Here is a 114,033-nt window from a genome sequence, read left to right as displayed (position 1 = left end):
GGTCTGAAGAGTGACTCGGTGTTGGCGGCAGTCAGGGTTATCACCCGCCAGCATCAGTTCGGTAAACGGACAATTCCATTAGTACCCGATTACGCTGGTGGGGCGGTATCGCTGCAGGTAGTGCGTGTTGTGCTCAGTTATACCGAATACGTAAACCGTACCGTGTGGTGCAAATAGTAATTATGCAAGTTTTGTTAACGGGGGCCAGTGGCTTTGTCGGTCGTGCCGTCCAGGCGCGTTTGCTCGCAGAGAGCGCACATACCTTGCGCAGTGCTATGCGCCAATTGCCGGTAGATGTGCCCGCTGATCTGCATGTATGTATCGCTCCAACTTTGGGGGCGAGCGCAGATTGGCGTTCGGCTCTGAGTGGCATAGAGGTTGTTGTCCACTGTGCCGCGCGTGTGCATGTGATGAGTGAGGAGGCCCCCGATCCGCTGGCCGAGTTCCGTCGTGCCAATGTAGAGGGAACCTTATGCCTAGCTCGACAGGCTGTAGAGGCTGGTGTTCGCCGCTTCGTGTTTGTCAGCTCCATCAAGGTTAATGGTGAGAGTACATCGCCTGGCAGGCCGTACTGTGCAGAGTCGACACCTGAGCCAATGGATCCGTATGGAATATCCAAGCTTGAGGCGGAGGAGGGATTGCGGGCGTTGGCAAAGGAAACCGGGCTTGAAGTGGTGATTGTCCGCCCACCACTGGTTTATGGGCCAGGTGTTAAGGCTAACTTTTTGAGCATGATGCGTTGGTTGAGCAAGGGTGTTCCCTTGCCTCTGGGGGCCACCTGTAACAGTCGCAGCCTGGTCGCATTGGACAATCTGGTGGATCTGATCGCAACTTGCATTGAGCACCCGTCGGCGGCGAATCAGACTTTCCTGGTAAGTGATGGTGAGGATCTGTCTACCACGGAGTTGCTTCGTCGCATGGCGTTTGCGCTTGGCAAGTCGGCGTGGTTGCTACCTGTTCCTGTGCGACTGCTTGAAGCAGGCGCCGGCCTACTGGGAAAAAGAGCGCTAGCACAGCGTTTGTGCGGCTCTTTGGAGGTCGATATCAGTAAAACGCAAGAGTTGCTCAATTGGTCGCCGCCGATTGGCGTTGATGAGGCATTGCGGCGGACCGCTGAAAGTTTCTGGAAGCATCAATCGTGATGAGCATTTACTGGCTGTTGCCTTTTTTTGCTGGGATTTCGTTTCTTTTGACGGCTGCAGCGCGGCGTTATGCTCTGCATAACAGCTTGATGGACATGCCGAATGCTCGCAGTTCGCACACGACCCCAACTCCTCGTGGTGGCGGTATAGCAATTGTCCTCAGTTTTCTGGCTGCTCTACCTCTGATGGTTCTTTTTGATGTCTTGTCTTGGACTGCGATGTGGGGGCTGCTGGGCGCTGGTGCGTGGGTCGCTGTGGTGGGCTTTCTTGATGATCATGGTCATATCCCTGCGCGCTGGCGCTTGTTGGCGCATTTCATCGGAGCTGTCTGGGCGCTAGCCTGGATGGGAGGCTTGCCGAGTGTTGTGATTTTTGGCTGCGATTTGGCGCTGGGCTGGCTGGGCTATGTGTTGGCAGCCTTCTATCTGGTTTGGCTGCTTAACCTGTATAACTTCATGGATGGTATCGATGGTATTGCCAGTGTCGAGGCGATCAGCGTTTGCCTGGGTGGCGCGCTGCTCTATGTGTTGCTTGGGGAGTCGACCGCTGTTGTGGCACCACTGCTGCTCGCTGTGGCTGTGGCTGGGTTTCTATTTTGGAACTTTCCACCGGCACGCATCTTTATGGGTGATGCGGGGAGTGGGTTTCTCGGCATAACTCTGGGGGTGCTTTCACTGCAAGCCTCTTGGGTAGCGCCTCAATTGTTGTGGAGTTGGTTGATTTTGCTCGGGGTCTTCATCGTTGATGCCACTTGGACCTTGTTCCGACGTGTGCTGCGAGGCGATAAGGTCTACGAGGCGCACCGTAGTCATGCCTACCAGCATGCATCAAGACAGTTTGGGCAGCATTTGCCGGTGACATTAGGCGTTGCGGCCTTGAACCTGCTCTGGCTATTGCCGATCGCGGTGTGGGTCGGTGTGGGGGAGGGGGACGGAGCTGTGGGTATGCTACTGGCTTACGTGCCGTTGATCGGGTTGGCAATAAAGTACCGAGCTGGCAGTCTGTCGACGCCATAAGGTCACCAAACAGTTTGTCTGGGTAGCATCGCCCTAAAGTACAATCGTTGTTTAGTAGGGATGATTGCTGGGTGGCAGGTATGTCGAAACTATTGGGGCGGGTTCGTAATCGCTTGGTGGCTTTGCCAAGGCGCTATAAACGTATCCTGCAGCTGGTCAGTGATACCTTATTAATCTGGCTTGCTTTGTGGTCGGCATTCGTCATCCGCTTGGGCGATGCACAGCAAGTTCATCCTTTCTCCCAGCATGCTTGGTTGTTTTCGCTGGCGCCTGTAATTGCATTGCCGGTTTACATCCGCTTTGGCATGTACCGTGCCGTTCTACGCTATCTTGGTAATGATGCGTTGCTGGCTATTTTCAAGGCAGTCAGCCTCAGCTCTTTGCTGATGGCGCTGGCGGTTTATTGGGTCAAGGACCCCATAGCTGTCGTTCCTCGATCAATGGTCTTCAACTACTGGTGGCTGAGTCTTTGCCTCATCGGTGGTTTACGTCTTTTCATGCGTCAGTTCTTTCTCGGTAACTGGCTGAATCTGGATTTCAAAATGTTGCCCGGCAAGCAGGATGGCTTACCGGCGGTTGCCATCTATGGTGCGGGTTCGGCAGGAAACCAGTTGGTTGCTGCTTTGCGTATGGGGCGCTCAATGCGTCCGGTTGCTTTCATTGACGACGATGACGGCGTGGCTAATCGTGTTATCGCCGGGCTCCGGGTCTACAAGCCCAAGCATATCCAGCAAATGATCGACGAAACTTCTGTGCAGGAGGTGTTGCTGGCGATTCCCTCTGCGTCTCGTTCGCGACGCAAGGAGATTCTTGCTGCTTTGGAGTCCTATCCGCTGCATGTGCGCAGTGTGCCGGGATTCATGGATCTGGCCAGTGGGAAAGTCAGGGTAGACGACTTGCAGGAGGTGGACATTTCCGACCTGTTGGGACGGGATGCGGTGCCTCCCCAGCCAGAGCTGTTTGAGCGCTGTATCAAGGGGAAGACGGTGATGGTTACCGGGGCCGGTGGTTCCATCGGCTCGGAGTTATGCCGGCAGATCCTTTCTTCGGGGGCCAGACTGCTGATTCTGTTTGAGCATGCAGAGTTCAATCTTTACGGGATTCACCGCGAGCTTGAGCTGCGGATTGCTCGCGAGGCTTTACCGATTCAGTTGTTGCCAATACTTGGTTCCATTCGTAATCCCCAGCGTTTGCTGGATGTGATGCAGCAATGGCGTGTCGATACGGTTTACCACGCGGCGGCATACAAGCATGTACCTATGGTTGAGCATAACGTCGCTGAGGGTGTACAGAACAACCTGTTGGGGACCGTAAATACGGCGCAGGCGGCGATCAAGTCAGGGGTGTCCAACTTTGTACTGATTTCAACCGATAAGGCCGTGCGGCCGACCAATGTCATGGGAAGCAGCAAGCGCCTCGCCGAGATGGTCTTGCAGGCGCTGAGTGTTGAGCCAGCGCCTGTGTTGTTTGGCGATGCCGAGGCTGTTCATCGGGTCAATAAGACCCGCTTCACCATGGTGCGTTTTGGCAATGTGCTGGGTTCATCAGGCTCTGTAATCCCGCTTTTTCGCGAGCAGATCAAGCGCGGAGGTCCTGTCACCGTTACTCATCCCAATATCACTCGTTATTTCATGACGATTCCAGAGGCTGCACAGTTGGTGATTCAAGCCGGCTCTTTGGGGCAGGGGGGGGATGTATTTGTTTTGGAGATGGGGGCGCCAGTGAGAATTGTCGAGTTGGCGGAGAAGATGATTCACTTGTCTGGCTTCACTGTGCGCGATGCTGAAAAGCCGCATGGGGATATTGCTATCGAGTTCACGGGGTTGCGCCCTGGGGAAAAACTCTATGAGGAGTTGCTGATCGGGGAGAGTGTGTTGCCGACTGAGCACCCGATGATCCTGCGAGCGCAGGAAGAGTTCATTACCTGGGAATCCCTGAAGCAGCTTCTGGCGGAACTTCTGCAAGCCATTGATGCAGATGACTATGTGCGTGTGCGCCAGTTGCTCAGGCAAACCGTCAACGGCTATGTGCCGGAGGGCGAAATCGTCGATTGGATTCACTGCCAGCAGAAGTTGCACTGAGTGGTTTGACAAGCTCTTGAATGAAGCTAATTTTGGATTGCGGCTCGGGAAGTACGCCGCAATCCAAAATGAAAAGGAGCTTCTATCATGCGTAAAACTGCTATTAATTCCCTCGTATTTGCCGTTATTGCCTGTTCTTCCTTTTTTGCCGCTGCCAATGAGTCTGCTGTTCCGGCGCAGCCTGCTGTGGTGCAGAGTCAGTCTGCTTCTGAGTCCGCGCAGGCATCACTTATCAACATCAACACGGCTGACGCCGCGACTCTTGATCGCGAGCTCAATGGTATCGGGGCAGTCAAAGCCAAGGCTATTGTTGAGTATCGCGATGCCAATGGCCCATTTGCGTCGGTTGATGAGTTGCTGGAAGTGAAGGGTATCGGTGCGGCAACGCTGGACAAGAACCGCGACAAGCTCAGTGTGAACTGAATAGCCATTAAGTGACCCTGCAGGCCGATCATTGATCGGCCTGTTTTGCTTGTGGAGGGTGGTTGATGAATGTTCTGCCGGATTACTCGGAAGGCTACAAGGTCTACCCAGAAGTTCAGGAACTCTTGCTGATGCTGGCGCAATGTTGGGATGCGCTGAAGCCCTATCTTTTGCCGCCGATCTCAGACGCTGATTACGACCGGCAGGCCCTGCTTCTGGTCGAGCTGTATATCCTGATTGGCAAACAGCAGGCACACCCAATGGCGTCGCTGGTGGCGCATCTGGAGAGGCAGCAGCGTGAGTATGATCAGCAGGTACGTTTGCTGCCCTAATGCATCGGTAGGGCAGCGTAATTTTGATGTGGCGTGCGGACTTGTCTCATTCGCTGGCGGAAAAGTGTCCTGCAACAAAAAAGCCCCAGGTTTTCACCTAGGGCTTTTGAATTTGGCTCCGCGACCTGGACTCGAACCAGGGACCCAATGATTAACAGTCATTTGCTCTACCGACTGAGCTATCGCGGAACAACGGTGCGTATCCTACTGATTAGGAAGGGGAAGTCAACACTCTGCAGCTGACTTCCCGTTACTTTTTCAGAGCACCTTGGCGATTGCCTGGGTAACGTTTGCCAAGTTGTGGCTGTTCAGGGCCGCGACACAAATACGACCGGTGCCGACGGCATAAATGGCGTATTCATCCTTCAGGCGTTCGACTTGAGCGGCATTGAGGCCCGAGTAAGAGAACATGCCGCGTTGGCGGGTCACGAAGCTGAAGTCATGCTGTGGCGCGACGGCGCTCAGTTGCTCGACAAAGGCCTGACGCATGCCACGGATACGCTGGCGCATCTCGCCCAGTTCCTGCTCCCACATGGCGCGCAGCTCAGGGCTGTTAAGCACGTTGCCCACCACCGTGGCGCCATGGGTCGGTGGGTTGGAGTAGTTGGTGCGGATCACGCGCTTGACCTGGGACAGCACGCGGCCCGCTTCTTCCTTGGAGTTGGTGACGATCGACAGGGCGCCGACGCGCTCGCCATACAGAGAGAAGGATTTGGAGAAGGAGCTGGAAACGAAGAAATTCAGCCCGGATTCGGCGAACAGGCGCACGGCGCTGGCGTCTTCCTCTATGCCATCGCCAAAGCCCTGGTAGGCAATATCGAGGAAGGGCACATGCTCGCGCTCGCGCAGTACCTCCAGCACGGCCTTCCAGTCATCCAGGCTCAGGTCGACGCCCGTCGGGTTGTGGCAGCAGGCATGCAGAACGATGATCGAGCGAGCTGGCAGGTTCTTGAGATCTTCAAGCAGGCCGGCGCGGTTCACGCCGTGGCTGGCGGCATCGTAGTAGCGATAGTTCTGCACCGGGAAACCGGCGGACTCGAACAGGGCACGGTGGTTTTCCCAGCTCGGGTCGCTGATGGCCACGGTGGCATTGGGCAGCAGGCGCTTGAGAAAGTCCGCGCCGCTCTTCAAGGCGCCGGTTCCGCCGATGGACTGAGTGGTAACCACGCGGCCTTCGGCCAGCAGCGGCGAGTCGGCACCAAACAGCAGCTTCTGCACGGCGCTGTCGTAGCTGGCGATACCTTCGATCGGCAGATAGCCGCGCGGAGCATGGGCGGCGATGCGGGCCTTTTCGGCCTCGGCAACGGCGCGCAGCAGGGGAATGCGGCCTTCGTCGGTGAAGTAGACGCCTACGCCCAGGTTGATCTTGTTGGCGCGAGTATCGGCGTTGAAGGCTTCATTCAGACCCAGGATGGGATCGCGCGGGGCCATTTCGACGGCGGAAAACAGACTCATGATGCGGCAGCTCGAACTGAGAAAAGGTGGGGCAACACCCTCTGACGTAACCAGGTTGGGGGTTGCGCAAACGGGCCGTATTATAGCGACCATGCCTGCTGCGGGCGACAACGACCGCAGGCTTTTACACAGGCTTTGACGCACAACTTTAGTGCGCGTCACATGCCATTGCCGAGGTGCTGCATGTCTGCGTTTGAACTGGTCACCCGTTACACCCCAGCTGGCGATCAGCCAGAGGCTATTCGTCAGCTGGTCGAGGGGCTGCAGGCTGGCCTGTCGCACCAGACGCTGCTGGGGGTTACCGGTTCAGGCAAGACCTTCAGCATTGCCAATGTGATTGCCCAGGTGCAGCGCCCGACCCTGGTTCTGGCGCCGAACAAGACCCTGGCCGCGCAGCTGTATGGCGAGTTCAAGAGTTTTTTCCCGAACAATGCGGTGGAGTATTTCGTTTCCTATTACGACTACTACCAGCCGGAAGCCTATGTGCCGTCATCGGACACCTTCATCGAGAAGGATGCCTCGATCAATGACCACATCGAGCAGATGCGTCTCTCGGCAACCAAGGCGTTGCTGGAGCGTCCTGACGCGATCATCGTCTGCACCGTTTCGTCGATCTATGGTCTGGGTGATCCGGCGTCTTACCTGAAAATGGTGCTGCATGTGGATCGCGGCGACAGGCTCGACCAGCGCGAGCTGCTGCGTCGCCTGACCGGCCTGCAGTACACGCGCAACGACATGGATTTTGCCCGCGCTACCTTCCGTGTGCGTGGCGATGTGATCGACGTCTTCCCCGCCGAATCCGACCTTGAGGCCATCCGCATCGAGCTGTTCGATGACGAGGTGGAGAGCCTCTCGGCCTTTGATCCCCTGACCGGCGAGGTGATTCGCAAGCTGCCGCGCTTCACCTTCTACCCCAAAAGCCACTATGTGACCCCGCGTGAGGTGCTGCTGGAGGCGGTGGAGAAGATCAAGGTCGAACTCAAGGAGCGTCTGGAGTACCTGCGTGGCGAGAACAAGCTGGTCGCCGCCGAGCGTCTGGAGCAGCGCACGCGCTTCGATCTGGAGATGATTCTCGAACTGGGCTACTGCAACGGCATCGAGAACTACTCTCGCTATCTGTCCGGGCGGGGCGTTGGCGAGGCGCCGCCGACCTTGTATGACTACCTGCCGGCGAACTCTTTGCTGGTGATTGATGAGTCCCATGTCTCGGTGCCGCAGGTCGGGGCCATGTTCAAGGGCGATCGTTCGCGCAAGGAGACCCTGGTCGAGTACGGCTTCCGTCTGCCTTCGGCGCTGGACAACCGGCCGCTGCGTTTCGAGGAGTGGGAGGCTATCAGCCCGCAAACCATTTTTGTTTCCGCAACGCCGGGCCCTTACGAGGCCGATCATGCCGGTCGCGTGGTCGAGCAGGTGGTGCGCCCGACGGGGCTGGTCGATCCGGAGATCGAGGTGCGGCCGGCGACGACTCAGGTCGATGATCTGCTCTCGGAAATCCGCAAGCGCGTGGCGGTCGAGGAGCGGGTGCTGGTCACCACCCTGACCAAGCGCATGGCCGAGGATCTTACCGATTATCTGGCCGACCACGATGTGAAGGTGCGCTATCTGCATTCGGACATCGATACGGTGGAGCGGGTGGAAATCATCCGCGACCTGCGCACTGGCACTTTCGATGTGTTGGTAGGTATCAATCTGCTGCGCGAAGGACTGGATATGCCCGAGGTGTCGCTGGTGGCGATCCTTGATGCCGACAAGGAAGGTTTCCTGCGCAGCGAGCGCTCGCTGATTCAGACCATCGGCCGTGCGGCGCGCAACCTCAATGGCCGGGCGATTCTCTATGCGGACCGCATGACCGGCTCGATGGAGCGTGCGATTGGCGAGACCGAGCGGCGCCGGGCCAAGCAGGTGGCCTTCAACGAAGCCCATGGCATCGTGCCCAAGGGCGTCAAGAAGGATATCCGCGACATACTCGAAGGGGCTGTAGTGCCCGGAGCGCGGGGCGGCAAGCGCAAGGGACTGGCCAAGGTGGCCGAGGAGAGTGGGCGTTACGAGAACGAACTGCGCTCACCCAGCGAGATCACCAAGCGTATTCGCGTGCTGGAGGAAAAGATGTACAGCCTGGCGCGCGACCTCGAGTTCGAGGCCGCCGCCCAGCTGCGTGACGAGATCCAGAAGCTGCGCGATCGCCTGCTGCAGGTCTGATCAGACCGGGCTGGAGCGCCCGGTCATTTCCCGTGCCATTTCGGTGGCATAGCTGTCGGTCATGCCGGCTATGAAGTCGATCACCCGTAGAAAGCTGTTGTACAGCGGCTGCTGCGGGTCCGGAGCGTTGTTGCCGAGCAGGTCGAGGATGCGTCGGTTCTTGAAGGAGGGCGGGTTACCGCCGTGCTGTTCCAGCGCCGCACCGCAGAAGGCGTTGAGGAGGATTTCCAGGGTGGTGTAGGCGCCGATCTCGTGCAGCGTCTTGCGCTTGTCCTGGAAGATCTTTTCACGGGCGATGGCCTTGGCCTGCAGCACGCAGCGTTTGGCCGGGCCATGCATGTGCTCGACCAGATCTCCCTGCAGCGAGCCGGCCAGCAGGCCGTGCTGTTGTTCGACGAAAGCATGTGCGGCCGCATTGGTCAGGTGTTCGATGGCCTTGCCGCGCAGGATCGCCAGCTTGCGCCGGCGCGAGTCGCGTGGCCCCAGCAGACGGTAGGTTTCCGGCAGGTCGTCACCGACCAGATCGAGCAGCAGGGCTTCGACCTCGGCGTAGTCGAGCAGGTCCATTTCCAGGCCGTCTTCCAGATCGATCAGGCCATAGCAGATGTCGTCGGCGGCCTCCATCAGGTACACCAGCGGGTGCCTCGCCCAGCGCTGGTGCTCCAGCTGTGGCAGTCCCAGCTTATTGGCGATCTGCTCCAGCAGCGGCAGTTCGCTCTGATAGCAGCCGAACTTGTGTTTCTTGTAGCCCAGCGCGTCGGCGTGGCGGGCTGTCCAGGGGTACTTCAGGTAAGCGCCGAGGGTGGCGTAGGTCAGGCGGGTGCCACCGTCGAACTGGTGGTATTCCAGCTGGGTGAGCACGCGAAAGCCCTGGGCGTTGCCCTCGAAATTGAGGAAGTCGCCGCGCTGCGCTTCGCTCATGCCGTCCAGCCAGCCGCGCCCGGCAGCCTGCTGGAACCAGTAGCGGATGGCGTCCTCGCCCGAATGGCCGAACGGCGGATTGCCGATGTCGTGGGCCAGGCAGGCCGACTGCACGATCACGCCGAGATCGCTCGGCTCGCACCAGTCCGGTAGATCCTCGCGCAGCATTTCGCCTACGCGCATGCCCAGCGAGCGGCCGACGCAGCCGACTTCCAGTGAGTGAGTGAGGCGGGTGTGGATGTGGTCATTGCTGGAGACTGGATGCACCTGGGTCTTGCGGCCCAGGCGGCGGAAGGCCCCGGAAAAGATGATGCGGTCGTGATCCTTGTGGAAGGGGCTGCGGCCCAGTTCTTCCGAGCTGTGCAGCACTTTACCCAAGCGTTCGCGGGTGAGCAGGTTATGCCAATCCAAAGCCATTCCTCCGGGTGATCGCCGAATGAGCCTAGCTTCGGGCTTGTTGCCGCTGCGTGCAAGGCCGCCAATTCCAGAATCGTGATCCCTTGTGGTGCATTGCACCCTTATGGGCATGGACCTTGCTGGGAGATGGTGCGCAGGTTGGGTGACGCATACCCCTCCTGGCGCGCGTGTAATGCGCGCTCAGTGCAATAACCCCCTTAAAACCAAGGCTTTGAATCGATTCAGTGGTGTGCGCAGGCAGCCCGGCCAACGGAGCAGGCGTCGGTGAGGTCAAGAGGCGGGTAAAGCGAATGCATTTAAATGGTGCGTTTGGCGAATTGCGTGAACTTATATGGTGCCAACCCTTAGCGACGGAGCCTTGTTCGTCAATGGAAAACCTCAACAGTGCCGTGGAAACCCTGATTCACGGCTCCAACACCCTGTTCATTCTGCTGGGCGCCGTGATGGTGCTGGCCATGCATGCTGGCTTTGCCTTTCTGGAAGTCGGCACGGTGCGGCAGAAGAACCAGGTCAACGCCCTGTCGAAGATCCTCGCCGATTTCGCCATGTCGACCCTGGCCTATTTCTTCATCGGCTACTGGATTGCCTATGGCGTGACCTTTCTAGAGCCGGCCAGCGCGCTGACGGCCGATAGTGGCTACGCGCTGGTCAAGTTCTTCTTCCTGCTGACCTTCGCGGCAGCGATCCCGGCGATCATCTCCGGCGGTATCGCCGAGCGGGCCAAGTTCGGTCCGCAGCTGTGCGCCACGCTGCTGATCGTGGCCTTCGTCTATCCATTCTTCGAAGGCCTGATCTGGAATGGCAACTTCGGCGTGCAGGACTGGCTGAAAGCCAGCTTTGGCGCTCCGTTCCACGACTTTGCCGGCTCGGTGGTGGTGCATGCGGTCGGCGGCTGGCTGGCCTTTGCGGCGGTACTGCTGCTGGGACGCCGTGATGGTCGCTACCGCGATGGCCGTCTGGTGGCGTTCGCACCCTCGAATATTCCGTTCCTGGCCCTGGGTTCCTGGATTCTCATCGTCGGCTGGTTCGGCTTCAACGTCATGAGCGCGCAGACCGTGGCGGGCATCAGCGGTCTGGTGGCGGTCAACTCGCTGATGGCGATGGTTGGCGGCACGGTGACTGCGCTGCTGGTGGGGCGCAATGACCCGGGCTTCCTGCACAACGGCCCGCTGGCTGGTCTGGTGGCGGTGTGTGCCGGTTCCGATCTCATGCACCCGGTCGGGGCGCTGATCACCGGTGCCATTGCCGGTGCACTGTTTGTCTGGGCGTTCACCGCGACTCAGAAGAGTTGGAAGATCGACGATGTGCTCGGCGTATGGCCGCTGCATGGCCTGTGCGGTGTGTGGGGCGGCATTGCCTGCGGCATCTTCGGTCAGGAGGCGCTGGCGGGCCTGGGGGGCGTCAGCCTGCTCAGCCAGCTGGCCGGCACCGCGATGGGGGTGGTGATCGCTCTGGTCGGCGGCTTTGCCGTGTATGGCCTGCTGCGGGCGACTCTGGGCATTCGTCTGAGCCAGGAGGAGGAGTACTACGGTGCCGACCTCTCGGTGCACAAGATCGGTGCCGTCAGCGCACACGAGTGACATCGGCAACTCACAAAAAAAGCCCGCCAATGGCGGGCTTTTTGTTTGGCGGCGTGGATCAGATGACCCGGGAAAAACGCTGCCGGCTCTGCTCGCTGAGGTAACGGTCGAACAGCATGCAGACCGAGCGGGCCAGCAGACGCCCGGCCGGCTTGATGTCGATGCTGCTGTCGCTGAGGCTAATCAGGCCGTCGCGGGCCATCTGCTGCAGGTCCGGCCAGACGTCCGCGAAGTAGTCGCGGAAAACGATGCCGAACTCCTGCTCGATAGGGGCGAACTGCAGCTCGAACTCGCAGATCAGGCGCTGGATAACTTCACGCCGCACGCGGTCATCGGCATTGCAATGCAGGCCACGACGTACCGGTAGTTCGGGGGCGTCCAGAGTATCCTGATAGACCGTCAGGTCGCTGCTGTTCTGGCTGTAGAGGTCACCGATCTGGCTGATTGCCGAGACGCCGAGGCCGATCAGGTCGCAGTGACCGTGGGTGGTATAGCCTTGGAAGTTGCGTTGCAGGCGACCGTCTTCCTGGGCGATGGCCAGCTCGTCGTCGGGCAGGGCGAAGTGGTCCATGCCGATGTAGCGGTAACCGGCGGCGGTCAGCTGCTCGATGCTGTTATGCAGCATGGCCAGTTTCTGTGCCGGGCTCGGCAGGTCTTCGGCGTTGATCCGCCGTTGCGGCATGAAACGTTCCGGCAGGTGCGCATAGTTGAACACCGACAGGCGATCGGGTTGCAGGCGGATGATTTCCTCCACCGTACGGGCAAAGCTTTCCGGGGTCTGTTTGGGCAGGCCGTAGATCAGGTCAAGGTTGATCGAGCGGAACTGCAGGGTGTGAGCAGCGTCGATAATGGCGCGGGTTTCTTCCAGCGTTTGCAGGCGGTTGACCGCACGCTGCACTTCCGGGTCAAGGTCCTGCACGCCGAGGCTGATGCGATTGAAGCCCAGCTCGCGCAGCAGGCCCATGGTTGACCAGTCGGCTTCACGGGGATCGATCTCGATGCCGTAGTCGCCACTGTCGTCATCCAGCAGGTGAAAGTGCTGACGGATCACACCCATCAACTGGCGCAGTTCGTCGTGGCTGAGGAAGGTCGGGGTGCCGCCGCCAAAGTGCAGCTGCTCGACCACCTGGCGGTCATCCAGATGACGGCTGATCAGGGCGATTTCCCGCTCCAGGCGCTCAACGTAGGGTAGGGCGCGGCCGCGATCCTTGGTGATCACCTTGTTGCAGGCGCAGTAGTAGCAGATGTTGGCGCAGAACGGCACGTGCACATAAAGCGACAGCGGGCGCAGGGCTTTGCGGCTGTCCTTGAGTGCATGCAGCATGTCGAAGCTGCCAATGCCGTCGTGGAACTGTACGGCAGTGGGGTAGGAGGTATAGCGCGGACCCGCCTGATCGTAGCGACGAATCAGGTCGGCGTCCCAGCGGATCGCGTCGAGCATGGCAGCGTTCCCGGAATCTGGTGAATATGGGGCGAGTCTAGGGAATCGGCGCCGCAGGGGCCTTGACCTGTATCAAGCGCTCTGGCGCTGCGCTGGCGACTGCTGTGTGCAGTTGTGAGGCATTGCGCCTCAGTGACCCATCAGCCAGTGCTGGTGCGGACCGGGCAGGGTCCATAGACCAAAGGCGATGACCAGCAAGCCACCGGCCAGGCGTACGCCACGGCGGCGCAGGAAGTGTCCCAGTCGTTCGGCAGCCAGGCCGCTGAGCAGCAGGGCTGGCCAGGTACCGAGGCCGAAGGCCAGCATCAGCAGGCCGGCTTGCCAGGGTGAGCCCTGGCTGGCGGCCCACAGCAGGGTGCTGTAGACCAGGCCGCAGGGCAGCCAGCCCCACAAGGCGCCCAGCAGCAGGGCGCGGGGCAGGCTGGTGACCGGCAAGAGCTTCTGTGCCACGGGCTGAATCCGGCGCCACAGGCCACGGCCCAGAGCCTCGATGCGGGTCAGCCCGCTCCACCAGCCAGCGAGGTACAAGCCCATGGCGATCAGCAGCAGGGCGGCGGCGATGCGCAGTCCGCTGGCCAGCGGGCTGTTGCTCAGGGCCCAGCCGGCGCTGCCGAGCAGCAGGCCGGCGCAGGCATAGCTGAGGATGCGGCCGAGGTTGTAAGCCAGCAGCAGCTGCAGGCGTCGGCTGCGCTGTTCGAGCGGAATGGCCAGAGTGAGGGCGCCCATCAGGCCGCCGCACATGCCGAAGCAATGCCCGCCGCCAAGCAAGCCGAGCATCAGGGCCGAGGCGAGCAGTGGCAGCAACTCAAGCATGCGGCGGGTTCTTGTCCTGTTTGTCGGCCGCCTGCTCGACACCGGCCTTGTGCCGCGGGTCTTCGTCGTCGAACAGAATGCTGTGGGCCGGACCGTCGAGGTCATCGTACTGGCCGCTGTCGACGGCCCAGAAGAACAGCCAGATGGCCAGGGCGACCACGATTATGGCGATGGGGATCATCACATACAGGGCGGGCATAGCATCTCCGGGAAGCTCATCAGCGGCTCAGGCGCAGGGCGTTGACCACCACCACCAGCGAGCTCAGCGACATGCCCAGTGCGGCCCAGCTGGGGGTAACCCAGCCCAGAGCGGCGAAGGGCAGGATCAGGCCATTGTACAGGCAGGCCCAGCCGAGGTTCTCGATAATGATGCGGCGGGTACGGCGGGCCATGGCGAAGGCCTGCACCAGGCTATCAAGGCGATTGGACAGCAGCACGGCATCGGCACTGGTCTTGGCCAGGTCGGTGGCCGAGCCCATGGCAATGCTGATGTCCGCCGCGGCCAGCACCGGTACGTCATTGACCCCGTCGCCCAGCATCAGTACGCGGCGCCCTTCGGCGTGCTGCTGGCGCAGTACGGCCAGCTTGTCGTCGGGTGTCAGGCCGCCACGGGCATCGTCGATGCCCAGTTGCGTGGCCAGGCTGTGCACCATGGGTGAGCTGTCGCCGGACAGCAGCAGTACGCGCCAGTCGCGCTGGCGGGCCAGGTCCAGCAGTTTCGGCGCGTCGCTGCGCAGACGGTCGTCGAGCACCAGCCACGCCAGCGGACCCTGCTGGTCGCCCAGTAGCAGCCACTGGCCCTGATCGCCGGGAATGCCGGGGGCGCTCTGGCCGCTCAGTTCCGCTACGAAAGCCGCTTGGCCAATGCGCAGGTGACGGCCATCGACCACTCCCTGCAGGCCCAGCCCCGGGTGGCTGATCAGTTCGGCGGCGGGCTGAACGCGGCCAAATGCGCGGGCAATCGGGTGCTCGGAGCCACTCTCGAGGGCGGCAGCCAGGGCCAGGCAGGTGTCACTGTCGAGATCGCGCAGGGGCAGTATGCGGCTGAGGGTCAGGCTGCCTTCGGTGAGTGTGCCGGTCTTGTCGAGAATCAGTGTGTCGATCTGGTTGAGACCCTCCAGCACATGGCCGCGGGTCAGCAGCAGCCCGAGCTTGTGCAGGCTGCCGGTAGCGGTGGTCAGCGCAGTGGGCGTGGCCAGCGACAGGGCGCAGGGGCAGGTGGCAACCAGTAGGGCGAGGACGATCCAGAATGCCCGCTGCGGCTCTATCTGCCACCAGACCAGTCCGACCACCGCCGCGACCCCGAGCACGATGAGCAGGAACCACTGCGCAACGCGGTCGGCCAGTTCGGCCAGGCGCGGCTTGTCGGCCTGGGCCCGTTCCAGCAGGCGGACGATGGCCGACAGGCGGGTGGCGGCGCCCAGTGCCTGGACTTCGATGGTCAGCGGTCCTTCGACATTGAGTGTGCCGGCCGTGACGCTGTCGCCCACTGCGCGCGGCAGTGGCAGATACTCGCCGGTGAGCAGCGACTCGTCGATGCTCGACTGACCGGCGAGGATGCGTCCGTCCGCCGGCAGGCTGTGTCCCGGCGGAACCAGCACCTGATCGCCGACGCTCAGCTCGCTGACCAGCACGCGCTGGTTGTTGCCGGCGGCATCCAGGCGCAGGCAGGAGGCCGGCAGCAGGTTGACCAGTTGCGAGGTGGCCGCTGCCGTGCGTTCGCGTGCGCGGCGCTCCAGGTAGCGGCCGGCCAGGAGGAACAGGGCGAACATGCCGACGGCGTCGTAGTACAGCTCGCCAACGCCGGTCACGGTGGACCAGATGCCGGCCAGGTAGGCGCCGCCAATGGCCAGGGACACCGAGATGTCCATGGTCAGGTGGCGGGTGCGCAAGTCGCGCAGGGCGCCCTTGAAGAAATCGGTGCAGCAGTAGAAGACGATCGGCGTGGTGAGGAACAGGCTGGTCCAGCGCAGGATGCGGTCCATGTCGGCCGACAGGTCGAGGTTGAACTCCGGCCAGGTGGCCATGGCGGCCATCATTACCTGCATCCACAAAAGCCCTGCCAGGCCCAGCTGACGCAAGGCGCGGCGGTTTTCCCGCTGCAGCAGCTCCGCAGCCTGATCGGCCTGATAGGGGTGGGCGACGTAGCCGATCTTGCGCAGTTCGCCGAGCAGCTGGCTGAGCGGCAACTGGCTGTCAGCCCAGCGCACCTGCAGGCGCTGGTTGGACAGGTTGAGCTGGGCTTCGGCTATTGCCGGCAGGGTGCGCAGGTGGCGTTCGATCAGCCAGCCGCAGGCGGCGCAGCTGATGCCCTCGATCAGCAGGCAGGCTTCGGCCAGTTCACCCTGATGCTGCACGTAGTTGGCCTGCACGTCCGCACGGTCATACAGCTGCAGTTCATCGCTCAGTTGGCGGGGCAGGGCTTCGGGGTTGCTGGCATTTTCGGTGCGGTGACGGTAGTAGCCGTCTAGCCCGCCGGCAACGATGGCCTCAGCAACCGCCTGGCAGCCCGGACAGCAGAAGGCCCGCGGCTCATCGAGCACACGGGCCTGAAACCGGCTGCCGGCCGGAACCGGCAGACCGCAATGAAAGCACGCGGTGGGGCTGTTCATCGCTCAATCAATCAGTAGCCAAGCTGCACGGGCTGGCTGCCCGTCAGCGTCTCCTCTTCATACAGGCGCCATTGCTCGCCGCCTTCGCTGCCGAGCACTTCGATGAAACGGCGGCCCTGGGGGAAGTCCTGCAGCAGGCCGCGGTACAGATCGCCCTCGGCCGGTTGCAGGATGACCCGGCGATCGCGCTCAGGCTGGGTTGGCGAGATCAGGTTGAGCTCCAGCTGTTGCGGCTTGCTGATGCCCTGCAGCGTCAGCTCGGCGATGCCGCTGTCTTCATGCAGGGTCAGACTGCCGCGCATGCCCAGACGCTTGGCCAGGTCTTCGCGCTTCAGTGACTGGTTGATGCCCTTGCCGACGTCGTAATAGTTGTCGACCACTAGGCTGTCACCCTCGTTGACGGCGATGTACACCAGGCTAAGCCCGAGCACGACCGAGCTGGCCAGGATGGCAATGATGAACCAGGCCCAGAACTGCTTGTACCACTGGCTTGTAACGGGGGTTTCAGACTGCATGGTCAACCTTATCAACGTACGCTCGGGCCGATGAAGCGGCTGTCCGAGTCACTCTGGATGGACGGGTCGTCGACCGCTTTGACGGTGAAGACAATTTCATTGGTGCTCGACGGCAGCTTGTCCGGATCGATCGAGAGCTCCACCGGCAGCGAGAAGACTTCGCCTTCGGCAGCGGTGATTTCGCGCTTGCCTTCATAGTGCAGGCCTTCCAGGCCGCTCACTTCAATGACGAAAGTCTGCGCGCGCTGGGCCTTGTTCATGATCTTGACGTTGTACACGTTCTCGATGCGGCCTTCTTCGTTCTCGCGATAGAGCACGCGGTCCTTGAGGACGTCGAGCTCGACCAGGGAACGATTGAACACGGCATAACCGAACAGGCTCATCATGGCCAGCAGGGCAATGGCGTAGCCTATCAGGCGCGGGCGCAGCAGGTGGGTCTTCTGTCCCGAGAGATTGTGTTCAGTTGTGTAGCTGATCAGCCCGCGCGGATAGCCCATCTTGTCCATGATGCTGTCGCAGGCGTCGATACAGGCGGCGCAGGTGATGCACTCGAATTGCAGGCCATCGCGGATGTCGATGCCGGTGGGGCAGACGTGTACGCACATCTTGCAGTCGATGCAGTCGCCAAGGCCTTGTGCCTTGTAATCGGCGTCCTTCTTGCGCGCGCCACGGCTTTCGCCACGGCGGGTGTCATAGGAAACGATCAGGGTGTCCTTGTCGAACATCACGCTCTGGAAGCGGCCATACGGACACATGTAGATGCACACGTTTTCACGCAGCCAGCCGGCGTTGCCGTAGGTGGCGAGGGTAAAGAAACCGACCCAGAAGTACGCGTAGCTGTCCGCCTCGCCGCTGAGCAGGGAGGGGATCAGGTCGCGCACGGGGGTGAAGTAGCCGACGAAGGTCAGGCCGGTGACCAGGCCGATGAGAATCCACAGGCTGTGCTTTGCGCTCTTGCGCAGCAGCTTCTGCAGGCTCATGGGTTGCTTGTCGAGCTTCATGCGCTGGTTGCGGTCACCCTCGGTGACTTTTTCGCACCACATGAAGATCCAGGTCCAGACGCTCTGCGGGCAGGTATAGCCGCACCACACGCGTCCAGCGAATACGGTAATGAAGAACAGGCCGAAGGCACAGATGATCAGCAGCCAGGACAGCAACATGAAGTCCTGCGGCCAGATGGTCATGCCGAAGATGTAGAACTTGCGCTCGGGCAGGTCCCAGAGAACGGCCTGGCGATCGCCCCAGTTGATCCAGGCGGTACCGAAGTAGAGCAGGAAGAGAAAGGCTCCGCCGACCATGCGCAGGTTGCGGAAGATGCCGGTGAAGGCTTTGGTGTAGATCTTTTCCCGGCTGGCGTAGAGATCAACGGTGTTCTTGCCGTTGTTTGCCTTGGGAGTGACGTCTTTGACTGGGATCTGTTCGGTCATCACGGCGTACCACTGCTTTATTTAAGTATCCAGTCAGGTTTCGCCTGACTGGAATAAGCTTATAACTAAATCACATGGTACGCCTGATGGCGGTCTGCCTGTGTGCGACAGGGCGTCGCGGCAGAGGTGGGGAGTGCTTACTCCCCGGACTTCTTCTGCGACAGGCTGTACACGTAGGCAGCCAGCAGGTGCACCTTGTCATTGCCAAGGAACTCGGCCTGAGCCGGCATACGACCATTACGGCCATAGCGCAGCGTCTGCTGAACCTGGGCAAAGCTGGAGCCATAGAGCCAGGTCTTGTCGGTCAGGTTCGGCGCGCCCATGGCGTGCTGACCCTTACCTTCAGGACCGTGACAGGCTACACAATTGGTGGCAAACAGCTGTTGACCTGCGGCAACGTCGACCCCTTCCGGGTTCTTCAGACCTGACAGGCTGCGCACGTAGGCGGCGACGTTCTTGATGCCATCTTCACCGATTACTGCTGCCCAGGCCGGCATGGCTGCCTGACGGCCGCCCATGATGGTGGTCTTGATGGTTTCAGGTTCACCACCATACAGCCAGTCATTGTCGGTCAGGTTGGGGAAGCCGTGGTTGCCCTTGGCGTCGGAGCCGTGGCAGACCGAGCAGTTGGAAGCGAACAGACGGCTACCCATTTTCAGGGCCTGCTCGTCCTTGGCGACTTCTTCGATAGGCATGGCGGCGTATTTGGCGAAGATCGGACCGTATTGCTCGTCCGCCTTGGCCATTTCCTTTTCCCACTGGTGCACGCCGGTCCAGCCCTTTTCACCACTCTTGAAGCTGGTGGCGTCCTGGTAGCCCGGTAGCAGGCCTTTCCAGTTGCCCATGCCCGGGTACAGCAGCAGGTAGCCAACGCCAAACACCAAGGTGCTGACGAAGAGCATGAACCACCACTTGGGCAGCGGATTGTCGAACTCCTGAATGCCGTCAAAGGCGTGGTCCAGGGTTTCTTCGGTAGTGTCCTTGCGCTGGCCCTTGCGGGTGGCAAAGATCAACCAGGTCAGCCCCACGAGGGTGCCGCCGGTCAGGATGGTGATGTACCAACTCCAGAAAGTGGTCATTCGCTCTTACTCCTAGAAGCTTTTTCGTCACGCGCAGCGGCATCGGGCTCATCGGCGAAGGGCAGGTTGGCGGCTTCGTCAAATTCGCTCTTGCGACGGCTGCTGAAGGCCCAGAGGATCAGGCCGACAAAGGCGATTAGTACGACTGCGGTGCCCAGACCGCGAAGAGTCCCGATATCCATCATGCGTTACCGTGTGTTCTTGAGGCTGGTGCCCAGCACTTGCAGGTAGGCCACCAGGGCATCCATTTCGGTCTTGCCCTTGACGGCATCCTTGGCGCCAGCGATGTCTTCGTTGGTGTAAGGCACGCCCAAGGTGCGCATGGCTTCCAGCTTCTTGGCGGTGTTCTTGCCATCGAGCTTGTTTTCTACCAGCCATGGGTAAGCCGGCATCTTCGATTCCGGAACCACGTTGCGCGGGTTGTACAGGTGGGCGCGGTGCCAGTCGTCGGAGTAGCGGCCGCCTACGCGGGCCAGATCCGGACCGGTACGCTTGGAGCCCCACAGGAAGGGATGGTCGTAAACGCTCTCACCGGCAACCGAGTAGTGGCCGTAACGCTCGGTTTCGGCGCGGAATGGACGCACCATCTGCGAGTGGCAGCTGACGCAGCCTTCGCGGATGTACAGGTCGCGGCCTTCCAGCTGCAGGGCGGTGTAGGGCTTGAGGCCGGCTACCGGTTCGGTGGTTTCTTTCTGGAAGAACAGCGGCACGATCTGTACCAGACCGCCGATGGACACGGCCAGGACCATGCACAGGGCCATCAGGCCGATATTCTTCTCAAGGAATTCGTGTTTGCTGCTCATCAGTGGGCTGCCTCTACAGTGAACTTGGCTGCAGCTTCGTATTCAGCCGGGTTGGCGGCACGCACGGTACGCCAGGTGTTGTAGGCCATCAGCAGCATGCCGGTGACAAAGAAGGCGCCGCCGATCATGCGCACCAGGTAGCCGATGTGGCTGGCTTCCAGGGCTTCAACGAAGGAGTAGGTGAGGGTGCCGTCTTCGTTGACTGCACGCCACATCAGGCCCTGGGTGATGCCGTTGACCCACATGGAGGCGATGTACAGCACGGTACCGACGGTGGCCAGCCAGAAGTGGGCATTGATCAGGGCGATGCTGTGCATCTGCTGACGGCCAAACACTTTCGGGATCAGGTGGTAGATCGAGCCGATGGAGATCATCGCTACCCAGCCAAGGGCGCCGGCGTGTACGTGGCCGATGGTCCAGTCGGTGTAGTGGGACAGGGCGTTGACGGTCTTGATGGCCATCATCGGGCCTTCGAAAGTGGACATGCCGTAGAAGGCCAGGGACACCACCAGGAAGCGCAGGATCGGGTCGGTGCGCAGCTTATGCCAGGCGCCCGACAGGGTCATCATGCCGTTGATCATGCCGCCCCAGCTTGGCGCCAGCAGGATCAGGGACATCACCATGCCCAGGGACTGAGCCCAGTCCGGCAGAGCCGTGTAGTGCAGGTGGTGCGGACCGGCCCAGATGTACAGGGTGATCAGCGCCCAGAAGTGCACGATGGACAGGCGATAGGAGTAAATCGGGCGGGCGGCCTGCTTCGGTACGAAGTAGTACATCATGCCGAGGAAGCCGGCAGTCAGGAAGAAGCCCACGGCGTTGTGGCCGTACCACCACTGGATCATCGCGTCGGTCGCGCCCGAATAGATCGAGTAGGACTTCAGCGCACCAACCGGCAGTTCCAGGTTGTTGACGATGTGCAGCAGGGCCACGGTGAGGATGAAGCCACCGAAGAACCAGTTGCCGACATAGATGTGCTTGGTGGTGCGCTTGACGATGGTGCCGAAGAAGACCAGGGCATAGCTTACCCAGACCACGGCGATCAGGATGTCGATCGGCCATTCCAGCTCGGCGTATTCCTTTGAGGTGGTGTAGCCCAGCGGCAGCGTGACCACGGCCAGCACGATGATGGCCTGCCAGCCCCAGAAGGTGAAGGCGGCCAGCGAGTCAGAAATCAGTCGTGCCTGGGAGGTGCGCTGGACCACGTAGTAGGACGTGGCAAACAGTGCGCAGCCGCCGAAGGCGAAGATCACCGCGTTGGTATGCAGGGGGCGCAGACGGCCGAAGCTGGTCCACGGGAGGCCAAGGTTGAGTTCCGGCCACACCAATTGTGCGGCAATCAGAACACCGAGAGCCATGCCAATGACCCCCCAGATCACCGTCATGACGGCGAACTGGCGGACCACCTTATAGTTATAAGCAGTCTGACTGATTGCTGTGCTCATGCTAGGGGTTCCACGGTTAGAAGGAAGGCGCGCGACGCAAGGTCGCACCCGCTCAAAAAAGCGGCGGCAAGTATGGAGAAAGGCCATTTTCAATGCAACGACACACACTGAAACATTACGCCCGGCAGGGACTTGCAGCGGCTATGGATGCCTTCTCCTGTTCACTGCAAGCGGTGCAGGAGGATGCATCGAACCTGTGCGCAAAAAATGGCTCGCCTTGGAGTTGTGCGGGTGGCGATGCAAAACAGCTTAGCCGGCCGGCAGCAAAGACCAAGTCGTTCTGTCGGGTAAAGAGGTGCGACATCGGGTCGCATAAGGCGGGGAGGGCTGCGTGCCCGGTTTATCGTTCCGTTCGGGGCTGGACCCGAAGGAGTAGCGGCGCATCCTTGCGCCGCTGATCGTGCGCTTACTTGCTGGCGACTTCCGCCGGCTGCTGCGACAGGCTGTAGACGTAGGCAGCGAGCAGGTGAACCTTGTCGTTGCCCAGGTACTGTTCCTGTGCCGGCATCTGGCCGTTTCGGCCATAGCGCAGGGTCTGCTGAATCTGCACCAGGCTCGAACCGTAGATCCAGGCCGAAGGCTTGGTCAGGTCCGGAGCGCCCATCATCGGCATGCCTTTACCTTCGGCACCGTGACAGGCTGTGCAGTTAGTGGCGAACTGCTGCTTGCCGGCGGCCAGGTCGGCCTGGGTGCCTTCCGGCAGTTTCAGGCCGGCGAGGTCCTGACGCACATAGGCAGCCACGTTCTTCACGCCTTCCTCACCGAGGATCGCACCCCAGGCCGGCATGGCAGCCATGCGGCCGTGCAGGATGGTGGTCTTGATGCTGGCAGTGTCACCGCCCCAGCGCCAGCTGTTGTCAGCCAGGTTGGGGAAGCCCGGTGCGCCCTTGGCGTCCGAACCGTGGCAGATCGAGCAGTAGGTGGCGAACAGACGGTTGCCCATCTTCAGTGCCTGCGGATCCTTGGCGACATCTTCCAGTGGCATGGCGGCATATTTGGCGAAGATAGGGCCGTATTGCTCGTCAGCCCGGCTGACTTCGCGCTCCCACTGCTTGACCTGGGTCCAGCCGCCTTCATAACCCGGCAGCAGGCCTTTCCAGTTACCCAGCGCCGGGTAGAGGGCGAAATAGATCACGCCAAACACGATGGTGCCGACGAACAGCAGGAACCACCACTGCGGCAGCGGATTGTCATATTCCTCAATGCCGTCGAAGGCATGGCCCATGGTCTTGTCGGTGACGCCCTTTGTCTCACCCTTGCGGGTGCTGAAGATCAGCCACGTCAGCGCCACCAGGGTGCCGATGGTGAGGAGGGTGATGTACCCACTCCAGAACGAGGTCATGGTTGTTTACTCCTGATTTTTCGAGTTGCGGTCGTCGGCGAAGGGCAGCAGGGCGGCTTCATCGAAGCCGCTCTTGCGCTTGCCACTGAAGGCCCAGAGCACCAGACCGACAAAGGCGATCAGTACCAGTGCTGTGCCGAGACCCCGCAGAGTTCCGATATCCATGGTTGCTTACCGCTTGTTCTTCAGGCTGGTGCCGAGAACTTGCAGGTAGGCCACCAAGGCGTCCATTTCGGTTTTGCCCTTGACCGCGTCGCTGGCACCGGCGATGTCCGCGTCGCTATACGGCACGCCGAGGGTGCGCATGGCTTGCAGTTTCTTGGCGGTGTTCTTGCCGTCGAGCTGGTTTTCCACCAGCCACGGGTAAGCCGGCATCTTCGATTCCGGCACTACGTTGCGTGGGTTGTACAGGTGCGCACGGTGCCAGTCATCGGAGTAGCGGCTGCCGACACGGGCCAGATCCGGACCGGTCCGCTTGGAACCCCACAGGAACGGGTGGTCCCACACGCTCTCACCGGCAACCGAGTAGTGGCCGTAGCGCTCGGTCTCGGCGCGGAACGGACGGATCATCTGCGAATGGCAGCTGACGCAGCCTTCCTTGATGTAGATGTCGCGACCTTCCAGTTGCAGCGCGGTGTAAGGCTTGAGGCCTTCGACCGGCTGGGTGGTTTCCTTCTGGAAGAACAGCGGCACGATCTGCACCAGGCCGCCGATGGACACGGCCAGGACCATGCACAGGGCCATCAGACCGACGTTTTTCTCGAGAATTTCGTGTTTGCTGTTGTTACTCATCTCGCTGCTCCTCAGGCTGGCTGGCCGGCGGCTTGTACTTGTGCCGCAGTCGCGGAACTGACAGTGCGCCAGGTGTTGTAGGCCATCACCAGCATGCCGGTGAGGAAGATCGCACCACCGATCATGCGGACCATGAAGCCGATGTGGCCGGCCTCGAGGGCCTCAACGAAGGAGTAGGTGAGGGTGCCGTCTTCGTTGACTGCACGCCACATCAGGCCCTGGGTGATGCCGTTGACCCACATGGAGGCGATGTACAGCACGGTACCGATGGTGGCGAGCCAGAAGTGGGTGTTGATCAGGCCGGTGCTGTGCATCTCTTCACGACCGAAGACTTTCGGGATCAGGTGATACAGCGAGCCGATCGACACCATGGCTACCCAGCCGAGGGCGCCGGCGTGTACGTGGCCGATGGTCCAGTCGGTGTAGTGGGACAGGGCGTTGACGGTCTTGATGGCCATCATCGGGCCTTCGAAGGTGGACATGCCGTAGAAGGCCAGGGACACCACGAGGAAGCGCAGGATGGGGTCGCTACGCAGTTTGTGCCAGGCACCCGACAGGGTCATCATGCCGTTGATCATGCCGCCCCAGCTTGGCGCCAGCAGGATCAGGGACATCACCATGCCCAGGGACTGAGCCCAGTCCGGCAGCGCGGTGTAGTGCAGGTGGTGCGGACCGGCCCAGATGTACACGGCGATCAGTGCCCAGAAGTGCACGATGGACAGACGGTAGGAGTAGACCGGACGGCCTGCCTGCTTCGGCACGAAGTAGTACATCATGCCGAGGAAGCCGGCAGTCAGGAAGAAGCCTACGGCGTTGTGGCCGTACCACCACTGGATCATCGCGTCAGTCGCACCGGCGTAGGCCGAGTAGGACTTCAGGGCGGTAACCGGCAGTTCGGCGTTGTTGACCAGGTGCAGGATTGCCACGGTCAGGATGAAGCCGCCGAAGAACCAGTTGCCCACGTAGATGTGGCTGGTCTGGCGCTTGGCCACGGTGCCGAAGAACACAATGGCATAGGCTACCCAGACGACGGTGATCAGAATGTCGATCGGCCATTCCAGCTCGGCATACTCCTTGGAAGTCGTAATGCCCAGCGGCAGGGTGATGGCCGCCAGCAGGATCACCAGTTGCCAACCCCAGAAGGTGAAGGCCGCCAGTGGGCCACCAAACAGGCGCGCCTGACAGGTGCGCTGCACGGTGTAGTAGGAAGTGGCAAACAGTGCGCAACCGCCGAAGGCGAAGATCACCGCGTTGGTGTGCAGCGGACGCAAGCGCCCGAAGCTGGTCCAGGGCAGACCAAGGTTGAGTTCCGGCCAGACAAGCTGGGCCGCGATGAGGACGCCAACGGCCATCCCGACGATGCCCCAAATGACCGTCATAATGGCGAATTGGCGGACCACCTTGTAGTTGTAGGCAGTCTGCTGTGTGGTTGCTGTGCTCATGTTATGGGCTTCCATACACGGTTATGGATACTGGCTGCGCTTTTGCGCAGAACAAGCATCCGCAAAGCACAGCTTGCGGTTATTGACTGAGATCAATTGTCACAGAGTCGGTGGGGTTTTATGGAACTTGTCTGGAACCGGGCGGTCGGCAGGCCTTTTGCCACCCTGATCCTGGCCCATGGGGCGGGTGCCGGGATGGACTCGGCGGTGCTTGAGCAACTGGCGCAATGGCTTGCCGCCCGTGGCCTGGCGGTGGTGCGCTTCGAGTTCCCCTACATGGCCGCCAGGCGGCTGGATGGCAAGCGTCGGCCACCCGATCCACAGGCCCGTTTACTGGCCTGTTGGCGCGAGGTTTATGCGCTTGTGCGACAGCAGGTCGCAGGACCTGTGGTGCTGGCTGGCAAGTCCATGGGCGGGCGTATGGCCAGCCTGCTGGTCGATGAACTGGGGGCTGATGCTCTGGTGTGCTTCGGTTATCCGTTTCACCCGGCCGGCAAACCGGACACGCTGCGCGTCGAGCACCTGCACGGGCTGCGCGCGCCCACCCTGATCATCCAGGGGGAGCGTGATGCCTTGGGCAACCGCGGAGAAGTGGAGGGTTACACTCTGCCGGCGCGCATTGCTCTGCACTGGCTGACGGCGGCCGACCATGACCTGAAACCCTTCAAGAGCAGCGGCTTCAGCCATGAACAGCACCTGAAGGCCGCCGCCTCGGCGGTGGCGGACTGGGTCGAACGCCTCAGCGATTGAAGCGCTCGACCAGTGAGAACTGGCCCTTGGCGGTTTCGCTCAGGCCCAGGCTGAGTTCCGCGGTGCGATGCGCCGAGCCGGTGGTCTCCTCGGCCAGCTGGGCGATGGTCACTACCTTGTGGTTGATGTTCTCGGCCACCGCGCTCTGCTCTTCGGCAGCCGCGGCAATCTGGTCGGCCATGTCGGCTATATGCGCCACCGCGTCACTGATGCCGACCAGTGCGTCGTCGGCCTGCTGCACCTTGTGCACGCCTTCGTCGGCCTGACGGCGCCCGTTCTCCATGGTGGCCACGGCCTCTTCGGCCGTGCGCTGCAGCTTGGCGATCAGTTGGTGAATCTGCCCTGTCGACTCGGCCGTGCGACTGGCCAGGGAGCGCACTTCATCGGCGACCACCGCAAAGCCCCGACCCATTTCACCGGCCCGCGCCGCCTCGATGGCCGCATTGAGGGCGAGCAGGTTGGTCTGGTCGGCAATGCCCTTGATCACGTCGACCACGCCGCCGATCTCGCTGCTGTCCTGGGCCAGGCGGGTCACCGTCTCGCCGGTCTCGCTGACGGCATTGGACAGGCGCTGAATGGCGTCGCGCGCCTCGTCGGTAATGGCGCGGCCCTGGCGGGTCAGTAGGTTGGCCTGCTGGGTGGCATCAGCGGTGCGCTGCACATTGCTCGCCACCTCCTGGGTGGTGGAGGCCATCTGCTGGACGGCCGCAGCGACCTGTTCGGTTTCCAGGCGCTGCAGTTCAAGCCCGCCGGCACTGCTGCGGGCCAGACGGTCGGCATCGCTGGCCTGGCTGGTGAGCTGTTCAGCGGTGTCCTGCAGGCGTGTCAGGCAGGTTTTCAGGCGGGCTTCCTGGCTGAGCATGGCCATTTCCAGGCGCGCTTCGTCGCCCTGGCTGTCGGTGTACATCTGGGCAATCAGCGGATCGGAGGTGGCCTGCTCGGCAATTTTCAGCAGGCGCTGGGTGCTGCGGCCCTGCCAGGCCAGGCCCAGCAGGCCGAGGGGAATCGACAGCAGGGCAGCCAGAATGAAGCCCCAGTGGCCATCCAGCCAGGCGCCGATGGCCCAGCCGACCTGGCTCAGGAGAATGAACGGCAGCCAGTTGCGCAGCAGCGGTAGCCAGCGGTTGCTCGCGGGAATGGCGCTCTTGCCGCTGTTGATGCGCTGGTACAGGGCTTCGGCTCGGCGTACCTGTTCGGCGCTGGGCTTGACCCGCACCGATTCGTAACCGACCACCTGATTGCCTGCAAAGATCGGCGTGACGTAGGCGTTGACCCAGTAGTGGTCGCCGCTCTTGCAGCGGTTCTTGACGATGCCCATCCACGGCTTGCCCTGCTTGAGGGTGGTCCACAGGTGGCCGAATACCGCCGGCGGTACATCCGGGTGGCGAACCAGGTTGTGCGGGGCGCGCATCAGCTCTTCGCGGCTGTAACCGCTGATCTCGATGAAGGCCTCGTTACAGTAGGTGATTACACCCTTGAGGTCGGTGGTGGAGATCAGGCGCTGTTGCGCCGGAAAACTGCGCTCGCGCTGGGTAACGGGCTGGTTATTACGCATGGCATGGCTTCTCTGATGTTAACTCCTGCTCTTTGGCAGGCTTTCTTATTTATCGCCTGGCGGCGTCACAAGTTTAATCAGCCGCTGTTGTGAGCCTGCTCAGCCAGACAGCTGGTCGAGTCCTACAGGTATAGACCCCAGGCGGGTGTTCGGCTGGCGCTCAGGTATCATGCGCGTCATTGCATCTGGGGCTGCTGGCAGCCGGAGTGGAAAATGAACAGTCTGTTGCTGCATTGTCGTCCGGGTTTCGAGGGCGAGGTCTGCGCCGAGATCAGTGATCTGGCGGCGCGTCTGGAAGTGGCGGGCTATGCCCGCAGCAAGCCTAACCTGGCCTACGCCGAGTTCGTCTGCACCGAGCCGGGTGGCGCCGAGCGGCTGATGCGCAAGCTGCGCTTCAGTCGCCTGATCTTCATCCGCCAGTGGGCGCGCGGCAGCTTCCTGGCGTTGCCGGAAACCGACCGCATCAGCGTGTTGCTGGAGGCCCTGGCCGATTACCCGCAGGCCGGTAGCCTGTGGTTGGAAGTATTCGATACCAACGAAGGCAAGGAGCTTTCGGGCTTCTGCAAGAAATTCGAAGCGCCCCTGCGCAAGGCCCTGAGCAAGGCCGGCAAGCTGGTCGAGGATCGTCTCAAGCCGCGCCTGCTGCTGACCTTCAAGAGCGGTCGCGAGGTCTTTCTCGGTCTGGCCGAGGCCGATAACTCGGCATTCTGGCCGATGGGCATTCCGCGTCTGAAGTTCCCCCGCGAGGCCCCCAGTCGCTCGACGCTCAAACTGGAAGAGGCCTGGCACCACTTCATCCCGCGGGACGAGTGGGATACCCGCCTGGCGCCAGCGATGACCGCTGTGGACCTGGGCGCCGCACCGGGCGGCTGGACCTGGCAGCTGGTCAACCGGCACATCCGGGTCACCGCCGTGGACAACGGGCCGATGGCCGAAAGCCTGATGGATTCGGGGCTGGTGGAGCACCAGCGGGCCGATGGTTTCACCTTCAAGCCACGCAAGCCGGTGAACTGGATGGTCTGCGATATCGTCGAGAAGCCGGCACGCACGGCGGCGATGATCGAGACCTGGCTGGGCGAGGGCTGGTGCCAGGAGGCGGTGGTCAACCTCAAACTACCGATGAAGCAGCGTTTCGCCGAGGTGCAGCGCCTGCTGGAACGTATCGAGGACGGACTGAAGGCCCGCGGCCTGAAGGTCAGCATCGGCTGCAAGCAGCTGTACCACGACCGCGAGGAGGTGACCTGCCACCTGCGCCGTCTATAACGACGCAGGCACACCGACTCAGCGCTTTGCCAGCGGGGCGCTGAGCGGCAGCAGGGCGGGCAGCTCGACTTCGCCCTGCAGGGCTACCGCGCGCGGGCTCCATGAGCTGTTGAACAGGTACTGACCGCTGAAACCGCTGAACTGCAGGCCGAGCACGTCACCGGGTTGCAGTGCCGCGCTGACACTGGTCAGCTGCAGCTCGCGGCGTTGCCCCAGCGGTGTGACCTGCTCATCGAGTGTCTCGATGCGGCCATCGGCCCGCTTCACCGCCATGGCGGCAAACACCTGGGGCCGCTCATCGCTGCCCTGCAGGCTCAGGCGGGTGCTGCCCAGCAGAGCGCTGTGTTGCTCGATGGTGCGCAGCGGCACGAACTGGCTGGGGCTGAGCAGGCCGCTGGTCAGCGGCCGTACTTCGGTCAGCGGCAGTGCCACGCGTTCCCCGGCGGAAGGCAGCGCGTTCAGCGCCAGGCCTTGGCCCAGATTCAAGCTCACGCACAACTCTGGCACGCTGGCCGCCACGCCCGGGCGTCCGCGCAGTTTCTCCTCGTACCAGGCGACGATGGCCTGGTAGTAGTTGATCGCCCGTTCGCCGCAGTGCAGCACCGGTTCGTTGTTGAAGGGCGGCAGGCCACTCCAGGCTTGTGCCGGCGGCGGCAGGATATGACCGGCCTGCATGCCGAGCAGGCGTACGTCGCGCTGTCCCTGCTGCAGGCAGTCACGAATCTTGAGGCTCTGGTCGAGGGGGAACAGGGTATCGCGCATGCCCTGAATCAGCAGGGCGTCGGCCTGCGGGCGCTGCCCACGGTCACAGTAGCTGGTCAGGCTGTGGGCCTTGAGCTCGGCCTGTACCTCGGGGCGCATGGTGCCGTCGGCTGTGCGCAGGTAGGGTGCCTGGACAAACTTGCCGAGGTCGTAGCCGGTGGAGAGGCCAAGGCCAAGCAGTACGCCGCCCCAGCCGATCTTCAGGTCACCTTGCGGGGCCAGGGCATCGGCCAGGTCGTACCAGGTGGCAATGGGTACCAGCGCGTCGATGCGCGGGTCCTCGGCAGAGGCAAGCAACTGCACGGCGCCGCCATAGCTTTCGCCGAGCATGCCGACACGCGGGTCGTTGGGGCCATCCATCTGTAGGTGTGGCAGGTGGCTGGCCGACCAGTCGATGACCGCCAGGGCGTCCTGTACCTCATAGCGCGGGTCCATCATTTCGATGTTGCCCTCGCTGCCACCCCAGCCGCGCTGGTCGTAGCTGACCACCCAGTAGCCGGCTCGCCAGGCGGTCAGTGCCGCGCGGCCTGACATCATCTGGGTGCCATAGAAGCCATTCGGTCCGGTTACCCGCCAGCCGCCCCAGCCATGGGTGTGCACAACCAGCGGCGCCTCCTCGCCGGCCTTGAGGGCGGGCTGGAACACGGTGGCGGAGAGGCGCGTGCCGTCGCGGCCGGTGATTACCGTTTCGAAATGGGTGGCCGGCAGGTCGCGCTGGGCGCTCTGGCTGTAGTCGGGCAGTTGCTCGCGGGCGGCGCAGCCGCCCAGCAGCAGGCTGGCGGCGCAAAGGGTGATCAGGCGCATGGTGTTTTCTTGTTCGGGTCGCGGTGGGCGCAGCTTGCCCGAGCTGCGGGGCACAAGCCGCCCATCCAAGGTTGTGCGGCGAGAGGTGACCCTGTGGACCCGATCGGCGAGAATGCGCACCTGTCTTCGGAGGTTGCTGATGTCCCTGCAAGCTGACTCGATTCTCGATGCCACCGGTCTCAATTGCCCCGAGCCGGTGATGATGCTGCACAACAAGGTGCGTGACCTGGCTCCCGGCGGCCTGCTCAAGGTCATAGCCACCGATCCCTCGACTCGCCGCGATATTCCCAAGTTTTGCATGTTCCTCGGCCACGAGCTGGTCGAGCAGAGCGAAGCCAAGGGCACCTACCTGTACTGGATTCGCAAGAAGGCCGAGTGATGACGGCTGCGGTTAGCCGCCGTGAGCAGAGCGTTGCTGCTCGGCGGCTTCCGGGTGCGCGGCGCAGATGTACTCCACTGAGGTCTTCTTCGAGAAGGCGTAAGCCAGGCTGACGCCGAAGAATCCGCTGTAGCAGCGTGAAAGATGCGCGGCGTCGGTAAAACCGGCGGTTCTGATCGCCAGGGCCGTGGGCGTGCCGGCGAGCGACAGCTGGATGAAGTCGATCAGTCGGTACCACAGGCGATGCCGGCGCAGGGGGGCGCCGATGTGCAGGCCGAACAGCTTGATCAGGCCCGACTCGGAAAGCCCTACCTCTGCGGCCAGCGCGCTGACCGGAATATTGACCGTGGCGGTGTGCCTGAGGCGGGCGATGACCTGTGTCAGGCGCGGATCGAGGGTGACCGCGGTCCTGTCGACGTGCCGGTGGAGTATGGCGTCGGTGCGCGCCTGCGCCTCCTCGAAGTCGGGCCGGTCGTTACGCAGTTCGATCAGGCTTTCGATCAGCTCCTGCTCATGTGCATGCCGGTAGTAGATGCCGTGCCGGGCCGAACTCATCTGCCGTTTCAGCAGCAGGTAGTCGGGCTGCCCCGCATCCAGGTAGCAGGCCGCTATTACCGCGTCGCGATTGTCGATGGCGATTCTGCTGCCGGCGCGAATGAGGATGCTGCGGGCGCTGCTCCAGGGGTCGCCGTCGGACGTCCGGAAACGCACCGTGCCCTGCAGGCAGACCAGCAGCGAAGAGGCCGCCGCGTGCAGTTCGCGGATGCGCAGCTGGGTCTGACCCAGGTACAGGTAGCGCCTGCTGGAGACATAGATCAGGGCCGGTGGCTTGACTGTGCTCAGGGTATTCATACGTCTTGTTGTTATTGGGTATGAAGGCCGTCATTGGCATCAGGCTGCGCGCGGTGATCGGGTGACGCAGCGCCTGGAGACTCGATGTTCGCTGATTTTTCACGGCTGCCAAGGCTGATTTTGCAGAATCGAACCTAAGTATGAACGTTGCCAGGTGAGCGCTGGCTGGTGCTGTGCAAGGGCCTCAGGAGCGGGCGGTTGTAGCGGATGATTCCGCTCTACTGGGTGTGTGCGCCACGCGGGTCTGCGGGCTGTTACCGGGGGCTACAGATCCGCCTGGAAGCATTGGCAGGGGCAGGTCGGGTGGTTTCGATTCTTGTACGAACTGAGCCTTGGCGATTCTGGTGGCCCTCCAGTGCGATTGATAGCTTGGCCTGCACAGTTCGCGGCGACTCGGCCGTGATCGGTAGTGAAGTTCTTCTCGCGACAACAATAACAATGAGGTCTGTCCAATGAATGCCAAGCTATCCCTCGGCAAAACCCTGCTGCTCGCCGCCTCTCTGCTGGTAAGTGCCACTGCCTTCTCCGCGACCGGGCCATCCAGCCCCTGCAGCAATTGCACGCGTGGGCCCGATCCGACCGTCGCTTCGCTGAAAAGCGCCACGGGTCCCTATACCACCGCCAAATTTTCGGTCTCCGGTTACCTCAAAGGGTTTGGTGACAGCACGGTGTACTACCCGACCAATGCCAGCGGGAAAATGGGCGCGATTGCGGTCATTCCCGGCTATGTCTCCTATGAGGACAGCATCAAGTGGTGGGGGCCACGCCTGGCGTCCCATGGTTTCGTGGTGATGACCATGAACACCAGCACCATCTACGATCAGCCGGACAGCCGCGCCACCCAGCTGAGCAAGGCTCTGGACTACATGATCGCGCAGAGCGGCTCCAGCTCCAGCCCGATCTACAACAAGGTCGACAGCACCCGCCTGGGCGTCATCGGCTGGTCCATGGGCGGCGGTGGCACGCTGAAGCTGTCTACCCAGCGTTCGATCAATGCGATCATTCCGCAGGCGCCGTACTACGCCGGCAGCAACAGCTTCAACACGATCAAGACGCCGGCACTGATCCTGGCCTGCGGCGCCGATGCCGTTGCGCCGGTGGGCGTGCATGCCTCGCCGTTCTACAACCGGATTCCCGGCACCACGCCCAAGGCCTACCTGGAGATCTACGGCGGCTCGCATTTCTGCGCCAACTCGGGCTATCCGAATGAGGACCTGCTGGGCATGTACGGGATTGCCTGGATGAAGCGCTTCATCGACTTCGACAGCCGCTACAGCAAGTTCCTCTGCGGTCCGAATCACACCGCGGATCTGAACATCTCCGAGTACCGTCAGAACTGCAACTACTGAGTCCTGTGCCAGTCGCATCGGCAGTTATCAAGGACGGCTGCTGACAAACGGCTGAAAAAAGGGGGTGGACCTGGTCGGGTTCGCCCCCTTTTTTTGTAACTGCTTGATCGTCACCACGATGGAGAGCCCAGGTGGCGGTGCCGGTCGATTACGACGGCCTGTGCAGACGGATATGCCGCCTGGCACTGCGCGCCAGACGCACACCGAGCAACAGGGCGGCGCAGGTCAGCCCGACCACCAGGCCCTGCCACAGCCCCTGCGGGCCGCTGGGCTCGCCCAGCCAGTCGGAGAGGCCCAGGCTGTAACCCACCGGCAAGCCAATGCCCCAGTACGCCAGCAGAGTGATCAGCATGGTCACGCGGGTGTCCTGATAGCCGCGCAGGGCGCCGGCGGCAGTGACCTGGATGGCATCGGAAAACTGGAAGAACGCCGAGTAGATCAGTAGCGAGCCAGCCACCCCGATCACGGCCAGGTCCGGGGTGTAGATTTCGGCGATATCCGTGCGCAACCAGAGCATGCCGCTGGCCGACAGGCAGGCATACGCCAGGGCGGTGGCCATGGCGACGCCGGCGGCAAAACGCGCCTCGCGCGGTTCGCGGCGCCCCAGCGCCTGACCCACCCGCACCGTGGCGGCCATGCCCAGCGAGTAGGGAATCATGAACACCATGGAGCTGAAGTTGAGCGCAATCTGATGGCCCGCCACCACAGTGGCGCCTAGCCCGCCAATCAGCAGGGCAATCACCGAGAAGATGCTGGCTTCGGCAAAGATCGACACGCCGATCGGCAGGCCGACGCTAAGCAGGCGGCGGATCACCCGGCCCTGTGGCCAGTCGAAACGGCGCAGCAATCCGCTGGACTGGTAATAGGGCGCCCATGCCACCCAGATCAGCATGCCCAGCAGCATGGCGACCATCACCAGGGCCGTGGCCCAGCCGCAACCCACGCCGCCCATGGCCGGCAGGCCGAGCTTGCCGTAGATGAAGATGTAGTTCAGCGGGATGTTCAGCAGCAGACCGAGCAGGCCCAACACCATGGTGGGCCGGGTATGGCCCAGGCCATCGCTGAAGCAGCGCAGCACGTGGTACAGCGCCACCGCCGGGAAACCGCAGGCCACCGCGCGCAGGTAGCCCATGGCAGGCTCGATCAGCTCGGCATCGACCTGCATCCAGTGCAGCACCGGTTCGGCATTCCACAGCGTCACGGCAGCCAGCAGGCCTACAGCCAGCGCCAGCCACAACGCCTGGCGCACCAGCGGACCGATCTCATCGTGTTTGCCGGCGCCAAAGCGTTGCGCCACCTTGGGTGTGGTGGCCAGCAGTACGCCGGTCATCAGCAGGAACACCGGTACCCACAGTGAGTTGCCCAGCGCGACCGCGGCCAGATCGCGGGGGCTGACCCGGCCGGCCATTACGGTATCGACAAAGCCCATGGCTGTGTGGGCCAGCTGGGCAATGATGATCGGGATGGCGAGGGCGAGCAGGGCACGCAGTTCGGTGCGAATGCGCTGCAGGCGGGGGGCAAGGGAGGACACGCGGCTTCAACCTGACAAGGAAAAGCGGCCTAGTCTACGCCCTGACGCACCGGTCAGAAAAGCCGCGGCGGGTCGCGATGACGTAGAATGCGCGGCATTGATGGGAGAGGGCGCCATGCTGCTAGTTGCCGACGAAAACATTCCGCTGCTCGACGAGTTCTTTGCCAACTTTGGTGAAATCCGCCGCTACCCGGGGCGCAGCATCAGTGCCGAGCAGGTGCGTGATGCCGATGCGCTGCTGGTGCGCTCGGTGACCCGGGTGGACGAGGCCCTGCTGGCCGGCAGCCGGGTGCGCTTTGTCGGCACATGTACCATCGGTACCGACCATCTGGATCTGGCCTATTTCGCCGGAGCGGGTATCCACTGGGCCAGTGCCCCGGGCTGCAACGCGCGCGGCGTGGTGGATTACGTGCTGGGCAGCCTGCTGGCGCTGGCCGAGCAGACCGGCCAGCGCCTGGATCAGCTGGTTTACGGGGTGGTGGGCGCCGGTCAGGTGGGTAGTCGCCTAGTACGCGTGCTGCAGGGGTTGGGCTGGCAGGTGCGGGTGTGCGATCCGCCTCGCCAGGCGGCCGAAGGCGGCGACTTCGTCGAACTGGCGCAGATCCTTGGCGAGTGCGATGTGATCAGCCTGCACACGCCTTTGACCCGCGAGGGCGACCATGCGACTCATCACCTGATCGGCGCCGCGCAGTTGCAGGCGCTCAAGCCGGGCACCTGGCTGATCAATGCCAGTCGCGGGGCGGTGGTGGATAACGCCGCCCTGCGGGCGCATCTGGAGGCGGATGCCGAGCTGGAGGTGGTGCTGGATGTGTGGGAGGGCGAGCCGCAGGTGGATGTCGAGCTGGCGGCTTTGTGCCAGTTGGCTACCCCGCATATCGCCGGCTACAGCCTGGACGGCAAGCTGCGCGGCACGGCGATGATCCACGAGGCGTTCTGCGCGTTTCTCGGGCAGGTACCGCAGCGCCATCTCAGCGACTTGCTGCCGACGCCCTGGCTGAGCGAGTTGCAGGTGGCGCCCGAGGCATCGCCCGATTGGCTGCTGGCCCAGGTGTGCCGCGCGGTCTATGACCCGCGCCTGGATGACGCCAACTTCCTGCGTTCGTTACAGGGCGATGCCGCCACGCGGCGTGCCGCGTTCGATCAGCTGCGCAAGCATTATCCCTATCGTCGGGAGATCGATGGGCTCAAGGTCAGGATGCTGGGGGAAAATCCCGCCCAGAGCGCACTGCTGCACGCCCTGGGGGTGCAGCTGGTGTGATCAGCCGCGCTTGGCGCTGGCCAGGCTGCAGTTATCCAGCTCGCGGCAGGCCAGCTGGACCATGGCCTCGGTGATCGGTACTTCGCGCCCTTGGGCATCGATGATGCTGCCGCCCAGCGCCTGATTGGCAGCCGGGGCAGTGAAACGAGGGGCCTGCTGGACGTTGTTCTGTACTTGCATGGTGACTTCCTCATCAGGGTGTGCTGGCAGTCTAGGCCGTGGGCATGACTGCTCTGTGACAGTGTCGGCAACCGGCCGGAAGGTTCAGGCTAGCCGGCTTTTTCTATGGCGCACGGCTATTCATCGGCGCCGAATGGTTAGGTGTGAGGTGTACGCATGACGGCATTCAGGCTGGGCCTGATCATCAATCCGCTGGCCGGGCTGGGCGGCCCGGCGGCCCTCAAGGGCAGCGATGGCGTGGCCACCGAAGCCCTGGCGCGTGGTAGCGAGCCGCGCGCCAGCGAGCGCACCCGGCTGGCGCTGCAGTGCCTGTTGCCACTGCGTGAGCGCCTGCAGTTCCTCACCTTTCCCGGCGCCATGGGCGCCGACCTGCTGCGCGAACTTGGTTTCGCTTATCAGGTACTGGGAAGCCTCAATGACGCGGCGACCAGCGCCGAAGACACAAAGCAGGCCGTGCAGCGCCTGCAGGAAGCCGGCTGTGCGCTGATCCTGTTTGCCGGCGGTGACGGCACGGCGCGGGATGTGTGTAGCGTGGTCCGTGAGGGGCAGCCGGTGCTAGGCATTCCGGCGGGCGTGAAGATTCACTCCGGGGTCTATGCCATCAGCCCGCGCGCCGCCGGCGAGCTGGCCGCGCGCCTGGTGGAGGGTGGTCTGGTACGTCTGGCCAGCGGAGAGGTGCGGGATCTGGACGAGGCGGCGCTGCGTGAGGGGCGGGTGGCCGCGCGCTGGTACGGCGAGCTGACGGTGCCGGAAGAGGGCCACTTCATGCAGCAGACCAAGCAGGCCGGCATGGAGTCCGAGGAGCTGGTGCTGCTGGAACTGGCCGACTGGCTGCAGGACAGCATGGAGGACGGTGTGCGCTACGTGTTCGGCCCCGGCTCGACCCTGCATGGCCTGGCGCAGAATCTGGGGCTGGAAACCACCCTGCTGGGCGTGGATGTGATCGAGAACGGTCAGGTGCTGGCCCGTGACGTCACCGAGGCGCAGCTGTTCGAGCTGGTTGAGGGGCATCCGAGCCGGCTGCTGGTCACCGCCATCGGCGGTCAGGGTCATATCCTCGGGCGCGGCAATCAGCAGATCAGCCCGCGGGTAGTGCGCGCCATTGGCCTGGATCACCTGCGGGTGGTGGCCACCAAGCGCAAGTTGGGCACCCTGCAGGGGCGGCCCTTGCTGGTCGACAGCGGCGACCCTGTGCTGGACGACAGCTTCCCGGCAGCGGTGCGGGTGTGGGCGGGGTACAAGGAAGAGCTGCTCTATCCGCTCGGGTGGGCGGCAGGTAGCATGCAGCCCTGATCGTTCTCTGTGTGCAAGGAGTGCCCATGCAGCTGAATCCCGCTGAGCGTCCTATCTGCGTTGGCGAGCAGCACCGCGTGGTGCTGTTCGATGGTGTGTGCAAGCTGTGCAATGGCTGGGCGCGGTTCCTCATCGAGCATGATCGCGCCGCCCTGTTCCAGCTGGCCTCGATGCAGTCCGCCGAGGGGCAGGCCTTGCTGCGTTGGGCCGGTTTGCCCAGGGATCATTTTGACACCATGGCCTATCTGGAAAACGGCCGGCTGTGGGTCCGCTCCAGTGCCGTGCTGCGTGTCGTTGGTCAGCTGCCGGCACCGTGGTCGTGGCTGGGAGGCCTGCGCCTGATTCCGGGACCATTGCGTGACGCCCTGTATGACCCGATTGCGCGCAACCGCTATCGCCTGTTTGGCCGGCATGAGCAGTGCCTGCTGCCGAACGCCGACCACCAGCGCCGCTTTCTGCATGACTGACGCCGAGCGACTGCGCATTGCCTGGCTGGTGCGTGGCAGCCTGGCCCTGCTGTTCGCCTATCACGGCCTGGTGCCCAAACTGCTCTGGCTGAGTACTGATGAGGTACGCATGATCAGCGCCCATGGGTGGGCGAACGCCGCACCTATTGCCTATGCGGCAGGTCTAGCCGAGCTGCTGTGGGCCGCGCTGCTGCTGATCTTCCGGCAGGCGCGCTGGCCGTTGCTGGTCAGTGCCGTCCTGTTGTTGGGTTTGCTGCTGGATGTGCTGTGGTTCGCCCCGGACCTGCTGCGGCAGGCCTTCAATCCCTTTTCCACCAATATGCTCGGCCTGGCCCTGTGCCTGATCGGCTGGTGGGTGTCGGCGCCGCGCCTGGCGGCTGACTGAACTGGAGTCCGCATGTCTGTACTGAGTTCGCGTCATCGCACTGCCCTGAGCCTCGCGGCCAGTTTCATCGCGCCTTACCGCCTGCGTGTAGCGGGGGCGCTGCTGGCGCTAATGTTTACCGCGGCTATCACTTTGTCGATGGGTCAGGGCATTCGCCTGCTGGTCGACCAGGGCCTGGCGACTCAGTCGGTGACGGCGCTCAAGCAGTCGTTGCTGCTGTTTCTCCTGCTGGTGCTGGCGCTGGGAGTCGGCACCTTTGCGCGTTTTTATCAGGTCTCCTGGCTGGCTGAGCGGGTGGTGGCGGATATTCGTCAGCGTGTGTTCAATCACTTGCTGACCCTGCATCCCGGCTTCTTCGAGGCCAACCGGGCTTCGGAGATCCAGTCGCGACTGACCGCCGACACCACCCTGCTGCAGACGGTGATCGGCTCCTCGCTGTCGCTGGCGCTGCGCAACGCCATCATGCTGCTGGGCGGCATCGTCCTACTGTTTGTCACCAACGCCAAACTCACGGCCATCGTGGTGCTGGCATTGCCGCTGGTGCTGGTTCCAATACTCCTGTTCGGTCGGCGGGTGCGCGCGCTGGCGCGGCAGAGCCAGGATCGCGTAGCCGATGTCGGCAGCTACGTGGCCGAGACCCTGGGTCAGATCAAGACGGTGCAGGCCTACAGCCACGAGGCCGAGGATCGCCAGCGCTTCGCCGCCACGGTGGAGGCGAGCTTCGCCACCGCGCGCCGGCGCATCACCCAGCGTGCCTGGCTGATCAGTGTGGTGATCATCCTGGTGCTCGGTGCCGTGGGGCTGATGCTCTGGGTCGGAGGCCTGGACGTGATCGAGGGCCGTATCAGCGGCGGCGATCTGGCCGCGTTCGTGTTTTACAGCCTGATTGTCGGCGGCGCCCTGGGCACCCTGAGCGAAGTGATTGGCGATCTGCAGAGTGCCGCCGGTGCGGCCGAGCGTATCGCCGAGCTGCTGGCCAGCCGCAGCCTGATTGTCGCCCCGGCGCAGCCGCGCAGCTTGCCTGCTACCGCGCAGGGTGCCTTGCAGTTGGAGCGGGTGCGCTTTACGTACGCCGGGCGTGAGCGTCCTGCGCTGGATGGCGTCGACCTCGAGGTGCGACCCGGTGAGACCCTGGCGCTGGTCGGCCCCTCAGGCGCCGGCAAATCGACCCTGTTCGACCTGCTGCTGCGTTTTCACGATGTCGACGAGGGCCGGATCAGTCTCGACGGCGTACCCATTGCCGAGCTTGAACCGGCCGCACTGCGCCGCTGCTTTGCACTGGTGTCGCAGCAACCGGCGCTGTTCCACGGCACGGTGGCGGAGAACCTGCGCTACGGTCGCCTGGATGCCAGCGATGCCGAGGTTGAGGCGGCCGCCCGTGCGGCCCATGCCCATGAGTTCATCGTTGCGTTGCCGCAGGGTTACGACACGCCATTGGGCGAGGCGGGGCTGGGGCTTTCCGGCGGTCAGCGCCAGCGTCTGGCGATTGCCCGCGCCTTGCTCGCCGATGCACCGATCCTGCTGCTGGACGAGGCTACCAGCGCCCTGGATGCTGAGAGCGAGCACCTGATCCAGCAGGCCCTGCCGCAACTGATGGCCGGGCGCACCACGCTGGTCATCGCCCACCGCCTGGCCACGGTCAAGGATGCCGACCGCATCGCCGTGCTGGAACATGGGCGCATCCGCGCCATTGGCCGGCATGCGCAGCTGATCGAGAGCGATCCGCTGTATGCGCGGCTGGCCGAACTGCAATTCGAAGTCGACAGGGAGTAGTCCATGCGTGTGCTGGTACTGGGGGGATATGGCAACTTCGGCCAGGTGATCGTGCGGGCGATTGCCGCCATTGCCGGTGTCGAAGTATTGGTGGCCGGGCGCGATCAGGGCAAGGCCAGAGCGCTGGCGGAAGCCGTCGGAGGGCAGGGCGTGGCCCTGGATATCACTCAGCCAAGCCTGGCGCAGCGCTTGCGGGAACTCGGCGCCAATCTGGTGATTTCCACGGTTGGTCCGTTCCAGGGGCAGGATTACCGGGTGGCCGAGGCCTGCATGAACGCCGGCGCGCATTACATCGATCTGGCTGATGCGCGCGATTTTGTCTGCGGTATCCGTGGCCTGGATCAGGCGGCGCGTGAGGCCGGCGTTCTGCTCTGCAGCGGCGCGAGCTCGGTTCCAGCGTTGAGTGCAGCGGTCGTCGACAGCCTGCTGCCACGCTTTGCCCGGCTCGACGGCATCGAGCATGGCATCAGCTCATCGGAGAAGACCCCGGGTCTGTCGACGTTGCAGGCGGTTCTCAGTTATTGCGGCAAAGCGTTCCGGCAGTGGCGGGCGGGGCGCTGGCAAACCGTCTATGGCTGGCAGGAACCGCGCCGGCACGCTTTTCGCTCGCCCATGGGGGCGCGCTGGATGGTCAATTGCGACGTGCCCGATCTGGAGCTGTTTCCGCAGCGCTATCCCAGCGTGCAGACGGTGCGCTTCAGTGCCGGTGTGGGGCTGCGTCTGACCCAGTTCGGTACCTGGATACTGTCCTGGCTGGTGCGCAGTCGCCTGTTGCCAAGCGCCTTGCCGCTGGCCCCGCTGCTGCGGGGTATCGCCCAGCGCTTGGAACCCCTGGGTGATGGTTATTCAGGCATGTTTGTCGAGCTGACTGGCGCGGGGACGGATGGACAGCCACTTACGTTGTGCTGGGAGCTATTGGCATTGGGGAACGATGGCCCGAACATCCCGTGCATGGCCGCCGTGGCGCTGGTGCGCAAGATGGCGATTGGGCAGCTTGAACTCAGCGGTGCTCAGCCATGCCTGGGGCTGCTCAGCGTCGAGGAATACCTGGCGGAACTGGCAGGATTCGCCATCAGTGTTGAGCTGCGTCAGGCATAAAAAACCGGCCATCGAGGCCGGTTTTTGCTTCAGCTGAAGTCAGAGAATGAAGTCGCTGCTTTGCAGTGAGGCCACCCCTACCAGGCGTATTTCGAATTCGGCCGCGCTGTCGGCGTTGACGCTGCCATACAGAACACCATCGCTGAAGCGTAGTTGAGCGCTCGCATTGGTTGCAGAAAACGCCGCCGATCCGATAAAGGTGAAGGCTTCATTGGTGCCTGTTGAGGCCAGCACAGCGTCCAGTGCGGAGAGATCGATCTTGTCGCCCTGTGCGCTGCTGAAGTCCTGAATGACATCACGGTTGCTACCCACACTCAGGTCCGACAGCTTGAGGAAGCTGAAGCGGTCCGCCTCGGTTTCGCCGAACAGTTGATCAACGCCACTGCCACCTATGAGGGTGTCGTTTCCGCTGCCGCCTTTGAGAATGTCGTTACCGGCGCCACCATCGATCTTGTCGTGGCCAGCCGAGCCATTGAGCAGATTATTAGCGGTATTGCCGGTGAGCGTGTTGTTCAGCGCGTTGCCGGTGCCATTGATGGCGGCACTGCCGGTGAGCAGGAGGTTTTCCAGGTTATTGCCCAGAGTCCAGCTAATCGACGACTGTACGCTATCGATCTCCGCGGCCAGCGTGCTGGTTTCCTGAATCACATCGCCGGCGTTGTCGACGACATAGGTGTCGTTACCGAGTCCGCCATTCAACGTGTCGGCGCCGGCGGCGCCGTTGAGGACGTTGTTGGCGGCATTGCCGGTGAGCTTGTTGTTCAGGCCATTGCCGGTACCGTTGATGGCGGCGCTACCGGTGAGCAGTAGGTTTTCCAGGTTGCTGCCCAGGGTCCAGCTCAGCGCAGCTTGCACGCTGTCGATTTCCGCGGCCAGCGTGCTGGTTTCCTGAATCACATCGCCGGCGTTGTCGACGACATAGGTGTCGTTACCGAGTCCGCCATTCAACGTGTCGGCGCCGGCGGCGCCGTTCAGGACGTTGTTGGCGGCATTGCCGGACAGTTTGTTGTTCAGCACGTTGCCGGTGCCGTTGATGGCGGCGCTGCCGGTCAGCAGCAGGTTTTCCAGGTTATTGCCCAGAGTCCAGCTAATCGACGACTGTACGCTATCGATCTCCGTGGCCAGCGTGCTGGTTTCCTGAATCACATCGCCGGCGTTGTCGACGACATAGGTGTCGTTGCCGAGTCCGCCGTTCAGCGTATCGGCGCCGGCAGCGCCGTTCAGGACGTTATTGGCGGCATTGCCGGACAGTTTGTTGTTCTGCGCGTTGCCGGTGCCGTTGATGGCGGCGCTGCCGGTCAGCAGCAGGTTTTCCAGGTTGCTGCCCAGTGTCCAGCCGACGGCGGACCAGACCGAGTCCGTTTCACCTGTGAGAGTGCTGGTTTCCTGAATGACATCCGCGCCGTTATCAACCAGATAGAGATCATTACCGAGCCCGCCGATCAGGGTGTCGGCCCCGCCCGCACCGTTCAGAACGTTGGCGGCAGCATTGCCGGTTATGCGGTTGCTATTGGCGTTGCCGGTGCCGTTGATGGCTTCTGAACCGGTGAGCAGCAGGTCTTCCACTACGCCGTTCAGCGTCCAGCTAAGGCTGGCCTGGACGGTGTCCCTGTAGCCGTAGTCGTAGTCGTATTGCTCAATGATCTGATCGTTGACATTGTCGACCACATAGGTGTTAGCGCCGTAGCCATAACCGACCAGGGTGTCGGCACCTTGGCCACCATCCAGGGTGCTGTAGCCGTTATATTCGCTGGTCAGTCGGTTATTACCGGCGTTACCGGTGATAGAGGTCGTGCCTCGCCCGCCCCAGGCGTTGATGTTGGCCTCACCGCTCAATTGAATGGCCTGAATACCACTGATGCTGGCGGTGGAATAAGTGATAGAGCTGATTACGGTATTAGTTTCGTTATAGCGATAGTCACCGAACAGCTCATCGCTCTCATCAATGACATCCCCGACGTTATCGATGATGTAGGTATCGCTGCCGGAGCCACCTTTCAGCGTATCGGCGCCGCTGCCACCATCTAGGTAGTCGTTGCCCTGCTTGCCAAGCAACAGGTCGTTGCCTGCCAGTCCCATCAGGTGGTCGTTCACAAAGCTGCCGGTCAGGGTATCGGCTGATTCGGTTCCGCTCAGGCTGTAGCCGAGAGTGCTGCCATCCAGCGGGAAGTCGGGGATAAAGTTTTCACGGGTCAGCGGGGTCGCCGAGGGGTCAAGGTTCTGTAGCGTCAGAAGGGTTTTCCAGCTGCTGTCGTCTTTGAGTTGCAGCAGTGCATCGCCACCTTCCTGAACCAGGCGCAGCAGCGGATTATCTGGATTAAAAGGGTTGCCGGCGAGGTATGAGCGATCGCGTAGAAGATTAGATATATCGATCTTGTCGCCGCCGGGGCCTGATACAAAGTCCGCCACCAACGCGGATGGGGTGCCCCAAGTGGAGCTTGGGAGTACATAGGTGTCCGCTCCGGCCCCGCCGGTCATGGTGACTTGTGATTCGACGTCCCACTGAAATACATCATCACCGGCCCCGCCACTCAACACATCGCTACCGCGGTCGCTTATCAGCGTGTCGTTACCATTTCCGCCAGTCAGAGTGTCGTTGCCATCCTGAATATAGGTATGGCTGCTGCCTTCATACAAGAAACGATCAGCATATAGCTTGTCTCCAGCATTGCTGGCAATCAGTAGATCATTGCCGCCGCCGCCATACAGCAGGTTGCCATGGCTGTCATCCTGGGTGGCCGCATCACCGCCTTTGAGCGTGTCGTTGCCGTAACCTGCATTCAGCAGATCACGACCGCCATTGCCGACGAGCAGGTCATCACCGCGTGATCCGTTGAGAATATCGGCGTATTGACCACCGTTGAGCGCCAAGCCCTGATTGCTGCCATCCGGGGATAGCGGGGGAATGAAGTTGTCGATGGTCAGCGGGGTGCTGTTGAGGTCCAGGCTGCTCAGTACCACTGCGGTCGTCCAACTGGCGGTGTTGACGTTGAACCATTGCAATAGGGCATCATCCCCCTGTTGCTGTAAACGCAGGGACTGATTGCTTTCGGCAAACGGGTTGCGCTGCTCCGCTACCGACAGGTAGCCCAAAAGCTGGCTCAGGTCGAGCCGGTCCCCTTCGGGGCCAACGGCAAAATCGCTGATGGTGACGACAGGCGGGGGAAGCTCGCTGTAGTTGAAGTCCCAGATATCTGAGGCAATCACAAAGGTATCGCGACCGCTCCCTCCGGCCGCCATGGAGTTGCCACGGCTGAATTCTAAGCGGTCATCTCCCGCGCCACCTTCCAGAGTGTCATTGCCATTGTTCGCTGACAGCAGATCATTACCGTTTCCGCCAATCAGGGAGTCATTGCCTTCACCGCCATACAAGGAATCATTACCGTCGGCGCCCACCAGCGTATCGTCGCCCTCTTCACCGAACAGAGAGTTACCCACCGTTTCAGAAGTATCATCCTGATACTGTGCCAATAGCAGATCGTTTCCACTGCTGCCATACAGCGAATCACTGCCTAGTCCGCCAATCAGGGTGTCGTTTGCTGCAGTGCCATGGAGGTAATTATTTACGAAGGGGTTTTCATCCTCGATCACCGCCAGGTTGTGCAGGTAATGCGGTGCGCTGAGGCTGGCGCTTTGCAGCTCGCCGCTGCGCCACTCCAGGGTCCAGTCGCCACCCGTGCCGGTCAGGTCGGTGGAGGCGGCTACATCGGCCTGGGTCAATTGCGCCAGGGTTTCCAGCAGCAGTTCGCCCTGCTGGTTGCCGGCCAGGTTGCAGCCGTAGAGCAGCAGGTCGCCGTCGCTATTCAGGTGGCTGCCGATCTGTTGCAGCAGCAGGGATTGGGCTTGCAGCGACTGCTGGTCGAGCAGGCTGCCGCCCAGTTGCACGCTGCCAGGAGCTGCGTGCGAAAGGATCTGGATGCTCTGAAGTTGCTGAAACGGGGCGAGCAGGCGGGCCATCTGCTGCAGACCGTCCTCGACTTCGTCGAGGATGAACCACTGGCTGCCTTCCGGCAGATTGGCGATCAGGGTTTGCGGATCGACGACACGTGCGTCAATAAAGAATACATGCGCAAGGCTCATGGCTCTGTCTCGAAAAAAGTTGCGTCCGATGCATCAGGTTTCGGGCACTGGCCATCATGGTCAGTCGGTGAAACGCTTGATGAGTGATTCAGTACGTCGGTACTGGTTGATCGTGATTATGCGTAATGGCAAAAGGTTCACTCAATACCGGAAATAAAAAACCGGCCATTTAGGCCGGTTTTTTATTTAAGGAGTCGCTATCAGCGGTATTCGCACAGATAGGCGGTGTCTTCGGCGACTTTCAGCTGGAACTTGCTGTTGGCCGGCACGGTGAACTTGCTGCCGGCGGCGAAGGTTTCCCAGCTGTCGCTGCCCGGCAGCTTGACGGTCAGGGCGCCGGCAACCACGTGCATGACTTCCAGTTGGCTGGTGCCGAACTCGTACTCGCCCGGGGCCATCACGCCGATGGTGGCCGGGCCTTCGCTCATGCCGAAGGCGATGGATTTGACGGTGCCGTCGAAGTACTCGTTGACCTTGAACATGGGGATTCCTCGGAAGGGGGTTAAAAAAGGGCGGCCAGTATGCCCAAGCCGGCTGCCCCAGTCACTAGGCCAGTGGGCGCTCCGTCAGGCGGGTCAGGGGCAGCAGGCGCGCGGTGTTGCGGGCGTCTTCCAGGGCGCGGTGCTGGGTGCCCTGAAAGTGCAGGCCGGCCAGTTGCAAGGCGGTATTCAGACCGACTTGGCGCTTCAACTGGCGGCTTTCGGCAAAGCACTGCTTGAGATTGTAATGAGGGATCTGCAGGAAGGCGCTGTCGAGCTGGTGCTGTCGGCACTCCTGAGCAATCTGCCGGCGGTCATAGTCACCCCAGCTGAGCCAGCCGGCCAGACGTGGAAGGTGCGGAGCGAGCCACTGCTCGAAGCTGGCCCAGACCACGGCAAAGCGTTCGGCACCGTCGATCTGGGCCTGCTGGATATGGGTGAGTTGACGGCAGAAACTGGTGAGCAGAGGGCGTCGCTGGGGGCAGACGAAACGCTGGAAGTGATCCAGCTCGCGGCCATTGCTGTCGACCAGGCTGGCGCCGATTTCGATGATTTCCATTTCCTCCAGTGGCCAGCCGCCTTCTTCGGTGGTGGCTTCCAGATCGATCACAAGCCAGTGCGACATAGCGTCCTCCATGACAGTCGCTGCAGTATGGAGGGGCTTTTCATGGCGAGCAAACCGTGTCGCCGGGGCAGGCCTTGTACCGGTAACGCGGCTTGCGCGAAAACGCCAACAGCACCTAGGCTCGCAGCATTGCGAACGGAGGAGTGACCGATGGCTAAGGTGGCATTTATCGGGCTGGGCGTCATGGGTTACCCGATGGCGGGGCACCTGGCCTGTCAGGGGCATGAGGTGACGGTGTACAACCGCACCACGGCACGAGCACTGCAGTGGCAGGAGCAGTACGGTGGCGAGATCGCTGCCACGCCGCGTGAGGCGGCGTTGGGCGTCGAGCTGGTGATGGTGTGTGTCGGCAATGACGATGATCTGCGCCAGGTGGTGCTGGGCGCTGAGGGGGCTTTGGCCGGCATGGCGGCCGGCAGCATTCTGGTGGATCACACCACCGCATCGGCCGATGTCGCCCGCGAGCTGGCGGTGCAGGCCGCCGAGCGCGAGGTGGGTTTTCTCGATGCGCCGGTTTCCGGCGGTCAGGCCGGCGCAGAGAATGGCCTGCTGACCATCATGGTGGGCGGTGAAGCGGTGTTCTTTCAGCGAGCTGAGCCGGTCATCGACAGCTATGCGCGGATGAGTCGTCTGATGGGCCCGGTGGGCAGCGGTCAACTGACCAAGATGGTCAATCAGATCTGCATCGGCGGGTTGCTTCAGGGGCTTTCCGAGGCGCTGCATTTTGCCCAGTGCGCCGGCCTGGATGCCGAGGCGGCGATGGAGGTTATCAGCAAGGGCGCGGCGCAGTCCTGGCAGCTGGAGCATCGGCACCAGACCATGTTGGCGGGCAAATTCGACTTCGGCTTTGCCGTCGACTGGATGCGCAAGGACTTTGCCATCGTCCTCGACGAGGCGCGCGGCAATGGCGCGCAGTTGCCGGTGACGGCGCTGGTCGATCAGTTTTACGCCGATGTGCAGGCCATGGGTGGCGGGCGCTGGGATACCTCCAGCCTGATTGCCCGGCTCAAGCGCAAGGCCTGATTCAGCTGCGGAAGATGAAGTACACCGCGCCGAGCAGGCATAAACCGGCCCATAGGTAGTCCAGTTTCAGCGGCTGCTGCATGTACAGCACGCTGAAGGGCACGAAGATCGCCAGGGTGATGACTTCCTGCATGATCTTCAGCTGGCCAACCGACAGTTCGGTGTAGCCGATGCGGTTGGCCGGCACCATGATCAGGTATTCGAACAGGGCGATGCCCCAGCAGATCAGAGCGGCGATATACCAGGGCTTGCTGCCGAGGGTCTTGAGGTGGCCGTACCAGGCGAAAGTCATGAACAGATTGGACAGACAGAGCAGGGCGGCGGTTTGCATCCAGACCGGCATGGCGGGTTCTCGCAGGGAAAAACGGCAAGCCTAATCAGCTGGCGGTCATGCGCCAAGGGCAATCTGAGTAGCAGGGCTGCCGCCCGTGCGGTGTTGGCGTTACTATCGCCGCCCTTCGATGATGTGGGAGGTTTTCATGGAGTGTCGTGCTGGCTGTGGGGCTTGCTGCATTGCTCCCTCCATCAGTTCACCCATTCCCGGAATGCCCAATGGCAAGGCGGCGGGTGAGCGATGCGTGCAGCTGGATGAGAGGGACTTTTGTCGCCTGTTCGGCTTGCCGGAGCGACCTGCGGTGTGTCTCGGATTCAAGCCTGACGAGATGGTCTGTGGTGGCTCACGTGAGGAGGCGCTTCGCCTCCTTGGCTGGCTGGAACAGGCAACGGCGATTTAGTACGGTCGGATGGAACGATTCGACCGAATAATGGTTTTTGTGAGGAGTGGGTTGATGGGAATGTTGCGTGGTGTCTCCGCCGCTTGTGCGGTGCTGGTTCTGGCTGCCGCTGGTGCACAGGCTGAAGAGTGGAAGCTGGCCAAGGATGAGGATGGCATTCAGGTCTACCTCAACAGCGTGCCGGGATCTAAGTACAAGGCCTATCGCGGCGTTACGCTGATCAAGGCTGACATGGCCAGCCTGCGCAAACTGCAGGAAGACGTGGCAGGCTCCTGTGCCTGGATTCACGAGTGCCGTGAGCAGAAGTCGCTGAAGGCCGAAGGCGACAAGCACTGGACCTACACGCGCTTCAATACGCCCTGGCCGGTGACGCCGCGTGATTCAGTCATGGAGGTCACGACAGAGGAAGGCACTGACGGCAGCATCACTCGTCACCTCAAGGGCGTGCCGACCTACGTGCCGGAAGAGAAGGGCTTTGTGCGGGTGAGCAAGGTCGAGGGCATCTGGAAGTTCACGCCAAAGGCCGATGGCCAGGTTGAGGCGCTCTATCAGGTACATACCGAGCCGGGCGGCAGCATTCCCTCCTGGCTGGCCAACAGCTTCGTGGTCGATGCGCCGTACCTGACCTTGGAGAAGTTGCGCGCGCTTGCCGAAAAGCGCTGAACGACAGGCAATAAAAAACGGGAGCCGAGGCTCCCGTTTTTCATGTCGAAGGAAAGGGCGCTTAGTTGCGCTCTTCCACCTTGACGTAGTTGCGCTGCTCGTAGCCGGTGTACAGCTGGCGCGGGCGGCCAATCTTGTACGGGCTGGAGAGCATTTCCTTCCAGTGCGAGATCCAGCCGACGGTGCGAGCCAGGGCGAAGATCACGGTGAACATGCTGGTCGGAATGCCGATCGCCTTGAGGATGATGCCCGAGTAGAAGTCGACGTTCGGGTACAGGTTGCGTTCCTTGAAGTACGGATCGGTGAGGGCGATCTCTTCCAGGCGCATGGCCAGCTGCAGCTGCGGGTCGTTCTTGATGCCCAGTTCGGCCAGCACTTCGTCGCAGGTCTTCTTCATCACAGTGGCGCGCGGGTCACGGTTCTTGTAAACGCGGTGACCGAAGCCCATCAGCTTGAACGGATCGTTCTTGTCCTTGGCCTTGGCGATGAACTTGTCGATGTTCTCGACACTGCCGATCTCGTCCAGCATGGTCAGAACAGCCTCGTTGGCGCCGCCGTGAGCCGGGCCCCAGAGCGCGGCAATGCCGGAAGCGATACAGGCGAACGGGTTGGCACCGGAGGAGCCAGCCAGGCGTACGGTGGAGGTCGACGCGTTCTGCTCATGGTCGGCGTGCAGGACGAAGATGCGGTCCATGGCCTTGGACAGTACCGGGCTGATCGGTTTGATCTCGCACGGGGTGTTGAACATCATGTGCAGGAAGTTTTCCGCGTAGTTCAGGTCGTTGCGCGGATACATCATCGGCTGGCCAGTGGAGTACTTATAAGCCATGGCGGCGATGGTCGGGATCTTGGCAATCAGGCGCATCGCGGAGATTTCGCGGTGCTGCGGATTATTGATGTCCAGGGAGTCGTGGTAGAAGGCGGAGAGGGCGCCGACTACGCCACACATGATCGCCATCGGGTGGGCGTCACGGCGGAAGCCGTTGAAGAAGCTCTTGAGCTGCTCGTGAACCATGGTGTGGTTCTTGATGGTGCTGACGAACTTCTCTTTCTGCGCGGCGTTCGGCAGTTCGCCGTTGAGCAGCAGGTAGCAGGTCTCCAGGTAGTCGGAGCTTTCAGCTAGTTGCTCGATCGGGTAGCCGCGGTGCAGCAGGATGCCCTTGTCACCGTCGATGTAGGTGATCTTCGACTCGCAGGAGGCGGTGGACATGAAGCCCGGGTCAAAAGTGAAGTGACCGGTAGCGGTCAGGCCACGCACATCGATCACGTCCGGCCCCACGGTGCCACTCAGAACGGGCAGTTCGACGGGGGCAGCGCCCTCGATGATCAACTGCGCTTTTTTGTCAGCCATGTGGCCTCCTAATTAATGCTTGAAATCATCTGACTGCCCCCCACGCAGGGCTGGCGACACTATAGAGCCATAAAAATTAATGTCAATTTGCGAAAACCCAGGCGGCAGAAGGGTTTGCGTGCAAAAAATTGAACAGAAAAGGCGGCTAATACGCCATTTTTTTAGCCCGCGCAATCCGCTTTTAGGGAGGGGTTGTCGCGTTGTTATTAGCTGGCTAACTGTCTATACTCGACCACCGACCGTAGGCGGGATTCTGCCCCTGTCTATGGTTGGCAGCACTCCCTTGGTGAAGGGGTACCTGACCAGTGCACTTCCCGACAACTTGCCCTGCGGTATTGGGGCCTCAGTGTGAAAAAAGCCGTGAATAGCCAACGACCTGTAAACCTAGATCTTAGGACTATCAAACTCCCGATCACTGCTTATACCTCCATTCTGCACCGCGTATCCGGTGTCATCCTGTTCGTCGGCCTGGCCGTGCTGCTTTATGCACTGGACAAGTCGCTGGCGTCCGAGGAAGGCTTCGCGCAGGTGAAAGAATGCCTGACCAGTCCGCTGGCTAAGTTCGTGACCTGGGGCCTTCTGTCCGCCCTGCTGTATCACCTGGTGGCCGGTGTGCGCCACTTGATCATGGACATGGGCATCGGTGAGTCGCTGGAAGGCGGCAAGCTGGGCTCCAAGCTCGTCATCGCCATCTCGGCGGTGCTGATCGTGCTGGTGGGGGTGTGGGTATGGTAACCAACGTCACGAACTTCTCGCGTTCGGGTCTCTACGATTGGATGGCTCAACGCGTTTCTGCGGTCGTTCTCGCGGCTTATTTCCTCTTCCTGCTTGGCTATCTGGTAGCCAATCCGGGCGTGACCTATGCCGACTGGCATGGTCTGTTCTCCCAGAACTGGATGCGCATCTTCAGTCTGCTGGCCATGCTCTCCATCGCGGTGCACGCATGGGTCGGCATGTGGACCATCACCACTGACTACCTGACCCACATGGCGCTGGGCAAGTGGGCCACTGGCGTGCGTTTCCTCGTTCAGGCGTTCTGCGGCATGGCAATGTTCGTGCTGTTCGTCTGGGGCGTACAGATTCTCTGGGGTATCTGATTCATGGCTAGCATTCCTACTCTCAATTTCGACGCCATCATCATCGGTGGCGGTGGCGCCGGCATGCGCGCAGCCCTGCAGCTGTCCCAGTCCGGTCACAAGACTGCCGTGGTAACTAAGGTCTTCCCGACCCGTTCCCATACCGTGTCTGCCCAGGGTGGCATCACCTGTGCCATCGCTTCGGCCGACCCGAATGACGATTGGCGCTGGCACATGTACGACACCGTCAAGGGCTCCGACTACATCGGTGACCAGGACGCGATCGAATACATGTGTTCCGTTGGCCCGGAAGCCGTGTTCGAACTCGAGCACATGGGTCTGCCGTTCTCCCGTACCGAGCAGGGTCGTATCTATCAGCGTCCGTTCGGTGGCCAGTCCAAGGACTTCGGCAAGGGCGGTCAGGCTGCGCGTACCTGCGCCGCGGCTGACCGTACCGGTCATGCGCTGCTGCACACCCTGTATCAGGCCAACTTGAAGAACGGCACCGTTTTCCTCAACGAGTGGTACGCGGTTGATCTGGTGAAGAACCAGGACGGCGCCGTTGTGGGCGTGATCGCCATCTGCATCGAAAATGGTGAAACCGTCTACATCCGCTCCAAGGCCACCGTACTGGCTACTGGCGGTGCCGGTCGCATCTACGCCTCCACCACCAATGCCCTGATCAACACCGGCGACGGCGTGGGCATGGCCCTGCGTGCCGGCGTGCCGGTGCAGGACATCGAAATGTGGCAGTTCCACCCAACCGGTATTGCCGGTGCCGGCGTGCTGGTAACCGAAGGTTGCCGCGGCGAGGGTGGCTACCTGATCAACAAGCATGGCGAGCGCTTCATGGAGCGTTATGCTCCGAACGCCAAAGACCTGGCCGGCCGCGACGTGGTCGCCCGTTCCATGGTCAAGGAAGTCATCGCCGGCAACGGTTGTGGCCCGGATGGCGATCATGTTCTGCTGAAGCTCGACCACTTGGGTGAAGATGTGCTGCACAGCCGCCTGCCGGGCATCTGTGAGCTGTCCAAGACCTTTGCCCACGTCGATCCGGTTGTAGCGCCGGTTCCGGTGATTCCGACCTGCCATTACATGATGGGCGGCGTTGCCACCAACATCCATGGCCAGGCCATCACCCAGGATGCCAACGGCAACGACAAGATCATCGACGGTCTGTTCGCCGTGGGCGAAGTCGCCTGTGTATCGGTACACGGTGCCAACCGTCTGGGCGGCAACTCGCTGCTCGATCTGGTGGTGTTCGGTCGTGCTGCCGGTCTGCACCTGGAAAAAGCCCTCAAGGAAGGTATCGAGCACCGCGGTGCCAGCGAAACCGACCTGGAGCTGTCGCTCAAGCGTCTGTCCGGCGTCAACGAGCGCAAGAGCGGCGAAGACGTGGCACCGCTGCGTAAAGAGCTGCAACAGTGCATGCAGAACTACTTCGGTGTATTCCGTACCGGTGAATACATGCAGAAGGGCATCAAACAGCTGGCCGACCTGCGTGAGCGCATCGCGACCGTCAAGATCGCGGACAAGAGCCAGGCGTTCAACACTGCGCGTATCGAAGCGCTGGAACTGCAAAACCTTCTCGAAGTGGCTGAAGCGACTGCGATCGCTGCCGAGACTCGTACCGAGTCCCGTGGCGCGCATGCCCGTGAAGACTTCGAAGAGCGTGATGACGAAAACTGGCTGTGCCACACCCTGTACTTCCCGGGTGAGAAGCGCGTTGCCAAGCGTTCCGTCAACTTCGCGCCGAAGACAGTGCCGGCGTTTGAACCCAAGATTCGTACTTATTAAGGGTGACCGATATGTCGTTAGGTAAGACATTGCAAGTCAGCGTTTATCGCTACAACCCGGAGCAGGATGCTGCTCCCTTCATGCAGGACTTCACCGTCGAGATCGATGGCAAGGACCTCATGGTGCTGGACGTACTGGCGCTGATCAAAGAGCAGGACGAAGGTTTCTCCTACCGTCGCTCCTGCCGTGAAGGCGTATGCGGCTCCGATGGCATGAACATCAGCGGCAAGAACGGCCTGGCCTGCATCACCCCGATTTCGGCGGTGGTCAAGGGCAACAAGCTGGTGGTTCGTCCGTTGCCGGGGCTGCCGGTCATTCGTGACCTGGTCGTCGATATGAGCATCTTCTACAAGCAATACGAGAAGGTGCAGCCGTATCTGCAGAACGACACGCCGGCTCCGGCCATCGAGCGTCTGCAGTCCCCGGAACAGCGCGAGAAACTGGACGGTCTGTACGAGTGCATCCTGTGCGCCTGCTGCTCGACCAGCTGCCCGTCGTTCTGGTGGAACCCGGACAAGTTCCTCGGTCCCGCTGCACTGCTGCAGGCCTACCGTTTCCTGGCCGATAGCCGTGACACCAAGACTGCCGAGCGCCTGGCCTCGCTGGACGATCCGTTCAGTGTGTTCCGCTGCCGCGGCATCATGAACTGCGTGAACGTCTGCCCGAAGGGTCTCAACCCGACCAAGGCGATCGGTCACGTGCGCAGCATGCTGCTGCAAAGCGGTACCTGATTCATCGCATGACCCGAAATACCTGCGGCATCGGTCAAACCCGATGCCGCAGTCTTAACCCCCCGGACCTCAGCTCACAAAGCCAAGGTTCTTACTGAAAGAAGACGACCAGCAGGGGCGACCGGGCTGGTACCCGGACTATCTGCGGGACCCGTAGTGGCTTACCAAGTCGCTGCACTGGACTTTATAAGCCGCGTGGTTTCACGCCGGTAGCGTCCCCTTATCGAGGGTGACCTAGCATGCAAGAAAGCGTAATGCAGCGCATGTGGAACAGCGCCCACCTATCCGGTGGAAATGCTGCCTATGTGGAAGAGCTTTATGAGCTCTACCTGCACGATCCTAATGCTGTGCCAGAAGAGTGGCGCACGTATTTCCAGAAACTGCCGGCCGACGGCAACCCCGCCACCGACGTTTCGCATTCTACGGTCCGTGACCATTTCATCCTGCTGGCTAAAAATCAGCGTCGCCTGCAACCGGTTTCCGCCGGCTCGGTCAGCTCCGAGCATGAGAAGAAGCAGGTCGAAGTCCTGCGTCTCATCCAGGCCTACCGCATGCGTGGTCATCAGGCCTCGCGCCTCGATCCGCTGGGGCTTTGGAAGCGTACGTCGCCGGCCGATCTGTCGATCAACCATTACGGCCTGACCGACGCCGATCTCGATACCACCTTCCGCACCGGCGAACTGTTCATCGGCAAGGATGAGGCGACCCTGCGTGAGATCCATGATGCCCTGCGCAGCACCTATTGCGGCACCATCGGCTCCGAGTTCACTCATATCGTCGACTCCGAACAGCGCAAGTGGTTTGCCCAGCGTCTGGAGAGCGTGCGAGGTCGCCCGGCGTTTTCGCCGGAGGTCAAAGGTCACCTGCTGGAGCGCCTGACGGCTGCCGAGGGCCTGGAAAAGTACCTGGGCACCAAGTACCCGGGCACCAAGCGTTTCGGCCTGGAAGGTGGCGAAAGCCTGATTCTGCTGCTCGATGAAATCATCCAGCGCTGCGGTTCCTACGGCACCAAGGAAATCGTCATCGGCATGGCCCACCGTGGCCGCCTCAACGTACTGGTCAACACCCTGGGCAAGAACCCGCGTGACCTGTTCGACGAGTTCGAAGGCAAGCAGGCTCAGGGCCTTTCCTCCGGTGACGTGAAATACCACCAGGGCTTTTCCTCCAACGTCATGACCGCTGGTGGCGAAGTGCACCTGGCGCTGGCATTCAACCCTTCGCACCTGGAGATCGTGTCCCCGGTGGTCGAGGGTTCCGTGCGTGCCCGTCAGGATCGCCGCAAGGATGCCGACGGTGATCTGGTCGTGCCGATCTCCATCCACGGTGACGCGGCCTTTGCCGGTCAGGGTGTGGTCATGGAAACCTTCCAGATGTCCCAGACCCGTGGCTACAAAACGGGCGGCACCATCCACCTGGTGATCAACAACCAGGTCGGTTTCACCACCAGTCGTGCCGAAGATGCTCGTTCCACTGAGTACTGCACCGACGTCGCCAAGATGATCCAGGCGCCGATCCTGCACGTGAACGGCGACGATCCGGAAGCGGTGCTGTTTGTCACCCAGTTGGCCGTCGATTACCGCATGCAGTTCAAGCGTGACGTGGTCATCGACCTGGTCTGTTATCGCCGCCGTGGCCACAACGAGGCCGATGAGCCGAGCGGCACCCAGCCGCTGATGTATCAGCTGATCGGTAAGCAGCGCACCACCCGCGAGCTATATGCCGATGCCCTGATCCAGAGCGCGGTGATGGATGCCGGGCGCGTGCAGGCCAAGGTCGACGAGTACCGCATGGCGCTGGATAACGGCCAGCATGTGGTCAAGAGCCTGGTCAAACAGCCGAACGAGGAGCTCTTCGTCGACTGGCGCCCTTATCTGGGCCACACCTGGACCGCCCGCCACGACACGCGCTTCAACCTCAAGACCCTGCAGGAATTGTCCAATCGCCTGCTGGAAATCCCGGAAGGTTTCGTCGTTCAGCGTCAGGTCGCCAAGATCCTCGAGGATCGCCAGAAGATGGGCGCCGGTGCGCTGCCGATCAACTGGGGCTTCGCCGAGACCATGGCGTACGCCACGCTGCTGTCCGAAGGGCATCCGGTGCGCATCACCGGTCAGGACGTCGGTCGCGGCACCTTCTCCCACCGCCATGCGGTGCTGCACAACCAGAAGGATGCCGAGCGTTACATCGCTCTGCAGAACCTCTACGACGGTCAGCCAAAATTTGACCTGTACGACTCCTACCTGTCCGAGGAGGCTGTACTGGCATTCGAATACGGCTACGCCACCACCACGCCCAACGCGCTGGTGATCTGGGAAGCGCAGTTCGGCGATTTTGCCAACGGTGCCCAGGTGGTATTCGACCAGTTCATTTCCAGCGGCGAGCACAAGTGGGGTCGCCTGTGCGGCCTGACCATGCTGCTGCCGCATGGCTATGAAGGTCAGGGCCCGGAGCACAGCTCGGCGCGTCTGGAGCGTTACCTGCAATTGTGTGCCGAACACAACATGCAGGTCTGCGTGCCGACCACGCCGGCGCAGGTCTATCACATGCTGCGTCGTCAGGTTATCCGCCCGCTGCGTAAGCCGTTGGTCGCATTGACCCCGAAGTCGCTGCTGCGGCATAAGTTGGCCATCTCGACGCTGGAAGATCTGGCCGAAGGCTCGTTCCAGACCGTACTGGGCGAGGTCGATGCGCTGGAAGCGAAGAAAGTAACGCGTCTGGTTCTGTGCAGCGGCAAGGTCTACTACGACCTCCTGGAAAAACGTCGTGCAGAACAACGTGATGATATTGCGATTGTGCGCATCGAACAGTTGTATCCGTTCCCTGAGGAAGACCTGACCGAGGCTCTGGCCCCGTACAAGAACCTCAAGCACATCGTCTGGTGCCAGGAAGAGCCGATGAACCAGGGTGCCTGGTATTGCAGTCAGCATCACATGCGCCGGGTTGCCAGCGCGCACAAGAAGGAGCTGTTCCTGCAGTACGCCGGTCGCGACGCTTCGGCGGCTCCGGCTTGTGGGTATGCCTCGATGCACGCCGAGCAGCAGGAAAAGCTGCTCAACGACGCCTTTACTGTGTAACGCCTTCGCGCGCTAGAAACCGAATAAACAGGACAACGAAAAAATGGCTATCGAAATCAAAGCCCCTACCTTCCCGGAATCGGTTGCCGACGGCACCGTGGCCACCTGGCACAAGCAGCCGGGCGAGGCGGTCAAGCGTGATGAGCTGATCGTCGATATCGAAACCGACAAGGTCGTCATGGAAGTACTGGCCGAAGCCGACGGCGTGCTGGTGGAAATCGTCAAGAACGCGGGTGATACCGTGCTTTCCGGCGAACTGCTGGGCAAGCTCGACACCTCCGCCACGGCTTCCGCTCCGGTTGCCGCCGCTCCGGCTCCGGCCGTAGCCGCGCAGGCCGCTGCTCCGGCAGCTGCCGCCCAAGACGCCATCCTCTCACCGGCCGCGCGCAAGATCGCCGAAGAAAGCGGCCTGAACCCGAACAGCATTGCCGGTACCGGCAAAGGCGGTCGAGTGACCAAGGAAGACGCCGTGGCTGCAGCAGCTGCCAAGGCCGCCGCGCCGGCACCAGCGGCCAAGCCGGCGGCTCCTGCCGTCGAAGCTCCGATGTTTGCTGCAGGTGACCGCGCCGAGAAGCGCGTACCGATGACCCGCCTGCGCGCCAAGATCGCCGAGCGCCTGGTCGAAGCCCAGTCGTCCATGGCCATGCTGACTACCTTCAACGAAGTCGACATGACCGAAGTCATGGCCCTGCGTTCGAAGTACAAGGACCTGTTCGAGAAGACCCACAATGGCGTACGCCTGGGCTTCATGTCGTTCTTCGTCAAGGCGGCGGTCGAGGCGCTCAAGCGCTTCCCGGCGGTCAATGCCTCGATTGATGGCAATGACATTGTCTACCACGGCTACCAGGACATCGGCGTGGCCGTGTCCAGTGATCGTGGCCTGGTGGTGCCGGTACTGCGTAATGCCGAGCTGATGAGCCTGGCCGAAGTCGAGAACGGCATCGCCACCTTTGGCAAGAAGGCCAAAGAAGGCAAGCTGTCGATCGACGAGATGACCGGTGGCACCTTCACCATCACCAATGGCGGTACTTTCGGTTCGATGATGTCGACCCCGATCGTCAACCCGCCGCAGGCCGCCATCCTGGGCATGCACAACATCATTCAACGTCCGATGGCCGTCAACGGCCAGGTCGTGATCCGTCCGATGATGTACCTGGCGCTGTCATACGATCACCGTCTGATCGATGGCAAGGAAGCCGTGAGCTTCCTGGTGACCATCAAGAACCTGCTGGAAGACCCGGCACGCCTGCTGCTGGATATCTGATCCGACTGCCAGCCGCTTGAGACGGCCCCCACAAGGGGCCGTTCGCAAACATCCGAGAAGGAAAAGTTATGAGCCAGAAATTCGACGTAGTGGTGATTGGTGCAGGCCCCGGTGGTTATGTGGCTGCAATCAAGGCCGCCCAGCTGGGTCTGAAGACCGCCTGTATCGAGAAGTATCAGGACAAGGACGGCAAGCTGGCCCTGGGCGGTACCTGCCTGAACGTCGGCTGCATCCCCTCCAAGGCGCTGCTGGACAGCTCCTGGAAGTACCACGAGGCCGAAGAAGGCTTCAAGGTTCATGGCATCGAGGTCAAGGGCCTGGCCATGGACGTACCGGCGATGATCGCGCGCAAGGCCGGTATCGTGAAGAACCTCACCGGCGGCATCGCCGCGCTGTTCAAGGCCAACGGCGTGACCCAGCTGGAAGGCCACGGCAAGCTCTTGGCCAACAAGCAGGTTGAAGTGACCGGTATCGACGGCACCGTGCAGGTGGTGGAAGCTGCCCATGTGATCATCGCTTCCGGCTCCAAGCCAATCGACATCCCGCCGGCACCGGTCGATCAGGATGTGATCGTCGACTCCACTGGCGCCCTGGAATTCCAGAGCGTACCGAAGAAGCTGGGTGTGATCGGCGCCGGCGTCATCGGCCTGGAACTCGGTTCGGTGTGGGCCCGTCTGGGCGCCGAAGTGACCGTGATCGAGGCGCAGGACAAGTTCCTGCCGACTGCCGACGAGCAGATCGCCAAGGAAGCCCTGAAGACCTTGACCAAGCAGGGTCTGAATATCCGCCTGGGCGCTCGCGTGACCGGTTCGGAGGTGAAGAAGAAGCAGGTTACGGTGAACTTCACCGACGCCACCGGCGAGCAGAAACTGACCTTCGACAAGCTCATCGTGGCCGTCGGCCGTCGTCCAGTAACCCAGGATCTGCTGGCTGCCGACAGCGGTGTGAACCTCGACGAGCGTGGCTTCATCTTTGTCGATGACAACTGCGCCACCAGCGTGCCAGGCGTGTATGCCATCGGTGACGTGGTGCGTGGTCCGATGCTGGCGCACAAGGCCTCGGAAGAGGGTGTGATGGTGGCCGAGCGTATCGCCGGTCACAAGGTTCAGATGAACTACGACCTGATCCCGGGCGTGATCTACACCCACCCGGAAATCGCCTGGGTCGGCAAGAACGAGCAGCAGCTCAAGGCCGAGGGCGTTGAGATCAACGTCGGTACCTTCCCGTTCGCCGCCAGTGGTCGTGCCATGGCAGCCAACGACACCGGTGGTCTGGTCAAGGTGATTGCCGATGCCAAGACCGACCGCGTACTGGGTGTGCACGTGATCGGCCCAAGCGCGGCAGAACTGGTTCAGCAGGGCGCAATCGCCATGGAGTTTGGCAGCAGTGCCGAAGACCTAGGACTGATGGTGTTCTCCCATCCGACCCTGTCCGAAGCGTTGCACGAAGCAGCACTGGCAGTGAATGGCCATGCCATTCACATCGCCAACCGCAAGAAGCGTTGAGGCGTTGGCGGCGCCAGTGCGCCGCCACGTCGATCGGTTGATTCAAGCCCGCGGCTTGCCGCGGGCGCAGAACCAGGGTGGATTGCCCGCAGCAAGCCTAGCTCGCTGTCGGAAAGTTCATCCGACCACCCATGTGGTCACAGGTGATGCGGCGCCACGAGCGCAGCATCGTATGCGCAATACCAAAACACAGACGGTAGAAAAGCATGAATCTCCACGAGTATCAGGGTAAGCAGCTGTTCGCTGAATACGGGTTGCCGGTATCCAAAGGCTTCGCCGTAGACACCCCGGAAGAGGCCGCAGCGGCCTGCGACAAGATTGGTGGCAGCGAGTGGGTAGTCAAAGCCCAGGTGCACGCCGGTGGTCGCGGCAAAGCGGGCGGGGTCAAGCTGGTTCGCAACAAGGAAGATGCCAAGGCCTTTGCCGCTCAGTGGCTGGGCAAGCGTCTGGTCACTTATCAGACTGACGCCAATGGTCAGCCGGTCAGCAAGATTCTGGTGGAATCCTGCACTGATATTGCCAAGGAACTGTACCTTGGCGCCGTGGTGGATCGCTCCAGCCGCCGCATCGTGTTCATGGCCTCCACTGAAGGTGGCGTGGATATCGAGAAAGTCGCTCACGACACTCCCGAAAAGATTCTGAAAGCCACTATCGATCCGCTGGTAGGCGCACAGCCTTACCAGGGCCGCGAGCTGGCCTTCCAGCTGGGCCTGCAAGGCGACCAGATCAAGCAGTTCACGGCCATCTTCGTTGGCCTGGCCAAGCTGTTCCAGGACTACGACCTGGCACTGCTGGAAGTGAACCCGCTGGTGATCAAGAAAGACGGCAACCTGCACTGCCTGGATGCCAAGATCAACATCGACAGCAACGCCATGTATCGCCAGCCGAAGCTGCGCGCCATGCATGACGCGTCGCAGGACGATCCGCGCGAAGCCCACGCGGCCAAGTTCGAACTGAACTACGTGGCCCTGGAAGGCAACATCGGCTGCATGGTCAACGGTGCTGGCCTGGCCATGGGTACCATGGACATCGTCAACCTGCACGGCGGCAAGCCAGCCAACTTCCTCGACGTAGGCGGTGGCGCGACCAAAGAGCGCGTGACCGAAGCGTTCAAGATCATTCTGTCCGACAGCAATGTCGCGGCCGTACTGGTCAACATCTTCGGCGGCATCGTGCGTTGCGACATGATCGCCGAAGGCATCATCGGCGCCGTGAAAGAAGTCGGCGTGAAGATTCCGGTCGTGGTTCGTCTGGAAGGCAACAACGCTGAACTGGGCGCCAAGGTCCTGGCCGAAAGCGGCCTGAACATCATCGCGGCAACCAGCCTGACCGATGCGGCTGTGCAAGTTGTCAAAGCTGCGGAGGGCAAGTAATGAGCGTCCTGATCAATAAAGACACCAAGGTCATCTGCCAGGGCTTCACAGGCTCGCAAGGTACTTTCCATTCCGAACAGGCCATCGCCTACGGCACCCAGATGGTCGGCGGCGTGACTCCAGGCAAGGGTGGCACCACCCACCTGGGCCTGCCGGTGTTCAACACCGTCAAGGAAGCTGTCGAAGCCACCGGCGCCGATGCGTCCGTGATCTACGTTCCGGCTCCGTTCTGCAAGGACTCGATCCTGGAAGCGGCCAACGGCGGCATCAAGCTGATCGTGTGCATCACCGAAGGCATCCCGACCCTCGACATGCTGGACGCCAAGGTCAAGTGCGACGAGCTGGGCGTACGCCTGATCGGCCCGAACTGCCCGGGCGTCATCACTCCCGGTGAGTGCAAGATCGGCATCATGCCGGGTCACATCCACCTGCCGGGCAAGGTAGGCATCGTGTCGCGTTCCGGCACCCTGACCTATGAAGCCGTGAAGCAGACCACCGACGCCGGCTTTGGCCAGTCCACCTGCGTGGGCATCGGCGGCGACCCGATCCCGGGCTCCAACTTCATCGACATCCTGAAGCTGTTCCAGGAAGACCCGAAGACCGAAGCGATCGTCATGATCGGTGAGATCGGCGGTAGCGCTGAAGAAGAAGCCGCAGCCTACATCAAGGCCAACGTGACCAAACCGGTGGTGTCCTACATCGCCGGTGTCACCGCACCGCCCGGCAAGCGCATGGGTCACGCCGGCGCCATCATCTCCGGTGGCAAGGGCACTGCGGACGAGAAGTTCGCCGCCCTGCAGGACGCTGGTGTCAAAACCGTGCGTTCCCTGGCCGACATCGGCAAGGCGCTGGCAGAAGTGACAGGTTGGTCATTGAAATAAGCTTGCTGCCTTGAAAAAGCCCGCCTTCTGGCGGGCTTTTTTGTGCCTGTGATTTCTTGCCTAGACTACAGAAACCGTTTTGATCGCCGATCCCATACAGGTGTCGTCGTGGGAGGTATGTATGCGCGGTTTCAAAGACTGGTCGGTGGCCTACAAGTTGGCCGTTGCCCCTATTCTGATGGGGCTGCTGCTGGTACTGCTAGGTGCGCTGTCCACCTTTTCGCTGGAACAGGTTGCCAGCCGCGTAGCGTTAGTCAGCGAGAAACTGGGCCCTGGCGTTCAGCAGGCCGCTCGCGTCGCCGAGGAAATGGGGCATCTGAAAAACACTGTTCAGCAGTATCTACGAACCGGTGAGCCTGCTTTGGAAACTCGTTTTTCTCAGTTGGATAAGGCCCTGCAGCAGGCTTTGGATGCCTCTCGCAGCAGCTTGCAGCTAGTGGGCGAAGCGTCGCGTTTGGCAGAGGTCGAGCAGAGCTATAGCCAGTATCGGCAGCTTTTCAGTGAAACACTGGTTCAGTTGAGTCGTCAGCAGCGTGTTTTGCAGCAGGAGGGCCTGGATCAGCATGGGCCTCAGGTTGAGAAAGAGCTGTCTGCCACGCTGGTGGCTGCCCAGCAGAGTTTTAACCTGGATGCGGTGTTTTACAGCAGTGCCTCCATGAGCCACCTCCTGCTGGGAAGCCAGTCGTTGTACCAGTTCTTGCAGGAGCAACGGGCCGAGCAAGCAAAGAAGGCTTTAACCGAGCTGGCTGATGCCCAGAGCAAAATGTCTGTGCTGCGTGATCGAACCAGTTCGGATCGAACCAAACAGTCCATGGAACGAGCGTTGCTGGAGTTAGGTCAGTACCGGCAGGCTGCGGAACAATTGATTCAGTTGATTGAGCGGCGCAAGCAGGCGGTTGCTCAAATGGAAACGTTGGATGCGCGCATTGGCGAGCAGGCCAGTGCTTTACAGCGCGTGTTGCTGGAGGCAATGGGTACTGCCGGTCAGGAAGCTGGCAGCATGGCCGATCAGACCAACCGGTGGTTATGGCTAGCGGTTGTCTTGGCCTTGTGCCTGGGCGGAGGGCTGTCATGGATGGTCGGACGCGCACTGAGCCGTGCGTTGTGGCGATTGACGCGAGCCTTGCAGGATGTCGCTGAAGGTGAAGGTGATTTGACTCGGCGTTTGCCGGTTACCTCGGCCGAAGATCTTGGTCAGTTGGCGAAGTCCTTCAACACGTTTGCAGAGAGAATTCGTTGCACGGTTGCTGAGGTATCCACCTCAGTTTCTACCCTCGATCAAGCGGTGGTGGCGATGCGCGATTCCGTGAGCTGCGTGCACTCGGATGTGTCGGAGCAGCTTGCGGAAAACCGTGCTGCAGCAAGCCAAATAAGCCAGTTGGCAGAGCAGAGTGCGGCGCTCAAACAGTGTGCAGGGGAGGGCGCTGAGCATTCCCAGTCAGCCCGTCAGGCAGCCCTGCAGGGGCAGTCCCGTGTTGATGACAACCAAGTTGCCATGCAGGCTCTTGATCAGCAGTTCTCCAGCCTCGCTCACGTCATTGAGACCCTGCAAAGTGACAGTGGGCAGATCGGATCGGTTGTGGGGGTCATTCGCGCAATTGCCGAACAGACCAATCTGCTCGCGCTTAACGCCGCCATCGAGGCAGCCAGGGCTGGAGAGCAGGGGCGGGGATTTGCGGTGGTGGCGGATGAGGTTCGCTCATTGGCTGGGCGGACGCAGCAATCCACAGTTGAGATTGAAGAGATTGTGCAGACCTTGCAGCGCAATGCTCAGGCCTCGCTGCAGCTTATGCACGATAGTCGGGAAGCGCTGGAGCACGCTGCCCGTTGTGCTGCGGAGACCCGCAGCACCTTGCAAGCGGTGAACGGCGTCATTGATCAGATTGATCAGAGCGTGTTGCGAATCAGACAATACGCCGATAGCCAGGCTTCGATGGCGGCTGATGCCGGGAGCGGCATTGATCGAGCCAGCAGGCTTGGCGAGCGCAACCATGCCTCGGTTCAGGAGGTCATGGTAGCGAGTCAAAGCCTCGATAAGCTGGAAACCCGATTGGGCCAGTTGATCAAGCAGTTTCAGATCTGACTGCTCAGGGCAGAGGTACCAGCATTGCCTCTCGCCCGCCTCGGGGGGCAATGCGCAGGCGCAGAGGCGCTGCAGACTGTGAGGTAGGCTTGTACCAGCGCGCCTCATAGTCGCGCCCACCGATCCAGCGCACGGCCAGGTCGAAGCCCTGATCATCCTCGATGCGACCATCGCGCAGCAGCGGCTGCCAGCGTCCGTCATGCAGCACCTCAACCGCCAGCAGTGGCTGGTCGAAGGCCATGGCCTCCGGTGCCTGATCCCGCCAGCGTACGGCCAGATAAGCCTCGCCACCTTCACTGTCAGAGCCTGTACTCAGCAGTTCGCGAGGATGCTGGTGGCCATCGACGTCGGGCCAGAAACGCCGGCTGGCCAGGCTGAACTCTCGGCTATCCGGCAGATCGGCGAAACTCTCGCGCGCCAGCATCTCGTCGAGCAGTTCTGCGCTATGGGCGGCGAGGAAGGGCGCGGTCTGCGGTCCGTAGAGGGTGTGCCCGCCCTCGTAGTGCTGCAGGCCATATTCGGCGGGGGTGGTGACGTAGCCGGTGTAGCCATTGGCCACGCTGCTGACCACGACCAGACCGTTGTGTACGCCGGCGTCCTTCAGCGTGGCACGCATGCGCGTTTCGATCTGACGGCCACTCATGGTGGTGACCTCGAAAGGCAGCATGGCCCAGTAGCTGTCACCAATCTGCAGGGTCTGCAGGAGCAGGCGATGGGGGAACTGTTCCGTGGGCAGGATCAGCGGCTGCAGCCAGGCACCGCCCAGCCAGTGTTTGGCACCCTGGCAGGTGTCCGTGAAGAAGGTGCGCGGTTGCCCTGGATGGATGAAGGGCAGGTACCAGATCAGCGGCGAGCGGTGCTCATGGGCGCCGGCGGCCAGCGCGGCGCCAACGGCGGGCTGGCAAAGATGCGCGGTGCCGATGCTCGGCTGGGCCAGCACGTCCACTTCGCGCAGGGCGCTGCGCAGCGGCAGGTCGTCGCGCAGCCGATCATCCAGATCGTGGAACAGTTCGAAGGCCTGCTCGCCAATGGCGCGGCCCACACGGCGGGCTTCGGCATAGCCGATTTGCCTGGGGCGCTCGTTGGGTGCCACGTCGCCATGGGTGGCTTCGAAGGCGCCGAGCACTGGCTTATCGGTCAGACCATAGCGCTGCTGCACGCGCCATGCGGCTTCATTGGCGATATAGGCCCAGACATCCGCATGGTAGAAGCCGGTGTCCGAGCCGATGCCGGTGCCGTGGATGGAGAAGCTGGCAAAGGCGCCGGCGGGGCGGTAGGCGCCGCTCGGCTCCTGCAGGTCGATGCGCACCAGGGTCAGGTCTGGGTTGATGGCCTGAAAGATGGTGGTGGTCTTGTCGGTGACCTCGGGGTTGGCCAGATAGGGTTCCAGCGAGCGGTTGCGCGTCAGCCCCCAGACCTCGCGCTGGCCGACGGCAATGCGTGCCGGGCGCAGTACCTCGCGCGCCTTGAGTACGGCACTTTCCAGTCGGCCAGCGAGGAACTCGAACCAGCGCGGATCGAAGCCGCCGGCGTTGCTCGCGTGCAGGTTGTAGAAGTCGCTGCCGAAGTACTGCCCGGGCGCGGCGTGGGTGTGGTTGGCGGCCAGCACCAGGTTCTGCGGGGCGATCTCGCTGATCCGCGCCAGACGCGAGGCGAGCGCCGCGTGGAGGATTTCCGATCCGGCCAGCAGGTCGCTCTGGATCAGCACCAGTGGCTGACTGCCCTTGGGACGCAGATAGAACACCCGAGCCTTGAGGCGGGTGCGAAAACCGTCGCCAGTCTCGGCCCAGGTGGAGAATCCGGCCTTGGGCAGACCCGGTGGCGGTGTGATGTCCACTTCCTGCACGGCGCCCAGCAGCGCAGCTTGCTGCGCGGGCAGCGGCTTGGCGGCAAGGGTGGCAAAGCGGTAATCCAGACTGACACCGCTACAGGCACTCAGCAGCAGGCAGAGCAGGGGGATGCAGAGAGAGGCGAGGCGAGGCATGGCCGATCCTTTTTTTGCCACACCCTACTGTAAAAGTGGAACGTTGGTACAAGTCATTCCGGGCCAGTTTGGCCTGAGATTGCGTCGCGGCTGCGGCTATAATCGGCGCTCTGTCCGGAGATGCCTGATGTCCCTGCTCGAACCCTATCTGATTCATCTGGCCGCACTGGCCTGGTTCACGCTGTGCTGGATTGGCTACAGCCACTATGCGGCCTGGAAAGCCCGCTCCACGCCGTGTCTCGCGTCGGTGCTGCACCTGTACCGGCAGGATTGGATGCGCCGCCTGCTGCTGCGCGACAACCGCATTGCCGATGCCAGCGTGATCGGCAATCTGGAACGCAATGCGTCGTTCTTTGCCTCCAGCACCCTGATCATCCTGGCCGGTATTCTCACCGTGCTCGGCTCCACCGAACGAGCGGTGTCGGTGCTGGCCGAACTGCCGTTCGTGCAGGCGCCCAGTCGCGAGCTGTCCGAGGTCAAGTTGCTGATCCTCGGCGTGGTCTTCGTCTATGCCTTCTTTACCTTCAGCTGGTGCATGCGCCAGTACAACTTTGCCGCGGTGCTGGTCGGTGCGGCGCCTATGGTTGCCGAGCGCACGGCCAGCGAGCAGGAGCGCAAGGTGTTCACCGATCGCACCGCGCGGGTGATTTCCCTGGCCGCCCACCAGTTCAACCAGGGCTTGCGTGCCTATTACTTCGGCCTGTCGATGCTGGCCTGGTTCATCCATCCCGGGCTGTTCGTGCTGGCGACCACCGGGGTCGTGCTGGTGCTGTACCGCCGTGAGTTCCACTCCGATGTGCTGGAGGTCATGCTGTACACCAACGCCGGTCAGGAACCCCCGCAAAAAGGCCTTTTTTGAGCGGCGCAAGTCGTTATCATGCCCGCCCTTTTCGCACTCGCAGAGGTCATAGTCGATGAGCGATAACAGCATGCTGGATCGTGCCCAGCGTTTTCTCGGCGCCTTGCGCCATTGTCAGGTGCTCGGCATGCAGGTGCACAATGTGGACAGCAGCGGCCTGACGCTGCGGCTGCCCTACAGCACGCAGATCATCGGCAATCCGGAAACCGGGGTGATCCACGGCGGCGCCATCACCACGCTGATGGACACCACCTGCGGCATCTCCACCGTCTGCGTGCTGCCGGAGTTCGAGATCTGCCCGACCCTTGATCTGCGCATCGACTACATGCGTCCGGCCGAGCCGCACAAGGACGTATTCGGTTTCGCCGAGTGCTACCGCGTCACCGAGAACGTCATCTTCACCCGCGGCTATGCCTACCAGGATGATCCGCGTGAGCCGATTGCCCATGTGGTCGGCGCCTTCATGCGCATGGGCAAGGGCGCTCAGGGCGACAGCGGACTGAAGCAGAACATCGACGGAGCCGGCGCATGAGCGAGCTGAACATCAATGCCCTGGTGCGCCAGGCGCACGAGACCAACAATTACGATGCGCTGATCGAGTTGATTCCCTACGCCAGGCTGATCGGCATCGAGTGCCTGCGCCTGGGCGACGACATGGTGTTCCGCCTGCCGGCGAGCAAGAACAACATCGGTAACCCGATTCTGCCGGCCATCCATGGCGGAGTGATCGCAGGCTTCATGGAGCACTCGGCGCTGCTGCACCTGCTGATGTTCATGGAGATTCCACATATGCCGAAAATCATCGACTTCTCGATAGATTATCTGCGCGCCGGGCATTACCGTGACACCTTCGTGCAATGCCAGGTGTGGCGCCAGGGCCGGCGGGTGGCCAACGTTGCCATCACGGCCTGGCAGACCAACCAGACCGAGCCGATTGCCACCGCGCGGGCCCACTTCAAGGTGGACTGAGTGGCCGGCCCGGCGGCAGATTTCGCTCTCAAGGACCTGTGAATGGATGCGTTGCTGATTCTTGGCGGTGTGCTGATGATCCTCAGCGGCCTGGTGCTGCTGGTGACCCTGGCCTTCGGTACCAGCCTGCTGTGGGGCCTGGGCAGCCTGATCCCTCCGATCACTCTGGTCTATGTGATTCGCTACTGGAAGCGCGCACGCAAGGCGCTGGCGCTGGCCGGCATGGGTTGCATCCCCCTGGTGGTCGGCCTGGTGCAGCTGGCCCAGCACGATGCCGAGCGGCTGCAGGCCATTGTCAGCCTCGACTGGCTGAAATCCGCACCGGCGGTTGTGCCTGAACTGAATATCCGTCTGTATGGCGAGCTGCGTGGCCAGCCCTTTGCCCCGACCGAGGGCGAGCTGATCGACGGTGTGCTGAGCCTGCGCGAGCGCGGCGACTTCTTCGCCAAGCGCGAGGTCAATATCCGTCTGACACAGCCCGTCAGTGGCGAACTGCGGGTCGATGTGCTGCCGCAGGACGCCGGCACGCAGCCGGAAGTGGAAGTGGTCTGGCTGGATGCCGAGCGCGATCTGCCGGAGGCACGCCGACTCAATCGCGGCTATACGCTGCACCTGGACCTCAAGCCGCAGGCCCCCAACAAGCTGGTGGGTGATTTCCACCTGGTCATGCCCAGCGCCTTGCGCACCGCGCTCAGCGGCGAGGTCGAAGTCTTTACTGACCGCTTGCGCTACCACGAGGGACAGGTCGATCGCCGGCACGATTCGCGCGATACCCTGGCCTGGGTGATTCGCGACTACCTGCAGCGCCGCGAGCAACGCGCCGATGTCAGCGTCTCCAGCCTGCCGCCGTTCACCCTACCGGCGCCCACCCTCAGCCTGGAGGTAACGGCCAGAGTAGGCGAACAGGCACTGACTCTGCCGGTGCAACTGCGCAAGCACGAGAGCCGCGGCTGGCAGGTAATCGGCGATAACTATCCGCCGCTGGCTGAGGGAGCATCCGCCAAGCCTGAGCCCAGCGTACCGCTGGATCCAGCGTCCAGCCTCAATCCTAACGACCGCCGCCTGACCTTCAGCCTGCAGCGTCTGCTGCGCGAGCCGCAGCGCTACGAGCAGTTGTCCATGCGCGTGCAGACCAACGCTGGCAGCGTCGCTGAAGGCCGCTTTACCGGCCTCAGCCCGACCGGGCGGCTGACCCTGCAACGCCAGGTCAGTGGCGCCGGCGGCGCCAGCTACCGGGTCAAACCTGAGGATGTGCAGCTGATCGAGCTGCTCGAACCCTGAGTTCGGCTTGCGGGCGGCCCTTGAAATTGCCCGCGCCGACCCCATCTGCATGACATCCGCCGCCATCTCGCGGCCTGTCCTGCATGTGGAGTTAGATGACCATGAGTGTGGAAACTCAAAAAGAAACCCTGGGCTTCCAGACCGAGGTGAAGCAGCTGCTGCACCTGATGATCCATTCCTTGTACTCGAACAAGGAGATCTTCCTGCGCGAGCTGATTTCCAACGCCTCGGATGCCGCCGATAAGCTGCGTTTCGAGGCGCTGGCCAGGCCGGAGCTGCTCGAAGGCGGTGATCCGCTGAAGATCCGTCTGTCGTTCGACAAGGACGCCAAGACCCTGACCCTGGAAGACAACGGCATCGGCATGAACCGGGCCGAAGTGATTGCTCACCTGGGCACCATCGCCAAGTCCGGTACCGCCGACTTCCTCAAGAACCTTTCCGGCGATCAGAAGAAGGACTCCAACCTTATCGGCCAGTTCGGCGTCGGCTTCTACTCCGCCTTCATCGTCGCCGACCAGGTCGAGGTCTTTACCCGCCGCGCCGGCGATGCCGCCAGCGCCGGTGTGCACTGGTCGAGCAAGGGCGAGGGTGACTTCGAGGTCGCCAGCATCGACAAGCCCGAGCGCGGCACCCGTATCGTGCTGCATCTCAAGGCCGGCGAGGAAGAGTTCGCCGATGGCTGGCGCTTACGCAACATCGTCAAGAAGTACTCCGACCACATAGGCCTGCCGATCGAGCTGCCCAAGGAGCAGCACGGTGAAGAGGCCTCCGCCGAGGCCGAGTGGGAAACCGTTAACCGTGCCAGTGCGCTGTGGACCCGCGCGCGCAGCGAGGTCAAGGACGAGGAGTACCAGGAGTTCTACAAGCACGTCGGCCACGATTTCGAAAACCCGCTGTCCTGGAGCCACAACAAGGTCGAGGGCAAGCTGGAGTACACCTCCCTGCTGTACGTTCCCGGCCGCGCGCCTTTCGATCTGTATCAGCGCGAAGCGCCCAAGGGCCTGAAGCTGTATGTGCAGCGCGTGTTCATCATGGATCAGGCTGACCAGTTCCTGCCGCTGTACCTGCGTTTCATCAAGGGCGTGGTGGATTCCAATGACCTGTCGCTGAACGTCTCCCGCGAAATCCTGCAGTCCGGGCCGGTGATCGACTCGATGAAGTCGGCGCTGACCAAGCGCGTGCTGGACATGCTGGAGAAGCTGGCCAAGGACAAGCCCGAGGACTACAAGAAGTTCTGGAAGGCCTTCGGCCAGGTGCTCAAGGAAGGTCCGGCCGAAGACTTCGCCAACAAGGAGAAGATCGCAGGTCTCTTGCGCTTTGCCTCCACGGCGGGCGAAGGCGAGGAGCAGTCTGTGTCGCTGGCCGACTACCTGGGCCGCGTCAAGGACGGTCAGGACAAGATCTACTACCTGACCGGCGAGAGCTTCGCGCAGATCAAGAACAGCCCGCATCTGGAAGTGTTCCGCAAGAAAGGCATCGAGGTGCTGCTGCTCACCGACCGCATCGACGAGTGGCTGATGAGCTACCTCACCGAGTTCGATGGCAAGCAGCTGGTCGATGTGGCCCGTGGTGATCTGGACCTGGGCAAGCTGGACTCCGACGAGGACAAGAAGGCCCAGGAAGAAATCGCCAAGACCAAGGAGGGTCTGATCGAGCGCCTCAAGGGCGCGCTGGGCGAACAGGTAGCCGAGGTTCGTGTGTCTCATCGCCTGACCGATTCGCCGGCCATCCTGGCCATCGGCGAGCAGGACCTGGGCCTGCAGATGCGCCAGATCCTCGAGGCCAGCGGGCAGAAGGTGCCGGACGCCAAGCCGATCTTCGAGATCAATCCGGGCCATCCGCTGATCGAGAAACTCGACGGTGAGCCGGATGAAGACCGCTTTGTCGACCTGTCGCATATCCTCTTTGATCAGGCCGCCCTGGCCGCCGGTGACAGCCTGAAGGATCCGGCCAGCTACGTGCGCCGCCTGAACAAGCTGCTGGTCGAACTCTCGGCCTGACAGTGATGCAAGCTGGATACGAAAGCCCGCCGAGTGCGGGCTTTCGTGCCTCTGCGGCGTGGCGCTCAAGGCGGCTTGATTGACGGCGGCGTCAAGGCCGTATTAAGTCACTGGATATCGTTGCGTGTGCAGGTATCCATGAACTTACTCGATCAATGGTTTGTCGATTCCGCGAGCGAAGGCATGCAGGTCTTCGGTCAGCACGAACCGGCGCTGGTGCTGCTGTCGGTGCTGATCGCCGTAGTGACCTCGGCCATGGCCCTGCAGCTGGCCGGCGTGGCTCGGGTGAGTCAGAGCCGCTTTCATCGCCAACTGGCGATAGCCACCGGTGCGGTGGCCCTTGGCGGTGGTGTCTGGTCCATGCACTTCATCGGCATGCTGGCTTTCCAGCTATGCGCTGCGGTGCGCTATGACCCGCTGATTACCCTGGCCTCGGTACTGCCCAGCCTGTTTGCGTCCTGGGTGGCGCTGAGCCTGCTGTCCCTGCGTCGGCTCAGTGCGTTCCAGCTGGTTGGCGGCGGTGTACTCGTTGGCGCCGGCATCGGCGCCATGCACTACAGCGGTATGGCGGCGATGCAGATGGCGCCCTTGCTGCGTTACGACCCCTGGATGTTTGCCCTGTCTATTCTGGTCGCGGTGGTGCTGGCGGTCCTGGCGTTGTGGGTGCGTTTTGGGCTGCGTGAACACTTCAGCAAAGGTCAGGCGCTGTCCCTGGCCGCCCTGGTCATGGGCCTGGCGATCAGCGGCATGCATTACACCGGCATGGCCGCCGCGCGTTTTGTCGGCATGGAGGAGTTCAGCCAGCCGCGTAGCGTCGAGGGCAGCTTCTACCTCGCCCTGGCGGTGGCGATGGCCACCCTGGCGCTGAGCATGCTGGTGGCGGCGGTCAATGGCCTGTTGCGCTACCGCGACCTGTACCGGCAGATGCAGGGCAGTCAGAGCCGCATGGCGGCGGTCCTTGATACGGCGGTCGACGGCATCATCACCATCGACGAGCGCGGCCAGATACTCGCGGTCAATCCCTCGGTCGAGCGCCTGTTCGGCTGGCGCAGCGAGGAGTTGATCGGGCAGAACATCCGCATGCTGATGCCGGAACCCCACCGCAGCCAGCATGATGGCTACCTGAGCCATTTCAAGGAGAGTGGCGAGGCGCGGATCATTGGTGTCGGGCGTGAGGTCGAGGGTTTGCACAAGGATGGCCGGCACCTGCCGTTGCGCCTGGCTATCGGCCGTGCAGAACTACCCGGGCATGTCCTGTATGTCGGTTTCGTCAGTGACATCAGCCAGCGCAAGGCCCTGGAGAAAGCCATGCGCGAGAGCGAGCAGCAGTACCGCTCGCTGATCGGCAACATTCCTGGTGTGGCCTTTCGCTGCCTGCTGGATGACGACTGGAGCATGCTGTTCATCAGCGACGCCGTCGCGGTGCTGACTGGCTGGCCAGCGAAGGACTTCACGGAAAGACGCAAGTCCATTGCCGAGCTGTTCCATCCGGATGATCGTCCGCGCATTGCCGAAGAGGTCCTGCAGGCGGTGAATGCCGGCCGCAGCTATGCGATTGAGTACCGTCTCTATGACCGCCTTGGGCGCGAACACTGGATCTGGGAAAGCGGTAGTGCGGTGTGTGACGAGGCGGGCGAGCCGCGCTGGATCGACGGCGTACTGCTCGACCAGACCGAGAGCAAGCGGCGCAACGCCGAGTACGAAGGCAAGGTCAACGCCATCAGCAAGGCCATGGCGCTGATCGAGTTCGACCTGGCCGGTCACATCCTTACGATCAACGACAATGCCCTGCAGCTGTTCGGCTATGAGTCGGCCAGTGAACTGTTGGGCCAGCATCACCGCCTGCTCTGTGATCCGCAGTACGCCGCCAGCGAGGAGTACGCGCAGTTCTGGGCCGAGTTGCGAGCCGGGCGTTTCAGTCGTGGCGAATACCGGCGTTTCAGTAAGGCGGGGCAGGAGGTGTGGATTCAGGCCACCTACAACCCGATTCTCGATATCGACGGCCAGCCGTTCAAGGTGGTCAAGCTGGCCACCGACCTGACGCCAAGGCGGCTGATGGAGCAGGAGCTGCGTACCGCCCGTGACCGCGCCGAGCAGGCGGCCGCGGCCCGCAGCAGCTTCCTGGCCAATATGAGTCATGAGATCCGCACGCCGATGAACGCGGTAATCGGCTTCACCGAGCTATTGCTGGACACTTCTCTGGACGACGCCCAGCGCCGCCATCTGCGCACGGTGCAGCAGGCCTCGCGTTCGTTGCTGGGGCTGCTCAATGACATCCTCGACACGGCAAAACTGGACCGCGGCGCCATCGAACTGGAAACCCTCGACTTCTCCCTGCGCGAGCTGTGCGAGCAGGTCTGTGACACCCACCGCCTGACTGCCGAGCGCAAGGGCCTTGGGTTGCATCTGGAGTATCCCGAAACCCTGGGCGAGCACTTCAAGGGTGACCCGTTGCGCGTGCAGCAGGTACTGAGCAACCTGCTGGGCAATGCCGTCAAGTTCACCGAGCAGGGGAGCGTGCGCTTGCAGGTCTCCGGCGCACCCGGCGCCGTGCGCTTCACCGTGCATGACACCGGGATTGGCATCGCGGCCGACCGTCTGGAGCGCATCTTCGATCCGTTCGCTCAGGCCGATGCGTCGATGAGCCGGCGCTTTGGCGGTACCGGCCTGGGCACGACCATTTCGCGGCAGTTGGTGGAGCTGATGGGGGGGCGCATCCTGGTCGAAAGTGAACTGGGCATCGGTAGCCGCTTTATCGTCGATCTGCCTTTGCCTGTCGGGCAGGGCACGGTGCGCGTGCGCGAGCGGCGCCAGACCCCGCGTTTGCCACCGCTGAGGATTCTGGCGGCGGATGATGTGGAGCAGAACCTCGAACTGCTGGTGCTCAATCTGCAGCGTCTAGGTCATCAACTGATCACCGTTGGCGATGGCGCGGCGGCGGTTGAGATGTTTACCCGTGAGGTCTTCGACCTGGTGCTGATGGACGTACAGATGCCTGGCACCGATGGCCTGGAAGCCAGCCGGCGCATACGTGCCTGGGAGCAGGCCCGGCAGTCTGGCCCGGTGCCGATCATCGCGCTCACGGCCAGCGTGCTTGAACGTGATCGCCAGGAGGCGCTGGATGCCGGCATGAACGGCTTTGCCAGTAAACCTCTGGATATGCAGGCGCTGTTGGCGGAAATGGCGGGTGTGCTGGGGCTGTCGAGCGGGCCGAGCGTATCGGTGGCTGCGGCGAATAAACCGAAAGGGCTATTCGACTGGACGCGCGGTGCACGCCTGTGGGGTGGGCCGCTGCAGATGGCGGCGGCCATTGCCCGTTTCCTGGAGGAGCAGGCCGTTGCCGAGCCTGTGCGGGCCTTGCTGCTGGCGCCTGACCTGGCCGATCTTGAAACCCAGGCACACCGCTTGCGTGGGGTGACTGCCAATCTCGGGTTGGTGCAGCTGAGCCATACTGCATTCAGTCTGGAGCAGGCGGCCCGTGCCGGGGCCGCCGAGCGCTGTGCCGAACTGGTTGATGCCTGGCATGAGGCTTTCGAGGCGGTTCGCCTGGCTTTGCCCCTGCAGCCGGAGGCTCAGGCGGCGGCGATGATGGTTTCGGCCGATCCGCAGCGTGTGCGTCAGGCGCTGGATACCCTGATCGCTGAACTTGAACGTGGCAGCCTGGATGAAGCCGCCCTGAGTCTGCTCGAACAGAGCGTGCAGTCGGGCGGAGATGAGATGCGTACGGTGCGTCAGGCCATCGATGATTTTGAATTCGAGCAGGCGCTGGAACACTTGCAGCGCATCCGCCAGCAGTTGAAGCAGGAGATTGGCGAGTGACACAAACTCAAGCTCAGGACAGCCGCCAGCAAGTGCTGGTGGTGGATGACGAACCGGCCAATCTGCAGGTGCTGCGGCATATTCTGCAGGAGGACTATCGACTGCTGTTTGCCAAAGACGGTAGCAAGGCGCTGGAGCTGGCCGCGCGCGAGAAGCCTGACCTGATTCTGCTGGATGTGATGATGCCGGGCATGACCGGCTACGAGGTGTGCGAGCGGCTCAAGGGCCATTCGGCCACGGCGGCGATCCCGGTCATCTTCGTAACGGCGCTCGCGGATGTGGAGGATGAAGCGCGTGGCTTTGCCGTCGGTGCGGTCGACTACATCACCAAGCCGGTCAGTCCGGCCATCGTCCGCGCCCGTGTGCGGACCCACCTGTCGCTGGTACGGGTGGAGGAGCTGCGCGAGACCCGCTTGCAGATCGTTCAGCGCCTGGGCCTGGCGGCCGAGTTCAAGGACAACGAGACGGGCCTGCACGTGATCCGCATGAGCCACTTCTCCCAGGTGCTGGCGCGGGCCGCCGGCTTCAGCGAGCGAGATGCCGAGGAGCTGCTCAACGCCGCGCCCATGCACGATGTCGGCAAGATTGGCATTCCTGACGCGGTGCTGCGCAAGCCCGGCAAGCTGGACGATGCCGAGTGGGCGGTGATGCGCACCCATGCGCAGATCGGTGCGGACATCATCGGTCAGCACCCCGGCGGGCTACTGCGCATGGCCCACGATATTGCCCTGACCCATCACGAGAAATGGGATGGCAGCGGTTACCCGCGTGGCCTCAAGGGCGAGGAGATTCCCATCGAGGGGCGCATCGTGGCGATTGCCGATGTGTTCGACGCCCTGACCAGCGAGCGTCCGTACAAGGCGGCCTGGCCGGTGGAGAAGGCGGTGCAGCTGCTGCGCGACGAGAGCGGGCGCCATTTCGATCCGCAGCTGGTCGAGTTGTTCATCGCCGAGCTGCCGATCATCCTGGAAATTCGCCAGCGCTGGGCCGAGCAGCAGTCCTGAACCTTAGCCGAGGCTGCTGATCAGTTGGGTGCCATGCAGCAGGTTGTCGGCCAGCGGGCAGCGTTGCTCGATCTGCTCCAGTAGTTTCTGTTTGCCGGCCTGGTCGAGGTCGGCATCGATACTCACCCGAATACGCAGGGCCTGAAAGCCTGGGCGCACCTGCGGATTGCGACCGAGCAGACCATCCGGGTCGTAGTCGCCCTCGATGGCGAACTGCATGCCGCGCAGTTCGAAGCGCTGCTGGTGGGCGATGAAGCGGCCAATGGTGCCGAAACAGCCGGCCACGGCGGCGAGGATCAGCTCCAGTGGCGTCGGGCCCAGCCCACTGCCGCCGGCCCCTTTGGGCTGGTCCATGATGATCTCGAGCTCACCACTGGTGATGCGGATGCACATGTCGCCGCCCATGCCGCCTTGGGCATGCAGGGTCTTGAGTGCCATGTCAGGCGTCCGTCTTGCAGGTCCTGATGCCCAGCAGGGTATAGGCCGGGCACCAGTTGAGCAGGCCGGTGGCCAGTGGCACCACGCCTATCAGTCCCCACCAGCCGATGACGCCCGCAGCCCCCAGACCGAGCAGGGCGATGCCGGCACCGATACGCAGCAGTTTGTCAGTTTTGCCTACGTTGCATTGCATGATGGTCACTCCGTGATGGCGTTGGATGAGTGCAGCTTAGAAGCTGCGACAGGCAGGTCGCTTGATATGAATCAACGCTTCTTTATATACCTGGGGGGGTATATTGGCGATGACTGTCATCTCTCTGTCATGCCTTGGTCATAGGCTCGTCGCCGTTCATTCCAAGGAGAGCATCATGCAAGCATTCAAAGCCGCCACCCTCTTGGCCATCAGCCTGATCAGCACACCGTTGCTGGCCGAGGTACAGGTTCAGGGCGAGATCGAGTACGGGATTTTCCAGAGCCAGGTACAGGACTTCGAGCCCGGGCAGCGGGTGCTGACCAACCAGCAGCAGGCGATCGAGACCACCCAGGTGATCCCGGCCAAGCTCGGTACCAAGTTCGGCCTGCGCTATCAGTTGGCTGGCAAGCGCAAGGGCGATCAGCCGCTGACCCTGCTGTATCTTACCCCGGGCGTGGTCACCCCCGACGGCCTGCGCCACGACAAGTTCGTGGTCCAGCAGGAGATGGCCGAAGCCGCCGTGGCCGACGTGATGGCGTACGAGTTCAGCGAGTACCACGAGGTGGTGCCGGGCGAGTGGCATTTCCTGGTTTTCCAGGGCGATCGCAAGCTGGTCGAACAGCGCTTCATGGTGCAATAAGGATTAATTCAGGCTGGGCGGAGGTCGATTTGGCCAATGTTCAGCACCACCCCCTAGTGCATCGCACAGATTAAGCTTGACTGCAGAGTCATTGCTTGGCAAAACTCTGAAACGTTTTAGGTACATTCGTGCCAATTTGTGCAGTGTAAGCCTGGCGTGTTCTGTGACGCTCCGATACGTGGGCGCGCAGCCGAGACAAAACAACAATAATCTTGGCGTGGGGGTTTCAATGAAAAAGCAGGTGCGCTTGCCCGCCCTGTTCTGCAAGCCATTGCAGGCGGGTGCTTTGCTGGGGATCTTGCCGCTGGTGATTGCCAGCCAGGCACAAGCGGTGGAAATCAGCCTGTTGGATGGCGAGGTCGAGGGTTCCCTCGATACCACGTTGTCATACGGCACATTGTGGCGGGTTCAAGGGCGTGATGATGTCGGTGACATCAACGCTGACGATGGCAACCGTAACTTTGATACCGGCCTTGTTTCTGAGGTGTACAAGGTCACCTCAGATCTCTCGCTGAACTATCAGAATTACGGTGCGTTCATTCGTGGTACGGCCTACTACGATACGCAGATTATGGATAAGCGTAATGATTACAACGACTTGTCTGACTCTGCAGGGCGGCCGAGCCAAGCCTATCCCAACGATGACCATTTCACTGATGAGACCCGCGATGTTGCCGGTAACAATGCCGAGGTGCTTGATGCCTATGTTTTCGGTAGCTGGGATGTCGGCGACATGCCGCTGGGCGCCAAGCTAGGTCGTCAGGTCATTAGTTGGGGAGAGGGTGTTTTCTATCGTGGAGGCATCAATACCATCAATCCGGTGGATGCGGCCAAGTACCACCTGCCTGGTTCCGAGCTTAAGGAAGTGCTGATGCCGGTCGAGGCCTTCAGCTACAACATCGGCCTGACTGAAAACCTATCGATGGAAGGTTTCTATCAGTGGACGTGGGAGGAAACCCGTCTCGATCCAGTCGGTACCTATTTTGGGGGCACTGATCTGTTTGCAGACGGTGGTAATACTGCCTACACGACAGAGAAAGATCTTGCGCCAATATTGGGTTTTTACAACCTGGCGGCTGATTTTGGGTTGGTTGGGAATGGTCCATATGGCCCGAATGCTTTCGTCGACCCAACTACAGGCACCTTTAAAGTTGCCAATATTGGCGAGGACTTGTCTGCTAGTAATGACGGTCAATTTGGTTTTGCTCTTCGTTACATTGCCGAAGAGTTGAACGCCACCGAGTTCGGCTTGTATTTCGTCAACTACCACACGAAGGAGCCGCAGCTGACTGTGGATTTGACTGGTTATGACGGGATTGATATCGCAGGCCTGACCAATATTGCGAACGCTTTGGTACCAGGAGCAGGTGCTGCGGTACCGGGCGTAGCTACCGTTGATATGGCCAGCAATGCTGTTGCACGTCGTCGCTATGTGGAAGATGTGCGGATGTATGGGTTCAGCTTTAATACCACTATGGGGGATGCCTCATTCTCTGGAGAGGTTGCCTATCGGCCAAATGCGCCGGTCGCCATCACGGCAACTGACGATATTCTGGGTGACCTGTTGATCCCTGGTGTTTTGGGGACCAGTACAGTTGCCGATAGCAATGTCGCTGCTGAAGATGCCTGTACTCCTGTCTCCGGTAAGATGCTGTGCCGTGGAGTGTTGTTTGATAACTACGAGCGGGCAGAAATGTTCAACGTCTCGTTGTCATCCATCTACAACTTCGGTCCCCGCCTGAGTTTTGACTCGCTGTTTGGTGTAGTTGAAGTCGCGTCTCAGCACATTCGTGGCAGTAGCCTGACATACACCGCTTATGATGGCAGTGAGCGCGTTTTCACCAGTTCTGCCGATAAGGCTTATGTGAAAGGCAATGGTGATGACTGGCAGGTTGACCGTGACAGTTATGGCTACACCTTGCTGCTGTCGGGTAGCTGGAACGATGTGTTCGCCGGTGTCCAGCTGTCGCCTTATGCGGTCTTCCAGCATGACTTCCAGGGCAACTCCGACCGTGTTGGCAACTTCATCGAGAACAACAAGGCCTTCACCGTGGGGATGGACGCGCTGTACCTGAACAGTTTCCAGGTCGGCCTGCAGTACACCCAGTACGATGATGGCAACAGCGGCTCCTATGACCGCGACAACGTCTCGCTGACTGGCAAGTATTCGTTCTGATCAACCGGCCCGGCCTAGCGCCGGGCTGAGTTCTGTCCTGGAGTTATCGCTATGCGTCCATCACTTTCGTTGCTTGCGGTTGCCTTGTGGCTGGCCGTGCCCGTTGCCGCAGAGGCAGCTGTTTCTGCCAGTCAGGCGGCGACCCTGAAAACCACCCTGACTCCGCTCGGTGGCGAGCGTGCCGGCAATGCCGCCGGCACCATTCCGGCCTGGACGGGCGGCCTGACCAAGGCGCCTGCTGGATATCAAGGGCCGGGCAAGCGGCATGTCGATCCCTATGCCGGCGACAAGCCGTTGTTCAGCATCACCAAGGCCAACTTGGAGCAGTACCGCGGCAATCTCACCGATGGCCAGATTGCCCTGCTCAAGTCCTACCCGGACAGCTTCAGCATGCCGGTCTATCCGACCCAGCGCAGTGCCGCGGCACCGCAGTGGGTATACGACAACACCTACAAGAATGCCACCACGGCCAAGCTGCTCGATGGCGGTAACGGGATCAGCGATGCCTACGGTGGTACGCCGTTTCCGATTCCGCAAAGTGGCGTAGAGGCGGTGTGGAACCACATCACCCGTTACCGCGGCAGCTACCTGGTACGCCGTTCTTCCGAAGCCGGTGTACAGCGCAATGGCTCCTACGCGCTGGTTACCTCGAAGAACGAGGCCAAGTTCCGCTTCTATGATCCGCAGGGCAGCTACGCCACGCTGAACAACCAGCTGTTCTACTACCTGACCTTCACCACGGCGCCGGCGCGTCTGGCCGGTGAGGGCGCGTTGGTCCACGAGATGCTCGACCAGGTCAAGGCGCCGCGTCAGGCCTGGGGCTACAGCCCGGGTCAGCGCCGTGTGCGGCGTGCGCCGACGCTGGCCTATGACACACCGATCGAGGCCACCGATGGCCTGCGCACGGCCGACGACACCGACATGTACAACGGCGCGCCGGATCGCTATGACTGGACGCTGGTTGGCAAGCAGGAAGTCTTCATCCCCTACAACAACTACCAGCTGACCAGTGCCGAAGTGAAGTACAAGGACCTGCTCACCCCGGGTCATATCAATCCCAAGTACACCCGTTACGAGCTGCACCGTGTGTGGGTGGTCGAGGGCAAGCTGAAGTCAGGCGCACGACATATCTACTCCAAGCGTCGCCTGTACCTGGACGAGGACAGCTGGAGCGCGGCGGTGGTCGACCAGTACGACGGCCGTGGCGAGCTGTGGCGCGTGTCGATGGCCTACCTGAAGACCTTCTACGAAGTGCCGACGGTATGGACCGGTCTGGATACGTTCCACGACCTGCAGGCGCGCCGCTATGGTGTGCAGTGGCTCGACAACGAGGAGAAGAGCACGGTCGACTTCAGCCAGGCAGCGCCGGATGACAGCAACTTCAGCCCCTCGGCCCTACGCCGCAAGGCCGGTCGCTGAGTGGGGGTTGCCGCGTAAATGAAAACGGCGCCCGCAGGCGCCGTTTTTTATTGCCTGACCGTTCAGGCCGTCCAGCGCTTGAGGATCAGGGTGGCGTTGGTGCCACCGAAGCCGAAGCTGTTGCTCATCACGGTATTGAGCTGCACGTTTTCACGAGTCTGCTGCACCACCGGCAGATCGGCCACTTCCGGGTCCAGCTCTTCGATATTGGCGGAGCCGGCAATGAAGTTGCCTTCCATCATCAGCATGCAGTAGATGGCTTCCTGCACGCCGGCGGCGCCCAGCGAGTGACCGGACAAGCTCTTGGTCGAGCTTAGAGGCGGGGCCTTGTCGCCGAACACTTCACGTACTGCACGACCCTCTGCGGCATCGCCGACCGGGGTGGAAGTGCCGTGGGTGTTGAGGTAGTCGATCGGGCTGTCGACGGTGGCCAGCGCCTGCTGCATGCAGCGCACGGCGCCTTCGCCGCTCGGTGCGACCATGTCGTAGCCGTCGCTGGTGGCGCCGTAGCCGACGATTTCGGCATAGATCTTGGCGCCGCGGGCGAGGGCGTGCTCCAGTTCCTCGACCACCACCATGCCGCCACCGCCGGCGATGACGAAGCCGTCACGCTTGGCGTCGTAGGCGCGAGAGGCTTTTTCCGGGGTCTCGTTGTACTGGGTGGAGAGGGCGCCCATGGCGTCGAACAGGCAGCTCTGGCTCCAGTGCTCTTCTTCGCCGCCGCCGGCGAAGACGATGTCCTGCTTGCCCATCTGGATCTGTTCCCAGGCGTGGCCGATGCAGTGAGCACTGGTGGCGCAGGCCGAGGAGATCGAGTAGTTCACACCCTTGATCTGGAACGGTGTGGCCAGACAGGCCGACACTGTGCTGCCCATGGTGCGCGGCACGCGGTATGGGCCGATGCGCTTGACGCCTTTCTCGCGCAGGGTGTCGATGGCTTCCATCTGGTTCAGCGTCGAGGCGCCGCCGGAGCCGGCTACCAGTCCGGTGCGCGGGTGGGAGACCTGCGCTTCGGTCAGGCCGGCATCGCTGATCGCCTGCTGCATCGACAGGTAGGCAAAGGCTGCTGCGTCGCCCATGAAGCGCAGGACCTTGCGGTCGATCAGCTCTTCCAGGTTGAGTTGCACCGAGCCGGAAACCTGGCTGCGCAGCCCCATCTCGGCGTAGGCCGGGTTGAAGCGGATGCCGCTCTTGCTGGCACGCAGGTTGGCGCTAACGGTGTCCTTATCGGTGCCCAGGCAGGAAACGATACCCAGACCAGTGATGACGGCGCGACGCATGGTGGAGTCCTTCAATCAGAAACTGTCGGTGGAGGTGAACAGGCCGACCCGCAGGCCTTCGGCACTGTAGATCTCGCGGCCATCGACGCTGACGGTGCCGTCGGCGATGCCGAGGATCAGTGAGCGGCTGATGGTGCGCTTGATATGAATGGTGTAGGTGAGCTTCTTGGCGGTCGGCAGGACCTGGCCGAAGAACTTCACTTCGCCCGAACCCAGGGCGCGGCCACGGCCGGGGTTGCCTTGCCAGCCGAGATAGAAGCCGACCAGCTGCCACATGGCATCCAGGCCCAGGCAGCCGGGCATGACCGGGTCGCCTTCGAAGTGGCAGGCAAAGAACCACAGGTCCGGATTGATATCCAGCTCGGCGATGATTTCGCCCTTGCCGTATTTGCCGCCCGTGTCACTGATATGGGTGATGCGATCCATCATCAGCATGTTGGGGGCCGGCAGCTGTGCGTTGCCCGGGCCAAACAGTTCGCCGCGACCACAGGCCAGCAGTTCTTCCCGGGTGTAGGCGTTCTTCTTGCTCATGCATGCTCCTCAAAGGTCCCTGTGTCAGGGCTGGGCCAATCATCCTGCGGCTGCAGAGCGGGTCTGCATGCCGTCAGCCTAGTCGTAGACTGTTGCGTTGTGGTTAAAGTCACACTGCCGCGTACAGTCGTTCACACTCTACTCGCAAGCTGCCGCACCTCGCGGCTTGTGCCTACTCGCCAAAGGTCGGGGGTGCCGTCCAGGCATGTCGTTCTGCCACGGCTGGTAGCTCGCTCGTATTGGCACGCTGGCGCAACCAGCGCTCCAGCAGATGCTGCAGGTCCAGGCGCTTGAAGGGCTTGGCCAGATAGTCATCCATGCCGGCACGTAGGCACAGCTCGCGATCACCTTGCAGGGCATTGGCGGTGAGGGCAATGATCGGGATCAAGCGTCCCTGCGCCAGCTGACGAATACGCCGGGTCGCCTCGTAGCCATCCATGTGCGGCAAGCGGCAGTCCATCAGGATCACATCGAAGTGCGTGTTGCAGACCGCCTGTACGGCGATGGCGCCATCGCCAGCCAGTTGCACGCGGTAGCCAAGGCTGCGCAGCATGGCCTCGATCACGGTCTGGTTGACCGGGTTGTCTTCCACCAGCAGCACCAGCTCACCAGCCCCCTGCGACTGCTGCTGGGCATCGCGCCTGTCGATGCGGGTCTGCCGCGGCACGAAGGGTAGGGGAATCTCAAGGGTGAACACCGAACCCTGGCCGCCGCTTTCGGCGCGCAGGGTGCCGCCCATGCGCTCGGCCAGCGTGCGGGCGATCGGCAGGCCCAGGCCGGTGCCGCCATAGCGCCGGGAAATCGAGTTGTCGGCCTGCTGGAAGGCATCGAACATGTGCTCCAGGCGCTCGGCGGGAATGCCGATGCCGCTGTCGTGCACGGCGCAGGTGAACCACAGCACCTGATCATCCAGGGCTTGCCAGTTGGCGATGACGCGGATGCCGCCGTGCTCGGTGAACTTCAGGGCGTTGCCAATCAGGTTGACCAGAATCTGCCGTATGCGCGTCGGGTCGCCCTGGGTTTCCATGTTTTCCAGCCCGGGTTGAACTTCCAGGCTCAGGCTGAGGTGGCGCTGCTGGGCGCTGTGCAGGAACACCTGCACCGAACTTTGCAGCAGATCGCCGAGGTCGAAGGCAATGCGCTCCAGCTCCAGAGCATCACGCTCGATGCGCGAGAAGTCGAGGATGTCGTTGATCACCTTGAGCAGGTGTTCGGTGGATTCGGTCGCCAGCGCCGTGTACTCGGCCTGCTCGCTGTTCATCTCGGTGGTTTCCAGCAGCTGCAGCATGCCCAGTACGCCATTCATGGGCGTGCGCAGCTCATGGCTCATCATGGCGAGGAATTCGGACTTGGCGCGGTTGGCCTGCTCGGCTTCCTCGCGTGCCAGGGTCAGTTGCTCGATGGCATGGCTCTGCTCGCGGCTGGCCGTTTCCAGCGCATTGGCCAGGGCATTGATATGGCGGGCCAGAGTGCCCAGCTCGCCGTCGTCGTTGACTGGCAGTTCCTGGCCATAGTCACCGCTCTGCAGCGAATGCACCGCCGCGCCCATGGCGGCAATCGGCCGCGACAGGCTCATGGCCAGACGGCGGGCGAGCAGAAAGGTCAGCAGCAGGGCGAGCAGGCCGATGGCGCCGGCCTTGGCGAGGATTTCCTGCTGGCGGCTGTTGAAATCGTCGCTGGAAATACCGACCACCACTCGGCCGAGGGTGACGGCCTGATTGCCCATGACCGGGGCCTGGAATACCTGCAGTTGATCGTTGCTGGCGGGCTGGGCCTGCTCGACATACACCAGCAGGCGGTTTTCCGTGTCGCGCACTTCGAGGAAGCGCACCTTGGCGGTTTCCAGGGTGGCTTGTAGCAGTTCGCCGAGCTGCCCGAGATTGTGGTTCTGCAGGGCATATTCGCTGGCCGGCGCCAGCTGGTTGGCGATCAGCTGGCCGGTCTGGTTGATCTCGGTGCGCAGGTCGTGCAGGCGCGTATAGGTGAAGAACGCGGTGAGGATCAGGGTCAGCAGCAGTGCCGGACCGAGGCTGATCAGTTGGGTGCGAACATGGATGTCGCCCTGGTTGAGCAGCTTCACGGAATGGCCGCTCCCAGGCGGGCGTGGCAATGCGGCAGGCAGCGGGTGGGCTGAAGCATGGCAAATCCGATCCATCGGGCAGGTTTTGGCATGTTAACCGACCTGGCTGCATTTGCCAGCCAGGCCGGCAGTGCGCGGAACTGGCTGCGCCGGGCTGGCAACGTATAATGCCCGGCATGGATCGACTGCTGGCCTACGATGGAAACCCTATGACAGAACAACTTCCGCTTGGCGTACTCCCAATTGGCGTGCTGGGTGGCGGCAGCTTCGGTACCGCTCTGGCCAACCTGATGGCCGAGAACGGCCTGCCCGTCCTGCAATGGATGCGCGACCCCGAGCAGGTGGCTGCCATCGAGCAGACCCGTGAGAACCCGCGTTACCTCAAGGGCATCAAGGTGCATGCCGGGGTCACGCCCACGGCCGACCTGCAGCGCGTGCTGGATGGCTGCGAGCTGCTGCTGGTGGCCATTCCCTCCAGCGCCCTGCGCAAGGTGCTGCAACCGGTTGCCGCGCAGCTGGCCGGCAAGTTTCTGGTCAGCACCACCAAGGGCATCGAGGCCGACAGCTTTCTGCTGATGAGCCAGATTATCGAGTCGATTGCGCCCGAGGCCCGCATCGGGGTGATATCCGGCCCGAACCTGGCCCGCGAGATTGCCGAACATGCGCTCACGGCCACCGTGGTGGCCAGCGAGGACGAAGAACTTTGCCAGCGCGTGCAGAGAGCCCTGCATGGCCCGCGCTTTCGCGTTTATGCCAGTCGCGATCGCTTCGGTGCCGAGCTTGGCGGAGCACTGAAGAATGTCTACGCGATCATGGCCGGCATGGCTGCCGCGCTGGGCATGGGCGAGAACACCAAGAGCATGCTGATTACCCGCGCGCTGGCGGAAATGACCCGCTTTGCCGTCAAACTCGGCGCCAACCCGATGACCTTTCTCGGCCTGTCGGGCGTTGGCGACCTGATCGTTACCTGCTCGTCCCCCAAGAGCCGCAACTATCAGGTGGGTTTTGCTCTGGGCCAGGGCCTCAGTCTGGAAGAGGCGGTATCGCGCCTGGGCGAGGTGGCCGAAGGCGTCAATACCCTGCGTGTGCTCAAGGCCCGCGCCGAACAGTTGCAGGTCTACATGCCGCTGGTCAGTGGTCTGCATGCGATCCTGTTCGAAGGTCGTACCTTGCAGCAGGTGATCGGCCTGCTGATGAGCGGTGAGCCGAAGACCGATGTGGACTTCATCACGGCTGATGACTTCTAGCAGGCTGTTGAAAAACTACCTGCGTTGCCATCGCGGTGTTAAAAACAGGCTCAAAATGCTCATTTACCATTCGTAAACTGCGCTTTTTCGCCTGTTTTTGCCTTGCGCTGGCTGCCTCGCCAACGCTTTTCAACAGCCTGCTAGGCGACGGATGTAGGCTGACAGTTTCTAACCTGTGGAGGTGTTTATGAGCGAGCCGGAAAAGCAACTCGAACGTGAATCGATGGGGCTGCGCATTGTCTGGATGCTGGTGTTTGTCGTGGTCTGGCAACTGGCGGAAATTCTGCTCGGCGCGGTGGTGCTGTTGCAGCTGGGTTATCGCATCTTCTACGGTGCGCCGAGTGCTGCGCTGCTCGGGTTTGGTGACAGCCTGAGCCAGTACCTGGCGCAGATCGGCCGTTTCGGCACCTTCAACAGTGACGAAAAGCCCTGGCCCTTTGCCGATTGGCCGGTGCCTGCCGCACCGCAGGGTGAAGCACCCCATGTGATCGAGCCGGCACCGCACCCGGTGCGTGACGAAGAACCCAAGTTGTGAAGCTCTGGCTGCTGCGTCATGGCGAGGCGGAGCCGCATGCTGCCAGTGATGCGCAGCGGCGCCTGACCGAGCGCGGCATCCGCGAAGTCCGCCAGAGTGCCGAGCAACTGCGTGGCGCCGGCGTGCAGCGGGTGCTGGTCAGTCCTTACCGGCGAGCCCAGGAAACCGCGCAGCTGGTGATGCAGGTGACGGGGCTTGATTGCCCGCTGGTAACGGTCGACTGGCTGACCCCGGACACCGACCCGCAGCGGGTCATCAATCAGCTCGATGACAGTGCCGAGATCCAGCTGCTGGTGGCCCACCAGCCGCTGCTGGGTGAACTGGCCGGCCTGCTGCTGCATGGCCATCGGGGTGATCCGCTGCCGTTTCGCACCGCCGGCCTGCTGGCGCTGCAGGGGCCGGCAGCCATGGCCGGGTTGATGGAGCGCTGCCGCGACTAAACGTTGGCCGTTTTAACGGCGGTCATTGTTGCGGCAGTGGATCAATGCGTTGCCATTTGTAAGCACCGGCAGCCTGTCGGTGCTTTCCATCTTTCCTGCGCGCGCAGGAAAACCTCTTTCTTATCAAATGCCTAACCTGAAATGCCGGCGGCTGCCTGGCCGTTGCGCGGTATATGATTAGCCGATTTGTGCTGGCCTGGGCACTTGCCAGTCACTCTCTGTCCGTGGAATAGTCAAACCAAGCAAGTGCTTGGTAGTTCCCGATAAAAACGACAAAGGGAGAGTGCCCCGTGGTTACTGCTGTCCGTTTACCGCTGGATTGGTTTTACGAGCGCGAAGCGCAACATCCGAACAAGCGTTACCTGGTCCAGCCCATGGGCGGCGGACAGCTGCAGGAACTGACCTGGGGCGAGGTCGGCGAACAGGCGCGGCGCGCGGCCAACTGGCTGCGGGCGCTGGAGCTGCCGCAGGGCAGCCGCGTGGCAATCATCTCGAAGAACTGCGCGCACTGGATCATTGCCGACCTGGCGATCTGGATGGCCGGGCATGTGTCGGTGCCGCTGTACCCCAATCTCACCGCCGAATCGGTGCGCCAGGTGCTGGAGCATGCCGAGGTGCAGGTAGCCTTCATCGGCAAGCTCGATGAATGGCCGGCCATGGCGCCGGGGGTGGGCGAGCATATCCGTACCGTCGCGCTGCCGCTGCACCCGCACGGGCGCTTTCATGCCATGTGGGACGAACTGCAGGAAGGCTCGCCGATCCAGGACAGCCCGCGGCCCGCGGCCGATCAGCTGGCCACCATCATCTACACCTCCGGCACCACCGGCATGCCCAAGGGCGTGATGCACAATTTCAGCAACTTCGGCTTTGCCGCCAGCCATGCCATCGAGCTGTTTGGCGTGGGACCGGAGGATCGTCTGCTGTCCTATCTGCCGCTGTGCCATGTGGCCGAACGCATGTTTGTCGAGATGGCCTCGATCTACGCCGGACAGACCATCTTCTTTGCCGAGAGCCTGGACACCTTCGTGCACGACCTCAAGCGTGCCCGCCCGACCGTATTTTTCGCCGTTCCACGCATCTGGACCAAGTTCCACATGGGCGTACTGGCCAAGATGCCGGCCAAGCGCCTGGACTTCCTACTCGGCCTGCCGCTGTTGGGTAAGATCTTTGGGCGCAAGGTGCTCGCCGGGCTTGGGCTGGATGCGGTGAAGTTCGCCCTCTCCGGTGCCGCGCCGGTGCCCAAGGAGCTGCTCAACTGGTACCGCCGCCTAGGCCTGGAGCTGCAGGAGGTGTACGGCATGACCGAGAACTGTGGCTATTCCCACGTCTGTCGTCCGGGCCAGTACCGTGAAGGCTGGATCGGGCAGAACTGTCCGGGCGTGGAAGTGCGCATCAGCGAGCAGGGCGAGGTGCAGGTGCGCAGCGGCTCGACCATGCAGGGCTACTACAAGGAAGCCGAGAAAACTGCCGATGCACTGACGGTCGACGGCTTCCTGCGTACCGGTGACAAGGGCGAGCAGGACGAGCAGGGCAACCTGCGCCTGACCGGGCGGATCAAGGAAATCTTCAAGACCACCAAAGGCAAGTACGTGGCACCGGCGCCCATCGAGAACAAGCTGGCCGTGCATGACCGCATCGAGCAGGTCTGCGTGGTCGGCGATGGTCTGCCGCAGCCGCTGGCGCTGTGTGTGCTGTCCGAGGTGGGGCGCAGCGAGGCCGGCAGCCATGCCCGTGAGGTGCTCGAGGCCAGCCTCAAGCGCCTGCTCGCGGAGGTCAATGCCGAGCTGGATCAGCATGAGCAGCTGCAGCGCATCGTGCTGGTCAAGGATATCTGGGCGGTGGAGAACGGCTTCCTCACCCCGACCCTGAAGATCAAGCGCAACGTCATCGAGGGCGCCTACGGCGAGCGTTTCCAGCAGTGGGCCGAAAACCGTGATCCGTTGCACTGGCACGACGAGGAACACGCATGAGCATCTGGCAGCGGACTCCCGACCTGGCCGCGTTAAACGCCACCCTCAAGGGCAACATCGGCGAGTTGCTCGATATCCGTTTCGACGACTTCGGCGATGACTGGCTGAGCGCCAGCATGGTGGTCGATACCCGTACCCATCAGCCTTACGGCATCCTGCACGGTGGCGCCTCGGTGGTGCTGGCCGAGACCCTGGGCTCCACGGCCAGTTACCTGTGCATCGACAGCAGTCGCTATTACTGCGTAGGGCTGGAGGTCAACGCCAACCACCTGCGCAGCCTGCGCGACGGTCGTGTCAGCGCCGTGGCGCGGCCGGTGCACCTGGGGCGTACCACCCATGTGTGGGATCTGCGCCTGTGCGGTGAAGATGGCAAGGCCAGCTGCATCAGCCGGCTGACCATGGCCATTGTCGCGCTCGGCGAGCGGACACCGGACTGACCATGCACGCGGCGGCAGTCCGGCCATTCGGCCTGCTGCTGCCGATTGCCGCTGCCCGGGTCCTGCCGGACAATGCCTGCTTTCCGTCCATGAAACCTGTCGCATGAGCTCACCGATCTTCTTTGCCCACGCCAACGGCTTCCCCAGTGCCACCTACGGCAAGCTGCTCGATGCGCTGAGTCCGGACTACGCCGTGCTGCACCTGGAACAGCATGCCCACGATCCGCGCTTCCCGGTGGATGACAACTGGGACAATCTGGTCGAGGAACTGCTCACCCACCTGCGCGAGCTGGAGCAGCCGGTCTGGGGTGTCGGTCATTCGCTTGGCGGTGTGCTGCACTACCACGCGGCATTGCGTCATCCCGAACTCTATCGCGGGGTGGTGATGCTCGACTCGCCGGTGCTCACCCGTCTCGATCAGTGGGTGATCCGCCTGGCCAAGGGGCTGGGTCTGATTGATCGCATTACTCCGGCCGGCCGTACCCTCGGGCGTCGTGAGCAGTTTGCCGATGCGGCCGAGGCGCGTGCCTACTTTGCCGGCAAGAGCCTGTTCCAACGCTTCGATCCCGCCTGCCTGGAGGCCTATGTGCAGCATGCGCTGGTGGCCGATGGCGAGCAGGGGCTGCGTCTCAAGTTCGATCCGAGCACCGAAATCAGCATCTACCGCAGCGTGCCGCACCGCAGCCCGGGCCGGCCGCAGCAGGTCGAGCTGCCGCTGGCCGTGGTGCGTGGGCGGCACAGCCAGGTGGTATTGCCGCACCATGCCCGCTCGGTGCGACAGATGGCGCGCGGTGAGTCCCATGCCTTGCCCGGTGGCCACATGTTCCCGCTGGAACGCCCGGAACAGACCGCCGAGCTGCTCAAGAGCCTGCTGCAGCGCTGGCAACAAGACGAGGAGCAGCCATGACGGCGCAGATCGAGGAAGTCCGTTTCAACCTGCCGCACATCGAGCTGGCCGCTCATCTGTATGGTCCGGCCGATGGCCTGCCGGTGATTGCCCTGCACGGCTGGCTGGATAACGCCGCCAGTTTCAGCCATCTGGCGCCGCGCCTGCCGGGCCTTCGCATCGTGGCGCTGGACCAGGCCGGGCATGGCCATTCCTCTCACCGCGCCCCCGGTTCCGGCTACCAGTTGTGGGATTACGCACTGGATGTGCTGCTGGTGGCCGATCAGCTGGGCTGGCAGAAGTTCGCGCTGCTCGGTCATTCCATGGGCGCCATCGTTTCCCTGCTGCTGGCTGGTGCCGTGCCAGAGCGCATCAGTCGTCTGGCGCTGATCGACGGGTTGATTCCCTACACCGGCGAGGCCGCTCAGGCACCGCAGAAACTCGGTGAAGCCCTGCGCGCGCAACTGGCCCTGGCCGGTAAGCAGAAGCCGGTATACGCCGAGATCGAACAGGCGATCCAGGCACGCATGAAGGGCGTCGGTGCGGTGTCCCACGAGGCCGCCTCGCGGCTGGCGCAACGTGGCCTGATGCCGGTTGCAGGCGGCTACACCTGGCGTACCGACAGCCGCCTGACCCTGCCGTCGCCGCTGCGCCTGACCCGCGCCCATGCCGTGGCTTTTCTCGATGCCGTGCAGTGCCCGCTTAGCCTGGTGCTGGCGGAGCAGGGCATGCTGCTGGTGGAGCCGCGCTTTACCGAAGTACTGGAAGGTCGTCCCTTCACCGTGCAGCGACTGCCCGGCGGGCATCATCTGCACCTGGACAGCGCCGCCGGCGCCCAGGTCGTCGCAGACTGTTTCAATCCGTTCTTCGCCGGGCCTTGACGGCACGCCAGCGAGTACCGACCCTCTGAGGTATTCGCTGGCGCGCGCCAGCTCCGGAGACTGCCTGATGATCGAGCTCTACACCGCCGCCACGCCCAATGGCCAGAAAATCTCCATCGCCCTGGAAGAACTGGGCCTGCCGTACCGGGTGCATGCCTTGTCCTTCGACAGGAAGGAGCAGAAGGCGCCCGAGTACCTGAAGATCAACCCCAACGGCCGCATTCCGGCGATCGTTGATACCGAGAGTGAAGATTTTGCCGTGTTCGAATCCGGCGCCATCCTGCTCTATCTGGCGGAGAAGACCGGCCAGCTGATGCCGGCCGATGCCAAGGGGCGTTCCACGGTGATCCAGTGGCTGATGTTCCAGATGGGCGGGGTAGGGCCCATGCAGGGCCAGGCCAATGTGTTCTTCCGCTACTTTCCGGAAAAGCTGCAGGGCGCCATCGACCGCTACCAGAACGAAACCCGCCGCCTGTACGAGGTGCTCGACACCCGTCTGGGCGAGGTCGAGTACCTGGCAGGCGACTACAGCATTGCCGACATAGCCACCTATCCCTGGGTGCGCATTCACGACTGGTCCGGGGTATCCGTGGATGGTCTGCCTCACCTGCAGCGCTGGATGGACGCGCTGGCGGCGCGGCCGGCGGTCCAGCGCGGGCTGCAAGTGCCGCAGCGCGAGCCGGATGCGGCCGCGGTGATCAAATCCGCGCAATCCATGCTGGCGCGCTAAGCGAGTTATCGATGCCTTATCTGTTGCTGGTTCTGTTGTTGCTGGCCACGCCTTTGCGCGCGGGGCCTGGGATTGCCGCTCTGCCGGCGCCGGCCCACGCCAGCCTGATTGCTCAGGATGACCTGGCTGAGGCCGAGCGCTTCTATCCGATGTCGGCCCTGCGCCGCATCAGCAACCAGGCGCGTGCCGAGCTGCGTCTGGAGGTCGAGGGGCGTCTGATCCGTCAGACCTACCAACTGGCCAGCGGCCATTCCGCCCAGCAGGCTTTTGATCAGTTGCGCACCTCGCTGCAGGGCGAGGCGGATCTGTTGTTCTGGTGCGAGGGGCGCGACTGCGGTGCCAGCAGCCTGTGGGCCAACGCGGTGTTTGCCCGCGCCGACCTGTCGGCGCCGGATGACCAGCAACTCTTCACGCTGTGGCGCCTGCGTGAACAGCCGCAGACGGTCCTGGCCCTGTATGCGGTAAACCGGGCCAATCGTCGCTCATACTTGCATGTCGAACAGCTGCAGACCGGCAGCTCCCTGGCCGAACTGCTGCCGACGGCCGCCACCTGGCTGCGTCAGCTGCGCGAGGATGGCGAGCTGCAATTGCCGGCGTCGGCCCAGGCACCGGTCGAGCCCTGGCTGGCGCTGCTGGTGCGTACCCTGCGTCTGGACAGCACCCTGCGTGTGGCCCTGCAGGGCGAGCAGGCCGAAGCCTGGCAGGCGGCTCTGCTGGCAGGTGGCATCCGGGCTCAGCGCCTGACTGTGTTGGCTGCTACTGAGGCTGGCACAGGTCTACGCTTGCAGCGACAGTAAGTAGTGCAACCTTTCATCGGCATCAGCCTGTTACCCTAACCGGGCGTTTCTCCCCCGGCCTGTAGAGATTGTCTGCGCATGTTCAATACCGATCGCCTGCTGATGCAGATTCTGCTTCTGGCCCTGCTGGCCGCCTGCCTGCTGGTGCTGGCGCCATTCTGGTCCGCGCTGTTCTGGGCGGCCGTTCTCGCCTTTGCCAGCTGGCCGCTGATGCGTCTGCTGACGAGCGCGCTGGATGGGCGAGTCAATCTGGCGGCGGCACTGCTGACGGCCGGCTGGATGCTGTTGGTGGCCGGTCCATTGGTGTGGCTGGGCTTCAACCTGGCTGACCATGTGCAAAAACTGGTGGCTTTGCTGCAGGGCTTTCAGGTCGACGGTCTGCCCGATGCGCCAGAGTGGCTGGACGACCTGCCGCTGCTCGGTCCGCGCCTGGCCAGCCTGTGGAATACCGTGGATGTGCAGGGTGCAGCCATGTTGGCCAATGCCCGTCCGTACCTCGGGCAGATCGGCAACTGGCTGCTGGCGCGCAGCGCCCAGCTCGGCGGTGGCATGCTGGAGCTGACCCTGAGCCTGGTGCTGGTGTTCTTCTTCTACCGCGATGGCCCGCTGATGGCGGACAAGGTTCGTCGCGGCCTGGAGCGGCTGATCGGCGTGCGCGCCGAGCATTACCAGAATCTGGTGGCCGGCACCGTGCAGCGGGTGGTCAACGGCGTGATCGGCACGGCGGCGGCGCAGGCCCTGCTGGCGCTGATCGGCTTTCTCATCGTCGGTGTGCCGGGCGCGGTGGTGCTGGCGCTGCTGACCTTTGCTCTCAGTCTGATCCCCATGGGACCGCCGCTGGTGTGGGCGCCGGTCACTGCCTGGCTGGTCTACCGCGGTGACTACGGGCTGGCGGTGTTCCTCGGCATCTGGGGCACCTTCATCATCAGTGGCGTGGACAACGTACTCAAGCCTTACCTGATCAGCCGCGGCGGCAACCTGCCGTTGGTGGTGGTGCTGCTCGGTGTTTTCGGCGGCATTCTCGCCTTCGGTTTCATGGGCCTGTTCCTCGGCCCGACGCTGCTGGCCGTGGCTTTCAGCCTGATTGGCGACTGGATCGAACAGCCTACCCGCGAACAGAGCACGCTACCGCCAGCAGAGTGACGCGCGGATAGCGCGAACCAATGGGAGCGGCTGTGACCGCTCCCACCGCCTTCAGGCGCAGAGGTCCAGGCTGCTGCCGACGCTGCTGGCATAGTCACCGGTGTGCTCGGTGTACTGCTTGAGCAGCATGGCAATCAGCTGGTTGCTGTCCAGGTTGGCGCCGTTCTCCCCGGCGCTTGCCTCATCGCCCTGTGCTTGGGTGAAGCCACCGCTGCCCCCAGGCGGGGGTGGCGGAGGTGGCGCCATGGCGGACAGCTCCTCACTGTCGATGCCGCCACTGCCATCGGCATCCAGCTGGCTGAACAGCTCGCTCAAGGCATCAGAGGAGGCACCGGCGCCGGCCTGGCTGGCCAGGACCGACAACTCGTCAGTGTCGATGCTGCCGTCGCCGTTGCTGTCCAGCGCGCCGAACAGCTCCTCGCTGGACGGCGGTTGGCCAGGCGGTGGCGGTGGCAACAGGGCGGCGGTTTCGTCGCTGCTGAGGTTGCCGTCGGCATTGGCGTCCAGTTGGCTGAACAGCTCATCGATATCGATGGTCAGGCTGCTGTCGCTTTCCTTGGCGGCGGTCAGCGCGGTGTTCAGCTCATCCTTGCTGACACTGCCGTCGGTGTTGCTGTCGAGGGTCTTGAACAGCTTTTCCTGCATCTGCGCAGGGTCTGGCGGTTTGGGCCGGCTGCTCAGGCTGGAACTGTAGTTGTAGGACGAATAGCCACTGACTCCACTGATCATGGCAGTCACTCCTTTAACGGTTGGCAGGTGGTACGGCCGACATCAGGGTCGGCCGCTCACCGGAGAGGGTTCTCCGGTTCTGCCAGCGTCGGCAGGGCCTGTGTCGCCTGTGTGTGGGCTTGGTATCAGGCGTTATACAGAGGGGCGGGGCAGGCGCAGCACGGCGGTCAGGCCGCCACCGGGCGTGCCTTCCAGGCGTAGCTCGGCGCCGAGACGCTGGCTGGCCTCGCGGGCGATGCTCAGGCCCAGGCCGATGCCGCCGGAATTGCGATTGCGCGAGCCCTCCAGGCGGAAGAAGGGCTCGAATACCGCCTCGCGCTGTTCGGCGGGAATGCCGGGGCCATGATCGACCACCCGCAGCGTCACCTCATGCGGGCCTTCAACCAGTTCGATACGGGCGTGACCGGCATAACGCAGGGCATTGCCGAGCAGGTTGTTGAGACAGGCGCGCAGCGCCAGCGGGCGGGTCGGTAGCGGTTCGCAGTGGCCGAAGATTTCCACGGGCTGGCCCTGTTCGCGAGCGTTTTCCGCCAGCGACTCGACCAGCGCGAGCAGGTCCAGGCGCTGCACCGGCTCGTGGCTGCTCTGTTCGCTGAGGTAGGTGAGGGTGGCATCGAGCATGCCAGCCATCTCGTTGAGGTCGGCGGCCAGTTTGCTGCGCAGGGCACTGTCGTCGATTTGCTCCAGGCGCAGCTTGATCCTTGAGAGCGGCGTGCGCAGGTCGTGGGATAGCGCGGTCAGAATGCGCCCGCGCTGACTGACCTGCTCGCGGATACGCTGCTGCATGCGGTTGAAACTGAGCGCGGCCTGGCGGACTTCCTGCGGGCCCTGCTCGCTCAGCGGCGGGCTGTCGAGGTCCTGGCTGAGGCGCTCGGCGGCGCTCGACAGCTGATGGATCGGCCGGGTCAGCAGGCGCGAGCCCAGCCAGGCGGCGACGATCAGTGCCAGCAGTTGCAGCACCAGCGGCACCAGCGGGCCGGCGAAACGCGATGGCGGCGGGCCGGGTGATCCGACAGGCGGGGGCGGAGGGTGGTCCGCCAGCCAGCTTGCGCTGGGTGGTGGTGGAGGGGCCGGCGGTGCGGCAAAGCTGTGAAACCAGATGAACGCCAGCAGGTGGGCCAGGGCGATGGCCAGCACGAACATGCCGAACAGGCGCAGCTGCAGGCTGTCGGTACGGCGCATCAGCCGGCCTCGCGGCTATCGAACAGATAGCCTTCGCCGCGTACGGTCTTGATCAGGCGCGGCGCGCGCGGGTCGTCACCGAGCTTCTGGCGCAGGCGCGAGACCAGCAGGTCGATGCTGCGGTCGAAGGCCTCGATGCTGCGCCCGCGGGCGGCATCCAGCAGTTGCTCGCGGCTGAGCACCCGGCGCGGCCGTTCGAGAAAGGCCCAGAGCAGGCGGAACTCGGCATTGGACAGCGGCACTACCAGCCCTTCGACCGACTCCAGCTGGCGCAGCACGGTGTTCAGTTGCCACTGCGCCACGCCGATGCGCTCGGCCGCTTCGTTGCGGCTGGGCGCTTCTCGCCCCTCATTGACCCGGCGCAGGATGCTCTGGATTCGTGCTACCAGCTCGCGCGGCTCGAAGGGCTTGGCCATGTAGTCGTCGGCGCCCAGTTCCAGGCCGATGATGCGGTCGGTGGGCTCGCAGCGAGCGGTGAGCATGAGAATCGGAATGCGCGAGGTCTGGCGCAATTCGCGGCATAGGCTCAGGCCATCCTCGCCGGGCAGCATCAGGTCGAGCACCAGCAGGTCAAAGGATTCCTCGGCCAGGCGCTCGCGCATGGCGCGGCCGTCACTGACCCCGGCACCTTCCAGGTTGAAGCGGGCCAGGTAGTCGCAGAGCAGTTCGCGGATCGGCTCGTCGTCGTCGACGATCAGCACGCGGGTGCGCGGGCGGGGGGATTCCGGGGTGAACTCTGCTGGGCTGCTGTGCATGGTGCGCCTTGCCGGGGAAGTACGGGGCGGGGCCGCGCCGGGCGGTGGGGCATGCTACCCCGCAGGCAGGCTGGCGGCCAGTGTGGCGCCAGGCTGTAGCCTGCGTGTATCGGCGCCGTGTCGGCTGTGTATCGATCCTGATACGCAGTAAACGTGCGGATTTTACGGATTCTTTACGCCTGTCCTGTCCGTCGCCATCGAACCTTTACGGGGTCTGCTCCGAGAATTTCTCCAGGCGCTATTCGAGCGCGATATGGAGCACTGACACATGAGCATTCTCGACGGATTGTCCCTGGCCATGGCCACGGGGCTGTTCATCTATTTGACGGTGGCGCTGCTGCGCGCCGGTCGCGGCTAGGAGGCAACATGCAAGTCCAAGACTATTGGCTGATTCTGGCCTTCTTCGTGCTGGTGCTCGCGCCGGCGTCTTTCCTCGGGCGTTTCTTCTTCAACGCCATGGAGGGCAAGCGCAACCTGCTGAGTCCGCTGCTGTTGCCGGTTGAACGCCTGTGCTATCGCATTTCCGGGGTAGACCCAGAACGCGACCAGGACTGGAAAACCTACAGCCTGGCGCTGTTAGCCTTCTCGGCCGTAAGCCTGGTGGTGTTGTTCAGCATCCTCGTGCTGCAGCATCTGCTGCCGCTCAACCCCCAGCAACTGCCGGGTCTGGAGTGGACCCTGGCGTTCAACACCGCGGTGAGCTTTGTCACCAACACCAACTGGCAGGCCTATAGCGGCGAGGCGGCATTGAGCTACTTCAGCCAGATGATCGGCCTGGGCGTGCAGAACTTCGTCAGCCCGGCGGTCGGCCTGGCCATCCTGGTGGCGTTCGCCCGCGGTATCGCGCGTAAGTCGAGCAACGGCATCGGCAACTTCTGGGTCGACATGACCCGCGCCACCCTCTATGTCCTGTTGCCGTTCTGTGTGTTGCTGGCCATCTTCCTGGTCTGGCAGGGCGTGCCGCAGACCTTCATGGACTACGTGCAGGCCAAGAGCCTGCTGGGCGCCGACCAGACCATTCCGCTCGGCCCAGCCGCCAGCCAGATTGCCATCAAGCAACTGGGCACCAATGGTGGCGGCTTCTTCGGTGTCAACTCGGCGCACCCGTTCGAGAACCCGACCGCCTGGAGCAACCTGTTCGAGGTGGCGTCGATCATCCTGATCCCGGCCGCCCTGGTGTTCACCTTCGGCCACTACGTCAAGGACCTGCGCCAGAGTCGCGCCATCCTGGCCAGCATGCTGATCCTGTTCGTCGCTGGCCTGGCTCTGACCCTGTGGGCCGAGCAGCAACCCAATCCCGCACTGGCAGCCCTGCCGATCGAGCAGGTCGGTTCGCTGGAAGGCAAGGAAGCGCGCTTCGGCACCGTCGCCTCGGCGCTCTGGGCGGTAACCACCACGGCCGCCTCCAATGGTTCGGTCAATGCCATGCACGACAGCTTCAGCGCCCTCGGCGGGCTGCTGCCGATGTTCAACATGATGCTCGGTGAGGTGGTTTTCGGCGGCGTCGGCGCCGGCCTCTACGGCATGCTGCTGTTCGTCCTGATCGCTGTGTTCCTGGCTGGCCTGATGATCGGCCGTACCCCGGAATACCTGGGCAAGAAACTGGAGGCCCGCGAGGTGCGCCTGCTGGTCGCCACCCTGCTGGTGATGCCGGTCGGTGTGCTGGTGTTCTGCGCCCTGGCGGTGAGTCTGGACGGCCCTGCGGCCTCCATCACCAACCCCGGTGCCCACGGCTTCAGCCAGGCGCTGTATGCCTACACCTCGGGCACCGCCAACAACGGTTCGGCCTTCGGTGGTTTCGGCGCCAACACACCGTTCCACAACCTGATGATCGGTCTGGCCATGCTGCTGGGACGCTTCGGCTACATCCTGCCGATCCTCGCCATCGCCGGCAGCCTGGCAGCCAAGAAGCGTGCCCCGGTCGGACAGAACAGCTTCCCGACCCATGGCCCGCTGTTCGTCACCTTACTGACCCTGACCATCCTCCTGGTCGGCGGCCTGACCTTCCTGCCGGCGCTGGCCCTGGGGCCGATCGCCGAGCATCTTTCCATGTTCCAGGGCTTCTAAGGGAGAACCATGATGAATGCCCCCCTGCAGACGCCAGCGCGCGTCAAGCATGTCAAACACCAGGCCCAGACCAGCCTTGCCGCTCTGTGGAAGCCGGCGCTGAAACAGGCTTTCGTCAAGCTGGACCCGCGCCAGTTGGTGCGTTCGCCGGTGATGCTGGTGGTCGAGCTGACGGCCATTCTCACCACCGTGCTGTGTTTCATCCCCCATCCGGCGGTTTCCCTTGGTTTGGGAGTTCAGATTGCGCTGTGGCTGTGGTTTACCGTGCTCTTCGCCAACTTCGCCGAGGCCATGGCCGAGGGCCGTGGCAAGGCGCGGGCTGACAGCCTCAAGGCTGGTAGTCAGGGCCTGACGGCCCGGCGCCGGGTCGCCGAAAATCAGTACCAGGCGGTGGCTGCCAGCCAGCTGCGCAAAGGCGATATTGTTCGTGTCGAAGCCGGCGAGCTGATTCCGGGCGACGGCGAGGTGATCGAGGGAATTGCCGCGGTCAACGAGGCGGCCATTACCGGTGAGCCCGCACCGGTGATTCGCGAGTCCGGCGGGGACCGTTCGGCGGTTACCGGTAACACCCGGGTAGTGTCCGACTGGCTGCTGGTGAAGATCACCTCCAACCCGGGTGAGTCGACCCTGGACCGCATGATTGCGCTGGTCGAGGGCGCCAAGCGGCAGAAGACCCCCAACGAGGTGGCGCTGGACATTCTGCTGATCGGTCTGACCCTGATCTTCCTGCTGGTGGTGGCAACCCTGCAGCCGTTCGCCCGTTTCGCTGGCGGTGACCTGCCGCTGGTGTACCTGGCAGCCCTGCTGGTGACGCTGATCCCGACCACCATTGGCGGTCTGCTGTCGGCGATCGGTATTGCCGGGATGGATCGCCTGGTCCGCTTGAACGTGATTGCCAAATCCGGCCGTGCGGTAGAGGCGGCGGGTGACGTGCATACGCTGCTGCTGGACAAGACCGGCACCATTACCTTCGGTAATCGCCGCTGCAGTTTCATGGTCATGGCCCCTGGCGTGGACGCGCAGACACTCGCCGAAGCCAGTCTGCTGGCCTCGTCGGCGGATGACACGGCTGAAGGCAAATCGATTGTCGAGTACCTGCGCAGCAGTTCGGCACTGCAACTGCCTCCGCAGAGCGAGATCAAGGCCATTCCCTTCAGTGCCGAGACCCGCCTTTCCGGTGCCGACTGGCAAGGACGCAGCTACCGCAAGGGTGCTGTGGATGCCGTGCTCAACTACCTCAACCTGGGGCGAGATGGGCTGCCTGCTCCTCTGGCGCGTGAGGTGGAGAAAATTGCCCAGAGCGGAGGTACACCGTTGCTGGTCGCGGGCGAAGGGCGTTTGCTGGGCGCCATCCACCTCAAGGATGTGGTCAAGCCCGGTATCCGTGAGCGCTTTGCCGAACTGCGTACGCTGGGGATCCGCACGGTGATGGTCACCGGTGACAACCCGCTGACCGCCGCGGCCATCGCTGCCGAGGCAGGGGTGGATGATCTGATTGCCGAGGCCACCCCGGAGAAGAAGCTGCAGCGAATTCGCAGCGAACAGGCCGAAGGCAAGCTGGTGGCCATGTGCGGCGACGGCGCCAACGATGCCCCGGCGCTGGCTCAGGCCGATGTGGGCCTGGCCATGAACGACGGCACCCAGGCCGCCCGTGAGGCCGCCAACCTGGTTGACCTGGATTCGGACCCGACCAAGCTGCTGGACGTGGTTCAGGTGGGCAAGGAGCTGCTGGTGACCCGCGGCGCGTTGACCACCTTCTCGGTGGCCAACGATGTGGCCAAGTACTTCGCCATCCTCCCGGCGCTGTTTGCCGGCATTTACCCGCAGCTCGGGGCGCTCGACATCATGCAGCTGCACAGCCCGCAGAGCGCCATCCTCTCGGCCATCGTGTTCAACGCGCTGATCATCATCGCGCTGATCCCCCTGGCCCTGCGTGGGGTGCGCGTCAAGGCGCTGGATGCGGCCAGCCTGTTGCGGCGCAACCTGCTGATCTACGGGCTGGGCGGCATCATCGCGCCCTTCATCGGGATCAAGCTGATCGATCTGCTGCTGGTGGCCCTGGGACTGGTGTAGGGCTTTTGCTCCCTCTCCCTCCGGGGAGGGAAGTCGTCAACGAATCTGGAGAAACATCATGCTCAAGCAACTTCGTCCGGCCATCGGTGTGCTGGCCTTCATGACCCTGGTGACAGGCGTAGCCTATCCGTTGACCGTCACCGGCATCGCCCAGTTGGTTTTCCCCGCGCAAGCCAACGGCAGTCTGGTGCGTGATGCCCAGGGCCAGGTGGTCGGCAGCACCTTGCTGGCGCAGAACTTCGAGGGCGAGCAGTGGTTCCAGCCGCGCCCCTCGGCCGCCGGTTTCGCGACCGTCGCCAGCGGTGCCAGCAACCTGGCTCCCAGCAATCCGGCACTGGCCGAGCGCATCGGTCAGGCCGCCATCGCCCTCGGCGAGCAGAGCTCTGTCCCCGTGCCCATGCAACTGGTCACCACTTCCGGCAGCGGCCTGGATCCGCACTTGTCACCCGAGGCTGCGCGTTGGCAGGTATCGCGTATCGCTAAGGCGCGCCAACTGCCCAGTGCGGCACTGGAACGCCTGATTGAACAGCATGCCGAGCGGCCGCTGGTGGGGCCGGCGGTAGTGAACGTACTGGCGCTGAATCTGGCCCTGCAGGACAATTCGCCCTCCATACGCCATGAGCCTGTTCAATGAGTGATGCGGTACGAGCCGATGCCCTGCTGGCCGACTTGCCCCGTGAAGGCCGCGGTCGCCTGAAAGTCTTTCTGGGCGCGGCCCCTGGCGTGGGCAAGACGTTCGCCATGCTTCAGGCCGCGCACGGGCAGTTGCGTCAGGGCGTCGACTTGCGCGCCGGTGTGGTGGAAACCCATGGGCGGGCCGAGACGGAAGCGCTGCTGGTCGGTTTGCCGCAGCAGGCACTCAAACGCCTGGAGTACCGCGGCGTGCCAATGGTCGAGATGGATCTCGATGCGCTCCTGCAGAACCCGCCGGCACTGGTGCTGGTCGATGAGCTGGCTCACAGTAACGTGCCTGGCAGTCGCCATGCCAAGCGCTGGCAGGATGTGCAGGAGCTGCTGGAAGCCGGAATCGACGTTTACACCACGGTCAATGTGCAGCACCTGGAAAGCCTCAATGACCGGGTGCAGGACATCACCGGCGTGCAGGTGCGCGAGACGGTGCCCGACTGGGTGCTGCAGGAAGCCTTCGAGATCCAGCTGGTCGACCTGCCGCCGCGCGAGCTGCTGGAGCGCCTGCGTGATGGCAAGGTCTACGTCCCCGAACAGGCACGCGCGGCCATCGATGCCTTTTTCAGTCAGACCAATCTGACCGCCCTGCGCGAGCTGGCCATGCAGACGGCTGCCGCACGGGTGGATGCCGACCTCAATCGCCGCTACCGCCTGCAGGGCCAGGCCGCGCCGACTGTATTGGGCCGGCTGCTGCTGGGCATCGAGGGCGATGCCCAGGCCGAGCGACTGGTGCGGCATGCCAGTCGGGTAGCCGAGCGCCGCCATCTGCCGTGGTCGGTGGTACACGTGGATACCCGCAGGCCACAGGGCGAGGACGACCGTGCCCGTCTGCAGGCCGCTCAGCAACTGGCAGAACGCCTGGGCGGAGAGGTCGTCACCCTGCGTGGCGATTCGGTGGCGCAGACGTTGCTGGAGCACGCTCGTGAGCGGCGTGCCAGCCTGATTCTGGTAGGACGCAGTCGTGCGCGGCTGCGTCGTCGCTGGTTCGGCCGAGGCCTGGGCGAGCGTCTGTTGGCTGCTGGGCAGGGCCTTGAAATCAGCGTATTGGATACCGAGGCCGAGCCTTCCCCGGTGCGGCATATGGGGCAGGCGCAGGCGCGCTTGGGCGATTATGGCCTGGCCCTGGCGGCCACCGCCGGAGCGGCGCTGCTGGCGCTGGGCCTGTCGCGCGTGCTGGAACTGCCGAATATCTCCCTGGTGTTCCTCGCCGCCGTGCTGCTGGTGGCGGTGCGCAGCAGCCTGGGGCCAGCGCTGGCCTGTGCGGGGCTGTCGTTCCTTGCGTACAACTTTCTGTTCATACCGCCGACCTGGTCGCTGACCATCGAACGTCAGGAGGACGTGCTGACCCTGTTGTTCTTCCTGCTGATGGCGGGGCTGACCGGTAACCTGGCCAGCCGCCAGCGTCGTCAGCTGGAGGCGTTGCGCCAGGCGCAGGGCGAAACCACTGCGTTGCTGGATCTGTCGCGCAAGCTCACCGCCGCCACTGACCGCCGCGCAGTGCTGGCCGCCGCCGAGCAGCAGTTCTGCGCCTGGAGCGAGCTGGAGGTGGCGTTGCTGTCACGCGATGGCGACGGGGTGTGGAAAGTCGAAGCAGGCGTCCAGCGCCTGCTCGCCGATCAGGAGCGCGCCGCCGCCGACTGGGCCTGGCAGCATGAGCAGGCGGCCGGCCTGGGCACCGATACGCTGCCTAACGGGCGCTGGTGGTGGCTGCCGCTGGCCGGCGAGGAGGGCCCGCTGCTGCTGCTCGGGGTGCAGCCGCGTGATGGCCAGCCACTGCCGGGCGAACGGCGTCGGCTGATTGCGGCCCTCGGTCAGCCGCTGGCCCAGGCGCTGGAACGTGCGCAGCTAGCCGAGGAGCTGGAGGCCGCGCGTCTGCATGGTCAGACCGAGGAGTTGCGCAGTGCGCTGCTGGCGTCGGTATCCCATGATCTGCGTACACCGCTGACCGCAATGCGTGGCTCGATTGACAGTCTGTTGGCCCTGGGCGAGCAGATCCCCCTGGCCGATCGCCGCGAGCTGCTCGAAGGCACACGCGACGAGGCCGAGCGGCTGGACCGCTATATCCAGAACCTGCTGGACATGACCCGCCTGGGCCATGGTGGCTTGAAACTGGCACGTGACTGGGTGGCGCCGGCCGATATCGTCTCCAGTGCCTTGCAGCGGTTGCGCGCGGTGCTGGGACCGCTGCAGGTCGAGACGGTATTGCCACGTGAGTTACCGTTGCTCTATGTGCACGCGGCGCTGATCGAACAGGCGCTGGTCAACGTGCTGGACAATGCGGCGCGCTTTTCGCCTGCTTCCGGGCGCATCCGGGTGAGTGTGTCGGCAGATCGCGACGAGTTGCGCATCGCCGTCAGTGACCAGGGGCCGGGGATACCGCTGAACGAGCGCGAGAAGATCTTCGACATGTTCTATACCGCCGCCCGGGGCGACCGAGGCGGGCAGGGAACCGGCCTGGGTCTGGCCATCTGCCAGGGCATGCTGGGCGCACATGGTGGACGGGTGACGGTGAGCGAGGGTCTGGATGGCCAAGGCACTACGCTGGTATTGCACCTGCCCCTGACCGCGCAGCCGCCGTTAGCCAGTGAGGACGATCAGTGAGTGCCGCCCCAAGCGTTCTGGTGATTGACGACGAAGCGCAGATTCGCAAGTTCCTGCGCATCAGCCTGTGCGCGCAGGGCTACCGCGTGCTGGAAGCGGGTAGTGGGCGTGAAGGGCTGGAACAGGCGGCACTGGGGCGACCCGATCTGGTGGTATTGGATCTGGGGTTGCCCGATCTGGATGGCCAGCAGGTGTTGCGGGAGCTGCGCGAGTGGAGCCAGGTGCCGGTGCTGGTGCTGTCGGTACGCGCTGGTGAGGGGGAGAAGGTGCAGGCGCTGGATGCCGGCGCCAATGACTATGTGACCAAGCCTTTTGGCATTCAGGAGTTCCTTGCCCGTGTCCGTGTACTGCTACGCCAGGGGCTGGCGGATCAGTTGCCGGTCGCACAGGTCCGGACGGGAGGCTTGCTGGTGGACTTCGCCTATCGCCGGGTCCAGCTGGCAGAACAGGAAGTCGCCCTGACTCGCAAGGAGTACGCGGTGTTGGCGCTGCTGGCCCGGCACCTGGGCCGGGTGGTCACACAGCAACAGTTACTCAAGGATGTCTGGGGACCCAGTCATGCCGAGGACAGCCACTACCTGCGCATCGTCATCGGTCATCTGCGGCAGAAACTCGGTGACGACCCGGCGGCGCCTACATTTATCGTGACCGAGGCCGGGGTTGGTTATCGCCTGCGAGAGCAGCCCTAGCAGCCTGTTGCCTGCAACCCGTCAGGCGTTGTCGCGCTCGTACTTGTCCAGCGTATCGCGGGCGATCTGCCGGCCAAGCAGGATCAGTTCCTCGGCCTTGTAGAACTCGAAGAAGCGGCAGACGCGCTTGGGGATGTTGATCAGCACATCCGGCGGGTAGCCGGCGATCTTGTACTGCGCCAGCGAGGTCTGCATGGTCTCGAAGCTCTGGTTGATCAGCTCCAGCAACGAGGCCGGGCCGATGCTGTCGCTGACCTGACTGCCGCTGGCCGAGCGCAGCGGTTGGCTGGGCACGATAGCCGGCGCGTTGAGCAGGGTCGCCGTGCTGTCGTCCTCTTCCTCCTCGCCGCCGCTGCGCTTGAGGAAGGCCAGGCGACTGCCGAGGCTTTCCATCATGGTGTCCATGCGCCCCTTGAGCGCCGGCGGACGTTCGATCACCGGCAGGCTGTAGTGCTTCTGGTTGGCCGAGTTGAGGTTGACCGCCACGATCAGGTCACAGTGGCTGGACACCACCGGCACTATCGGCAGCGGGTTGAGCAGGCCGCCATCGACCAGCATGCGGTTGCCCTGGATCACCGGGGTGAACAGGCTGGGGATGGCCGCCGAGGCGCGCATGGCCTGGTGCAGGCAGCCTTCCTGGAACCAGATTTCCTGCTGGTTGGTCAGGTCGGTGGCCACGGCGGTGTAGGGAATCGGCAGGTCTTCGATGTCGATGTCGCCGACTATTTCGCGCATCTTGCCGAACACCTTTTCGCCCCGGATGGCGCCCAGGCGAAAGCTGACGTCGAGCAGACGCAGCACGTCCAGGTAGTCCAGGCTGGCGATCCATTCGCGGTACTGTGGCAGCTTGCCGGCGGCGTAGATGCCGCCGATCACCGCGCCCATGGAACAGCCGGCCACGCAGCCGATCTCGTAGCCGCGGGCTTCCAGCTCTTCGATCACGCCGATATGGGCATAGCCGCGTGCGCCGCCGGAACCCAGCACCAGGGCAATTCGTTTGCTCACCGTGCATCCCCCTTGAAAACAGGCGCCGACGATACTCGCCCACAGGCAGGTGGCCAAGTGCTGGCTAGACTGGGATGAACAATCCAAACCGGAGGTCGGTATGTACAAGATGCTGTTGTTGGCCACGCTGCTGGCTGTCGCCGGCTGCGCCGGCAAGACCGTCAATCGCGATAACTGCGCCTATGCACTTGATTTCGCCTGGAAGGAACTGGACCTGGCCAAGGCCGAAGGCTTCGCCGGCACGGTGAGTTACTCCAAGGCGCTGTCACTGCTCACCGCCGCCAAGACCCAGCAGCAGTTCGAGGGCTATGACGGCTGCCTGGAGGACGCCGAGAAGGCGCGCTTCTATATCCGCGAGTCCCGCGCCGGTCGCTGACCCTCGATTGAGCGGCGTGCGTGCTGCCCCGTCTAGGTTGTAAGCACGCATTGCTGCGCCTTGGCCGCCTGCCGGCAAGCGGTTAGTCTGGCTGACCTTGCAGCCGGCCGGCTGTCACCGCATTCGGGAGTCGATGATGCGCAACAAGCTGGATGCCTGTCTGCAGGCGGTCAATCAGGTGGTGCTGGGCAAGGCGCCCCAGGTGCAGCTGGCCATGGCCTGCCTGCTGGCGCGGGGGCACCTGCTGATCGAGGACCTGCCGGGGATGGGCAAGACCACCCTCAGTCATACCCTGGCCAAGGTGCTGGGCCTGTCCTTCCAGCGCATTCAGTTCACCTCCGACCTGTTGCCCGGCGATATTCTCGGCACCTCGGTGTTCGACAAGGAGTCCGGGCAGTTCACCTTCCATCCCGGGCCGATCTTTGCCGAACTGGTGCTGGCCGACGAGATCAACCGCGCCACGCCGAAAAGCCAGAGCGCGCTGCTGGAGGCCATGGAGGAAGGGCAGGTGACCATCGAGGGCGCCACCCGGCCGCTGCCCGAGCCTTTCTTCGTCATTGCCACGCAGAACCCGGTGACCCAGAGCGGCACCTTTGCCTTACCGGAGTCCCAGCTGGACCGGTTTCTCATGCGCCTGTCGCTGGGTTACCCGGCTCACGCCGCGGAAAAGGCCCTGCTTCAGGGCCAGGGGAGGCGAGCCATGCTCAGTCGCCAGGAACCGCTGCTCAGCCACCGCGAACTGGCAGAGCTGCAACAACTGGTTGAGCAGGTACATGCCAGTGATGCCCTGATCGACTACGTGCTGCGCCTGGTCGAGGCGACCCGCAGTCAGCCGCAGTTCGCCTGGGGCCTGTCGCCACGGGCCGCGCTGGGGCTGTTGAATGCGGCCCGGGCCTGGGCGCTGCTGGCCAACCGTGAATATGTGATTCCCGAAGACGTGCAGGCAGTGTTGCCGGCAGTGGCCGGTCACCGTCTGCGCGAGCGCGCCGATCCCAGTGGTCATGGCGGCAGCGCCCTGGTGCAGTGGCTGCTGCGTGAAGTGCCGGCGCTTTAGATGTTCAGGGACGCTTACCGCCAGCGCTGGCGGCAGTGGCTGAACCGGCGCATCCCGCCGGCGCGGGCGGTTCAGCTCAATCAGCGGCGCATCTTCATCCTGCCTACGCCGCGCGGCCTGGCCTTCAGCGTTGTCCTACTGCTGATGCTGTTGGCCGGGATCAACTACCAGAACAGCCTGGCCTATGGCCTCACCTTCCTGCTGCTGTCGGTGTTTCACACCGCCATGCTGCACACCTACCGCAATCTCTCCGGGCTGATGATCAAGGCCGCAGGCGTGGCGCCGGTGTTCGTCGGTGAGCAGGCGCGATTCCAGCTGCGCCTGGAGAGCCGCGGCAAGGTCCACGAAGCGATTGCCTGTGGCTGGCCGCCGGCGCCGCTGCAGATCGCCGATGTGCCGGCCGAGGGGCAGGCCCTCCTGGAAATTCCCTTGGCCGCGAGCCGCCGCGGCTGGTTGCGCGCCGAGCGCCTGCGGGTGGAGAGCCGTTTCCCGCTGGGCCTGCTGGTGGCCTGGAGCTGGGTCGACCTGGACCAGGCGGTGCTGGTCTATCCGCAGCCGCTGCCAGGTGATCTGCCGCTGGCCGCCCAGGTGGGGCTGGAAGACGAGGACGAGGGCCAGCGCATCGTCGGTCGTGGCGCCGATGATTTTCAGGGGTTGCGCACGTTTCAGCCGGGCGACTCGCGCCGGCGCCTGGACTGGAAGGCCTATTCGCGCGGCCAGGGCCTTTTGGTCAAGGATTTTGCCCAGCTGGCCGGGCGTGACCTGTGGCTGGATTTCAGCAGCCTCGGCGGCGATGTGGAGGCTCGCCTGAGCCTGCTCTGTCACTGGGTGCTGACCCTGGACCAGCGCCAGCAGGCCTTTGGTCTGAATCTACCGGGTTCGCGCCTGGAGCCGGCGACCGGCGCGGCCCACCGAGAGGCCTGCCTGAAGGCGCTGGCGTTGTTCGGGAGCGCTTCGGCATGACCCCGGCGATCCCGCGCATCAGCCTGATCTGGCTGCTGGTAGCCCAGGCACTGGTGATCCTGCCGCACCTGGCTCATCTGCCCCTGTGGTTCACCGGGCTGTGGGCCTTCTGTGCGGCCTGGCGTCTGCAGATTTTCCGCATGCGTGCGCGCTACCCCAATGGCCTGGCCAAGGCGGCGCTGATACTGGCCACGGCAGCGGGGGTGTTCTGGTCGCGCGGCGGCCTGATCGGCCTGGAGGCCGGCACCGCACTGCTGATGGCCACTTTCGTACTCAAGCTGGTGGAGATGCGAACCCAGCGTGATGCCTTGGTGCTGATCTACCTGGGCTTCTTCGCGGTGGTCACCGCCTACCTGCTCGACAGCGAGATGCTTAGTGCGTTGTACAGCGTGCTACCGGTGACGGCGTTGCTGGCGGCCATGGTCGGCCTGCAGCAGAGCCGACTGGCCATGCAGCCTTGGCCGACCCTGCGCTATGCAGGCAAATTGCTGCTGCAGTCGTTGCCGCTGATGCTGTTGCTGTTTGTCTTCTTCCCGCGCCTGGGGCCCCTGTGGTCACTGCCGCAGCCCGGCAGCAAGGGCATTTCCGGGCTGGCTGAAAGCATGACGCCCGGCGATATCGCCAATCTGGGCCGCTCGCCGGAGCCGGTGTTCCGCGCCAGCTTCGAGGGTGCCACCCCACCGCGTAGCGAGCTGTACTGGCGTGCCTTGACCCTGGAACATTTCGATGGCCGGCGTTGGTCGCAGACGCCTGATCTGCCCGTGCTGGCCACTGACAGCTGGCAAGCGCAAGGCCAGAACCTGAGCTACAGCATTCTCATGCAGCCCAGCCTGCAGCGCTGGCTGTTCGCACTCGACACGGCGCGAACCGACCTGCCGGGTGCTCGTCAGCTCAGTGATTACCGCCTGGTCAATGTCAGTCCGGTGGAGCAGCCGTTGCTCTATCGCGTCAGCTCCTGGCCGCAGGTGGTGCGTGATCCCGAGCTGCGTCCAACGCAGCAGCGTCGCGCGCTGCAGTTGCCGGCGGGGAACCCGCGGGCCCGTGAACTGGCGGCTGAGTTGAAGGCCCGCTATGCCCGCCCGGAGCAGCTGGTGGCGGCATTGCTGACGCGCTTCAACCAGGGCGAGTATTTCTACACCCTCAAGCCACCGACGCTGTCCGGCGATACCGTCGATGCCTTCCTCTTCGACAGCCGTCGCGGCTTCTGCGCCCACTATGCCGGTGCGGCCACATTCGTTCTGCGCGCGGCGGGAATTCCGGCGCGGGTGGTGGCGGGCTATCAGGGCGGCGAGTTCAACCGCCAGGGTGGTTATGTGCAGGTGCATCAGTTTGATGCCCATGCCTGGGTCGAGTACTGGCTGCCGGAGCGTGGCTGGCAGCGCGTCGACCCGACTTTTGCCGTCGCCCCCGAGCGTATCGAGCAGGGGCTGGAGGCGGCGTTGGCCGAGGAGGGCAGCTTCCTCGAGGATTCACCGCTGTCGCCCTTGCGCTACCGCGACGTGGCCCTGCTCAATCAGCTGCGCCTGGCCTGGGACAATCTCAACTATGGCTGGCAGCGCTGGGTACTGGGCTACCAGAGCGAACAGCAATTGGGATTGCTGCAGCGCTGGTTTGGCGAGTGGGACATCCAGCGCCTGGTGATCGTGCTGGGCGGCGGTGGTGTGTTACTAGGCCTGCTGATGGCGCTGCTGTTGCTCAAGCCCTGGCAGCAGCGCCTGGATGCTCAGCAGCGTGTCTATCGGCGCTTCGAACGCCTGCTGGCCCGGCATGGGGTGGCGCGCCGGCCGGGTGAAGGCGCTCGTGACTATGCCCGGCGCGCTGCTCTGGTTCTACCGCAGCAGGCGCGGCAGATCGAAGGCTTTGCCGAGTGCTTCGAAGTGCAGCGCTATGCCGGCATTGCATCGGACAAGGGGCAACTGGCGCAGCAGTTGCGCGCGCTGCGCCGTGCCTTGCCCTGGCGCCTGAGCCGGCTGGACGATGGGGAAACTACGCGATGAGCGAATGTGGTCGGCTGCTTGTTCAGGTGCTGCGGCTGAGTGCGCAGTTGCATCTGAGTGCGCAGCAGTTGCGGGAGGACGATGACGAGGCCCTGCATCGCCTGCGTATTGCCCTGCGTAGCCTGGATGCCCTGTTGCGGCTGTTGCCGACGGAAATCAGCGGATCCTTGCGCCTGCGGGTGCGGGCCTGTGCGCGGGTGTCCGGGGTGCTGCGTGATTATCAGGTGCTGGCCGCGCAGTTGCCGCCGGGAGCGGGCGGGGAAGGGATCGGCCTGGCGCAAGCCACTGCCTGGCTGCAGCAGACGGGTTTGCTGCAACAGCTGCAGACGGAGCTGGAGGTCTGGCCGCAGCAGCTCCTGCTGGCCGAGGACAAGGCCTTGCGTCGGCATCTGGCACAGACTCGCCGGCGGCAGTGGCAGGTTTTGTGCGAGGCGCTGGAGGGCGATTCAGTTGACTGGCATCGCCTGCGCCTGCTGATCAAACAGGTGCGCTACAGCGCCGAATTGCTGCCAGGCGACCGGCCGATCCGGCCTCGCCAGTTGCGCGAACTGCGCCGCCTGCAGGTGCTGCTTGGCGATTGGCATGATCGCCAGCGCTGGCTGGAGCTGGCCCAGGGCGTGGCCGCGCTGCAGCCTTTGCAGCAGCGCTGGCAGGTGGAGCTGGTGCAACTGAGCACGAGCTTGCCGGAGGTCTTGCAGCAGCTGGCCAGGCGGTTGCACTAGCGATCATCTTGCCCAGTATTCACTGTCTGGATAATTGACCATAGGCTCAGCTCGGTGCCACCGTAGCGCACGCCATATCCAATCAACATGCCCATCAGCATGCCGAATCAGCAGAGGGGAGTAGGTCCGTGAATTTTTCCCAATTGATCGCCCAGGCCGAACAGTCGCCGGAGCATATCCTTGTGCCGCAGAACTGGGGGCAGGGGCGTGCGGCCTTTGGCGGGCTGGTGGCGGCGCTGGTGTTTGCCGCCATGCGCGGCAAGGTGCCGGCGGGGCGACCGGTGCGTTCGCTGGCGGTGACCTTTGTTGGCCCCTTGCAGCCGGGCGTGCCGGCCCAGGTCGAGGCCGAGGTGCTGCGCGAGGGCAAGGCGGTCAGCCAGATGCTCGGGCGGGCCATTCAGGATGGCCAGGTTGTGGCTCTGGTGCAGGGTAGCTTCGGTGCGCCGCGCGAGTCGGTGCTGGCCGTCGAGGCCTTGCCCGCGCCGGCCATGAGCCCACCCGAGCAGTCGCAGGAAATGCCCTACATCAAAGGGGTGACGCCGGAGTTCACCCAGCACCTGGCGCTGCGCTGGGCCGAAGGCGGCATGCCGTTCAGCAACAACCCGTCGCGCACCATGGGCGGCTGGGTACGGCTGCGCGAGGAGTTGCCGCAGGAGCATCTGGACGAAGCGCATCTGCTGGGCCTGGTTGATGCCTGGCCGCCGGCTCTGCTGCCGCATCTGCGTCAGCCGGCACCGGGCAGTTCGCTGACCTGGACCATTGAGTTCATGCAGCCGCTGGTGCCGATGAGTGGCGAGGACTGGTGCCAGTACCGCGCGGAGATCGAGCATGCCCGGGATGGCTACGGGCATATCGCGGCGGGATTCTGGAGTCCGCAAGGCGAGCTGCTGGCGATCAGCCGGCAGACGGTGACTGTGTTTGCCTGAAGCCCGGCCTGCGCCCGGCCCGGGCGCAGGCTGGAAGCGTTACAGCTTGAGCAGCTGCACGGCCCGGGTCAGCTCGGTGGAGAGGCGCGCCAGGGCGTCGCTGGTTTCCGCCGAGTCGTGGGTCATCTGCACGCTCTTGACCGTGACATCGCGGATATCCAGCACCGCGCGGTTCATTTCCGCGGCGACCTGAGTCTGCTGGGCGGCGGCAGTGGCGATCTGCGTATTGCTGTCGCGCATCTGTGACACCGCGTCGGCAATGCTGCTCAGCGCGGCGCCGGCTTCATCGGCCTGGCGCACGCAGTCATCGGCTTTCAGCGAGCTGTCCTGCATGAATTCCACGGCATCGCGGGTGCCGCTCTGCAGCTGCTGAATCATCTGGGTGATTTCGTCGGTGGAGTCCTGCACGCGGCGGGCGAGGTTGCGTACCTCGTCGGCGACCACGGCAAAGCCGCGGCCCATCTCACCGGCGCGGGCCGCTTCGATGGCGGCGTTGAGCGCGAGCAGGTTGGTCTGCTCGGCGATGCCGTGGATCACGCTGACCACGCTGCTGATCTTCTGGCTGTCTTCGGCCAGGCGCTGGATCATCTGCGCAGTTTCCTGCACGCCGCCGGACAGCCCGGAGATCGACTGCCCCACCAGCTGAACGGCCTGCTGGCCGGCACTGGCCAGTTCGTGGGCCTGTTGCGACTGGTCACGGGTGGACGCGGCGTGCTGGGCAATCTCGTGCACGTTGGAAGTCATCTCGCCAATCGAGCTGGCCGCCTGGTCGGTGGTCTGCTGCTGGCCATGCATGCCGTTGCGCATATCCTTCATGCGCGCGGCGAGCAGGCTGGCCTGTTCGTCCAGACGCGCGGCGGCCTCGGCCACGGTGCTGCCGACACGCTGGTAACCGGTCTGCATGGCGTTGAAGGCGCCGGCCATCTGACCGACTTCATCGCGCGAGTCGAGTCTGACGCGGATATTCACATCGCCGGTCTTCTCCACATGCAGCATGGCGTCCTTTAGGCGGTGCAGGTGACTGAGGATGAAGTGGATCAGCATCTGCGAGCTGGCCAGCAGCATCAGCATGAGAATGAACACGCAGAGTGCGTAGGCCAGAAAGTGCTGACCGAGCAGGTCAAGCATGGACGGCGAGTAGCCCAGCAGGGCATAGCGCTCGTTGCCCCGTTCGAACAACTGGGCACCGATCAGGGGCTGGCTGGCCAGCAAGCTGTCGTGGCTCAGGTCCTGCCAGCCACGGCTCTGGCGCAGACTGGCAGGCAACTCGCCTGGCCAGCTCTGGTCGAGGCGCTTGAGGTTGGTCTCATTGGGCAGCGGGCTGCTGGTCGGCCACTGGGCGAGCAGGCTGGCCTGTTGCTGGAGCTGGGCTTGTTGCTGGTCAGCCAGATTCTGCTGTTCCAGGTGCAGGGCAAACAGCACCAGCAGCAGGGTGGTGGCGAATGAGACGGCATTGACTGCCCAGAACTTGTACTTCAGCGAAAGATTACGCAGCCAAGCATTCATGGTGTGCCCTTGTGTGGCGGCCGATGACGAGGCAAAGCCAGTTGATTATTGACCATGCAGCACTGTTGTGCCGGCTGGCAAAAGGCCATCCGCGCAAGGGTCGCATTCTGTAGCGGCGTGTCCGACAAAACCTTGAGCCAGATCAGCAGCGAGAATCATTCCTGGCTGTTTTCTGACCAGTCGGGCAGGTTGAAGAAGCGGCGCGCGGTGGCGGTGGTCTGCGTGGCCAGCTCGGCTTCGCTCTGGCCGCGGTGACGAGCCACTTCGCTGAGCACATAGGGCAGGTAGGCCGGCTCGTTGTGTCCGCTTTTCGGCCGTGGGCGCAGGGTGCGGGGCAGCAGGTAGGGGGCATCGCTTTCCAGCATCAGGCGATTGCCCGGGATATTGCTGACCAGGCTGTGCAGGTGGGTGCCACGGCGCTCGTCACAGATCCAGCCGGTGATGCCGATGTGCAGGTCCAGATCGAGGTAGGCGAACAGGGCCTGGCGCTCGCCGGTGAAACAATGCACCACGGCGGCGGGCAACTGGTCGCGGTAGTGGCGCAGGATGGCCAGCAGGCGGGTATCGGCTTCACGTTCGTGGAGAAACACCGGCAGTTGAAGCTCTACGGCCAGTTGCAGTTGCGCCTCCAGGGCCTGTTCCTGCTGCGGGCGCGGCGAGAAATCACGGTTGAAATCCAGGCCACACTCGCCGACGGCGCGGCAGCGGGGCTGGAGCAGCAGGTCGCGCAGCTGGCGTTCGCTGTCGGCACTCCACTCTTTGGCATCGTGTGGGTGGACGCCGGCGGTGCTGAACAGCTGCTGACCGGACTCGTCCAGTTCCTCGCACAGGCGCAGGGCTGCCTCGTTTTCGCTCAGGGAGGTTCCGGTCAGAAGCAGTTGCACCACGCCTGCCTCACGGGCTCGGCGCAGGACGGCCGAGGCTTCGCGGGCCAGGCTGGGGTGGGTCAGGTTGACGCCGATGTCGATCAGTTGCATGGTGGCCTTGAGCTGTTTGGGGCGGTTTCAGGTGACGGCAGAAGACGCTCAGTCACGGCTTATGGCGGCGATTTTACCGGGGTTTGCAGCGGTCCGGCTTGGCAGTCGTCAGGGCCTGTGCGAACCTCCGCGCCCCGCGGTGGTCTCAGCTGGCGCTTGGCGCCAAGCGCCAAGTTCGGTTTGCTGCAACCCGCGCGATATTCATGTGCTGTGGCGTTCAACTCAGGCGCCGCTCAACCGATGTGTCACCAACGGATTCGTCTATGACTGCATCAC

102 protein-coding genes, 1 tRNA gene and 1 pseudogene (1 of these 104 cut by a window edge) are annotated in these 114,033 nt (G+C 62.9%); 65 read left to right on the top strand and 39 right to left on the bottom strand.

Translation table 11 applies throughout. The features are described 5' to 3' along the window. From wecB to HNP49_RS09825, 6 genes are all read left to right on the top strand, one after another. On the top strand, positions 1-177 hold the final stretch of the coding sequence (wecB, locus tag HNP49_RS09850; protein ID WP_184682811.1) for a non-hydrolyzing UDP-N-acetylglucosamine 2-epimerase. The gene continues 948 nt to the left of window position 1, outside the view; only the last 177 of its 1,125 coding nucleotides appear in the window; the start codon falls outside the window, past its left edge; it ends in the stop codon at positions 175-177. Between the two features lie 5 nt (positions 178-182). Further along, positions 183-1,142: an SDR family oxidoreductase gene (locus HNP49_RS09845; RefSeq protein ID WP_184682809.1), complete on the top strand. Its 960-nt coding sequence runs from the start codon at positions 183-185 to the stop codon at positions 1,140-1,142. After that, complete coding sequence (locus HNP49_RS09840; RefSeq protein WP_184682808.1) at positions 1,142-2,158, top strand: glycosyltransferase family 4 protein; 1,017 nt, start codon at positions 1,142-1,144, stop codon at positions 2,156-2,158. The genes HNP49_RS09845 and HNP49_RS09840 overlap by 1 nt, the downstream gene beginning before the upstream one ends. 80 nt (positions 2,159-2,238) lie before the next feature. Beyond that, positions 2,239-4,239 carry a nucleoside-diphosphate sugar epimerase/dehydratase gene (locus HNP49_RS09835; RefSeq protein ID WP_184682807.1) on the top strand — a complete coding sequence of 667 codons (2,001 nt, stop codon included), beginning with the start codon at positions 2,239-2,241 and terminating at the stop codon, positions 4,237-4,239. A gap of 87 nt (positions 4,240-4,326) precedes the next feature. Continuing rightward, positions 4,327-4,662 carry a ComEA family DNA-binding protein gene (locus HNP49_RS09830; RefSeq protein ID WP_184682805.1) on the top strand — a complete coding sequence of 112 codons (336 nt, stop codon included), beginning with the start codon at positions 4,327-4,329 and terminating at the stop codon, positions 4,660-4,662. A gap of 65 nt (positions 4,663-4,727) precedes the next feature. Continuing rightward, positions 4,728-4,994, top strand: coding sequence for a hypothetical protein (locus tag HNP49_RS09825; RefSeq protein WP_184682804.1), 267 nt, complete (start codon positions 4,728-4,730; stop codon positions 4,992-4,994). Between the two features lie 113 nt (positions 4,995-5,107). Here the strand turns inward: HNP49_RS09825 and HNP49_RS09820 are convergent. Together HNP49_RS09820 and HNP49_RS09815 are read right to left on the bottom strand one after the other, a co-directional pair. Further along, positions 5,108-5,183, bottom strand: a tRNA-Asn gene (locus HNP49_RS09820). Between the two features lie 69 nt (positions 5,184-5,252). Continuing rightward, the gene (locus HNP49_RS09815) at positions 5,253-6,449 is read right to left on the bottom strand and encodes an amino acid aminotransferase (protein ID WP_184682802.1); all 1,197 of its coding nucleotides are present in this window, start codon (positions 6,447-6,449) and stop codon (positions 5,253-5,255) included. 183 nt (positions 6,450-6,632) lie between these two features. Between HNP49_RS09815 and uvrB the strand changes: the two genes are divergently transcribed. Then, complete coding sequence (uvrB, locus tag HNP49_RS09810) at positions 6,633-8,648, top strand: excinuclease ABC subunit UvrB (protein WP_184682801.1); 2,016 nt, start codon at positions 6,633-6,635, stop codon at positions 8,646-8,648. Here uvrB and HNP49_RS09805 read toward each other — a convergent pair whose 3' ends face one another. Next, positions 8,649-9,980, bottom strand: coding sequence for a deoxyguanosinetriphosphate triphosphohydrolase (locus HNP49_RS09805; RefSeq protein ID WP_184682800.1), 1,332 nt, complete (start codon positions 9,978-9,980; stop codon positions 8,649-8,651). It lies immediately after the preceding gene. 374 nt (positions 9,981-10,354) lie between these two features. Between HNP49_RS09805 and HNP49_RS09800 the strand changes: the two genes are divergently transcribed. Further along, entirely contained in the window at positions 10,355-11,566 is a 1,212-nt protein-coding gene (locus HNP49_RS09800) for an ammonium transporter (RefSeq protein ID WP_221445177.1), read from the top strand. Positions 11,567-11,624: 58 nt separating this feature from the next. On the opposite strand, the gene hemN is transcribed toward HNP49_RS09800, so the two are convergent. The 14 genes from hemN to ccoN (HNP49_RS09730) all read right to left on the bottom strand — a co-directional run bounded on the left by hemN (position 11,625) and on the right by ccoN (HNP49_RS09730) (position 25,274). Next, positions 11,625-13,007, bottom strand: a complete 1,383-nt coding sequence (gene hemN / locus HNP49_RS09795; RefSeq protein WP_184682796.1) for an oxygen-independent coproporphyrinogen III oxidase — start codon at positions 13,005-13,007, stop codon at positions 11,625-11,627. Between the two features lie 129 nt (positions 13,008-13,136). Further along, positions 13,137-13,820: a sulfite exporter TauE/SafE family protein gene (locus HNP49_RS09790; RefSeq protein WP_184682794.1), complete on the bottom strand. Its 684-nt coding sequence runs from the start codon at positions 13,818-13,820 to the stop codon at positions 13,137-13,139. Further along, positions 13,813-14,019 (bottom strand): cbb3-type cytochrome oxidase assembly protein CcoS, encoded by a 207-nt coding sequence (gene ccoS, locus HNP49_RS09785; RefSeq protein ID WP_184682792.1) that lies wholly within the window; start codon positions 14,017-14,019, stop codon positions 13,813-13,815. Before ccoS ends, HNP49_RS09790 begins: the two co-directional genes overlap by 8 nt. Before the next feature lie 19 nt (positions 14,020-14,038). Beyond that, entirely contained in the window at positions 14,039-16,432 is a 2,394-nt protein-coding gene (locus HNP49_RS09780; RefSeq protein ID WP_184682790.1) for a heavy metal translocating P-type ATPase, read from the bottom strand. A gap of 11 nt (positions 16,433-16,443) precedes the next feature. Continuing rightward, positions 16,444-16,947 (bottom strand): FixH family protein, encoded by a 504-nt coding sequence (locus tag HNP49_RS09775; RefSeq protein ID WP_184682788.1) that lies wholly within the window; start codon positions 16,945-16,947, stop codon positions 16,444-16,446. An 11-nt stretch (positions 16,948-16,958) separates the two neighbouring features. Then, entirely contained in the window at positions 16,959-18,374 is a 1,416-nt protein-coding gene (gene ccoG / locus HNP49_RS09770; RefSeq protein WP_184682787.1) for a cytochrome c oxidase accessory protein CcoG, read from the bottom strand. Positions 18,375-18,511: 137 nt separating this feature from the next. Further along, positions 18,512-19,453 carry a cytochrome-c oxidase, cbb3-type subunit III gene (gene ccoP / locus HNP49_RS09765; RefSeq protein WP_095938694.1) on the bottom strand — a complete coding sequence of 314 codons (942 nt, stop codon included), beginning with the start codon at positions 19,451-19,453 and terminating at the stop codon, positions 18,512-18,514. After that, the gene (locus HNP49_RS09760; RefSeq protein ID WP_095939046.1) at positions 19,450-19,635 is read right to left on the bottom strand and encodes a cbb3-type cytochrome c oxidase subunit 3; all 186 of its coding nucleotides are present in this window, start codon (positions 19,633-19,635) and stop codon (positions 19,450-19,452) included. Before HNP49_RS09760 ends, ccoP (HNP49_RS09765) begins: the two co-directional genes overlap by 4 nt. 6 nt (positions 19,636-19,641) lie before the next feature. After that, positions 19,642-20,256, bottom strand: coding sequence for a cytochrome-c oxidase, cbb3-type subunit II (gene ccoO / locus HNP49_RS09755; protein ID WP_184682785.1), 615 nt, complete (start codon positions 20,254-20,256; stop codon positions 19,642-19,644). Next, positions 20,256-21,698: a cytochrome-c oxidase, cbb3-type subunit I gene (gene ccoN / locus HNP49_RS09750; RefSeq protein WP_184682784.1), complete on the bottom strand. Its 1,443-nt coding sequence runs from the start codon at positions 21,696-21,698 to the stop codon at positions 20,256-20,258. The genes ccoO (HNP49_RS09755) and ccoN (HNP49_RS09750) overlap by 1 nt, the downstream gene beginning before the upstream one ends. Positions 21,699-22,104: 406 nt before the next feature. Further along, the gene (gene ccoP, locus HNP49_RS09745; protein ID WP_184682782.1) at positions 22,105-23,040 is read right to left on the bottom strand and encodes a cytochrome-c oxidase, cbb3-type subunit III; all 936 of its coding nucleotides are present in this window, start codon (positions 23,038-23,040) and stop codon (positions 22,105-22,107) included. 6 nt (positions 23,041-23,046) lie between these two features. After that, positions 23,047-23,205 (bottom strand): cbb3-type cytochrome c oxidase subunit 3, encoded by a 159-nt coding sequence (locus tag HNP49_RS09740; protein WP_184682780.1) that lies wholly within the window; start codon positions 23,203-23,205, stop codon positions 23,047-23,049. Positions 23,206-23,211: 6 nt separating this feature from the next. Then, positions 23,212-23,832 (bottom strand): cytochrome-c oxidase, cbb3-type subunit II, encoded by a 621-nt coding sequence (gene ccoO, locus HNP49_RS09735; RefSeq protein WP_184682778.1) that lies wholly within the window; start codon positions 23,830-23,832, stop codon positions 23,212-23,214. 11 nt (positions 23,833-23,843) lie between these two features. Continuing rightward, entirely contained in the window at positions 23,844-25,274 is a 1,431-nt protein-coding gene (gene ccoN / locus HNP49_RS09730; protein ID WP_184682777.1) for a cytochrome-c oxidase, cbb3-type subunit I, read from the bottom strand. 120 nt (positions 25,275-25,394) lie between these two features. Here ccoN (HNP49_RS09730) and HNP49_RS09725 point away from each other — a divergent pair, with 120 nt between their 5' ends. Next, on the top strand, positions 25,395-26,024 hold the full coding sequence (locus HNP49_RS09725; RefSeq protein WP_184682775.1) for an alpha/beta family hydrolase: 630 nt from the start codon (positions 25,395-25,397) through the stop codon (positions 26,022-26,024). On the opposite strand, the gene HNP49_RS09720 is transcribed toward HNP49_RS09725, so the two are convergent. Then, a complete protein-coding gene (locus tag HNP49_RS09720) occupies positions 26,014-27,579 on the bottom strand; it encodes a PAS domain-containing methyl-accepting chemotaxis protein (protein ID WP_184682774.1) in 1,566 nt (521 codons plus the stop codon). The genes HNP49_RS09725 and HNP49_RS09720 overlap by 11 nt on opposite strands. Before the next feature lie 213 nt (positions 27,580-27,792). Here HNP49_RS09720 and rlmM point away from each other — a divergent pair, with 213 nt between their 5' ends. Continuing rightward, positions 27,793-28,842, top strand: coding sequence for a 23S rRNA (cytidine(2498)-2'-O)-methyltransferase RlmM (rlmM, locus tag HNP49_RS09715; RefSeq protein ID WP_184682772.1), 1,050 nt, complete (start codon positions 27,793-27,795; stop codon positions 28,840-28,842). An 18-nt stretch (positions 28,843-28,860) separates the two neighbouring features. On the opposite strand, the gene HNP49_RS09710 is transcribed toward rlmM, so the two are convergent. Next, positions 28,861-30,408, bottom strand: a complete 1,548-nt coding sequence (locus HNP49_RS09710; RefSeq protein ID WP_184682770.1) for a S9 family peptidase — start codon at positions 30,406-30,408, stop codon at positions 28,861-28,863. 139 nt (positions 30,409-30,547) lie between these two features. Here HNP49_RS09710 and tusA point away from each other — a divergent pair, with 139 nt between their 5' ends. Next, positions 30,548-30,787, top strand: a complete 240-nt coding sequence (gene tusA / locus HNP49_RS09705; RefSeq protein ID WP_184682768.1) for a sulfurtransferase TusA — start codon at positions 30,548-30,550, stop codon at positions 30,785-30,787. A gap of 12 nt (positions 30,788-30,799) precedes the next feature. On the opposite strand, the gene HNP49_RS09700 is transcribed toward tusA, so the two are convergent. Further along, on the bottom strand, positions 30,800-31,639 hold the full coding sequence (locus HNP49_RS09700) for a hypothetical protein (protein ID WP_184682767.1): 840 nt from the start codon (positions 31,637-31,639) through the stop codon (positions 30,800-30,802). A gap of 452 nt (positions 31,640-32,091) precedes the next feature. Here HNP49_RS09700 and HNP49_RS09695 point away from each other — a divergent pair, with 452 nt between their 5' ends. Further along, positions 32,092-32,988 carry a dienelactone hydrolase family protein gene (locus HNP49_RS09695; protein ID WP_184682765.1) on the top strand — a complete coding sequence of 299 codons (897 nt, stop codon included), beginning with the start codon at positions 32,092-32,094 and terminating at the stop codon, positions 32,986-32,988. A 148-nt stretch (positions 32,989-33,136) separates the two neighbouring features. On the opposite strand, the gene HNP49_RS09690 is transcribed toward HNP49_RS09695, so the two are convergent. Continuing rightward, entirely contained in the window at positions 33,137-34,519 is a 1,383-nt protein-coding gene (locus HNP49_RS09690) for an MATE family efflux transporter (RefSeq protein WP_184682764.1), read from the bottom strand. Positions 34,520-34,634: 115 nt separating this feature from the next. Here HNP49_RS09690 and pdxB point away from each other — a divergent pair, with 115 nt between their 5' ends. Then, a complete protein-coding gene (gene pdxB / locus HNP49_RS09685) occupies positions 34,635-35,777 on the top strand; it encodes a 4-phosphoerythronate dehydrogenase PdxB (RefSeq protein ID WP_184682762.1) in 1,143 nt (380 codons plus the stop codon). Here the strand turns inward: pdxB and HNP49_RS09680 are convergent, their stop codons facing one another. Then, a complete protein-coding gene (locus HNP49_RS09680) occupies positions 35,778-35,957 on the bottom strand; it encodes a PA1571 family protein (RefSeq protein ID WP_184682760.1) in 180 nt (59 codons plus the stop codon). A gap of 156 nt (positions 35,958-36,113) precedes the next feature. On the opposite strand from HNP49_RS09680, the gene HNP49_RS09675 reads away from it, so the two are divergent. From HNP49_RS09675 to HNP49_RS09655, 5 genes are read left to right on the top strand one after another with little or no spacing between them, the layout of a single operon-like run. Beyond that, complete coding sequence (locus HNP49_RS09675; RefSeq protein ID WP_184682758.1) at positions 36,114-37,250, top strand: ATP-NAD kinase family protein; 1,137 nt, start codon at positions 36,114-36,116, stop codon at positions 37,248-37,250. A gap of 11 nt (positions 37,251-37,261) precedes the next feature. Next, on the top strand, positions 37,262-37,717 hold the full coding sequence (locus tag HNP49_RS09670; protein WP_409372539.1) for a thiol-disulfide oxidoreductase DCC family protein: 456 nt from the start codon (positions 37,262-37,264) through the stop codon (positions 37,715-37,717). Beyond that, the gene (locus tag HNP49_RS09665; RefSeq protein WP_184682754.1) at positions 37,710-38,102 is read left to right on the top strand and encodes a DoxX-like family protein; all 393 of its coding nucleotides are present in this window, start codon (positions 37,710-37,712) and stop codon (positions 38,100-38,102) included. Before HNP49_RS09670 ends, HNP49_RS09665 begins: the two co-directional genes overlap by 8 nt. Before the next feature lie 12 nt (positions 38,103-38,114). Next, positions 38,115-39,875 carry an ABC transporter transmembrane domain-containing protein gene (locus tag HNP49_RS09660; RefSeq protein ID WP_184682752.1) on the top strand — a complete coding sequence of 587 codons (1,761 nt, stop codon included), beginning with the start codon at positions 38,115-38,117 and terminating at the stop codon, positions 39,873-39,875. Positions 39,876-39,878: 3 nt separating this feature from the next. Next, the gene (locus HNP49_RS09655) at positions 39,879-40,973 is read left to right on the top strand and encodes a saccharopine dehydrogenase family protein (protein WP_184682750.1); all 1,095 of its coding nucleotides are present in this window, start codon (positions 39,879-39,881) and stop codon (positions 40,971-40,973) included. A 39-nt stretch (positions 40,974-41,012) separates the two neighbouring features. On the opposite strand, the gene HNP49_RS18645 is transcribed toward HNP49_RS09655, so the two are convergent. Continuing rightward, positions 41,013-44,987, bottom strand: a complete 3,975-nt coding sequence (locus tag HNP49_RS18645; protein WP_311772108.1) for a DUF4347 domain-containing protein — start codon at positions 44,985-44,987, stop codon at positions 41,013-41,015. On the opposite strand from HNP49_RS18645, the gene HNP49_RS18830 reads away from it, so the two are divergent. Then, a complete protein-coding gene (locus tag HNP49_RS18830) occupies positions 44,874-45,140 on the top strand; it encodes a hypothetical protein (protein WP_184683453.1) in 267 nt (88 codons plus the stop codon). The two genes, HNP49_RS18645 and HNP49_RS18830, sit on opposite strands and share 114 nt — an antisense overlap. 113 nt (positions 45,141-45,253) lie before the next feature. Here the strand turns inward: HNP49_RS18830 and HNP49_RS09620 are convergent, their stop codons facing one another. Then, complete coding sequence (locus HNP49_RS09620; protein WP_184682748.1) at positions 45,254-45,535, bottom strand: pyrimidine/purine nucleoside phosphorylase; 282 nt, start codon at positions 45,533-45,535, stop codon at positions 45,254-45,256. 64 nt (positions 45,536-45,599) lie between these two features. Beyond that, complete coding sequence (locus HNP49_RS09615; RefSeq protein WP_184682746.1) at positions 45,600-46,157, bottom strand: exonuclease domain-containing protein; 558 nt, start codon at positions 46,155-46,157, stop codon at positions 45,600-45,602. Between the two features lie 150 nt (positions 46,158-46,307). Here HNP49_RS09615 and HNP49_RS09610 point away from each other — a divergent pair, with 150 nt between their 5' ends. Beyond that, complete coding sequence (locus HNP49_RS09610) at positions 46,308-47,180, top strand: NAD(P)-dependent oxidoreductase (RefSeq protein ID WP_184682744.1); 873 nt, start codon at positions 46,308-46,310, stop codon at positions 47,178-47,180. Between the two features lies 1 nt (position 47,181). Here HNP49_RS09610 and HNP49_RS09605 read toward each other — a convergent pair whose 3' ends face one another. Continuing rightward, positions 47,182-47,523, bottom strand: coding sequence for a DMT family protein (locus tag HNP49_RS09605; protein ID WP_184682742.1), 342 nt, complete (start codon positions 47,521-47,523; stop codon positions 47,182-47,184). A 136-nt stretch (positions 47,524-47,659) separates the two neighbouring features. Between HNP49_RS09605 and HNP49_RS09600 the strand changes: the two genes are divergently transcribed. Further along, on the top strand, positions 47,660-47,914 hold the full coding sequence (locus HNP49_RS09600) for a YkgJ family cysteine cluster protein (protein ID WP_184682740.1): 255 nt from the start codon (positions 47,660-47,662) through the stop codon (positions 47,912-47,914). Between the two features lie 54 nt (positions 47,915-47,968). Beyond that, complete coding sequence (locus tag HNP49_RS09595; protein ID WP_184682738.1) at positions 47,969-48,577, top strand: START domain-containing protein; 609 nt, start codon at positions 47,969-47,971, stop codon at positions 48,575-48,577. Positions 48,578-48,638: 61 nt separating this feature from the next. Here HNP49_RS09595 and gltA read toward each other — a convergent pair whose 3' ends face one another. Continuing rightward, complete coding sequence (gltA, locus tag HNP49_RS09590) at positions 48,639-49,928, bottom strand: citrate synthase (protein WP_184682736.1); 1,290 nt, start codon at positions 49,926-49,928, stop codon at positions 48,639-48,641. Positions 49,929-50,276: 348 nt separating this feature from the next. On the opposite strand from gltA, the gene sdhC reads away from it, so the two are divergent. The 11 genes and pseudogenes from sdhC (at position 50,277) to HNP49_RS18975 (ending at position 63,709) form a co-directional block, all read left to right on the top strand. Then, complete coding sequence (gene sdhC, locus HNP49_RS09585) at positions 50,277-50,663, top strand: succinate dehydrogenase, cytochrome b556 subunit (RefSeq protein ID WP_184682734.1); 387 nt, start codon at positions 50,277-50,279, stop codon at positions 50,661-50,663. Then, entirely contained in the window at positions 50,657-51,025 is a 369-nt protein-coding gene (gene sdhD / locus HNP49_RS09580; protein ID WP_095938719.1) for a succinate dehydrogenase, hydrophobic membrane anchor protein, read from the top strand. Before sdhC ends, sdhD begins: the two co-directional genes overlap by 7 nt. Positions 51,026-51,028: 3 nt before the next feature. After that, complete coding sequence (gene sdhA, locus HNP49_RS09575) at positions 51,029-52,801, top strand: succinate dehydrogenase flavoprotein subunit (RefSeq protein WP_184682732.1); 1,773 nt, start codon at positions 51,029-51,031, stop codon at positions 52,799-52,801. 11 nt (positions 52,802-52,812) lie between these two features. Beyond that, entirely contained in the window at positions 52,813-53,532 is a 720-nt protein-coding gene (locus tag HNP49_RS09570; RefSeq protein WP_184682730.1) for a succinate dehydrogenase iron-sulfur subunit, read from the top strand. 239 nt (positions 53,533-53,771) lie between these two features. After that, positions 53,772-56,603 (top strand): 2-oxoglutarate dehydrogenase E1 component, encoded by a 2,832-nt coding sequence (locus HNP49_RS09565; RefSeq protein ID WP_184682728.1) that lies wholly within the window; start codon positions 53,772-53,774, stop codon positions 56,601-56,603. A 43-nt stretch (positions 56,604-56,646) separates the two neighbouring features. Beyond that, the gene (gene odhB / locus HNP49_RS09560) at positions 56,647-57,867 is read left to right on the top strand and encodes a 2-oxoglutarate dehydrogenase complex dihydrolipoyllysine-residue succinyltransferase (RefSeq protein WP_184682727.1); all 1,221 of its coding nucleotides are present in this window, start codon (positions 56,647-56,649) and stop codon (positions 57,865-57,867) included. Positions 57,868-57,935: 68 nt separating this feature from the next. Then, positions 57,936-59,372, top strand: coding sequence for a dihydrolipoyl dehydrogenase (gene lpdA / locus HNP49_RS09555; protein WP_184682725.1), 1,437 nt, complete (start codon positions 57,936-57,938; stop codon positions 59,370-59,372). Positions 59,373-59,578: 206 nt separating this feature from the next. Further along, positions 59,579-60,745: an ADP-forming succinate--CoA ligase subunit beta gene (gene sucC / locus HNP49_RS09550; RefSeq protein ID WP_184682723.1), complete on the top strand. Its 1,167-nt coding sequence runs from the start codon at positions 59,579-59,581 to the stop codon at positions 60,743-60,745. Continuing rightward, positions 60,745-61,626 (top strand): succinate--CoA ligase subunit alpha, encoded by an 882-nt coding sequence (gene sucD, locus HNP49_RS09545; RefSeq protein ID WP_184682722.1) that lies wholly within the window; start codon positions 60,745-60,747, stop codon positions 61,624-61,626. The genes sucC and sucD overlap by 1 nt, the downstream gene beginning before the upstream one ends. Before the next feature lie 121 nt (positions 61,627-61,747). Continuing rightward, positions 61,748-62,851, top strand: a pseudogene (locus HNP49_RS18980) (HAMP domain-containing protein); the annotation flags it as partial. A 69-nt stretch (positions 62,852-62,920) separates the two neighbouring features. Beyond that, positions 62,921-63,709 (top strand): methyl-accepting chemotaxis protein, encoded by a 789-nt coding sequence (locus tag HNP49_RS18975; RefSeq protein WP_409372540.1) that lies wholly within the window; start codon positions 62,921-62,923, stop codon positions 63,707-63,709. Positions 63,710-63,713: 4 nt separating this feature from the next. On the opposite strand, the gene HNP49_RS09535 is transcribed toward HNP49_RS18975, so the two are convergent. Further along, positions 63,714-65,693 (bottom strand): neutral/alkaline non-lysosomal ceramidase N-terminal domain-containing protein, encoded by a 1,980-nt coding sequence (locus tag HNP49_RS09535; RefSeq protein ID WP_184682718.1) that lies wholly within the window; start codon positions 65,691-65,693, stop codon positions 63,714-63,716. 127 nt (positions 65,694-65,820) lie between these two features. Between HNP49_RS09535 and HNP49_RS09530 the strand changes: the two genes are divergently transcribed. The 7 genes from HNP49_RS09530 (at position 65,821) to HNP49_RS09500 (ending at position 75,625) form a co-directional block, all read left to right on the top strand. Then, positions 65,821-66,552, top strand: coding sequence for a DUF599 domain-containing protein (locus HNP49_RS09530; protein ID WP_184682716.1), 732 nt, complete (start codon positions 65,821-65,823; stop codon positions 66,550-66,552). 55 nt (positions 66,553-66,607) lie between these two features. Then, positions 66,608-67,084 (top strand): PaaI family thioesterase, encoded by a 477-nt coding sequence (locus HNP49_RS09525; RefSeq protein ID WP_184682714.1) that lies wholly within the window; start codon positions 66,608-66,610, stop codon positions 67,082-67,084. Then, entirely contained in the window at positions 67,081-67,521 is a 441-nt protein-coding gene (locus tag HNP49_RS09520; RefSeq protein ID WP_184682712.1) for a PaaI family thioesterase, read from the top strand. Before HNP49_RS09525 ends, HNP49_RS09520 begins: the two co-directional genes overlap by 4 nt. A gap of 42 nt (positions 67,522-67,563) precedes the next feature. Further along, positions 67,564-68,802 (top strand): MFS transporter, encoded by a 1,239-nt coding sequence (locus tag HNP49_RS09515; protein ID WP_184682710.1) that lies wholly within the window; start codon positions 67,564-67,566, stop codon positions 68,800-68,802. A gap of 101 nt (positions 68,803-68,903) precedes the next feature. Next, positions 68,904-70,802: a molecular chaperone HtpG gene (htpG, locus tag HNP49_RS09510; RefSeq protein ID WP_184682708.1), complete on the top strand. Its 1,899-nt coding sequence runs from the start codon at positions 68,904-68,906 to the stop codon at positions 70,800-70,802. Between the two features lie 138 nt (positions 70,803-70,940). Continuing rightward, complete coding sequence (locus tag HNP49_RS09505) at positions 70,941-74,621, top strand: PAS domain S-box protein (protein WP_184682706.1); 3,681 nt, start codon at positions 70,941-70,943, stop codon at positions 74,619-74,621. After that, entirely contained in the window at positions 74,618-75,625 is a 1,008-nt protein-coding gene (locus tag HNP49_RS09500; protein WP_184682704.1) for an HD-GYP domain-containing protein, read from the top strand. Before HNP49_RS09505 ends, HNP49_RS09500 begins: the two co-directional genes overlap by 4 nt. Before the next feature lie 3 nt (positions 75,626-75,628). Here the strand turns inward: HNP49_RS09500 and HNP49_RS09495 are convergent, their stop codons facing one another. Together HNP49_RS09495 and HNP49_RS09490 are read right to left on the bottom strand one after the other, a co-directional pair. Further along, entirely contained in the window at positions 75,629-76,063 is a 435-nt protein-coding gene (locus HNP49_RS09495) for an OsmC family protein (protein WP_184682703.1), read from the bottom strand. A 1-nt stretch (position 76,064) separates the two neighbouring features. Further along, the gene (locus tag HNP49_RS09490; protein WP_184682701.1) at positions 76,065-76,256 is read right to left on the bottom strand and encodes a DUF2892 domain-containing protein; all 192 of its coding nucleotides are present in this window, start codon (positions 76,254-76,256) and stop codon (positions 76,065-76,067) included. A gap of 175 nt (positions 76,257-76,431) precedes the next feature. On the opposite strand from HNP49_RS09490, the gene HNP49_RS09485 reads away from it, so the two are divergent. The 3 genes from HNP49_RS09485 (at position 76,432) to HNP49_RS09475 (ending at position 80,491) form a co-directional block, all read left to right on the top strand. After that, positions 76,432-76,896: a DUF3859 domain-containing protein gene (locus HNP49_RS09485; protein WP_184682699.1), complete on the top strand. Its 465-nt coding sequence runs from the start codon at positions 76,432-76,434 to the stop codon at positions 76,894-76,896. Positions 76,897-77,125: 229 nt separating this feature from the next. Then, complete coding sequence (locus HNP49_RS09480; protein WP_184682697.1) at positions 77,126-79,072, top strand: DUF1302 domain-containing protein; 1,947 nt, start codon at positions 77,126-77,128, stop codon at positions 79,070-79,072. Positions 79,073-79,123: 51 nt separating this feature from the next. Further along, positions 79,124-80,491 carry a DUF1329 domain-containing protein gene (locus HNP49_RS09475; RefSeq protein WP_184682695.1) on the top strand — a complete coding sequence of 456 codons (1,368 nt, stop codon included), beginning with the start codon at positions 79,124-79,126 and terminating at the stop codon, positions 80,489-80,491. Positions 80,492-80,553: 62 nt separating this feature from the next. On the opposite strand, the gene fabB is transcribed toward HNP49_RS09475, so the two are convergent. From fabB to HNP49_RS09460, 3 genes are all read right to left on the bottom strand, one after another. Continuing rightward, positions 80,554-81,771 (bottom strand): beta-ketoacyl-ACP synthase I, encoded by a 1,218-nt coding sequence (gene fabB, locus HNP49_RS09470; protein ID WP_184682693.1) that lies wholly within the window; start codon positions 81,769-81,771, stop codon positions 80,554-80,556. Positions 81,772-81,786: 15 nt separating this feature from the next. After that, entirely contained in the window at positions 81,787-82,302 is a 516-nt protein-coding gene (fabA, locus tag HNP49_RS09465; protein ID WP_184682691.1) for a 3-hydroxyacyl-[acyl-carrier-protein] dehydratase FabA, read from the bottom strand. Between the two features lie 172 nt (positions 82,303-82,474). Continuing rightward, positions 82,475-84,382: a response regulator gene (locus tag HNP49_RS09460; protein WP_311772096.1), complete on the bottom strand. Its 1,908-nt coding sequence runs from the start codon at positions 84,380-84,382 to the stop codon at positions 82,475-82,477. 209 nt (positions 84,383-84,591) lie between these two features. Between HNP49_RS09460 and HNP49_RS09455 the strand changes: the two genes are divergently transcribed. From HNP49_RS09455 to HNP49_RS09410, 10 genes are all read left to right on the top strand, one after another. Continuing rightward, a complete protein-coding gene (locus tag HNP49_RS09455; RefSeq protein ID WP_184682688.1) occupies positions 84,592-85,629 on the top strand; it encodes an NAD(P)H-dependent glycerol-3-phosphate dehydrogenase in 1,038 nt (345 codons plus the stop codon). Between the two features lie 187 nt (positions 85,630-85,816). After that, positions 85,817-86,164: a DUF4389 domain-containing protein gene (locus tag HNP49_RS09450; RefSeq protein WP_184682687.1), complete on the top strand. Its 348-nt coding sequence runs from the start codon at positions 85,817-85,819 to the stop codon at positions 86,162-86,164. Then, positions 86,161-86,604 carry a phosphohistidine phosphatase SixA gene (sixA, locus tag HNP49_RS09445; RefSeq protein ID WP_184682686.1) on the top strand — a complete coding sequence of 148 codons (444 nt, stop codon included), beginning with the start codon at positions 86,161-86,163 and terminating at the stop codon, positions 86,602-86,604. Before HNP49_RS09450 ends, sixA begins: the two co-directional genes overlap by 4 nt. 290 nt (positions 86,605-86,894) lie before the next feature. Beyond that, on the top strand, positions 86,895-88,574 hold the full coding sequence (locus HNP49_RS09440; protein WP_184682685.1) for an AMP-binding protein: 1,680 nt from the start codon (positions 86,895-86,897) through the stop codon (positions 88,572-88,574). After that, positions 88,571-89,011: a hotdog fold thioesterase gene (locus tag HNP49_RS09435; RefSeq protein ID WP_184682684.1), complete on the top strand. Its 441-nt coding sequence runs from the start codon at positions 88,571-88,573 to the stop codon at positions 89,009-89,011. Before HNP49_RS09440 ends, HNP49_RS09435 begins: the two co-directional genes overlap by 4 nt. A 103-nt stretch (positions 89,012-89,114) precedes the next feature. Beyond that, complete coding sequence (locus HNP49_RS09430; protein WP_184682683.1) at positions 89,115-89,918, top strand: alpha/beta fold hydrolase; 804 nt, start codon at positions 89,115-89,117, stop codon at positions 89,916-89,918. After that, a complete protein-coding gene (locus HNP49_RS09425; RefSeq protein WP_184682682.1) occupies positions 89,915-90,778 on the top strand; it encodes an alpha/beta hydrolase in 864 nt (287 codons plus the stop codon). Before HNP49_RS09430 ends, HNP49_RS09425 begins: the two co-directional genes overlap by 4 nt. A 67-nt stretch (positions 90,779-90,845) precedes the next feature. After that, positions 90,846-91,508 (top strand): glutathione S-transferase family protein, encoded by a 663-nt coding sequence (locus HNP49_RS09420; protein WP_184682681.1) that lies wholly within the window; start codon positions 90,846-90,848, stop codon positions 91,506-91,508. Between the two features lie 11 nt (positions 91,509-91,519). Further along, positions 91,520-92,305, top strand: a complete 786-nt coding sequence (locus HNP49_RS09415) for a DUF4892 domain-containing protein (protein WP_184682679.1) — start codon at positions 91,520-91,522, stop codon at positions 92,303-92,305. Positions 92,306-92,383: 78 nt separating this feature from the next. Further along, complete coding sequence (locus HNP49_RS09410; protein ID WP_184682678.1) at positions 92,384-93,448, top strand: AI-2E family transporter; 1,065 nt, start codon at positions 92,384-92,386, stop codon at positions 93,446-93,448. Between the two features lie 51 nt (positions 93,449-93,499). On the opposite strand, the gene xopAW is transcribed toward HNP49_RS09410, so the two are convergent. The 3 genes from xopAW to HNP49_RS09395 form a co-directional block, all read right to left on the bottom strand. Continuing rightward, entirely contained in the window at positions 93,500-94,177 is a 678-nt protein-coding gene (gene xopAW, locus HNP49_RS09405; protein WP_184682676.1) for an EF-hand domain-containing protein, read from the bottom strand. Between the two features lie 132 nt (positions 94,178-94,309). Beyond that, positions 94,310-95,362 carry an ATP-binding protein gene (locus HNP49_RS09400; protein WP_184683431.1) on the bottom strand — a complete coding sequence of 351 codons (1,053 nt, stop codon included), beginning with the start codon at positions 95,360-95,362 and terminating at the stop codon, positions 94,310-94,312. Further along, on the bottom strand, positions 95,359-96,114 hold the full coding sequence (locus HNP49_RS09395; RefSeq protein ID WP_184682674.1) for a response regulator: 756 nt from the start codon (positions 96,112-96,114) through the stop codon (positions 95,359-95,361). Before HNP49_RS09395 ends, HNP49_RS09400 begins: the two co-directional genes overlap by 4 nt. 268 nt (positions 96,115-96,382) lie before the next feature. Between HNP49_RS09395 and kdpF the strand changes: the two genes are divergently transcribed. Genes kdpF through HNP49_RS09365 form a run of 6 tightly spaced genes read left to right on the top strand, consistent with a single transcriptional unit; the run spans position 96,383 to position 104,231 of the window. Further along, a complete protein-coding gene (gene kdpF, locus HNP49_RS09390) occupies positions 96,383-96,472 on the top strand; it encodes a K(+)-transporting ATPase subunit F (RefSeq protein WP_184682673.1) in 90 nt (29 codons plus the stop codon). Between the two features lie 8 nt (positions 96,473-96,480). Next, the gene (gene kdpA, locus HNP49_RS09385) at positions 96,481-98,181 is read left to right on the top strand and encodes a potassium-transporting ATPase subunit KdpA (protein ID WP_184682671.1); all 1,701 of its coding nucleotides are present in this window, start codon (positions 96,481-96,483) and stop codon (positions 98,179-98,181) included. Positions 98,182-98,190: 9 nt separating this feature from the next. Next, positions 98,191-100,254: a potassium-transporting ATPase subunit KdpB gene (kdpB, locus tag HNP49_RS09380; protein WP_409372538.1), complete on the top strand. Its 2,064-nt coding sequence runs from the start codon at positions 98,191-98,193 to the stop codon at positions 100,252-100,254. Between the two features lie 58 nt (positions 100,255-100,312). After that, on the top strand, positions 100,313-100,888 hold the full coding sequence (gene kdpC / locus HNP49_RS09375; RefSeq protein ID WP_184682668.1) for a potassium-transporting ATPase subunit KdpC: 576 nt from the start codon (positions 100,313-100,315) through the stop codon (positions 100,886-100,888). Beyond that, complete coding sequence (locus HNP49_RS09370; protein WP_184682667.1) at positions 100,885-103,542, top strand: sensor histidine kinase KdpD; 2,658 nt, start codon at positions 100,885-100,887, stop codon at positions 103,540-103,542. The genes kdpC and HNP49_RS09370 overlap by 4 nt, the downstream gene beginning before the upstream one ends. Beyond that, on the top strand, positions 103,539-104,231 hold the full coding sequence (locus HNP49_RS09365) for a response regulator (RefSeq protein WP_184682665.1): 693 nt from the start codon (positions 103,539-103,541) through the stop codon (positions 104,229-104,231). Before HNP49_RS09370 ends, HNP49_RS09365 begins: the two co-directional genes overlap by 4 nt. A gap of 21 nt (positions 104,232-104,252) precedes the next feature. Here HNP49_RS09365 and HNP49_RS09360 read toward each other — a convergent pair whose 3' ends face one another. After that, on the bottom strand, positions 104,253-105,236 hold the full coding sequence (locus tag HNP49_RS09360) for a patatin-like phospholipase family protein (protein ID WP_184682663.1): 984 nt from the start codon (positions 105,234-105,236) through the stop codon (positions 104,253-104,255). A gap of 100 nt (positions 105,237-105,336) precedes the next feature. On the opposite strand from HNP49_RS09360, the gene HNP49_RS09355 reads away from it, so the two are divergent. The 6 genes from HNP49_RS09355 (at position 105,337) to HNP49_RS09330 (ending at position 111,274) form a co-directional block, all read left to right on the top strand. Then, the gene (locus HNP49_RS09355) at positions 105,337-105,612 is read left to right on the top strand and encodes a hypothetical protein (RefSeq protein WP_184682662.1); all 276 of its coding nucleotides are present in this window, start codon (positions 105,337-105,339) and stop codon (positions 105,610-105,612) included. A 136-nt stretch (positions 105,613-105,748) separates the two neighbouring features. Next, complete coding sequence (locus HNP49_RS09350; protein ID WP_184682660.1) at positions 105,749-106,666, top strand: MoxR family ATPase; 918 nt, start codon at positions 105,749-105,751, stop codon at positions 106,664-106,666. Continuing rightward, positions 106,667-107,629 (top strand): DUF58 domain-containing protein, encoded by a 963-nt coding sequence (locus HNP49_RS09345; protein ID WP_184682658.1) that lies wholly within the window; start codon positions 106,667-106,669, stop codon positions 107,627-107,629. After that, positions 107,626-109,626: a DUF3488 and DUF4129 domain-containing transglutaminase family protein gene (locus tag HNP49_RS09340; RefSeq protein ID WP_184682656.1), complete on the top strand. Its 2,001-nt coding sequence runs from the start codon at positions 107,626-107,628 to the stop codon at positions 109,624-109,626. The genes HNP49_RS09345 and HNP49_RS09340 overlap by 4 nt, the downstream gene beginning before the upstream one ends. Then, positions 109,623-110,348: a CHAD domain-containing protein gene (locus HNP49_RS09335; protein WP_184682654.1), complete on the top strand. Its 726-nt coding sequence runs from the start codon at positions 109,623-109,625 to the stop codon at positions 110,346-110,348. The genes HNP49_RS09340 and HNP49_RS09335 overlap by 4 nt, the downstream gene beginning before the upstream one ends. A 128-nt stretch (positions 110,349-110,476) precedes the next feature. After that, entirely contained in the window at positions 110,477-111,274 is a 798-nt protein-coding gene (locus HNP49_RS09330) for an acyl-CoA thioesterase II (RefSeq protein WP_184682652.1), read from the top strand. Positions 111,275-111,313: 39 nt separating this feature from the next. Here the strand turns inward: HNP49_RS09330 and HNP49_RS09325 are convergent, their stop codons facing one another. Next, positions 111,314-112,780 (bottom strand): methyl-accepting chemotaxis protein, encoded by a 1,467-nt coding sequence (locus HNP49_RS09325; RefSeq protein ID WP_184682650.1) that lies wholly within the window; start codon positions 112,778-112,780, stop codon positions 111,314-111,316. Positions 112,781-112,935: 155 nt separating this feature from the next. Next, complete coding sequence (locus HNP49_RS09320) at positions 112,936-113,757, bottom strand: TatD family hydrolase (RefSeq protein WP_184682648.1); 822 nt, start codon at positions 113,755-113,757, stop codon at positions 112,936-112,938. Positions 113,758-114,033 lie beyond the last annotated feature (276 nt).

The sequence above is a fragment of the Pseudomonas fluvialis genome (genome assembly GCF_014207935.1).
GTDB classification, from domain to species: Bacteria; Pseudomonadota; Gammaproteobacteria; order Pseudomonadales; family Pseudomonadaceae; genus Aquipseudomonas; species Aquipseudomonas fluvialis_A.
This window is presented reverse-complemented; position numbering and strand designations above follow the sequence as displayed.

Bases quoted from the DNA above. Each gene is read 5' to 3' on its own strand.
- HNP49_RS09845 (WP_184682809.1), top strand. From the start codon at position 183: ATGCAAGTTTTGTTAACGGGGGCCAGTGGCTTTGTCGGTCGTGCCGTC.
- HNP49_RS09840 (WP_184682808.1), top strand. From the start codon at position 1,142: ATGAGCATTTACTGGCTGTTGCCTTTTTTTGCTGGGATTTCGTTTCTT.
- HNP49_RS09835 (WP_184682807.1), top strand. From the start codon at position 2,239: ATGTCGAAACTATTGGGGCGGGTTCGTAATCGCTTGGTGGCTTTGCCA.
- HNP49_RS09830 (WP_184682805.1), top strand. From the start codon at position 4,327: ATGCGTAAAACTGCTATTAATTCCCTCGTATTTGCCGTTATTGCCTGT.
- HNP49_RS09825 (WP_184682804.1), top strand. From the start codon at position 4,728: ATGAATGTTCTGCCGGATTACTCGGAAGGCTACAAGGTCTACCCAGAA.
- HNP49_RS09815 (WP_184682802.1), bottom strand. From the start codon at position 6,449: ATGAGTCTGTTTTCCGCCGTCGAAATGGCCCCGCGCGATCCCATCCTG.
- uvrB (WP_184682801.1), top strand. From the start codon at position 6,633: ATGTCTGCGTTTGAACTGGTCACCCGTTACACCCCAGCTGGCGATCAG.
- HNP49_RS09800 (WP_221445177.1), top strand. From the start codon at position 10,355: ATGGAAAACCTCAACAGTGCCGTGGAAACCCTGATTCACGGCTCCAAC.
- hemN (WP_184682796.1), bottom strand. From the start codon at position 13,007: ATGCTCGACGCGATCCGCTGGGACGCCGACCTGATTCGTCGCTACGAT.
- HNP49_RS09790 (WP_184682794.1), bottom strand. From the start codon at position 13,820: ATGCTTGAGTTGCTGCCACTGCTCGCCTCGGCCCTGATGCTCGGCTTG.
- ccoS (WP_184682792.1), bottom strand. From the start codon at position 14,019: ATGCCCGCCCTGTATGTGATGATCCCCATCGCCATAATCGTGGTCGCC.
- HNP49_RS09780 (WP_184682790.1), bottom strand. From the start codon at position 16,432: ATGAACAGCCCCACCGCGTGCTTTCATTGCGGTCTGCCGGTTCCGGCC.
- HNP49_RS09775 (WP_184682788.1), bottom strand. From the start codon at position 16,947: ATGCAGTCTGAAACCCCCGTTACAAGCCAGTGGTACAAGCAGTTCTGG.
- ccoG (WP_184682787.1), bottom strand. From the start codon at position 18,374: ATGACCGAACAGATCCCAGTCAAAGACGTCACTCCCAAGGCAAACAAC.
- ccoP (WP_095938694.1), bottom strand. From the start codon at position 19,453: ATGACCACTTTCTGGAGTTGGTACATCACCATCCTGACCGGCGGCACC.
- HNP49_RS09760 (WP_095939046.1), bottom strand. From the start codon at position 19,635: ATGGATATCGGGACTCTTCGCGGTCTGGGCACCGCAGTCGTACTAATC.
- ccoO (WP_184682785.1), bottom strand. From the start codon at position 20,256: ATGAGCAGCAAACACGAATTCCTTGAGAAGAATATCGGCCTGATGGCC.
- ccoN (WP_184682784.1), bottom strand. From the start codon at position 21,698: ATGAGCACAGCAATCAGTCAGACTGCTTATAACTATAAGGTGGTCCGC.
- ccoP (WP_184682782.1), bottom strand. From the start codon at position 23,040: ATGACCTCGTTCTGGAGTGGGTACATCACCCTCCTCACCATCGGCACC.
- HNP49_RS09740 (WP_184682780.1), bottom strand. From the start codon at position 23,205: ATGGATATCGGAACTCTGCGGGGTCTCGGCACAGCACTGGTACTGATC.
- ccoO (WP_184682778.1), bottom strand. From the start codon at position 23,832: ATGAGTAACAACAGCAAACACGAAATTCTCGAGAAAAACGTCGGTCTG.
- ccoN (WP_184682777.1), bottom strand. From the start codon at position 25,274: ATGAGCACAGCAACCACACAGCAGACTGCCTACAACTACAAGGTGGTC.
- HNP49_RS09725 (WP_184682775.1), top strand. From the start codon at position 25,395: ATGGAACTTGTCTGGAACCGGGCGGTCGGCAGGCCTTTTGCCACCCTG.
- HNP49_RS09720 (WP_184682774.1), bottom strand. From the start codon at position 27,579: ATGCGTAATAACCAGCCCGTTACCCAGCGCGAGCGCAGTTTTCCGGCG.
- rlmM (WP_184682772.1), top strand. From the start codon at position 27,793: ATGAACAGTCTGTTGCTGCATTGTCGTCCGGGTTTCGAGGGCGAGGTC.
- HNP49_RS09710 (WP_184682770.1), bottom strand. From the start codon at position 30,408: ATGCGCCTGATCACCCTTTGCGCCGCCAGCCTGCTGCTGGGCGGCTGC.
- tusA (WP_184682768.1), top strand. From the start codon at position 30,548: ATGTCCCTGCAAGCTGACTCGATTCTCGATGCCACCGGTCTCAATTGC.
- HNP49_RS09700 (WP_184682767.1), bottom strand. From the start codon at position 31,639: ATGAATACCCTGAGCACAGTCAAGCCACCGGCCCTGATCTATGTCTCC.
- HNP49_RS09695 (WP_184682765.1), top strand. From the start codon at position 32,092: ATGAATGCCAAGCTATCCCTCGGCAAAACCCTGCTGCTCGCCGCCTCT.
- pdxB (WP_184682762.1), top strand. From the start codon at position 34,635: ATGCTGCTAGTTGCCGACGAAAACATTCCGCTGCTCGACGAGTTCTTT.
- HNP49_RS09680 (WP_184682760.1), bottom strand. From the start codon at position 35,957: ATGCAAGTACAGAACAACGTCCAGCAGGCCCCTCGTTTCACTGCCCCG.
- HNP49_RS09675 (WP_184682758.1), top strand. From the start codon at position 36,114: ATGACGGCATTCAGGCTGGGCCTGATCATCAATCCGCTGGCCGGGCTG.
- HNP49_RS09665 (WP_184682754.1), top strand. From the start codon at position 37,710: ATGACTGACGCCGAGCGACTGCGCATTGCCTGGCTGGTGCGTGGCAGC.
- HNP49_RS09660 (WP_184682752.1), top strand. From the start codon at position 38,115: ATGTCTGTACTGAGTTCGCGTCATCGCACTGCCCTGAGCCTCGCGGCC.
- HNP49_RS09655 (WP_184682750.1), top strand. From the start codon at position 39,879: ATGCGTGTGCTGGTACTGGGGGGATATGGCAACTTCGGCCAGGTGATC.
- HNP49_RS09620 (WP_184682748.1), bottom strand. From the start codon at position 45,535: ATGTTCAAGGTCAACGAGTACTTCGACGGCACCGTCAAATCCATCGCC.
- HNP49_RS09615 (WP_184682746.1), bottom strand. From the start codon at position 46,157: ATGTCGCACTGGCTTGTGATCGATCTGGAAGCCACCACCGAAGAAGGC.
- HNP49_RS09610 (WP_184682744.1), top strand. From the start codon at position 46,308: ATGGCTAAGGTGGCATTTATCGGGCTGGGCGTCATGGGTTACCCGATG.
- HNP49_RS09605 (WP_184682742.1), bottom strand. From the start codon at position 47,523: ATGCCGGTCTGGATGCAAACCGCCGCCCTGCTCTGTCTGTCCAATCTG.
- HNP49_RS09600 (WP_184682740.1), top strand. From the start codon at position 47,660: ATGGAGTGTCGTGCTGGCTGTGGGGCTTGCTGCATTGCTCCCTCCATC.
- HNP49_RS09595 (WP_184682738.1), top strand. From the start codon at position 47,969: ATGGGAATGTTGCGTGGTGTCTCCGCCGCTTGTGCGGTGCTGGTTCTG.
- gltA (WP_184682736.1), bottom strand. From the start codon at position 49,928: ATGGCTGACAAAAAAGCGCAGTTGATCATCGAGGGCGCTGCCCCCGTC.
- sdhD (WP_095938719.1), top strand. From the start codon at position 50,657: ATGGTAACCAACGTCACGAACTTCTCGCGTTCGGGTCTCTACGATTGG.
- sdhA (WP_184682732.1), top strand. From the start codon at position 51,029: ATGGCTAGCATTCCTACTCTCAATTTCGACGCCATCATCATCGGTGGC.
- HNP49_RS09570 (WP_184682730.1), top strand. From the start codon at position 52,813: ATGTCGTTAGGTAAGACATTGCAAGTCAGCGTTTATCGCTACAACCCG.
- HNP49_RS09565 (WP_184682728.1), top strand. From the start codon at position 53,772: ATGCAAGAAAGCGTAATGCAGCGCATGTGGAACAGCGCCCACCTATCC.
- odhB (WP_184682727.1), top strand. From the start codon at position 56,647: ATGGCTATCGAAATCAAAGCCCCTACCTTCCCGGAATCGGTTGCCGAC.
- lpdA (WP_184682725.1), top strand. From the start codon at position 57,936: ATGAGCCAGAAATTCGACGTAGTGGTGATTGGTGCAGGCCCCGGTGGT.
- sucC (WP_184682723.1), top strand. From the start codon at position 59,579: ATGAATCTCCACGAGTATCAGGGTAAGCAGCTGTTCGCTGAATACGGG.
- sucD (WP_184682722.1), top strand. From the start codon at position 60,745: ATGAGCGTCCTGATCAATAAAGACACCAAGGTCATCTGCCAGGGCTTC.
- HNP49_RS18975 (WP_409372540.1), top strand. From the start codon at position 62,921: ATGCGCGATTCCGTGAGCTGCGTGCACTCGGATGTGTCGGAGCAGCTT.
- HNP49_RS09535 (WP_184682718.1), bottom strand. From the start codon at position 65,693: ATGCCTCGCCTCGCCTCTCTCTGCATCCCCCTGCTCTGCCTGCTGCTG.
- HNP49_RS09530 (WP_184682716.1), top strand. From the start codon at position 65,821: ATGTCCCTGCTCGAACCCTATCTGATTCATCTGGCCGCACTGGCCTGG.
- HNP49_RS09525 (WP_184682714.1), top strand. From the start codon at position 66,608: ATGAGCGATAACAGCATGCTGGATCGTGCCCAGCGTTTTCTCGGCGCC.
- HNP49_RS09520 (WP_184682712.1), top strand. From the start codon at position 67,081: ATGAGCGAGCTGAACATCAATGCCCTGGTGCGCCAGGCGCACGAGACC.
- HNP49_RS09515 (WP_184682710.1), top strand. From the start codon at position 67,564: ATGGATGCGTTGCTGATTCTTGGCGGTGTGCTGATGATCCTCAGCGGC.
- htpG (WP_184682708.1), top strand. From the start codon at position 68,904: ATGAGTGTGGAAACTCAAAAAGAAACCCTGGGCTTCCAGACCGAGGTG.
- HNP49_RS09505 (WP_184682706.1), top strand. From the start codon at position 70,941: ATGAACTTACTCGATCAATGGTTTGTCGATTCCGCGAGCGAAGGCATG.
- HNP49_RS09495 (WP_184682703.1), bottom strand. From the start codon at position 76,063: ATGGCACTCAAGACCCTGCATGCCCAAGGCGGCATGGGCGGCGACATG.
- HNP49_RS09490 (WP_184682701.1), bottom strand. From the start codon at position 76,256: ATGCAATGCAACGTAGGCAAAACTGACAAACTGCTGCGTATCGGTGCC.
- HNP49_RS09485 (WP_184682699.1), top strand. From the start codon at position 76,432: ATGCAAGCATTCAAAGCCGCCACCCTCTTGGCCATCAGCCTGATCAGC.
- HNP49_RS09480 (WP_184682697.1), top strand. From the start codon at position 77,126: ATGAAAAAGCAGGTGCGCTTGCCCGCCCTGTTCTGCAAGCCATTGCAG.
- HNP49_RS09475 (WP_184682695.1), top strand. From the start codon at position 79,124: ATGCGTCCATCACTTTCGTTGCTTGCGGTTGCCTTGTGGCTGGCCGTG.
- fabB (WP_184682693.1), bottom strand. From the start codon at position 81,771: ATGCGTCGCGCCGTCATCACTGGTCTGGGTATCGTTTCCTGCCTGGGC.
- fabA (WP_184682691.1), bottom strand. From the start codon at position 82,302: ATGAGCAAGAAGAACGCCTACACCCGGGAAGAACTGCTGGCCTGTGGT.
- HNP49_RS09455 (WP_184682688.1), top strand. From the start codon at position 84,592: ATGACAGAACAACTTCCGCTTGGCGTACTCCCAATTGGCGTGCTGGGT.
- HNP49_RS09450 (WP_184682687.1), top strand. From the start codon at position 85,817: ATGAGCGAGCCGGAAAAGCAACTCGAACGTGAATCGATGGGGCTGCGC.
- HNP49_RS09435 (WP_184682684.1), top strand. From the start codon at position 88,571: ATGAGCATCTGGCAGCGGACTCCCGACCTGGCCGCGTTAAACGCCACC.
- HNP49_RS09430 (WP_184682683.1), top strand. From the start codon at position 89,115: ATGAGCTCACCGATCTTCTTTGCCCACGCCAACGGCTTCCCCAGTGCC.
- HNP49_RS09425 (WP_184682682.1), top strand. From the start codon at position 89,915: ATGACGGCGCAGATCGAGGAAGTCCGTTTCAACCTGCCGCACATCGAG.
- HNP49_RS09420 (WP_184682681.1), top strand. From the start codon at position 90,846: ATGATCGAGCTCTACACCGCCGCCACGCCCAATGGCCAGAAAATCTCC.
- HNP49_RS09415 (WP_184682679.1), top strand. From the start codon at position 91,520: ATGCCTTATCTGTTGCTGGTTCTGTTGTTGCTGGCCACGCCTTTGCGC.
- HNP49_RS09410 (WP_184682678.1), top strand. From the start codon at position 92,384: ATGTTCAATACCGATCGCCTGCTGATGCAGATTCTGCTTCTGGCCCTG.
- xopAW (WP_184682676.1), bottom strand. From the start codon at position 94,177: ATGATCAGTGGAGTCAGTGGCTATTCGTCCTACAACTACAGTTCCAGC.
- HNP49_RS09395 (WP_184682674.1), bottom strand. From the start codon at position 96,114: ATGCACAGCAGCCCAGCAGAGTTCACCCCGGAATCCCCCCGCCCGCGC.
- kdpF (WP_184682673.1), top strand. From the start codon at position 96,383: ATGAGCATTCTCGACGGATTGTCCCTGGCCATGGCCACGGGGCTGTTC.
- kdpA (WP_184682671.1), top strand. From the start codon at position 96,481: ATGCAAGTCCAAGACTATTGGCTGATTCTGGCCTTCTTCGTGCTGGTG.
- kdpB (WP_409372538.1), top strand. From the start codon at position 98,191: ATGATGAATGCCCCCCTGCAGACGCCAGCGCGCGTCAAGCATGTCAAA.
- kdpC (WP_184682668.1), top strand. From the start codon at position 100,313: ATGCTCAAGCAACTTCGTCCGGCCATCGGTGTGCTGGCCTTCATGACC.
- HNP49_RS09370 (WP_184682667.1), top strand. From the start codon at position 100,885: ATGAGTGATGCGGTACGAGCCGATGCCCTGCTGGCCGACTTGCCCCGT.
- HNP49_RS09355 (WP_184682662.1), top strand. From the start codon at position 105,337: ATGTACAAGATGCTGTTGTTGGCCACGCTGCTGGCTGTCGCCGGCTGC.
- HNP49_RS09350 (WP_184682660.1), top strand. From the start codon at position 105,749: ATGCGCAACAAGCTGGATGCCTGTCTGCAGGCGGTCAATCAGGTGGTG.
- HNP49_RS09345 (WP_184682658.1), top strand. From the start codon at position 106,667: ATGTTCAGGGACGCTTACCGCCAGCGCTGGCGGCAGTGGCTGAACCGG.
- HNP49_RS09340 (WP_184682656.1), top strand. From the start codon at position 107,626: ATGACCCCGGCGATCCCGCGCATCAGCCTGATCTGGCTGCTGGTAGCC.
- HNP49_RS09335 (WP_184682654.1), top strand. From the start codon at position 109,623: ATGAGCGAATGTGGTCGGCTGCTTGTTCAGGTGCTGCGGCTGAGTGCG.
- HNP49_RS09325 (WP_184682650.1), bottom strand. From the start codon at position 112,780: ATGAATGCTTGGCTGCGTAATCTTTCGCTGAAGTACAAGTTCTGGGCA.
- HNP49_RS09320 (WP_184682648.1), bottom strand. From the start codon at position 113,757: ATGCAACTGATCGACATCGGCGTCAACCTGACCCACCCCAGCCTGGCC.